The organism is Cupriavidus sp. UBA2010 (assembly GCF_002335265.1).
Lineage (GTDB): Bacteria > Pseudomonadota > Gammaproteobacteria > Burkholderiales > Burkholderiaceae > Cupriavidus > Cupriavidus metallidurans.
In genome coordinates this window covers 43756-158470 of record NZ_DDCI01000014.1, presented here as the reverse complement: position 1 = coordinate 158470, position 114715 = coordinate 43756, and the positions used below count along the sequence as shown (strand labels likewise).

Here is a 114715-nt window from a genome sequence, read left to right as displayed (position 1 = left end):
CAAGTCCAGCGGCGGACTTGGTCAGCCATAAATGGAGCGACGACGAATTGATTATCGTTGCATCGCCTCACGACAGGCTCGCTGTGACACAAACAGAATCCGGTCAACCGGTTTCCCGTGAGCAGCTTCAGGAGGCAAACTGGCTTTTTCGGGAAGAAGGGTCGGGGACTCGCGATGCGGTGATGAGTGCCTTGTTTTCTTACCTTGGGCCGCTCACTCCTCAGACCGTATTGGGAAGTTCCGAGGCGATCAAGTATGCGGTGGAGCTTGGCCTGGGCATCAGTTGTTTGTCGCGGATTCTGGTGCAGGGCATGTTGGACAAGGGGGCCATAATTGAATTGCGCACTGACTTTCCTCGGCTGATACGACCGCTATCCATCGTGTCGCATCCGGCGCGGCCGCCTTCGGTTGCCATGTCTGAGTTTCTGAATCTGTTTCGAACGGGATAGCGAAAATCAAGTAATCACAATTATCAAATCACATCCAGAAGGATGTGGGTGGGATTATTTTGTCATAAAAAAGATAAGAACTTTAATTGCTATATATAAGTTCCATATCTCGTTTCCGTTTTATTGAATTTGTAATTAGGATTAAAAAAATAAAGCAACGCACACGATAGTCGTCAAATCATGGCGACGCCACAAAGGAGACAACGATGAACTCACGAGACACAGGCAATGCCATTGGCAGTTGGCTAGCGGGAGGGCGGCGGTGGTTGCGTCGCATACGCCAGAATCCCATCGTTAAGGAGCTGTGCCAGGACGCGGATGCCCCGCGGTACAAGACATCGACTGCCGTGGCCATGTTTGCGTTTGCCATTGCGCCTTTGGCGATGGTGCCTGCTCACGCGGAGGAGTGGCCGAACAAGCCGATCCGACTCGTTGTTCCGTTTGCGTCGGGTGGAGCAACGGACCTTCTGGCTCGTGCAGTTGCTGTTGAGCTGGGCAAACAGTGGAAACAGACAGTTGTCGTGGATAACCGACCGGGCGCCGGCGGCGCGGTGGGGGCGGAAGCGGTTGCCAAATCTGCACCAGATGGCTACACGCTCTTGCTCGCGTCGGGAAGCATGTTCACGGTCAATCCGTTCATTTATCAGAAGCTCCCGTACTCAGCCGAGAGTTTCGAGATGATCAGCAAGATTGCCAGTGGGCCGATGGTGCTGACGGTGAACACCAAGGTACCGGTGAAAACGATGGCTGAGTTTATCAGCTACGCCAAGGCCCACCCTGGCAAGCTGACCTTCGCGTCGGCGGGTAATGGCAGCCAGGTGCACATTGCTAACGAGGCCTTTGCCGAGGCCGCAGGAATCGAAGTGGTGCACGTGCCGTACAAGGGCGAAGGTCCGGCGTACTCAGACCTCATGGCGGGAACGGTTGACATGACCGTGGGCAACATCAATGCCATCTCACCGCTGCTAAAGGGCAACCGTCTTCGCGCGCTGGCGGTGACTGGCAAGGAACGATCCCCATTGCTGCCCGACGTACCGACCACTGCTGAGGCGGGTCTGCCGGGATTTACGTTTTATGGATGGTTCGCACTGATGGCTCCGGCGGGTACGCCTAAGGAGCTCATCACGAGGATGTACGCCGATCTGGAGAAGGCCACCGCAGGGCCAAGTATGCAGCAGTATCTCTCTGCGCAAGGCATGACCAGGACACTGACGCCAAAGGGTCAGCTTCCCCAGGAAATCGCACAAGAATCGGGCCGGTGGAAGCAATTGGTCGCCAAGCGAAAGATCTCCGCCAACTAAACGAACCGACCCCTCATCCTCCGGCGCTTGACTGGAGGGCGCGGCTCACAAGCAGAATCGCACGATCACGTGGCAGTGTTCGGTACTGCCACAGTCCTGGCGAGGAGACAGTCGAATGAATAGGATTGTCGGAGGATGCATCAAGGCGCTTGGCATCTGTGCCGCCGTAATCGGAACCACGGTGGCCGGGGCCGCACCTGCGGCGGCACAAGCCTATCCCAGCCGCCCCGTCACAATCGTGGTGCCCTTTGCGGCCGGAGGCGACGCGGATCAGTCCGCGCGGAACCTCTCCGTTACCGCGTCAGCACTGCTGGGCCAGCCCGTAGTTGTCATGAATCGCCCTGGGGCCAATGGCGCGATCGGTTCGCAGATAGCTAAGGATGCGAGTCCGGATGGATATACGTTGCTGCTGGCTCGGGTCGGCTCTCAGGTTCTCCTGCCGGCTATCCAGGATTCCGGACTTGCTTACAAGTGGAATGACTTTACGTTCATTGGCCTGCTTGAGTTGAATCCGGTGGTATGTGTTGTGCACCCGGACTCCAAGTTCAAGACGCTTGCAGACTTGGCGGCGGAACTTCAGGCGCATCCTGGAAAGCTCAATTACAGCGCGTCGGGCCCCGCCACGGTACAGAACCTCGCTCCACAGTTGTTGCTGCAGAGTCTCAATCTGAAGCCAAACGGAGCGGTGAACGTGAACTATAAGGGTGGAAACGAAGCTGCACTGGCAGTCATCTCCAAAGAGGTGGACTTCAGTTGCAACAACCTAAGCTCCATGGCGGGCCTGGTCGCAGGTCGCAAACTGCGTGCTCTAGTCACGACGACTCCAGAGAGGCTGAAGCAGTTCCCAGACGTTCCCACAGCGAGGGAAGCAGGCTTTCCAAAGCTGGAAGCGGTGATCGGGTGGAGCGCGTTGTATGGGCCCGCCAAGATGCCGCCGGACATCGTCAAGAAGTGGGCTGGTGTCCTGAAATCGGCATCCACGGACACCCGATGGATCTCCGCGAATGCGACATACGGTGGCATTCCAAGAGTTCTGACACCAGAGGAGACGGCCAAGTACGTTTCCGAGAACTTCAGCGCGTATCAGTCGCTCGCGAAAAGCGCTGGGATCAAGATGCAATAGGCTTCGGAACGCATTCCAAAAACAAATCGGACAGCCATGGGGATGGAACACTACGCAGTGCTTGGGGCAACCGTTGCGGGAGCCTACACAGTATTTGGACTCACCGGTTTCGGCGCGGCGATGGTGGCCGTGCCGATTTTGGTGCAGTTCATTCCCTTGCAGTTCGTGGTTCCTATGCTTCTCCTACTCGATCTGGTGACGACATTGATGGTTGGAATGCGCAACTGGAGTTCAGTGTCACGGCCGGAACTGCTTCGCCTGATTCCCTTCATGACGGTGGGTGTAGTACTAGGTACGACGGTGCTCGCGAAGATCGAATCACGTTGGCTCCTGGTCGGCCTCGGTCTCTTTGTACTTGTGATGACGGGACGGGCCCTCCTGATGTCCTCGGCCCGAGCGGAAGAGGAGGTGGCAAGGGGGTGGTCCGTACCTGCCGGCGTAGTCGGGGGCGTATTCAGTGCGCTGTTTGGAACAGGAGGCCCCATCTACACGATGTATCTGTCCCGCCGGCTTCCGCAGATTGATGCATTTCGTTCCACAATCGCTGCCGTCATTCTCTTTAGTGCACTGGTACGCCTGGCAGCTTTTGCGAGCAGCGGGCTGCTGCATCAAGGAGACTTACTGCGCAGCGCCGCGTTCGCGATGCCGTTCAGCCTTGTCGGACTTGCAGTCGGATCGCGCTTGCGCAAAAGAATCTCTGCGGACAACGTGCGACGTGCCCTGTTGATATTTCTTTGCGCCAGTGGCGTTTCGGTGCTTTGTCGTGGCCTATCGATGCATTGAGATAAGAGCACATGATCAACCCCATAGAAGGGTTCGAGGCCGAATGCATGACAATTTCGACTATCAAGGTCCGGTTGCTGTTGCAGCGGATACGGAGCGCTATCTGGCCCACTGGAGCGCTGCAGTGCCGGGTAGTACTCGTTGTTCCGTTCGACCGCGCACCACGGAGGAGACCGTCAGAGGAATCGAGGGAAGATCATCCCCTTGCACCGATTGGTCCGGGGATTGCGCGTACTCGTGTCGCAGCGTAGCCACGGGCAGATACACGATCCGCCCAGACCAGGCAACGAGGCTGAAGACCAGCCCAAATGGAGCTGCTTTTTTGCGCGATCACGCTCCGTTATTGAGGGGTCCTGAGGGCCGATACAACCCGAACGCGTTTTAATGCCAGGCCCAAAAACTAACGCAAGGGGGTATTGGGTTTGAACCCCATCGGGGTGCCTGTAAGAATCAAGGACTTAGGGTGGCGAAGTGACAGGTTCTTGATGTGCGAATTCAGCCGCGCGATGGGCGATGACATTAAAGTCCGCACAAGCCAATGTTGTTCGCCCAAGTTCTCCTGCCGTACCTTGAGCGGAGAAACTCTTACCAACGGTGCCGCTGTCTCCGGTGCTAGCAAGTTGCTTGCACGGAGCGATTCGCATGGAGTTGGGTAAGACGCCAGGACAAATGCTGCGACGGCAATCGCGCTACGTCCAGCGGCGGTGATCACTCGCTTCCGAGACCACGCACGTGTCCCACGCTTGCAAGCGATAAGGCGGGATTTAGTGGCACGTGGCGACCGGAACCTCCTGGACGGCCCATTCGGCCCATTGCGGACTGACTCGATTCCACCGTAAGCACCTGGTTCGCGGAAGTCATTATTTGACTGGGTGTCAAAAAAATCCGTATCTTTAATTATGTTGGTGTCAATTGTTGCGGCGCCGTAGTGCATGCCCCCATGCCAGCCGCACAAGGACAGCACATCGCAGGCTGCTTCAGGCCGCGATCGAAGAGAAATTTACGGAGGAGTAATGAAACGAAGTCTGGCCATCGCCGGGACGCTGCTAGCGACCGGCGCGACCGCGCACGCTCAATCGTCTGTCACGCTGTACGGCGTGGCGGATGCGGGCATCGAATATCTGAATCACGTACCGAATGCCGCCAGGCAATCGTCCAGCCTCGTGCGCATGACGTCCGGCAACATTGCCGGTAGCCGTTGGGGTTTGCGTGGCGTGGAAGACCTGGGTGGTGGGCTGAAGGGCGTGTTCTTGCTCGAAGGCGGTATGGTGCTCGATACCGGCATGGCCGCACAAGGCGGGAGATTGTTTGGCCGCCGCGCCTATATTGGTCTGGACACACCATACGGGCAGATCACCATGGGGCGTCACCATAATCTGACGTTCGACCTGATCATCGGCTTCGATCCGATGTACTTTGCACCCAAGTATTCGTCGTACTCGCATGACACCTGGCTGGCAGGGCGTACCGACAATGCAGTGAAGTACACCGGCAAGTTTGGTGCGCTGACGGCCTCGGCGCTCTACAGCTTTGGCGTGGACTCGACGATCGCGAACGGCAGCGAAGTTCCGGGCAACAGCCGCGTCGGCAGGGAAATGAGCGCGGGCTTTTCCTATGGCATGGGCAAGTTCCGCGTTGCGGGTGTTTTCGACCAGCTCAATGGCACCTCCGCCGCGACCGCGGGGCGGACCGAGCGTCGCTACGTGGTTTCGGCAGCGGCCGACTTCGGCCCAGTATCGGCCTACTTCGGCTATCGGCGGCTGGTCAGCCAGATCCTGACATCAATGACCCGCACGGACCTGTTCTGGGCTGGTGGTACCTACAACTTCAAGCAGGCACTTGCGCTGACCGGCGCGGTGTACAAGACCAATGACCGCACCTCGGCGAAGGATCCGATGTCCTTGGTGATGTCTGCCGATTACCGGTTCTCGAAACGCACGGACGCCTATCTGACGGCCTCATACACCTTGAACAAGGGCGGCTCGGCGCTCGGTGCCAACGGGTACGACGGCTCCGTGATTGCCGGCGCCAATCAGTTCGGCGCCGTTGTTGGCCTGCGACACAACTTCTGATTGGTGTCGACCGGACGCGCCGGCTGGGTCGCGTCTTTCGGGTGTGCCGCCTTCGCGGCACACCTTTTCTTTCCGGCGCGGCGTAGTTCGCGGGGCCTCTGGAATTATTTGACAGCATATCAAATAAACACTAGATTATTGAGACGGTCGCATTTACGAAGGAGACAGCGTGAGCGAACAAGACAAGCCGCAAGTGACGGCAGGAATGCGAGGTGCCTCATGGGACGCCCGGCTGATGGACCGCCCCTATCAGATGGTGCCCTATGCATTGGGCACGGCCGATGGGCAGCGCACGCTCGGCTTTCTGTTCAGCCTCACTGGCAAGGAAAAGACGGTTGTATCCCTGATGCACCCGCGCGAAATGGCCATCACTCACTACCTGGTGCCGTTCGTGCTCGATGCCGGATGTGCTTGCTGGGTGCAGGGCCCGCGCTCGATCGGCAACGACCTGCGTCTGGAGCATGAGATCGCGCTGTTCGATGTCGCAGCCGGTATGACGCACCTGCGCGATCTTGGTTATGAAAAGATCGTGCTGCTTGGTAATTCGGGCGGCGCGGGCTTGTACACGTTCTACAACCAGCAGTCGCTGACGCCGCGTGAAATGCGTATTGCCCGCACGCCGGGTGGCCGCCCGACGAACCTGGGTGAACTGCATATGCCGGAAGTCGATGCGTTCATCCTTGTGTCGCCGCACCCGGGCCAGGGCAAGCTCCTGATGAGCGGCATTGACCCGTCGGTCACCGATGAAGACGATCCCATGCAGACGGACCCGACGCTCGATCCGTTCTCAAAGGCCAACGGGTTCGATGTGGAATCCGGCAAGGGCCGATACGCGCCCGACTTCATCGAACGATATCGCGCCGCACAGACCGAACGCGTCGCACGCATCGACGCACGCGCGAGGGCAATGCTGCGGGCCAAGCAGGAGGCCCGCAAGCAAGTGAAGTCCGGTGCCGGCACCGATGCTGACCGTCGGCTCGCAGCCCATGCCCCGATCTTCGAGGTCTGGCGTACCGACGCCGACCTGCGCTCATGGGACATCTCGCTGGACCCGTCCGATCGCAAGACCGGTTCTCTCTGGGGCAAGGATCCCTTTGTGTCCAACTGGGGAAGTGTGGGTTTTGGACGTGTTGTCACGCCGGAATCCTGGCTCTCTACCTGGTCGGGGCTGTCATCCAACGCGGCGCTGGACAAGACGATTGGCACGTTGCATCAGCCCACGCTGCTGCTCGAATACACCGGCGATCAATGCACGTTTCCGGCGGATATTCAGGCTATCTACGATCAGATCCCTGCGGCGCACAAGCAGCATATTCGTGTGCGCGGCAACCACCACGGCATGGCGTTGAGCCGCGAGGAGGAGCCCGGGCAGCGCATTGCCGGACGTCATATCGTCGAGTGGCTGCGGGAATCGATGGCCTGAGCGGCACCGCAGACGAACTATATAAATACAGAGGTAGACAACGATGCTGCAACCCACCCACGTACGCCCATCCGTGTTGCTCGATGGCGTGCGCTATCCCGATGAAGACCGCCTTCGCCGTTATGTCGGCGACGGTTACCTGACCGGCGAAACGCTGGTTGGCGCCTTCCGTCAATCGTTCCGCGATCACCATGATCGGCTGGCCCTGGTGGGGCCGGAGGGCGAGTTCACCTATCAGGAGTTGGACGAACGGACTGACCGACTCGGGGCGGCGCTGCTGGCCCTGGGCCTGCGGCCGCTCGACCGTGCGGTCTTTCAATGCGGCAACAGCAATGAGCTGCTGTTCGCATTTCTCGGATGCCTGAAGGCCGGCATCATCCCGCTGTGTTCGCTACAGGCATTCCGCAAGCTGGAAGTGGGTTACCTGGGCAACTTGTGCGAGGCACGCCTGCATTTCGTTCAGGGAGATGACCCCAAGTTCGACGACGTGGCGTTTGCCGAGGAGATGCAGGCGGAAGTACCAAGTTTCCAGTTCATCCTTCAGGCGCGCGGTGAGCGCCGCGGACGAGCCGTATTGCTGGCTGACTTGATCCGCGATATGCCGCTGGCGCGCGCCCAGGCGTTGTTGGCTGACGTCGACCACGAGCCGTTCCAGGCGGCGGTGTTCCAGTTGTCGGGTGGCACCACCGGTGTGCCGAAGATCATCCCGCGCTTTCAGAACGAGTATCTGTACAACATGCGCGCAGTGGCTGCATGCAACGGATATACGTCTGAAGACGTGCTGTTCTTCCCGACGCCGTACATGCATAACCTCAACATGGGCTGCTTCTTCGGTCCGTTTCTGTTGTGCGGCGCGAAGGTGACGGTGGCCCCGGATATCGGCGAGGAAACGCTGCAGTCCCTCGTTCGCAACTACGAACCGACCTGGTTCGGCGTTGCCGGGCCGATCCTGAATCGCATCGCGCCGGAACTGCTGCGTGGCACCGCGTCGGACAAGGCGCGACGCAACTTCATTGCCCCGAAGAACGCTGCCAACCTGACGCGCCTGACCGGATCGCCGACACATCACATCTTCGGCATGACAGAAGGCGTGATCATGTTCACGCGCCCGGAAGACCCTTCGGAGATTCGCGAGCAATCGATTGGTTATCCGGTATCTGATGCTGACGAAGTGCGGATCGTCCATCCCGGCACCGAAGACCCCGTGGCCGATGGCGAGGTTGGTGAAGCGTTGTTCCGGGGGCCGTACACCATCCGCGGCTATTACAAGTCCGAGAAAGAAGATGTCACGCGCTTTACCGCCGATGGCTTTTACCGCTCCGGCGACCTGATGTCTGCTCAGGTGGTTGACGGCAAGCGCTACTACTTCTTCCTCGGGCGGATCAAGGATGTCGTCGATCGCGGCGGTGAAAAGATCAATGCCGAAGAACTCGAGAACGTCATCAACCAGCACCCGTCGATCCTGGCGTCAGCGGTCGTTGGCATGCCAGACAAGGTCTACGGCGAGCGTGTCTGCGCCTTTGTGCTGCTCAAGCCGGCAGCGGCTTCGGGCCTGACACTGCCCGAGCTTGCCCAATACCTGCAGGAAGCCGGCCTCGCCAAGTTCAAGTGGCCTGAGCGGCTGGAAGTCATCCCGGAGTTTCCGCTGACGGCATCGGGCAAGCTCAGCAAGGTCCTGCTGCGTGACCGCATCGTCCAGATGCTGCGCGCCGAAGCGGAAAACGACACTGTTCACCACGCAAAGTGAAGAAGGAAGAGACATGAACCAATCCACGCAAGGCGCCCACGCCAACGTGCCCGTCGTTGCACTGCACGGCGTCCATCACACAGCGCGGCCCACCTGGAAACTTGCGGAAACGGTGCACTTCTACCGCGACCTGCTGGGCCTTCCGCTCGTGCATGCGATTTCGGCGAAAGGGTGGGGACCCGACAATCACGCGGACTTCCTGCATTTCTTCTTCGATAGCGGCAATGGCAGCACGATCGCCTTCTTCTACTACATCGGTACCGAGCGGCCCGACTGGCTGACCGTGCGCGAGCACTACCAGGACCGCGCCACGCACACCGCATGGCGAGTGCGCGACGAAGCCGAGTTGCTGCAGTGGCGCCAGCGCGTGGAGGCGGTGGGCATTCCCTTGCGCTACCAGATTCGCCACGAGGTCATCGAGTCGATCTATTTCAACGATCCGAACGGATACCCGATCGAGATCACCTGGCAGGTGCGCCCGTTCAGCGACGCCGACAAGCAGGATGCCGCGTTCACGATCGATTCCGCCATCGAACTCGAACGCGCGCGGGAGGAGGGCGCCGCCTTTGCATCGATCGAGCCGGTCTGGCAGCGCAAGGCGGAGCGTATCGAGCGCGCCGCGCCGAATGGCGAGAAGGCTTCGGTCTATGTACTCGATGTGCCCGAGTTTGCGCCGCTGATCGACGTGGCCCGTAAGACCGCTGGCTATCAGACCACGGCCATTGGCAATGGCTACGTGCGCATCGACGGCAATCCGGTACTGCAGTTCCGGCGCAAGGAGCTCGGCTTCAAGCCGGCGGTCTGGTACGGGGCGCTGACCGGCGGCCTGGCGGGCAGCATTCGCCAGTTCGACATGGATGCGCTCGTGGTGGCTCCGGGAGATGCGCAATGAAGGTGGCGATCATTGGTGGCGGACCGTCGGGGCTGTTCCTGTCGATCCTGCTCAAGGAGCGGATGGCGCAGGTCGACATCGACGTGTTCGAGCAGAACCCGGAGGATGCGACGTTTGGCTTCGGCGTTGTCCTGGCCGACACAGGCCTGTCGAATCTTCGGGCAGCTTCGCCGATCGTGGTGGACCGCCTGGCCAAGGCCATGCGGTTCAACGACCAGCATTCGATCGTTAGTCACGAGCATCCCATCGTCATGAAGAAGCCCGGTGCAGGTGGTGGTGCCATTCCCCGCATCAGTCTGCTGTCTGTACTGCAGCAGCGCGCAAAAGAGCTTGGCGTACGGGTGACGTACAACAAACGCATTGCCGATTTCGATGCACTCGATGCCGATCTCGTCGTCGGGGCGGATGGTATCGGCTCGCAATTGCGTACCGCCAATGAAGCGGCCTTTGGCACGACGCGCCGCACACTGACGAATCACTTCGCCTGGTTCGGCGTGGCAAAGCCCTTTGCGAGTCCGGCTCTGGTGTTTCGCAAGCACGAGGGTGGCTACTTTGTGGCCCACTATTACCCGTACTCCGATTCGATGAGCACATTCGTGGCCGAGTGCGACCACCAGACCTGGGTCGACTTCGGCATGGAAGAAATGAGTGCCGAAGCGCGGCAAGCGCTCTTCGAGAAAGTGTTTGCCCCGGAACTGGCTGGCCACGGATTGGTTTCGAACAATTCGATCTGGCGACAGTTCCCGGTGATCCTCAATGCCAACTGGCATGTCGGCAAGCAGGTCCTGATTGGCGATGCGCTGACCAGTGCGCATTTCTCGATCGGATCTGGCACCCGGATCGCGATGGAGGATGCCATGGCGTTGGCGGACGCCATCGTGGCGCACCCGGACGATGTCCCGGCCGCGCTGGAGCAGTACGAAGCCGTGCGCAAACCGGAAAAGGCCAAGCTGATCAGCGCTTCGGAGGCGTCGTATAACTGGTACGAGCGCATTCGGGAATGGATGGATCTTCCTACGCCGCACGAGTTCGTGTTTCGCTTTATGACGCGTACCGGCCGTATTGACGCGGAACGTCTGCGGGCTCAGTTTCCGGCGTTGATGGCCGAGTTGGCTGCCGGCGGAGTCGCGGCCGTGGCGGCAGAAGGGCAATCATGATGCGCGCCACGGAGTACGTGCTGAGCGAAAGCCCGTTCGTGGTGCGGCGTACCGTGCGTTGGGGCGACTGTGATCCGGCTGGTGTCGTCTATACCGGCCGCTTCACGGATTACCTGCTCGGCGCGGTTGGACTTTATACCGCGCACATGGCGGGCGGCGACGGCCGGCTGGGAGAGGTCCACGGCGTCGGTACCCCATGCAAGGCCATGCGTTTCGAATTCATCGGCACGCTTTGGCCGGATGACGTGATCGATATCACGTGCACGGTTGAAGCCATTCGGACCAGATCGTTCGATATCCGCTGCGTGGCCCGCCGACCCGACGGCGCCCCGGTCTTCGACGCCATGTTCTCGCCGATTTGCGTGCGGCTGGACCGGCGCGAAGGCACGCCGATTCCTGATTCGCTGCGCGCGGTGCTGAACCGCTTTCTGTCGCCAGCGCTCTGAACTGTTTCTGGAAACAACAATGTCGAAGTACCGAATCGGGCAAATCGTGCCCAGCTCCAACATCACGATGGAGCGCGAAGTCCCTGCCATCTTCAATGCCCGCATGCAGGTGCTCCCAGAGCAGTTCAGTTTCCACGCGAGCCGCGTGCGCATGCATCGCGTGGTGGCTGAGGAACTGGAGAGGATGAACCGGGACATGGGCCGCTGCGCGCTGGAACTGGCCGACGCCCGCGTGGATGTCATGAGCACGGCGTGCCTGGTGGCCACCATGTGCATGGGTAACGGTTATCACCGTCAGGTCATTGAGGAACTCGGTGCCGCCATCGGGGACGCGCCGTATCGCCCGCAGATCATGACATCGGCCGGCGCGCTGGTGGAGGAACTGAAGGACTTCGGCGCCCGGCGCATTTCATTGATGGCCCCGTACAGCGATGCCCTGACGAAAACCGTCGTCGAGTACATCGAGCAAGAAGGCATCGAAGTGAAGGATGTCATCAATTTCTCGATCCTCGACAACCTTGAGGTTGGAGAGCGGGATCCGCTACGACTGCTCGAAGACGTGAAACGGTTGGACACCAAGGGTGTGGACACCGTGGTCCTGTCCGCCTGCGTGCAGATGCCGTCGCTGGCGGCGCTCGAGCCCGCTCAGCAAGCGCTTGGCATTCCGGTGACGTCGACGGCAGCCTGTACCGTGAGGCAGATGCTGCGCAGGCTCGGCCTGGAAGCCACGGCGCCGGGCGCAGGCGCCTATCTGGGCAGCCAGACCGGACTGCGCTGAGCCCCTGCGCAAACCACAAGGCGGCCGCCCACGTAAGGCGCCGCCATGACCACGGAGACCGTGATATGCATGACGCCCCCCAAGTATTGCCCCGTGCTGCCGGCTGGATTTACGTTAGCGTGATCCTCGGTGCCGCCCTCGGGATGCTGGCTGGATACGCCCCTTTGTTCAATGCCACGGCTGGCGTCTTCGTCAGGCCGCTGGCCGCTGAGTTCGGCTGGGGACGCTCGCAGGCGTCCCTGTCGTATGCGGCGTCGATGTTCGGGCTGGCCGTTGTCAGCCCCATCGTTGGCGCCATGATGGACCGTTTCGGTGTTCGTCGGGTGATCGTGTGTTCGGCGATCGTCTTTGGCCTGGCCACTGCCGCGATGTCACTGCAAAACGGCAGCATGTTGATGTGGGTGGCGCTCTCGGTTGTTGTCGGCGTGTCCGGTGCGGCGACCTCGGTGCTGGGCTACCTTGCAGTGCTGCCCCAGTGGTTCGATCGTCGTCTGGGCCTCGCGCTGGGCATTGCGATGTGTGGCCTCGGGGCTGGCACCGTCATCCTGCCGATCACGGCGCAGTTTCTGGTCACGACATTCGGCTGGCGTATGGCCTATGTGGGTCTGGGTGTTGGCTCGGTCGCGCTTTCGTTGGTGGCCTGCGGGCTATTGCGGGAGCGGTTCTCCGGTAGTCGTGGGGTAAAGCATGTGCCGGAAGGTGTAGCGCTGGCTGTGGCGATGCGTAGCTACCGGCTTTGGGCGATCTGGCTGGTGTTCGTATTGAGTTCTGCGGCCACCTTGTCGCTGGGGCCGCATCTCCCATCGCTGTTCGCGGATCGCGGCTTCGATGCGGCCATGGCTGCGCGGAGCGCCTCGATGGTCGGCGTTGGGCTCCTCGTCGGGCGTCTGCTCACCGGGCTACTGATCGACAAAATCCATGCGCCACTGGTGGCAAGCGTCTTCTTCGTCGGGGGCGCGGTCGGGGTATTCCTGCTGCGCGGGACTCACGACTACGCCGCGTTGCTGGTGGCAACCACGCTCATCGGCCTGACTATTGGGGCGGAGGGCGACCTGATTTCCTATCTGGTCCGGTCATACTTCGGTCTGGCCTCGTTTGGCTCGCTGTTTGGCATTGCCTTCTCCGGCTACGGCTTGGGTGCAGTCATCGGTCCGATCGGGCTGGGCGCCTGGTTCGATCGGCATGGCAGCTACGATGTGCCGTTGCTGATCCTGCCCTGCATGCTGCTGGCTGCCGCCGCGCTGGTCCTGTCTCTCGGACGCTACAGAGCTGGCGCGAAAGGGCAGGACGTAACGGCGGTGGCGTCAGCCTAGGGGTACGCGGTGGATGGCATGCGGGGTGATCGGGGATAGAATTGGCATACCACCAATTTCTAGTCGGTCTGATCGTCCAACGCCCATGCCTGCCGCCCGTAAGTCGCCCGCTGCCAAGGTTGCCGCACAGCCCACGCCCAATCCGGTGCCGCGTCGACGCGGCCGACCACCGAAAACGGAGTCCCCGATCGGCGCCGAGCCCATGCTCAGCCGCACGACGATCCTGCAGCATGCGATCAAGCTGACGAAGACCTTGCCGCTGGACCAGATCTCGATGGTCCAGCTTGCCAAGGACTTTGGCGTGGCACCGGGGCTGATCCACTATTACCTTGGTGGCCGCGATCAACTGGTGTCAGGTGTACTGAACGATTACTATCGCCAGCGCACCCTGCGGATCCCGCCTTTGACGGGCGACTGGCGCGCGGACGTCGAGCGCATCGCGCGGCTCAGTTTCCAGGTGGCAGTGGAAAACCCCGGCGTCAGCAACTATGTGGCGTCGCATAACCGGTACCGTCTGTTCCAGGATGTGCAGCCGGGCGAAACCGACTATGGCCTGGAGTTCTTCAACCGGATGACATCGGCGATCATGCAGGGCGGTTTTTCCGCCGAGCAAGTCGCCTTGGGTTACCACTTGCTGGCGCAGTACCTCGTCGCGGCAAGCATGGCGGAAGCCTCGCGCCAACTGCCTGCCTATCACCAGGCATTTATTCAGAACAAGCTGGATTCGGTATCGGCCGAGCAGTATCCCGGTGCGCGCTTTGTCAGCCGATCGTTCTCGCAACTGTCCTCCGATACCGCCTTTGAAGAAGGACTTCGCATTACGCTCGACGGCATCGCTGCCTGGCAGCGCGAAGCAAAACCTGCGAAGAAAAGAAGCGCGCGTTCCGCGTAACCGGTAGGACGGGGGCCCCCACTTTCTCGATGCCACCTCGCTAGTGGTATCTACTTATTTGAGATGCAGTCAATAAAACTACAATCATTATTTGACGGTATATCAAATAAGTGCCGCGACGATGACGTCGCCGGTACGCCAGACGTGGAGACAACATGAAACGCCCCTTTCTCGCACTGACGTTGCTAGCCTTGGCCCTGCCGGCCGTTGCCAGCACGTATCCAGACAAGATGGTTCGGATTCTCGTGCCATCAATTGCGGGTAGCGCGCCGGATATCATCGCCCGGCAGGTTGCCGAACGCCTGACCAGCGCCTGGAAGCAGCAGGTGATTGTGGAGAACAAGCCCGGCGGTAACGGCATCGTCGCGATGAGCGCGCTCAAGCAGGCGCCGGCCGACGGGTACACGCTTGTGCTGTTTCACGCAGCGGCGGCTGTCACGACGCCCGTCATGTACAAGGAAGCGAAATTCGATATCCAGCGCGACACGGAAGTGGCTGCGACGCTGGCGTACACGCCGATGATGTTCGTGACCGGCCCCGCGACGCCCTACAAAATTCTTGGCGATGTCATCAAGGACGCCAGGGCACGTCCTGACGACGTCGTGATCGGAAGTCCGACCCGTGGCTCCGTTCCCCATCTCACGGCGGAGATGATGGGGCAGTTGCAAAAGGCAAAGTTCCGGCAGGTGAGTTTCAGCGGCACAACTCAAGCCATCCAGGCTGTGGTGAAGGGCGATATCCCGGTCTATGTCGATGGCATCGCGCCGCTCGTGCCCCTGGTGCGTGGCGGTCGCCTGAAGGCGCTTGCCGTGACTTCGGATGTGAACCTGCCCGGTCTGGAGGGCATTCCGCTGGCCAAGGACGTCGCGCCCGGTCTTGTCGCCAAGGGCTGGTTCACGATCTTCGCGCCCAAGGGGACGCCAGCGCCGGTGCTGGATCGCGTCAACGCTGCCGTCAACCAGTCGTTGACGCAGCAGCCGTTTGTCGATCGGCTCAAGGACCTGGGCACGTATCCAATGCCGATGTCGCGGCCGGAAGGCGCAAGGTTCATCGAGGCCGAGAAGCTCCGTTGGGAGAAGGTGATTTCGGACGCCGGCGTGAAGCCGGAATGATGCCGATCCAGTGCTGATCTTCCTTCGGAGAACATATGCGTGATCTTTTTTCCCGGGCAGGGACCGGCCCGGTCATCGGCTTCCGCCTGTTTTGTGCGGGAGCATGCGCGGCGCTCGCCGTCCTGGCTTCGACTTCCTATGCAGATTCGATCGGACAGCCGCACAGTACCTCGGCGGCGCAGTCCGGCGCCAGCCTCGTACTGCTGGGAACGGCCGGCGGCCGGACCTCCTGGCGAGGTTCGCAGTCTGCGGGAATCGCTTCCGCGGTAGTGGTCAATGGCCAGGTCTACCTTGTCGATTTCGGCGCGGGCTGGCTGCGACGCTACTTCCAGGCGGGCTTGGGCGCGCCGCCACCAGGACGCGGCCTCGAAACATTACGAGCGGCATTTATCACGCATTTGCACGCCGACCACATCGTGGACTATCCGTCGCTCGTCCTGTTTGGTGCGTCGGACGGCTTGGCCGAACGGCGTCAGAAACTCAAGGTGATCGGGCCCGGCTCACGCGGAAAACTCCCGCCCGCGAGCGGTGGCAACGACGGGGTGGCGGATGTCGTGGCACCCGAGCAGCCGATGCCTGGCACGGTTGCCATGACCGAGGCGCTGTACCGTGCGTTCGCCGCGGACATCAACGACAACATTCTGGATAGCCGCAAGCCGAATCCCCATAGCCGCGTCGATGTGATGGATATCACGCTGCCTGCAGGCCTTGACGTTGATCCTGATCGCGATCCCGCGCCGGCGATGGCTCCGTTCGAGATCTACCGTGACGAGAACGTCAGGGTGACGGCAATACTGGTGAACCATGCCCCCGTCTATCCGGCATTCGCATTTCGGTTCGACACCTCGACTGGGTCCGTTGTCTTCTCAGGCGATACCAGCCCTGACCCGAATCTGATTCGGTTGGCGCAAGGTGCCGATGTGCTGGTGCATGAGGTGATCGACACCGCCTGGGTGGATTCCCTGTACCCGAAGCCCCGGAGCGCGGCAGAGGAAGCCAAGGCGCACCATCTTGTTCATGCGCATACCGCCGCATCGGATGTCGGTGCCGTCGCCGAAGCGGCTCACGTCAAGACCCTCGTCCTGTCGCATCTGGCGCCCGCCGACAGCGATCCCCACCGATGGGCAGCAGCCAGCCAAGGCTTTTCGGGGAAGGTGATCGTTGGTCGCGATCTCCTGTGGATTCCTCTTGTGCCTGCTGCACCGGAATCGAAACTGCGCGCGGGTAGCACCCCCTAGCTTTCCAGATTTTTTCCTATGGCAACTGCGCGCCCTCGGCGTGCGGCCTGCGCTCGTCCCGACGGCGAGGCTGAAGATGCCTGCAAGCCAGATGTATCACGACAACAAAGGAGATAGTGGTGAAATTGAATCGTTTTGCAGCAGTTGCCCTGGCCGCGTGCTCGGGTTCCGCATTGGCCCAGTCGAGCGTTACGCTCTACGGGGTGGTCGACGCAAGCATCGAGTACGTGAACCACGTGGGCGCGGTGCCCACAGCGGCCAATGGCTTCAATCCAGGGCCGGGGCGTGACGTCGTTCGCATGAATTCGGGCGGCTTGTCCGGTTCCCGTTGGGGTATCCGCGGCGTTGAGGACCTCGGCGCAGGGACGCAAGCTGTATTTGTGCTCGAAAATGGATTCAGCGGTGACACCGGCACGATGCAGCAGTCTAGCCGACTGTTCGGTCGGCAGGCCTTTGTGGGGATAAAGAACGCGACCTATGGCCAGATCAGTCTGGGGCGCCAATACACCTCGTTGTTCGACAGCATCGTAAACTTTGTGCCGGCGTACTTTGCCACGCAGTACGAGCCGATCACGCTCTTTACCGGTGCGAACTTCCGTGAAGACAATACGATCAAGTACACCTTGAATGCGGGCCAGTTCACCGGCGTTGCGCATTATTCCTTTGGCACTGGTCTGGCTTTGCCGCAGACTGTGCAGACAGGCCTGGCGATCGGTGGCAATGGCGAAGTACCGGGTCAGGCGCGAAGAGACAGTGCTTATGGCGCGTCTCTGTCCTACGCTGGCGGTTCGCTGTGGGCGGCCATCGCGTACGACCAGTTCAATCCCACCATTGGCACGACAACCAGCGCGAGCAGTGGCAGTTTCAAGAAGGCGACGGCGGCGCTGAGCTACAGCCTGCCTTGGGGGCGCATCATGGGTGGCTATCGTTGGGGGCAAAACAAGACACCGGCGGGCGCGACAATCGGGCGAGATGACTTCTTCTGGGTTGGTGGCATATATCAGGTAGGGCCGGCGCTCAGTCTCACGCTCGAGTACGACTATGACAAGGTCCGGAATGTATTCGGTAACACGAGCGTCGCTAATCCCTGGCAGGTGAACCTGATTGCCGATTACAGCTTCTCGAAGCGAACGGATGTGTACCTGTCGGCCGCCTACGCAAAAAATGCAGGTTTGATGCTTGACTCTGCGCTGATTGCCTATGCGAATAGCCTCTCGCTCGGTAACAGCTATGTGCTTGGCAACGGCAACTCGTCGATGGTGGGTGTGTCGGTTGGCGTTCGTCACAAATTCTGACGCACCCGAACACATACCGTCCGATCCCGTGCTGCCGATTGTTGGCAGGCGCAATCGGACGGAAATGCAGCGGCATCCCAGCGTCGTCAGTCGGCCAGAGTGCTCGACGCTGCGTCCTTCCGACGGCCGCTGGATTGCGTATGGCTACACTGCTTCTCACTATTTGGCTGTTCGCGCTCGCGCTCCTCAGCTCTGGCTGTTGCCGGGGGCTGTCGGCCGTGCGGCATGTCTGGAGCATAGTCATCGACGTTCGAGATGAAGTGCTATGGTAAGGTCGCTACGATGAGTTCCTAGACTTCAACATGTGGTGCATGGGCGAGCACTTTTGTGCTGGTCGAAGAGAGTGAGGCAGTGTGAGTGATGCCAAACAGGACGCGCAGCGCGCGCTTCGGGCTGACAGAGTTTCAATCAGCAGGGCTTTGCGCCTGAGTGTGCCGCCAGAAGCCAGGCCGGCCCCGGTCAACATGAAGGACTGGATTCGGCAACGGAAAGAGCAATTGCAAGCTGCCCGTGCCGCAGCCAAGCAAAGGCGTGATCTGCTAAAAGCCGAAATCCTGTCGGCGGCGCAAGACGTTGCCCGAGAGGAACGTATTGCCGCACGGCAGGAGGCCGTGCGCCGGAAAGCGGAAGCCAGGACCGCACGAACCTACGCGCGGGAGGACGCACGCGCTATTGTCGAATTCGAGCGCGGCAAAAAAACCCGCCCGGAGTCAAAGCCAAAGACGCTTGCCCAGGAGAAGCACAAGCTGGTCTCTTACGCGGATCTGCTGCGAATGCGTGGGTGATTCCTGGACAACGACGTCGGTTTGGTGAGCGGGCAGGTTTTGGTGCCTAGTCGACACGAAAGCGTTCCAGGGACTCCCCAACATTGAAGGCTGCGTTGAAGCGATTCTGGCACTGGCCGGAGTCTGACGATGGAGTAGAGCTATTGAGCCGCCCAACTGGGCGGCTTTTTGTTCGCCGGCGCCGCATCAGGCGAGACAGGCAGGGGGTGATACACCCGGAACTTTCGGTACCAATATGATTGACATGGTACCGAAATGGGACTTACATTGCCTTCAGACCTAAAACAAGGCGATGGAGACAGAATGGCCCCCCAGGCATCCGCCCGATACGGCTGCGCCACGATTGCGCAGCTCTACACCTCTGCTTTTCGTGCTTGTCCCCAGGCCTTGGCGCTGGTCGAGGACGGTGTGACACTCACCTATGAAGCGTTGGCCCGGCGCTCGTACCGCATGGCCAGGTTGTTCCATGCACGCGGCCTTGAACGTCAGGATGTCGTGGCCTTTCTGGTGGGCAATCGAGTCGAGGCAGTCGTGGCGATCATCGCGGCGCAGCTTGCAGGACTCAAGGCGGTTTCATTGCATCCGATGGCGTCGGAGGAGGACCACGCCTTCGTGCTTGGCGACGCCGGTGTGAAAGCGCTGGTGGTCGACGATGCGCGTTTCGCGGCGCGCGCGCAGGTCCTGCAGGCGCGTGTTGCAAACGTGCTGATGATGCCGCTGGACGACGGCGTGCTCGGTGCTGGTCTCGCGAGTCAGGCGGCGGCCATGGACGACGCGGAGCTCGAACCGGGCGACGACGCCGCGGAGATCAGCAAGATCTCATACACCGGCGGTACCACGGGTCGCTCCAAGGGCATCCTCCATACGCACCGCACGGTGGTGACGATGCTGCAGGCCATGCTGGCGACGTATGAATGGCCGCAGCAGATCCGCTATCTGGTGACCACGCCGATTTCACATGCTTCGGGCAGCCTGATCCTGCCGACGCTTTTGCGCGGCGGTACCGTGTACCTGTGTGACAAGTTCACCCCGTCTGACTTTGTGACGCGGGTAGCAACGCATCGCATCAATCTGACCTTTCTGGTGCCAACGCAGATCTACGCCTTGCTGGATCACGCTGGCCTCGCGGAGGCGGACTTGTCCAGCCTGGAGCTGGTGCTGTATGGCGCCTCGCCGATTGCGCCGTCTCGCCTGCAGGAAGCACTGAACAGGATTGGCCCGGTATTCGGCCAGGTCTACGGTCAGGCCGAGGCGCCGATGACCATCAGCTATCTGTCCAAGCGCGACCATGACTTGTCTCGCTCGCACCTGCTGAGCTCATGCGGCAAGGTCATGGTCGGCAATCAGGTCAAGTTGTTAGACAGTGCGAGGCGAGAAGTGGCGGTCGGCGAAGTCGGCGAGTTGTGCGTGCGCGGTCCGCTGGTGATGGATGGTTATCTCAACCGGCCCGAAGAGAACGAGAAAGTATTCGCTGGCGACTGGCTGCATACCGGTGACATGGCGCGCCGCGATGCGGCGGGCTACCTCTACATCGTCGATCGTGCCAAGGACATGATCATCACCGGTGGGTTCAACGTTTATCCGAGCGAGGTTGAACATTGCCTGGCACAACACCCGGCCATCGCCATGTCCGCGGTGTTCGGTGTGCCCGACGAGAAGTGGGGCGAATCTGTCACGGCCATTGTGGTGCCGAAGCCAGGACAGGGACCAGATGCGGGCGAGCTTATCGAGTTCGTCAAGAGCAGGAAAGGCGTGGTCAATGCGCCCAAGACGGTGATCTTCGCGGAGCAGTTGCCGATGACGGCGCTTGGCAAGATCGACCGCAAGGCCATCCGCGGCAGCTACTGGAACGGCAAAGACCGACAAGTAGCCTGAAGTCGCAGCGGCACCGGCCATGAAGGTGTCCCGCAAAGCCATCCAAAAAAAGAGAAGGAGACAATCATGGGTTTGACCCGCAAACTGCTGGGCGCGTGCGCCCTGACGCTTGCCTTTGCCGGCACTACCGTGCACGCGCAGGACAGCTATCCCTCCAAGCCGATCCGCTTCATCGTGCCGTTCGCGCCCGGTGGCGTGACAGACCTGACCGCGCGTACTTTCGCCAAGTACATGGGGGATGCCCTCAAGCAGCCGCTCGTTACCGAGAACAAGGCAGGCGCTGGCGCTACCATCGGCGCCAACTTCGTTGCCCATGCCGCACCTGACGGCTACACGATGCTGCTGGGTACCAACGTCACCCATGCCATCAACCCGCGCCTGATCGCCGCCACGCCGTATGACCCGCTCAAGGATTTCCAGGCCGTTGCGATTTTTGGCCTGAATGGCAACGTGCTGCTAGTGAGCAATTCGTTCCCGGCGAAGACCTTCGCCGAGTTCCTGGCGTACGTGAAAGCGCGCCCTGGCCGCGTCAATTACGCTTCCGGCAGCGTCGGCAGTTCCGCGCATCTGGCGGCCGAATTGCTCAAGCAGGACGTGAAGGGCCTCGACTATACGCATGTGCCATATGGCGGTCCCTCCGAAGCCATGAGCGCGCTCATGGGTGGGCACGTCGATTTCCTGTTCGCCAACATTGGCGCAGCGGTTACTCAGATCCAGTCTGGCAAGGTAAGGGCGCTCGCCGTTACCACCGCCAAGCGCGCGCCTCAGCTTCCCGATGTGCCGACGGTGGCAGAGTCCGGCGTGCCTGCGTTTGAAGTCGTGGGCTGGATGGCGGCATTCGTACCAAAGGGCACGCCGGCGCCTACCATTGCGCGCCTGAACCAGGTCATCAATCAGGCGCAGAAGAACCCCGATCTGCGCAAGACCCTGGATGCCGCAGCGCTGATCCCCATTGTGGATAGCCCCGAACAGAGCAGCCGATTTGTGCAGGAGGAATACGAGAAATGGGGGCGCGTCATCCGAGCCGCCAACATACCGCCGCAGTAGGCGGCGAGCGTCGGCTCGGCGCCTTCCCTGCGTGGCGGGAACGGAGGTATCCGCTCAGCCGCGGGGTTGCTTTGCCCGTGGGGTGGGCGTTGACGGCCTGACCAAAAGGCCGTTCAGAATGAGTTCGTAGAATTCGCTGAAGGCATCGCCGATCTTCATGCCGGTCTGCTGCAGGAACTGCTGGTTGCGCAGACGGTGTGCCGCGCCCAGGATGGCTTCGGAAACCAGGCGCGGATTGTGCGGGGCCATCAGCCCCTGTCTCACACCTTCCTCGATCATGCTTTCCAGTCCGCGCACGCGCGCGAGCTGGTAGTCATCGAACACCTTGCGGCCGCTCTCGATGGCGTCCAGGTCGGTAAGGGCCGCCTTGCTCAGTCCCGTGGCATTCAGGGTGGCATGCATATAGGCCGAGATGGCCTGCGCTGCGTCGGGAGCGCGCCTGGCTGCCGCGTAGCCTTTTTCCAGATTGGCTTCCAGCACATTGCGGCAGACGTGAACGAACAGCTCTTCCTTGGTTGTCGCGATTTCGTACAAGCGCCGGCGCGAGCATCGCATGCGCTGAGCCATCTCTCCGATGGTCAGCGTCGAGACACCCGTGGTGATCAGCAGGTGCGTCAATTCCTCGAGGAAGGCTTCGTCGGTACGTCGTGTTGCCATGGGATGTGAGGCGTGCCGGGCGCAGAAGGCGAGCAGGGCGTGAGTCAGGAAGCCAGTATCTTAGTGGATTCCACGTGAAGGGCGGGAGGGTACGCCTGCGTGGGGCGGGCGCGCGACTCCGAGAGATCGCGATTCGCCGTGCCGAAGCAGGCTGACATGAGAAGGCACCTTGCAGGAGATGGCACCGCTCTCACTGCGCCGCCCGTCGTCCCCCCACAGCCTTGTCCATCACCTCGGCCTGCAACGCTTCACTTGGATTGGTGAACGTTTGCCGCCGCAGCGTTTCAAGCTGCTGTGCGCGGTCCTGTTCCGACAAACCGGCGAACGAGACGATCTGCGACCGCTGGGCTGCGTAATCGTCGTAGCGCTGCTGCCAGGCCTGCTCGGCCTGCGCCTGCTGCTGATAGCGTTGGGCGACCTCGGGACCGTATGCCTGAGCCAGGGACGCACCGATCTCCTGCGTGCTACGTCCTGCCGTCTGCATACTGGCGATCGTCTTGCTGATCGCCTGCGGCCTTGCTTCGGCTTCGCGAGCGGCACGTACAGACTCGGGCAGCGTGGCGTCCAGTGCGGACAGGCGGCGCTGTCGTTCGGCGTCGTCGAGGCCGGGCTCGGTGGCTATCTCCAGGCGCGCGAGCATGGCGTCGTCGTAGGCTTGCTCGTCGTCGAACCAGATGGCCACGACGTCTGGCAAGTGGCGCGCTCGCGCGGCATTGCGGTCGGCTATCAATGCGCGCAGGCGTTGCACCTGACTGGTGTCCGGCGCGCCAATCACACTGGTCATCGGTCCATCGGAGGCTTTGGGCTGAATCTCGGACAGGTATGCCCGGTAGCGTTGCCACAGTTGCCACGCCTGGTCCTCGGCCGGTTGCGGCACATGTTTGCGGATGTCGTCGCGCACCAACTGGTCCAATGCCACGGCGTCGCCGGCGTCATGGCTGGCGCTCAGGAAGAAGTCGAAGTAGGTGCGCAGCGCGCGCGTCAGGCGCAGATTGCCTTGCGCGTCGGCTTCCGGGCCCGGTGGAATATCGACGCCCGCCAACGACGGCATCTCGGTGATGTTTCGCGCGCGGATGCTGTCAGCGGGTGATGCCGATAGCTCCGGCCTTGCGTCCGTGCGGGACCGTGCCTGCAGTGGACCTTGCGTCGGTTCCGTGGGTGCCGTTGCCCAATAGACGGCGGCACCCACGAGCCCGGCTACTACCAGGACCAGGTTGACCCCTGGCCTTCGCTCAGAGCTGATCATTGCGCAAGCGGTTGGCGTGATTCAGGATTACCGTGCGTGGGTCGACGTCCTGATACATACCGAGCATCTGATTGATCTCGTCGAGATGGTTCCAGTAGTAGTCGGTGGAAAGCACGCGTCCCCACTTGGCGCTGCACACCGACACCATCCCGTCGTTGGGGCCGGCGCCCTTCATGCCCATGACACTGGCAGCGGCCGCCATGGCTGCCGTGGATGGGTCAAGCAGGTTCGAGCGCAGCAGGTTGATAGGGCCGCCCCGGCCGGTCCAGGAGTAAGCGGCCTGGGTGTAGGTGACGAGATTTCCGTTGGCATTGCGCCCCTGCCGTTGCTCGGCGACTGCTCCCGGGGTGTCGCAATCCGGGCCCAGCGCGGATTGCGAGCCAGGCGCCAGGGTGGCGTTGAGCCGCGCGTTCTGCTCGGCGGCGCCCTGGCTGGTCAGGATGCGCGCCGAGGCAATCGCGTCCTGGTTCAGCGCCTGTCCATTGAACATGCCGTTGAACCAGCCCAGAAGATTCGTTACGCCCTGAATCACGTTAACCAGCGCCGGCCCCGCAAGTGGAATGCTGCTGATGCCGTTGATGACGTCCAGCACGACGTCGGCGAGTTGGCTGCCGCGGTGCGGGCTACCGATAGTCGTCACCGATGCCACATCCTGCGGCGACATGGCAGCCAGCATCCGCGAGGTGGGCCCGCCCTGGCTGTGTCCGATCAGATTGACCTTGTCGGCGCCGGTCTCCAGCTTGACCGCGCGTACATAGGCCTGCAGCGCCAGCGCGCGTTCTTCATCGCTGTTGAATGACGGCACCGTGGACACGTAGACTGTGGCGCCATTGGCTCGCAGCACCTCAGGAATGCCGTACCAGTAGTCGATCACGCCGCCAATTTTTGCCGCGCCGGTCAGGCCATGCACCAGCACGATCGGATAGCGTGTCTTTGCATAGTCGCTGCTGGCCGTGGCGCTGGCTGGCCAGGCCATGGCGATGGCTGCGGCGATGGCCGCCGCAGTTCCCGCCGCAGTTCCCGCGATGGCGCTTGTGGACCTGCGTGTCCCTGCCTTCAGCGTGACGGTGTCCTGATGCGCGCAAGCCCGGCCGGGCCCACGACGATTGCCGTGTTCCATCTGGTCTCCTCGGTGGTGGAACCATTTGTTTGAAACAGTAAAGACACCTGACTTTGCGAGCACAATCAAAACCTTAGGTGGTTTCCTCCAAACACTCGCGCATGTCGGGGTTATCCCTTGGAAGGGCTCCGCACTATCGGTAGCGGCCACGGGCGCCGGCCCGCTATCGCATCCTCAAAGCCCACCTTCAACAAATGCAAATTGCCGGCCCAGCGGGTCTGCCGCAAAGTCTCCCCCAACTCACCGCACGACAAATTCGCGATAAAGCCGGTGAGCAATGGAAGTCCTGATGCAGAAAACAGGTGGAGACAATGCTACGAATTTTTCTTGCCGCGGTAATGCTTGTGCTTGCGAACGGCTCGGCACTTGCCGATGCCTACCCATCCCGTCCCGTCAGATTGCTGGTTGGGTATGCGCCGGGTGGGCCGGTCGATACTGCCGCGCGCATCTACGCGGACTACCTCGGGCGTGTGCTCAAGCAGCCGGTAATCGTCGATAACCGAGCAGGTGCCAGCGGCGCCATCGCGGCTGGCATGACGGTCAGCGCCAAGCCTGACGGCTACACGCTCTATTTCGTGGCCAGCCCCACGATGACAATGACGCCGCTGATCCAGAAGTCCGTCAGCTTCAAGCCGGCACAGGATTTCAGCTATGTCGGCCTGATCACCGACTACACCAACGTGCTGCTGATCAACAAGGATTTCCCGGCCAAGAACGTGGACGAGCTGGTCACGTACGCACGCAAGCATCCCGGCGAAGTGAGCTTTGGTTCGGCGGGCGTGGGTGCGTCGAACCATCTGTCGGCGGAACTGCTTGCGCAGATGACAGGAGTGAAGATGCTGCACGTGCCATACAAGGGCAATGCGCCGGCTATGGCCGACGTCATCAGCGGCAAGGTGACCTTCATGTTCGATATCACCGGGACGGCCATCGGCCATATCCGGGGCGGCAAGGTACGTGCGCTGGCCGTGACGTCGAAAACGCGCAACCCCGCGCTGCCCAATGTGCCGACACTGGTCGAATCCGGCCTCAAGCAGTACGACCTGACGGGCTGGTACGCGCTGGTTGGTCCCCCGGGACTGCCTGCCGATGTGACGGATCGGCTCGTGAAAGCGCAGCAGACCGTGGGGCAGGATGCGGCCTACCGGGAGCGGATGGTCGACGGTGGCTATGACCTGAACGTGTCCGGCCCGGCCGCGCTGCAAGGGCGTATCAAGAAGGAACTCGCGCTCTGGGGCAACGTGGTCAAGACGGCGAATATCGAGGTCGAGTAAAAGGTATAAGCGAGGCATAAGCGAGGCAAAAGCGGTCGAAGAATGGAGGTCGGGCAAGCCGGATCACCCGGCGGTTTCGCGCGGGCGAAGTACTGCTTTTCGAACGGCGAATTGCGCTGGCACCTTGCTGACCCTAGACTTCGACGTGTGACCCGACCGCGCCCTGATCGGGCCCGGTCGGGCCGTGTTCCACTCTCCATGAGGATTTGAGCCAGATGCCGCAGGAGCGACCGATCGCGCATCGGATCAGCGATATCCCCCGCCATTGGGCGACCCGTACCCCGCACAATGTGGCGGTGCGCGAGGGCGACCGTGTCGTCACCTATGCGCAACTCTGGGAAGGCGTCGAACTGGCCCAGCGTTATCTCGAAGCGCAGGGTGTCAGCACCGGCGATCGTGTGCTGATCGTCGCGGAGAACAGCCTGGCCATGATCACGCTGATCTTCGCCTTGTCGGAGCTTGGTGCGTGGCCGGTTGTGACGAATGCCAGGCTGACTGCGCGTGAGATCGAGGAGATCCGCGCGCATTGCACGCCGCGGTTGATGCTATTCACGCATGCCGCATCCCCCGATGCATTGCGGCATGGCTTGCGCTATCGCGCCCGCGAAATCTCGCCACCGGGCCTAGGTCCGCTGATGGCTGCCGACGTGGATGCCGGCAGCGAGCGCGAGCCTGCCGAACTGGCGCGCGACGTGGCCGCGCTGATCTACACGTCAGGCACTACAGGCCAACCCAAGGGCGTGATGGTCACGCATCGCGGATTGCTGCACTACGCCCGCGTGACGGCGGAGATCCGCCGGATGGGGCCGGAAGACTGCGCGTTCGCGATCATGCCGATGTCGCACATCTTCGGGCTGGCGACGTTGCTGCTCGCCACGTTCCAGGCCGGTGGCAGCCTGTATCTGGTTGCACGCTTCAACGTGGCCGATACCTGCGCGGCGCTGCAACGCGACGATATCTCGATCCTGCAGGGTGTGCCGGCGATGTTCAGTCGCATCCTGGCTTACCTGGGCAAGACCGGCGTCACCACGCTGCATCCGAAGCGTTTGCGTTATCTCTATACCGGCGGTGGCCCGCTCGATCTCGCGCTCAAGCGCAACGTCGAGGCGATGTTCGGTCAGCCGCTGCATCACGGTTATGGCATGACCGAGTACGCAGGCTCGCTGTTCATCACGCGCACGGACCGGCCCCGCAGCGACAGCTCTGCCGGGGAGATCGTGGAAGGCGCGGAGTTGCGCGTGGTGGGGCCGGGTGGCGAACCAGTGCCCGAGGGCAGCCCCGGAGAGTTGTGGGTGAGAGGCCCCGGTGTCATGCGTGGCTACTATCGCGCACCCGAACAGACTGCGGAAGCATTGCGCCCCGATGGCTGGCTCAATACGGGCGACATCGGACGCATCGATCAGGATGGTGCGTTGTTCATCGTGGGCAGAACGCGTGATCTGATCATCCGTTCGGGCTTCAGCGTTTATCCGATCGAAGTGGAGTCGGTCATCAACTCGCATCCGTCGGTCCGCTTGTCTGCCGTGGTCGGCAATCCGGCGGAAGACGGCGACGAGGAGATCATCGCGTTCGTCGAGATTCGCGAAGGCGAAACGTTCGACGAAAGGGATCTTCACGCCTACCTTGCCGAAAGGCTCTCGCCGTACAAGCGCCCGGCGCGTATCGTGCGCGTGTCGGCGGTGCCGACGACGGCCAGCGGCAAGCTGCACAAGCACCGGCTGCGGGGAATGATTGCGGAACTGGTCTAGCCGGGGTCTAGCCGGGGTCTAGCCGGGGTCTAGCCGCGGTATGAGCGGCTCGGGGCGTCGGCAATCGTCAGACCGGGTTGCCGATGCCGTCCTCGACCAGCAGTTCCACCAGCTTGCGCGCGAACACGGGTAGCGCGTCCAGGTCCGCCACGCAGATCTGCAACTTGCGCTCGGCCCACTCATCCTCGATCGGTACGATCTTCAGCGCCATGGTCTGGGCAAGCCGGCGCGCGGTGCTCTCCGGCAGCACGCCGATCCCCACGTTTGCCTCGATCATGCGCGCGGCGGTCTCGAAGTTGCTGACCTGGATGCGCCAGCGCAGGTTGCGCTGCAGGTCCGATGCGGCACGCTTCAGGAAGTTGTGGATGGCGCTTTCTTCGGGCAGGCCGATGAAATCCTGATCGAGCGTTTCGACGAAGCGCACCCGCTTCTTCTGGGCAAACGGATGGCTGAGTGCCGTCGCCAGCACGAGCCTGTCGAGCCGATAGGGCATCACTTCCAGGCCTTCCATGTTGACGCCGCTGGCGGCGATGCCGATATCGACCATGCCTTCCTGCACGGCCCTGACGATATCCGGACTGAGGCGCTCCCGGATGTCGACCGTCACGTCGGGGTGATTGACGAGGTACGTACGCAGCACACCGGGCAGGAACTCGCTCATCGCGGTGGTGTTGGCGAACACGCGTACATGCCCCTTGATACCGGACGAATACTCCTGCAGGTCACCGCTCAACTGCTCGATCTGGCGCAGCACGCGCCGGGCGTGCGCAAGCAGCGTCGCGCCCGCTGGCGTTACCTTGACGCCGAGGCTGCTGCGGCTCAGCAGTTTGACGCCAACCTGTTCTTCCAGGTTCTTGATGCGTGTGCTCGCAGCCGGCAGGGATAGGTGGCAACGTTCTGCACCGCGGGTCAGGCTGCTGGCCTCAGCGATATGCGTGAAGAGATTCAGATCGACCAGGTCGAAGCGCATGACGTTGTCTCCAGAATAGTCAGCGATTATCCCCCCAACGGGCCCATTCGATCTATTCGCGCAACTACGGGGGGACTTCCGCGCAGGCGAACGCAGGATTCAACACATGCAAATGGCGGGATGGCCAAGGATCGGCCAAGCTGACCGTGGTAGACGAAAAATGGAGACAGGCATGACAGAAGAAGACGGCTTGCTGATGGAAATCTCGGATGGCGTGGCAACGCTGACGCTCAACCGTCCGAAGCAGAAGAACGCCCTGAACGGTTCCATGCGCGACGGGCTATGCGACGCAGTACAGCGGATTCGCGCCGACCGCTCGGTGCGCGCCGTAGTGTTGCGCGGCGCCGGCGAGGACTTCTGCTCCGGTGGCGACATCCGCGCGATGAACGTGACGGAGGCGGATGCGGGCCGCGCGCGCATGGACGACATGCATGGCTGGATCGCCATGCTGGTGGATCTGGATCGTCCCGTGGTTGCGGCTGTCGATGGGGTGGCCTATGGGGCCGGCTTCAGCATTGCGCTGCTTGCCGATTTCATTGTGGCGTCGCCGCGCGCGCGCTTCTGCATGCCGTTCATGAAAGTTGGCCTGGTGCCCGATTGCGGCGCGCTATACACGCTGCCGCGAGTGGTAGGCATGGCGAAAGCGCGGGAACTGGTGTTCAGCGCGCGCGAAATCGGCGCGGAGGAAGCGCGCCAGATGGGCGCCGTGTTCGAGATCGTGCCGCAGGACAAGCTCCATGCCCGCGCCGACGAACTGGCTCGCGGCCTGGCCGGCGCTTCGCCGGCTGCATTCGCCATGGCCAAACGCGCGTTGAACCAGTCGCTCGGCAGCGACGTGCGTGCCATGCTGGAAATGGAGTCGCTGGGGCAGGGCATCGCCTTCACCACCAGCTACCACCGCGAAGCTGTGCGCCGCTTCAAGGAGAAGGAGCCGCCGCTGTTCCGCTGGCCTGCGGCGCCTCGGGACTGATCTCGGGACTGATGGCTGCCGGGGGCATCGCCCCCGGTCTCACGTCACCCTCAGGGTCATCCGTCACCCAGCCGTCACCCGGCCGTAATACCGGCTGTCTGGATGACCTTCTTCCATTTCTCGATTTCGCTGTGCAGTCGCTGGCGCATCTGTTCCTGCGTGCCCGGATCGGCATCCGCGCCGGCTTGCACCATGCGCTGGCGCACCGCCGGGTCGTTCATGGCGACGTTGAAATCGGCGTTGAGCTTGTTGAGGATTGGCTGCGGCGTGTGGGCCGGCGCGAACAGCGCGGCCCATGAGTAGGCCTCGTAGCCGGGCAGGCCCGATTCCGCAACGGTCGGCACGTCGGGCAGGATGGCCGAGCGCTGGCGGCTGGCCACGCCGAGCACCTTGATGCGGCCCGTCTTGATGTGCGGCAGGGCAGTCGGGGCGTCGCTGAACATTACCTGCACCTGTCCGCCGAGCAGGTCGCTCATGGCTGGGGCACTGCCCTTGTAGGGGATGTGCTGCAGCTTTGTGCCGGCTTCCATGTTGAACAGTTCGCCTGCCAGATGGGTACCGCCGCCATTGCCGGAAGAGCCGAACGCCAGCGGCTTGTCGCTCTTCTTTGCGTACGCGATGAATTCCTTGATGTTGTTGGCGGGCACGGACGGATGCACCACCACAAAGATCGGATACATCGTCGCGAAGCTGACCGGCGCGAAATCCTTCTCGATGTCATAGGGCAGCTTGCCCATCAGCGACGGATTGACCGAGTGATGGATGGCGCCCACGAACAGGCTGTAGCCGTCGGCAGGTTCCTTCGCCGCGACGGTCGCCCCGATCACGCCACCCGCGCCGGGACGGTTGTCGATGACGACCGGGACCTTCCACATCTCGCCGAGCTTCTGGCCGAAGATGCGCGCCGTGGTGTCCACCGGACCGCCAGGCGGAAATGGCACGATCATTCGCACGGGCTTGGACGGCCAGGTATCGGCCGCGAGCGCGGAAAGCGGATGCGCGACGGCGCCGAGCAGGCCGGCGGCCAGAAGCCGCCTGCGCATGGCGAAGGAACGGGGGGCTTGCATGGGGAGTCTCCTATGACAGCAGTGATGCGGCCTGTTCCTGCAGCTCGCGCTTGAGGATCTTGCCGTTGTTATTCGTTGGCAGCTCTGGCAGCGCCACGATGCGCGCGGGGCGCTTGTACGGGGCCAGACGTTCACGCAGGTGGTTCTGCAGCGCGGCAACGTCGAGCGTGGCGCCGGGGCGCAGTTCCACGAAGGCGATGATCTCCTCGTTGCCATCGCTTTCGCGGCAGCCGACCACCGCCGAGCGCTGGATGCTGGGGTGCGTGTTGAGCGCGGTCTCCACCTCAGCCGGATAGACGTTGAAGCCGGAGCGGATGATCATTTCCTTCAGGCGGCCCACCACGAACAGCGCGCCGTCCGCGTGCATTTCGCCAAGGTCGCCGCTCGCGTACCAGCCGCCTTCGCGCATGGCTTTCGCGGTGGCATCCGGATCGCGGAAATAGCCGGGCATCAGGCCTCGGCCGCGCAGCCACAGCTCGCCGCGTTCACCCAGGGGTAACGGTGTGCCGGTGACGTGGTCGGTGACCTGCACTTCGGCCTCGGCCACCGCATAACCCGCGCTGGTATCGGCACGCCGGTCGCCAAGCCGCGTCACGTGCACCGAGCCTGCGTACTCGGACAGCCCGTAGCCGTGGTGCAGCGTCAGGCCAAACGTGGCTTCCACACGCTGCTTGAGAGACAGATCCAGCGGACCGGCACCGGTGTAGAGGTAGCGCAGCGCGGGCGCCGAGGGTGTCGTGATGCCCTCATGTTGCAGATGCGCCAGCAGACGCGAATACAGCGTCGGCGGCCCCTGCAATTGCGACACGCCGCAGTGCGCCAGCGCATCCAGCAGGTCGGCTGGATCGAACTGCGGGCGCATGACCAGTTGCGCGCCAGCCAGCAGCGAACTGAGCAGGACGGTGCCGAGTCCGAAAATGTGGGTCATCGGCACAAACGCATAGCTGCGGTCCACCGGGCTCAGCGCGCGGGCCTCGCAAGTCACGCGGGCAAAGTGAATCAGGGCATCGTGCGTGAGCATCACGCCCTTGGGCTCGCCGGTGGTGCCGGAGGTAAAGATCAGCGCGGCCACCTGGTCCTGCAGCGGCTGTCCTTCCGGCATGGCGTCGGCGCGGACGTGGCTGTGCTCCATGCCGTTCAGCGCGGAAGGCACGGCGTCGAACCGGCGTGCATGGGTGGATGCGGCACGTGACGCCGCCGCGGTGAAGTAGATCACCCGGGCATCTGCCTTGGCGGCGAAAGCGTCGATTTCGGCCGGCGCCATCCGCGCGTTGACGCCGCAGGACCACGCCCCCACACGGCTGCAGGCGAGGATCAGCGCGGCGTGTTCGGGGCAGTTTTCCGCCACGACCAGGACGCGGTCACCCGGCAGGACGCCGAGCGCCAGCAATTCCGCTTCGGCCGCGGTGGTCAGCGCGCCCAGATCGGCGAAGGTCAGGCTGCGGCCGTCCGGCAGATGGATGAACGGTTGATCGGGCGACTCGGTCAGCCAGCGGTCTAGCAAGTGATGAATCCGGGTGGTCACGGGAATTGCCGTCCTTTGTGTTGCGGGGGAAAAGTCCGGCCAGCATCGCCGCAAAGCCTGGCCGGCGCCATTCGTAAATGGCAAGGGGCGGCTTCGAGGCGCTGAAACGGTCGGCTGTGTGCATTTCGCGTTGTCAAAGGCAGGATTCGGCAAACTTGAACCAGCCCGGCCCGGCCACCCATAGAATCTGTTCATTAGACCGGAGACAGATTCATGGACCTGCGTTTCACCAAGGAAGAAGAAGCCTTCCGAGAGGAAGTCCGCGCCTTTGTCCAGGCCAACTTGCCGACCGATATTCGCGACAAGGTACTGGGCCACAGGCGTGTGGAAAAGGACGACTACGTGCGGTGGCACCGCATCCTTCATGCGCATGGTTGGGGCGCCCCCACCTGGCCGAAGGAATGGGGCGGCACGGGCTGGAACGCGCTGCAGCGCCTGATTTTCGAGATCGAGACGCTGCGGGCTGGCGCCCCGCGCATGTTGCCGTTCGGTCTCACGATGATTGGCCCGGTGCTGATGAAGTACGCCAGCGCCGCGCACAAGGAGCGCTTCCTGCCACGCATCCCGACCGTGGAAGAGTTCTGGTGTCAGGGTTATTCCGAACCCGGTTCCGGTTCGGATCTCGCCTCGCTCCGGACCAGCGCCGTGCGCCGTGGCGACAAGTACATCGTCAATGGCCAGAAGACCTGGACGACGATGGCGCATTTCGCCGACTGGATCTTCTGCCTGGTGCGTACCGACCCGGAAGCCAAGGCCCAGGAAGGCATCTCGATGCTGCTGATCGACATGAAATCGCCCGGTGTGACCGTGCGACCGATCAAGACGCTCGACGGCGGCCACGACGTGAACGAGACCTGGTTCGAGGAGGTCGAGGTACCGGTCGAGAACCTGCTCGGCGAGGAGAACAAGGGCTGGACCTACGCCAAGTACCTGCTTGGCCACGAGCGTACCGGCATCGCCGGCATCGGGCACTGCTACCGCGAACTGCGCCTGCTCCGGAAGTACGCCACCGAGACCACCGATGGCCGTGGTGGCCGCCTGATCGACGACGTGCGTATGCGCGACAAGATCGCCCGTCTCGAGATGGATCTGATGGCGCTGGAAATGCTGCTGTTGCGCGTGGCCACGCAGGCCGCGGGCACCCCCGGCCCGGAAGCGTCGATCGTCAAGATCCGTGGCTCGGAGCTGCAGCAGGACATCGCCATGCTCCAGATGGAAGTGGCGGGCCCGAACGGCTGGCCTTACTCGACGGACTGGATGGAGCTGGGCGCGCCTCAGCCCGTTAGTGGCGCGGAATGGGCGGCACCGGCTGCCTCGACCTACTACGACATGCGCAAGACCACGATCTACGGTGGCTCGACCGAGGTTCAGAAGAACATCATCTCCAAGATGATCATCGGTTTCTAGGCGAAAGGACGACAAGCATGGATTTCACGTATAGCGAAGAACAGCGGATGCTCGCCGACAGCCTGCGCCGCTTTGTCGAATCCGAGTACACCTTCGAGAAGCGCCGCCGCAACGCGCGCGAACACGGCAGTTTCGACCGGGACATCTGGTCGTCGCTGGCGGAAATGGGCGTGCTCGGGCTGGCCGTGCCGGCTGACCACGGTGGCTTTGGCCACGGCCCGGCCAGCCAGGTTGTCGTGCAGCGTGAACTGGGCCGCGCGCTCGTGCAGGAGCCTGTGATCCCGAGCGGTGTCATCGCCACGGCGATCCTCGCGCATCACGCGCCTGTTGCCCTGCAGGCCGAGTGGCTGCCCGCCATCGCGAGTGGCGACAAGATCTTCACGCTGGCCTATCTGGAGCCGGACTCGCGTTATCGCCCAGAAGTTGCCAGGACGACGGCCCGCAAGGCCGGTGCCGACGGCTATGTGCTCAATGGCCGGAAGTCAGTGGTCTGGCATGGCGCGGTGGCTGATACGTACATTGTTTCGGCGATGCTCGACGGCGCGCTGGCGCTGTTCCTGGTGAGCCGCGACGCGACGGGGCTGACGGTAACCGGTTATCCGACCATGGACCGACTGTCGGGCGCGGACCTGCAACTCGCCGACGTGCCCGCCACGCTGGTCACGACGAACGGTCTCGAGGCCCTGGAGCTTGGACTCGATCACGGCGTTGCCGCGCAATGCGCGGCGGCGGCCGGCGCTATCGAACGCCTGATCGAGATCACCGCCGAGTACCTTGGCACCCGCAAGCAGTTCGGCAAGCCGCTGGCATCTTTCCAGGCCCTTCAGCACCGCGTGGCCGACATGCTGCTGCAGAAGGAACTGGCGCTGTCGATGGCCTACGTGGCCGCGCAGGGCCTCGATGCCACCGATGCGGCCGAGCGCCGCCGCAAGGTGTCCGCCGCGAAGGTCGTCACGGCAAAGGCCGCGCGCTTCGCCGGCCAGCAGGCGGTGCAGTTGCACGGCGGCATGGGTATGACCGATGAACTGGAGGTTGGCGACTATTTCAAGGCGCTGACCATGGTAGACGTCCTGCTGGGCGATACCGACCTCCACCTGGAACGCTACGGCGAAGCCATGGCGGCCTGACAAGACCCGATAACGGATGACTGTTCATGACCATCAATAGCAAGGCATATATCGTCGGGGCGTACGAGCACCCGACCCGCAAGGCACCGGACAAGACCGTTGCCCAGCTTCACGCGGAAAGCGCCAAGGGCGCGCTCGAGGATGCGGGCCTGTCACTGGCCGACGTCGACGGCTACTTCTGCGCCGGTGACGCCCCGGGCCTCGGTATGGTGAACATGGTCGACTATCTCGGCCTGAACGTGCGCCATGTGGATTCGACCGAAATGGGCGGGTCCTCCTACATCGCTCACGTCTCGCACGCCGCGCAGGCCATCGCCGCCGGCAAGTGCAACGTAGCGCTGATCACGCTGGCCGGCCGTCCGCGTTCGGAAGGTTCGAGCGGCACGCAGGCACGCAACTGGGGCGCGAACCTGCCGGACCAGCCGTTCGAGGCACCGTTCAACCCGGTGACGGTCAACCTGTACGCGATGGTCGCCCAGCGGCACATGTACGAATTCGGCACCACGCCCGAGCAGCTCGCGTGGGTCAAGGTGGCCGCGTCGCATCACGCCCAGTACAACCCGAACGCCATGTTGCGCGAAGTTGTCACCGTCGAGGACGTGGTGAACTCCCCGATGATCTCGGACCCGCTGCACCGGCTGGACTGCTGCGTGGTGTCCGATGGTGGCGGCGCCCTCATCGTGGCCCGCCCGGAAATCGCGGCCAAGCTCAATCGCCCGAAGATCAAGATCCTGGGCGCTGGCGAGCACGTGAAGGGTTTGCTGGGCGGCCAGGTGGACCTGTCGTGGTCCGCCGCGCGTTTCTCCGGCGCTGCAGCCTTCGAGGAAGCCCGCGTCACCCCGGCAGACATCAAGTACGCGTCGATCTACGACAGCTTCACGATCACCGTGCTGATGCAGCTGGAAGACCTGGGCTTCTGCAAGAAGGGCGAAGGCGGCAAGTTCGTGATGGACGGCAACCTGATCTCCGGCGTGGGCAAGCTGCCGTTCAATACCGATGGCGGCGGTCTGTGCAACAACCACCCGGCCAACCGTGGTGGCATCACCAAGGTGATCGAAGCCGTGCGCCAGTTGCGCGGCGAGGCCCACCCGGCGGTGCAGGTGAAGAACTGCGACCTGGCGCTGGCCCAGGGTACCGGCGGCTACATGGGCTCACGCCATGGTTCCGCCACGCTGATCCTCGAACGCGAATAACAGGGATGCCACAGATGACGACTCCTTACGTCCCCACTCCGTACAAGGCTCCCGACGAGCAGCCTGACAACACCGCCTTCTGGCAGGCCGCCCGCGAGGGGCGACTGCTGGTGCGCCAATGCAAGTCCTGCGGCAAGCCGCACTGGTATCCGCGCACGCTGTGCCCGTTCTGCATGGGGGACACCGAGTGGAAGACCGCCAGCGGGCAGGGCGAGATCTACTCGTTCAGCATCACGCGTCGCGCCGGCCCCAATCCGTTCTGCATCGCCTATGTGAAGCTTGATGACGGCGTGACGATGATGACGAATATCGTCGACACCGATCTCGATACCGTACACATCGGCCAGCGCGTGAAGGTGCGGTTCGCCGAGACCGACGGCGGCGCGCCGGTCCCTGTCTTCGCACCGGTCTGAACCAGAGGGAAGGATGCCGATCAGCTACCAGCACCTGCGGAACCGGACGTTCGCGCCGGTCCGTCAGCACTACACCACGCGCGACACCATGCTGTACGCGCTGAGCCTGGGCCTGGGCAATGATCCGATGAATGCATCGGCATTGCCTTTTGTCTACGAAGGCGCTGCCGGCGGGCTGCGCGCGCTGCCGTCGCAAGCGGTGGTGCTGGGCTATCCCGGCTTCTGGGCACGCGAGCCAGATACCGGTATCGACTGGGTCAAGCTGCTGCACGGCGAACAGCGGCTGCGGCTGCACCGTCCGTTGCCCGCAGAGGCAGAGGTCGTCGGTCATAACCGCATCACGCACCTGACCGACAAGGGCGCCGGCAAGGGAGCCATCATGGTGACCGAGCGGAAGCTGGAAACCGCACAGGGTGAACTGCTGGCGACCGTCCAGCAGGTGTCGTTCCTGCGTGGCGATGGCGGCTACAGTCAGGCGGAAGGCGGGCAACCGAGCGATGATCCACTGCCCGCGCTGCGGCCGACACCTGAAGACAGGGCGCCTGACTTTGTCGATACGCAGCCGACGCGTCCTGAAGCGGCGCTGTTGTATCGCCTGATGGGCGATTTCAATCCGCTGCACGCGGACCCTGCCGTGGCGGCGGCAGCGGGATTCGAGCGGCCGATCCTGCATGGCCTGGCCAGTTACGGCCTTGTTGCGCATGCGCTGCTGCGGCAATGCGCGGGTCATGACCCGGCACGGCTGCGCGCGTTCGATATCCGCTTCGCATCACCGGTGTTTCCGGGCGAAACGCTCGTCACCGAGATCTGGCGCGATCCCGCTCAGCCAAATCAGTTCCAGTTGCGCGCCAAGGTGCTGGAGCGCGACAAGGTCGTGCTCAGCCATGGCTGGGCGGAGATCGCCTGAATACCCAACGAATTACCATGACGACACCCTCCGATTCGACCACCGGCCTGCCGCTGCCGTCCCGGCAGACCGGCGCCCTGAGCCATATCCGCGTGCTGGATCTATCGCGTGTGCTGGCTGGGCCGTGGTGCACGCAGAACCTCGCCGACATGGGCGCGGACGTGATCAAGGTCGAGAAGCCCGGCGCGGGTGATGACACCCGGCACTGGGGGCCTCCGTATCTGCAAGACGAAGATGGGCCCACGAGCCAGGCGAGCTACTTTGCCGCGTGCAATCGCAACAAGCGCTCGGTGACGATCGACATCGCCAAGCCGGAAGGGCAGAAGCTGATCCGTGAGCTGGCGATGCAGAGCGACGTGGTCATCGAGAACTACAAGACCGGTGGCCTCAAACGCTACGGGCTCGACTATGACTCGCTCAGCGCGCTGAATCCGCGCCTGATCTACTGCTCGGTCACGGGCTTCGGTCAGACCGGCCCCTACGCGGCACGTCCCGGCTATGACCTGCTGATCCAGGCCATGAGCGGCCTGATGAGCATCACTGGCCAGGCCGACGGAGAGCCCGGCGCGGGCCCGGTGCGCGTGGGCGTCGCCGTGATCGACGTGTTCACGGGCATGTACGCCACCACGGCCATTCTTGGCGCGCTGGAGGCACGGCACTTCACCGGCCGAGGCCAGCATATCGATGTCGCGCTGCTCGACGTTGCCATGGCGGTCCTGGCGAATCAGGGCGCGGGATACCTGAACGCGGGTGTCGTGCCGACCCGCCAGGGGAACACGCACCCGAGCGTCGTGCCGTATCAGGATTTCCCGACACAGGACGGCGACATGCTGCTTGCCATCGGCAACGACGGCCAGTTCGTGCGTTTTTGCGAAGCCGCCGATGTCGACTGGGCGCGCGATGAGCGGTTCGCCACCAACAGCGCCCGGGTCACGCATCGCCGGACGCTGATTCCGATGATGAGCGAGGTCACGCGGACCCGGCCGACCAGCGAATGGATTCGTCTGCTGGAGGCTGCGTCAGTGCCTTGCGGTCCGATCAACGATATCGCCCAGGCATTTGCCGACGAGCATGTCCAGCATCGCGGGCTGCGCGTCGAGCAGGAGCGCTACGGGGAGGCAGGATGTCCCCCGTCGGATAGCGTGAACCGGATCTGCAGCACGGCCAGCCCGCTGAGGCTGTCGGAGACGCCCACGACGGTGCGTTACGCGCCACCGGGGCTCGGCCAGCATACGGACGAGGTGCTGCGCGACAATCTCAAGCTTGGTTCCGACGAAGTCGCGAACTTGCGCGCCAAGGGTATTCTGTAAAACAAGCCTTAAAAAAAGACCGACAGTGCAAGGCACTGCCGGTCTTTTTTTGTGTGTGGTGCTAGATCGCCCCTTGCTGGCGTAGCGCTTCCAGTTGCGCCTCGGTGTATCCAAGCTTGCCCAGAATGGCGGCAGTGTGTTCTCCGAGATCCGGCACATCACCCATGCGCGCTGGCGCGTTTGCCAGCGTGGCGGGCGGCAACAGGGCCTGGATCGATCCGGCGGGCGTCGCAACCTCACGCCAGCGTTGGCGCGCTGCCAGTTGCGGATGGTTCCAGACGTCGTGCATGTCGTTCAGCGGTGCGTTCGCAATGCCGCCCTGATCGAGACGTTCGATCAGTTCGTCGCGCGTCATCCGGTTCAGGTGCTTGCCGATTTCCACGTCCAGCGCCTCGCGATGATTCACGCGTTCCAGGTTCGTCGTGAAGCGTGGGTCGTTCGCCAGGGCCGCATCGTCCAGAACGTTCAGACAGAAGCGCTGCCACTCCCGATCGTTCTGCAGTCCAAAGATCACGCTGCCGCCGTCGCCGGTGCGATAGTGGCCGTACGGCGCGATCGAGGGATGTGCCAGGCCATGCCGGGCGGGCGGTGTGCCGCCATAGTGCGCGAAGTTCAGCGGATACGACATCCACTCGCCGAGCGCTTCCAGCATGGTGACTTCCACGCGCTCGCCCACGCCGGTGCGGGCACGCAGCAGCAGCGCCGAGAGGATGCCCGAGTAGGCGTACATGCCGGCCGCGATGTCGGCGATCGAGATCCCGGCGCGCGACGGCGCGTCCTCACCGCCGGTGACCGATATCAGGCCAGCCGCCGCCTGGATCAGCAGGTCGTAGGCCTTCTTGTCGCGATAGGGGCCGTGGTCGCCATAGCCCGATATGTCGCACACGATCAGCTTTGGAAAGCGGGTGTGCAGCGCGTCGAAGCCTAGTCCGAGCCGATCGGCGGCGCCGGGCGCGAGGTTCTGGATCAACACGTCAGCCTCGCCAAGCAATTGCTGAAGGATGTCTGCCGCGTCGGGATGCTTCAGATCGAGCGACAGGCTTTCCTTGCCCCGGTTGGCCCAAACGAAGAACGACGACATGCCGTGCACGGTCTTATCGTAGCCGCGCGCGAAATCACCGACACCAGGGCGTTCGATCTTGATGACGCGCGCGCCGAGATCGGCAAGCTGACGGCTGGCGAACGGGGCGGCGACGGCATGTTCCAGCGCGACGACGGTGACGCCTTCCAGGGGAAGAACTGCAGGGGGCACGGCGGGCTCCATTAGGCGTGGGATGGCCGAGTATGGAGTGACGTGTGTGACGAAGCCAGTCGATATTTCCTTACACGGCTTCCAACTCATCTAACGCAGGGTGGTGGCAGGGCGGCGGCAGGGAGTGACTCGCCGGATTCCGTCAGAAAGCGAATGAACGCACGCGCGTAGTCCGGCAAGCTCTGAAGGCTGCGCGCGACCACGCGCTGCTCGCGCATGGCCCAGGGTTCGTCCAGCACCACGCCCTCGACGAGCCCTTGCGCGATGGCCGGCTCCGCCACGGAACGCGGTACCAGTGCGATGCCGGCGCCCTCCTGCACGCAGCGGATCACGGCCGGAAAATTCGGCGCATGGACGCGCACATGCGGGACGATGCCGGCGCGCGTTGCCATATCCTGCAGATAGAGGAAATTGCTGCTCTTGCTGCCGATCGATACGAGTTCGTGGCGCAACGCCTGGACCAGCGAGACGCTATCGCGCATGCCCAGCGGATGACGTGGCGGCACCACGAACAGCAGTTCATCGGCGCCATAGAGGATGGAGTCGAGGCCATGCAGGTCGATGGCGCCCGCCACCAGCCCGATATCGGCGCGTTGCTCCAGCACCGCGCGAACGCTGTCCGCGCTCAGGTGTTCCTCGAGGTCGACATTGACATTGGGATAGGCCGCCAGAAAGCGGCTGAGGGCCACGGGCAGGTTGCACATCGTGCTGCTGTTCGCGTGAACGCGAATGTGGCCTTCGATGCCATCGGTGTGGCGCCGCATGCCGATCTGCAACTGCTCCACATTGTCCAGAATCGTCCTGGCGTGCTGCAGCATGGTCTCGCCGGCCGCCGTCAGGACCATGCCTTTCTGCGTGCGATTGAACAGCGGCACGCCGACGGTCTGCTCCAGATTCTTCAGCCGATAGCTGGCGGAGGGCGCGGTCAGATGCATGTCGGAAGCACCCATCGTCAGGCTTCCCGCCTCGGCAATGGCCACGAAGACCCGAAGGTCGGTCAACTCAAATCGCAAGGTTGTCTCCTGTTGCCACGGCGCCGATCGGTGCCGTGGGGCCAGGGGCGCTTCAGGCATCGCGGTTCGAATTCTTCTAAGGGGGCTCAGTACTTTTCGACTGGCCCGAGCCGCGTTGTCGATTCTATAGTGATCGCTCGCGCCATGGCATGGCGACATTGCAACGACGTTACCGGTCACCACAGAACCGGACGGAGACAACCTCATGATTCCATCGCTTTACCGGCTTGGCGCAGCGCTGATCTGCGCCGGGGCGCTCCTGGCCACCGCAACGCCGGCAGCGGCTGACGCTGGCTATCCCGCGAAGCCAATCCGCCTGGTGGTGCCCTACGCGGCGGGTGGCCCCACCGATACGTTCGCGCGGGCGCTGGCAGCGGGCTGGAGCCGGCAATTGAAAGCCCAGATCGTGATCGAGAACCGGACCGGTGCGGGCACGCTGGTCGGTACCGAGTACGTGTCGAAGGCGACCCCGGATGGTTATACGCTGCTGCTGACCACGGTGGCGCACGCGGTCAATCCCAGCATCCATGACGCACTGCCGTATCGCACTATCGAGGACTTCGCCCCGGTGGGGCTGGCCGCGCGCGCGCCACTGGTGCTGGTGGTCAACAAGAAGCTGCCGGTGGGGAACCTGAAGGAGTTCATCGCTTATCTGAAGGCGCATCCTGGCCAGGTCAACTACAGCTCTGCCGGGGTGGGCAGCGCGCCGCATCTCGGCGCGGAACTGCTCAACTACATGAGCGACACCAAGACCGTTCACGTGCCGTATCGCGGTAGCGCGCCGGCCATGGCCGACCTGATAGGCGGCCACGTGGCCTTCATGTTCGATAGCGCGCCGACCGGACTGGCGCAGGTCCGGGCCGGTACCGTGAAGCTGCTCGCCACCACCATGGCTGCCCGCTTGCCGCAGACGCCCGACGTGCCCGCGGTGGCTGAAGTTGTGCCCGGATACGAGGCCTATACATGGAATGCCGTGTTTGCGCCGGCCAACACGCCGCCGGAGGTTATCCGCAAGCTGACGGACACGTTGGGCGCAACGCTCAAGGAGCCCGCGCTGCAGGCCAAGGCCGTCGATCTCGGGCTGCAGCTGGAAACGAATCCAACACCGCAGGCGCTCGCGCAGTTCGTGCGCGCGGAGATCGCCAAGTGGAAGCCCGTGGCAGTCGCCGCCAACATGAAGGCCGACTGACGTCGCGCCGCAGGAAAAGGAAGACCGAACGATGATCAGACACGAACTCTGCGCCCAGCGCTATTTCGAGGATTTCGAAGTCGGGGAGCGGATGAACCTGCCCTCCCGGACCATGACCGATGCGCTGTTCGCCGCGTTTCAGCTGGCCAGTGGCGACAACCATCCGGTGCACTATGACGTGGAGTACTGCCGCGCGCATGGCATGCCCCATATGCTGGCGCATGGCTTCCAGGTGCTGATCCAGACCGCAGCGGGCGCCGGGTTGTTTCCGCATATGGTCGAGGAATCGCTGAAGGGGTTTATCGAGCAGAGCAGCCGCTTTCTGGCGCCGGTCTATGTCGGGGACACGCTGTATTGCAGCCTGACGGTCAGCGAGCTGATTCCGGGCCGCACCACCGGCGTGCTGGTGATGCAATCCGAGATCCGTAACCAGAACGACGTGCGCGTCATGGAAGGCACGCAGAAGTACCTGTTGCGCAAGCGGGTGCCGGATGCGCGCTAGCACCCGATCCACCCGATTCATTCGGCCCATCGCCCTGCTCGCGCTCGCCTTGTGCGCGAGCGCCGTGTCGGCGGAAGACAAGTTCCCGTCTGGCCCGGTCACGCTGATCGTCCCTTATGCGCCGGGTGGCACGACGGACGTCGTCGCGCGTCAGTACGCCGTGGCGTTGCAGACGGCGTTAGGGCAATCGGTGGTAGTGGAGAATCGGCCCGGCGTGTCGGGAACGCTGGGCGCCCAGGCATTGCTGCGGGCAAAGCCCGATGGATACACGCTGGCCATGATTCCGGCCACGGTATTCCGTCAGCCGTTTATCCAGAAGACGGCTTACGATCCGGCGAGCGACTTCACATACCTCGCACGGATTTCGGGCTACACGTTCGGCATCGTGGTGCGTGCGGACTCGCCATGGCAATCCTGGGGTGATTTCCTGAAGTCGGCGCGTGCGGAGCCCGGCAAGTATTCATATGGCTCGCCGGGGCAGTTCAGTACGCCGCATGTCACGATGCTCGAGATCGGCGCGAAGACGGGCATCTCGCTGAATGCGATTCCGTACAAGAGCGATGCCGAGTGCATACCCGCGCTGCTTGGCGGTCACGTGTCGATGTGCGCGGCGGGCAGTTCTGCCGGGACGCTGGTCGACAGCGGCAAGCTGAGATGGCTGAACCTCTGGACCGAGCGTCGTTCCACGCGCTGGCCCGATGTGCCAACGCTGCGCGAACTCGGGCTGGATATCGTATCGGCATCCCCCTACGGCATTGCGGGGCCGAAGGGCATGAAGGAGCCGGTTGTGCGGATACTGGAAGACGCGCTGCACAAGGCGGCGGTCGATCCGGTTCACCTCGCGGCGCTGAAGCGGCAGGACCAGGCGCTCATGTACATGGATGGCGCCGCCTACAAGCGTTTCGTGGCGGAGCAGATCTCGGTTGAGCGGGCGATGGTCCAGCGTCTGGGACTGAAGGCGGACTAGCCCCCGGCGGCGTTCAGCTGTCCTGCTGCGCGGGCTTGAACGCCTCGCCTACGACACGGGCGTTGTCGAGGTACAGATCCCAGCCACCGGCCCAGTAGCTGCCCCACCACGACGACTTGTCCTGGTTGCTGGAAGGGGTCTTGTTGAAGGCTGCGCCGTAGGGCAGAAAGACGGTTTCGACTTGCGTGGACATGGTCTGGGCGCCAGATGGCGTGGTCAGGTTGGTCGGTCCCTTGGTTATCCTTGGTGGATTCCCTGATAGGGTTTTCCCGAAGTGTAGCAAGACCACTACTATTCGCGCCATGGGACCGATGGGCATACCGCCCATCAAGGCCGCATGATGAGACGCTTAGGGCATATTGAGGGCTGGCTGCCGCCAGCCCTAGCCCTGGCATTTCATCCCGGCGCCTTATCCCCAGTGCCGCACACGGCCGGTATCGACGTGCACGAAATCCTCTTGCTGGTAGAACCCGACGCCGCCAATCTTCAGCGAGGTGGCCGCATCGCGCAGATCAGCCAGCGCTACGCCGGGCAGCCGGATATCGATAGCCATGCCGTCCATATGCAGGCTGTGCTTGGCCACGCCGCCGCCCCGCGTGTTGCGCAGACGGGTGTTGGTGGCCGGGCTGCGATAGCCGGAAATGACCTGGAACGGGGTGTCTGTCTCAAGCTCCCGTCGCAACGAGAAAAGCAGGCCGAAAAGCTGGGGGTCGATTGTGCCGACCGAACCCGAATAGTGATCCCGCAGGAAGCGGTTCAGAGCCAGCTGTGCCTGTGGCAGCACTTCGCTACCCATCGCATACACCAGCGAGATGTTCTCGCCCGTGTGCGTGTGATGGAACGATAGCGAGCGGGCATTCGGCGGGTTGCCGGGGCCGCTGTCAGGTGTGTTCTCAGGTGTGTTGTCCGGCGTATTGGCCCGTGCCACGCCGGTCGAAAGTGCTGCAATGCCGGTGCCGAGGATCAGGCCGCTGGCGCGGTGCAGAAAGCGGCGGCGCGGGGGAGTCTTCGATTGCGTCATGGTGTGGTCTGCGCGAGCTTGCCGGCGCGTGCGGTGGCCGGCGGGTTGCGCTGCCGCAGCGCCTGCTCCAGCAGCTTGTCCTGTCCGTAGATATCAGGCAGAAAATATACACGTCCATCGGCTCTGGCAATGGCGGTGCCGTACGCCAATACAACAGGCAAAGGTTGCTTCAACGCAATTGTGTTGGATTTCCCCTTGCTCATCGCCTGCCGGATGCGCTCCTCGGTCCACTCGGGCATGTCTTGCAGCACGAACTGCGCCAACTGCACCGGCTCCTCGACGCGGATGCAGCCGTGGCTGAAATCGCGGCGGCCGCGCTGGAACAATTGCGGGGTCGGCGTGTGGTGCAAATAGATGTTCTGATTGTTCGGGAACACGAACTTGATGTCCCCCAGCGCGTTCAGCGGGCCGGGCCGTTGCCGGATGCGCATCTGGCCGTTCAGCACCGCATCGAGATTGGCCGACGACAGCGTGGTAATCGCCTGGCCACCCGAGACGAACTCGAAGCCCTGTCGCGTGAAATACCCGGGGTCGCGCCGCGATTTCGGCACCACCTCGCTGCGCGCGATGGATGGCGGTACGTTCCAGTACGGGCTGAACTCGATATAGCGCATGTCCTCGCGGAACATCGGCGTGCGGGTGTTGAGCGCCTTGCCGACGATGACCTTCATCTCCAGCTTGATGTCCAGCTTTCCGTCGACGTAGTCGTAGGCGCGCAGCATGAACTCGGGAATGTTGACGACGATGACGCGGGGGCCTGCCGTCAACGGTGTCCAGCGCAGGCGTTCCATCGTCAGCGCGATCTGCTTCACGCGTTCGGACGGTGTTGTGTTGAGTTGCGCCAGCGTGCCTTGTCCGATGACGCCGTCGGCATCTAGACCATGCCGCTTCTGGAATGACTCGACCGCGGTTACCAGCGCGCCTTCGTACTTTTTCGGAACCGGCGTGCCTTGGGGCAGATCGCCCAATGCCTCCAGACGCTGCGCCATTTGCGCCAGGCCGTCATAGGGCTGCCCGATGGTCAGCTTGTTGCCCGGCGGCGTCGGCAGCGGGGTGTTCCAGAGCGGCTGGGCGGCCAGGGCCCGATAGCGGCTCAGCGCGTCGCGCAACGTCGGATACAGCGGGAACGATGGCGCCGCCTCGTGAATCGCCGCGGGCAGCCGGTTCGCGGCGACGGCGGCGTGCAGATAGCTGTCGGGGTCGAACGGTGTTTCGTCCGCTACCGAGAAGTTCACGTGAATCTGGCGCGGGTCGATACGCCCCTTGTGCAGGTCCGACAGGTACTGGCGCATCGCCACGGTTAGCGCGTTGTCCAGCCGATCCAACGATTCCGGCGCCAGGGCCGTGCCGGAATCGGCCTGCGCGATGGCCCGCTTGAAGCCATCCGCGTCGTAATCCCGGGGTTCCAGCCCATCCGCGCCCGCATCCGCCAGCGCGGCCACGGCCTGTTGCGCGGCTTGCGTCGGGCGCCCGTTGGCAAACCACAGTGGCTGCGCCCAGGCGGACGTCGCGGCGCCGATGAACCAGGCGCATAGCGCGGCTCGCATCCATGTCCGTTTCCGGCGTGGGTGGGGGGTCGAGGGACGGGTCGAGATAACTGCGGTGGCGGTCATCGGCATTCCGGAAGTTTGAGAGAGAGGCTCACGATGGCATCGTATCCGAAGACGAAGGTCGGCTCGCGGGCGCGCTTGATCTGGCGCGATCTAGCGCAATCTATTCGGCCTGCCTGATGTTCAGCCGGGCTCGAAGCGGTGCATCCGGTAAGCCAGCGGCGCTTGAATCGACAGGTAACCATGCACCGCATTGCCCACCGCGCGTCGAAGCGCCACGGCATCGACGGGTCGCGTCGCGGTCATCAAGGTTTGCGATACCAGACTGTACGTCATCGCGTGAACGGCAAAGGCAGTGGCGCCTAGCGGCGCATCGGCGGGCCAATCCGGTCCGTCGGACAGCGTTTCCATCCAGAGCTGCACGAACTCCGCGTACATGTTCCGGAACGCCTCGATGCCGGACACCTTGCGCTCGACCACAAACAGCGCCGCCCAGTGTTCGGGTTCGGCCAGCGGCGCGGCCGACTGGGCGTCGATCAGGGCATCCACACGTGCGGGCAGGGGCTCGGTGCGGTGGGCGTCGATGCTGGCGCGCATCGTGGCCGCGATTGCCTTGACGCGCAGATGGATGCAGACCGCCGCCAGCGCGTCCTTGCAGGAAAAATACTCGTAGAAGCTGCCAATGCCGACCCCGGCTAATCCGATCACCTGACGGATGGAGATGCGGTCATAAGGCTTTTCGGCCAGAAGCTGGAAGAACGCGTCGCGGATGGCGTCGGCCGTGGCGCGGGCCCGCGATTGCGCTGGCTTGCGGCGCCGGGCGCCGGACGGGTTCGGTGGATTGGGGGTGGTGGGAGCTTTGGGGCGCGCTGCTTTCATGTCTGAGAAACCCGAACACCTTGCGATGGACGGATTCTTATACTGGTTGTCGACAAGACCGGCTTGACTGACGAGCCGGCGCAACGGAGACATGCCCATGGAATGGAGCACGCACGAGGTCACCAACGTGGTGACGGAACTGCAGGATTATAACGTCTACACCACCGATCTTCCCTTGCAGGAGGCGGTGCGCCGCGCGGGGGCGGGTGCCCACGAAACCGAGCTATCCGCCTACGGCGCGCGGCTTGGCAGCGCCGAGACGATCCGCATGGCCGAGGAGGCCAACCACTTCAAGCCCGAGCTGCACACGTTCGATCGCCAGGGCCGCCGTATCGACCGCGTGGAGTTTCACCCGAGCTGGCACGGCATCATGCGCATGGCGCGCGAGCAGAACCTGGTGGCACAGCCGTTCGCCGATCCACGTCCCGGCGCATGGGCTGCCTATGCGGCCGGATTCTCGATGCACGGGCAGATCGAGGCGGGCTCGCAGTGCCCGAACTCGATGACTTTCGCGTGCATCCCGGTATTGCAGCGCGAACCCGAACTGTTCGCGGCGCTCGCGCCGAAGCTCTATTCGCGCACGTACGATGCGCGGGATATCCCGCTGGAACAGAAGGACTCGATCCTGGTCGGCATGGGCATGACGGAGAAGCAAGGTGGCTCCGACGTGCGGGCCAACACCACGCGCGCTGAACCGCTGCGTGGCGAGGGGCGCGGCGGCGAGTACCTGATCACCGGCCACAAGTGGTTCTTCTCGGCGCCGATGTGCGACGCGCACCTCGTGGTGGCCCGCACGGAAAGCGGCCCGGCCTGCTTCTACGTGCCGCGCTACCGGCCCGATGGCACCAAGAACGCGGTGCAGATTCAGCGGCTGAAGGACAAGGTGGGCAATCGTTCCAACTCCAGCAGCGAGGTGGAATTCCGTGGTGCCTGGGGGCGCATGATCGGCGAGGAAGGCCGTGGTATTCCCACCATCATCGAAATGGCCACTTTCACGCGCCTGAACTGCGTGATGGGCAGCACCGGCCTGATTCGCCAGTGCCTGGTCCAGGCGTTGCACCATACCCGCCACCGTAGCGCGTTCGGCAAGACGCTGATCGATCAGCCGCTGATGCGCAACGTGCTGGCCGACATGGCGCTCGAATCCGAAGCCGCCACGCTGATGATGATGCGGCTGACCGAGGCCTTCGCGCTGGCCGATGAAGATCCGCTGCAGCGTGCCTACAAGCGCATCGTCACGCCGGCGGCCAAGTTCTGGCTGGCCAAGCGCAGCGTGGAACTGTCTGGCGAGGCCATGGAGGTCTTTGGCGGCAACGGCTATATGGATGAAGGCCCGATGGGCCGCCTGTATCGCGAAACACCAGTGATTTCGATCTGGGAAGGATCGGGCAATGTGATGGCGCTGGACATGATCCGTGCCATCAGCCGGGAGCCGCAGGCCATGCAGGCGTTGCTGGAAGACCTGGCGCCGTTCTGCCGTCAGGACGCGCGTCTGAGCGATGCGGCCACGGCGCTGGTCGCGGGGCTGCGGACCCAGGGCGAGGCGACGGAATGGCTTGCGCGCCGCCATGCGCAGCTTCTGGTGCTGCTGGTGCAGGCCCGCCTGCTCGGCGAACATGCGCCGGCGGCGGTGGCCGATGCGTTTATCGCCAGCCGGTTCGACGCGCAATGGGGCCGCGTGTTCGGCATGCTGCCGGACGGCGTGGCGCACGCCGCGATCCTGGGTCGCGCCTGGACGCAGTAAGGCGCCGCAAGGCCAGCACAAGGCCGGCCAACAAGAGAACATACAAAAGAGAACGTGGAGACGCCCCAATGAACATCGTTGCCTTGCTGGATAGCAACGTACGCAAGTATCCGGACAAGCCGTTCCTGCGGTATGCCGGACAGTCGATCACCTATGCGGAATTCGATGCGTTGTCGCGCGGCGCCGCCATCGTGCTTGCCGACCACGGCGTTGGCGTGGGTGACCGCGTGGCCGTGCTGTGCTTCAACACGCCGGGTATGGTGGCGGCGATGTTCGGTGCGTGGCGGCTCGGCGCGGTGGCGGTGCCGGTCAACCACAAGCTGCAGACGGCGGAGGTCGACTACATCCTCGAACATGCGGGCGTGAAGGTGTGTGTGTTCGACGGCAGCCTGGCTTCCGTGGTCTCTCGCCTGCAGACGCCAGTGAAGCTGTTGGCCACCAACACCGATGCGGCCGGGTTCGATTCGTTCGACGCGCAATTGCCGGCGGCCGCCACCTACGATGCGCCGCCGCCGCCGGCCGACGACGCCATCGCCCAGATTCTCTACACGTCCGGCACCACGGGCCGGCCCAAGGGCTGCGTGCTGACCCATCGGGCCGTGTGCATGGCAGGGATGACCGCCGCGCTGGCGTTGTCGATGCAGCGCGACGAGCGCACGTTGATGGCGATGCCGCTGTGGCACTCGTCGCCGCTCAACAACTGGATGCTCGGCACGCTGTACGTCGGCGGCACCGTTATCTTGCTGCGCGAGTACCACCCGCTGCATTTCCTGCAGACGGCGCAGGACGAGCGCGCCACGCTGTACTTCGGCGCGCCAGTGTCATACCTGCTGCCGCTGCAGATGAAGATCGACGTTACCGCGTTCGATCTGGGGTCGGTCCGCGCATGGATCTATGGCGGCGGCCCGATCGGCGCGGACACCGCCCGCCAGCTTGCGCAGCTATATCGCAGCGATCGCTTCTATCAGGTATTTGGCATGACCGAGACCGGGCCGTCCGGCACCGTGCTGTACCCGGAGGAACAGGTTGCCAAGGCGGGCTCGATTGGCCGCGTGGCCACGCCGGGTCTGGACATGCGCGTGGTGCGCACGGACGGTGCCGATGCTGGCCCCGGCGAGATTGGCGAAATCTGGATCAAGGCCGACTCCAATATGCTGGGCTACCTCGATAACGAAGCGGCCACACGTGAAGTCATGCGCGATGGTTGGTATCGCAGCGGAGATCTGGCCCGGCTGGACGCCGACGGCTTCCTGTTCGTGGTGGATCGCACCAAGGACATGATCATTACCGGTGGCGAGAACGTCTACTCGAAGGAAGTCGAGGACGTACTGGGGGCGCACCCCGACGTTCAGGACGTTGCCGTGATCGGCCGGCCACACGACCAGTGGGGCGAGACCGTGGTGGCGGTGCTGGTGCCCAGGCCCGGCACGCAGCCGGACCCGGAGGACATCAAGGCCTTCGCCGCCGAGCGGCTGGCGCGCTACAAGGTGCCGCGCGAGTTCCTGATTCGCGACACGCTGCCACGTACCCCCACGGGCAAGCTGATGAAGCACGTGCTGCGCGCGGACTTCACGTAGCGACTCCGGCCGACGGTTGTGCGCCGGACGATGCTTCCGGCCCGCAATCCGCGCCATCCGTATGCCCGGACTAAGCTGTAGGGATGACTGGCACGGTTCGGGCATGCGGGAGGCGCGATGGCAACGCGGAACGGTTTTATCGGCGCAGTCGGCAACACGCCGTTGATCAGGCTCGGCAAGCTCAGCGCGGAAACGGGCTGCGAGATCCTCGGCAAGGCCGAGTTCCTGAACCCGGGTGGCTCGGTCAAGGACCGCGCCGCCCTGTACATCATTGCCGACGCCGAGCGGCGCGGTACGCTGAAGTCCGGCGGCACCGTGGTCGAAGGCACAGCCGGCAACACCGGCATCGGCCTGGCGCATATCTGTGCCGCGCGTGGTTATCGCTGCGTGATCGTGATTCCGGAGACCCAGTCGAAAGAGAAGATGGACCTGCTGCGCGTGCTCGGCGCCGAAGTACGCACCGTGCCGGCTGTGCCCTACGCCGACCCCAACAACTATCAGAAGGTGGCAGGGCGCCTGGCGCAGGAACTCGACAATGCGATCTGGGCGAACCAGTTCGACAACACGGTCAACCGGCAGGCCCACTACGAGACCACGGGGCCGGAGATCTGGCGGGATACCGACGGCAAGGTCGATGCTTTCGTCTGCGCCACCGGCACAGGCGGGACGCTTGCGGGCGTTGCCCGCTTTCTCAAGGCGCAGAACCCGGCGGTGCGAACGGTGCTGGCCGATCCACACGGCAGTGGTCTGTACAGCTTCGTGAAGACCGGGCAGATCCGGGCCGAAGGCAATTCGATCACCGAGGGGATCGGGTCGAGCCGCATCACGGCGAATCTCGCGGACACACCAATCGACGATGCGGTGCGCATCGATGACCAGCGTTGCGTGACGATGGTCTATCGCCTGCTGCGCGAGGAAGGGCTGTACGTGGGCGGGTCGACGGGCATCAATGTGGCGGCCGCGGTGCAGATTGCGCAGGATCTGGGGCCGGGTCACACCATCGTGACGCTACTGTGCGATCGTGGCAGCTTGTATTCGGCACGGTTGTTCAACGCCGAATGGCTGGCGCAGAAGGGGCTGGTGGCGGGTTAGCCGCGCTTGGTGGTGCCGTGCTGGTGCCGTGCTGGTGCCTTGGCGCTGTAATCGACATTTCGCGTCGCCGTGAAACATCCAGTGAGATGCCGAACCATACTGGGTGGCATCTACAAGATGCGAGCAGGCCATGCCCCCCAACGCTTCCCTTGCCCCCGCCGATCCAATTGCAGCCGTCACGCACGCCGATCCTTATCCTTACTATCGTGACCTCGCGAGCACTCGCCCCTTCCACTTCGATCCCGCACTGAAGCTGTGGGTCGCCGCCAGTGCGGCGGCTGTCGCGGAAGTGCTGGACCATGCCGATGGTCGCGTGCGGCCAGTCGCGCAGCCCGTTCCGCCGTCGCTCGCCGGATCTGCCGCAGGTGACCTGTTCGGACGGCTGATCCGTATGAACGACGGCGTGCCCCATGCCCCGTTGAAGGCAATCGTGGCGCGGCAGATGGCGGCGCTGGATCTGTCCGATGTACGCGGTCGCGCCCGCGCGCTGGCAGCGGCATTGCCCCGCGTGGACCACGACGACGCGCACGAAGCCAATCGCTGGATGTTCACGCTACCGGTGCTTGCCATTGCCGATCTGCTGGGCCTTCCACTCGAGCGCGATGCGGACGGTCACGTCTCGACGCGGGTGGCCGGTTTCGTTGCCACGTTTGCCACGGCCATGTCGCCGCTGGCATCCGCTGCGGATGTTGAGGCTGGCGTTGCTGCCGCGCAATGGCTGACGCGCCTGGCGCAAACCGCCGGCGATCGCGCTACGGCAGGCAGCGGCTTGCTGGTCGCGCTGGCGCAGGCAGGGGGTGACAGCAAGTTGGATCCGGCCACGCTGACGGCAAACGCGATCGGCCTGATGATCCAGTCGTGCGAAGCGACGGCCGGGCTGATCGGCAACACGCTCGTTTATCTCGGCAGATCTGGCTGGCAAGGGGCCGATATCGCAGCGAGCGTAGATCGGGTGGCAAGGATCGATCCACCCGTGCAGAACACGCGCCGTTTCATGGCAGCGGATGCGATGTTGTGCGGTCAGCAGGTCAAGGCGGGCGATGCGGTGCTGGTGTTGCTAGCCGCCGCGGCGCATGATCCTTCCGCCCCCGTGGACGATCGCGCGTGGACCTTTGGCGCGGGCCGGCACGGTTGCCCAGGCGATGCGCTGGCTCGCGTGCTGGCCACGTGCACGATCGAGGCGCTGCTCGCGCGCGACGTGCACCCGGACCGGCTTGCTGCCAGCGTGCGCTATCGGCCATCCGTCAACGCGCGCATTCCCAGCTTTTCATCCAACAACTAAATGGAGCCCCCAACCATGATCGCCATCATCTTTGAAGTCGAGCCCGCGCCAGGGCGTCAGGACGCCTACCTCGAGATTGCCGCGCACCTGAAATCGACGCTGGAAACCATTGATGGATTCATCTCGGTGGAGCGGTTCCAGAGCCTGACCACGCCGGGCAAGCTGCTCTCGCTGTCGTTCTTCCGGGACGAGGCGGCCGTGATCGCCTGGCGCAACACGCTCGACCACCGCAAGGCGCAGGCGGCCGGGCGCGGTGGCGTGTTTGCCAACTATCGGCTGCGCGTGGCGCAGGTGATACGCGATTACGGCATGAATGAACGCGACGAAGCGCCGGCCGACAGCCGCGCGGTGCACGACGCGGCGCAACCCTGATCCCCGGAGCCAATGCGAATGACGTCGTTCGATATCGGGCAGGAGATTGCATTCATCGGCCTGACATTTCTGTTGGCCGGCTTCGTGAAGGGGGTGGTCGGGCTGGGCCTGCCGACAGTGGCGGTGGGCCTGCTGGGGCTGGTCATGCCGCCTGCCCAGGCCGCCGCGCTACTGGTGGCGCCTTCGATGGTGACCAATGTGGTCCAGCTATTCAGCGGCCCGCGTTTTGGCACGTTACTGCAGCGGCTCTGGCCGATGCTCGTGGCGATCTGCGCGGGCACGTGGATCTGCGCGGCGCTGGTGCCGGCCCGGGTTCTCGGACATGCCACCAACGCATTGGGCGTGGCGCTGGTGCTCTACGCGATCGTCGGGCTGGCCGCCGTGAGGCTGCACGTTCCGCCACGCGCGGAAGGCTGGCTGGCGCCACTGGTCGGGTTGGTGACTGGTGCCATCACGGCGGTGACGGGTGTATTCGTGATTCCGGCCGTGCCTTACCTGCAGGGGCTTGGGCTGGACAAGGAAAGCATGGTCCAGGCGCTGGGGCTGTCGTTCACCGTGTCTACCATTGCGCTGGCGGTCAGCCTGGCGCTGGACGGCGCGCTGCTGCACACGCCGGTTCTGGGGGCCTCGGCGCTGGCGCTGGTTCCCGCGCTCGGGGGCATGTTCTTCGGGCAGTGGCTGCGCCACCGGATCAGCGCGGAGCGCTTCCGCCGCCTGTTCTTCTGTGGTCTGTTGTTGCTTGGCGTCGATCTGGCGCTACGCGGAGCATTCTGACCCCATCCGCCGAGGATTCCTGACATATTCGCCTGCCATACTGGCTCCCAGATCGCGGCGCTAGCATGGCCTTGCCGCACCGGACACGAAAGGGCGATGCGGTATGAAGCGGCGCACGGGCGGTACCAGGCTGTTGGCAACGCTGGGCAGGCAGGCGGCGCAGAGCGCGCGCCGGCTGCAGCGCACCGTGGCGCAGACAGTGACAAATCCGATGTTGCGCGTGGCCAGGCAGCAGGGCCAGGCGGTCGGCAAGGCCATGGGGCGTGCCGTTGGCAAGGCCGCGCGTCAGGCCTTCACAGGGGTTGTGACTCCAGCCCCATCCCCGGTCAGCAAGGGCGGCGGTATCTGGGAGGAAGGGCTGTGGGGCTTCAGCCTCGGTATCGGCAGCATGGCGCAGCGCCGCTATCGCGTGTTCGTGCCGCCCGGTGTCAGCGCGGCGCGGCCAGCGCCGCTGCTGGTGTTGCTGCACGGCTGCGGCCAGGATGCCGCCAGCTTTGCGGCCTGCGCCCGCGTGGCCACCGTGGCGCGCGACGCCCGCTGGGTGGTGCTGATGCCGGAGCAATCGCTGCAAGGCAACGCCCAGCGCTGCTGGAACTGGTTCCGGCCCGCTGAGCGCGGCGCATCGGAGGCGGCGCTGTTGATGTCGATGGTCGATCATGCGTGCCGGCGCTACGCGGTTCTGGCCGACCGGGTTTGCGCGTTCGGTTTGTCTGCTGGCGGCGCCATGGCGATGATGCTGGGTCTGCGCTATCCCGATCGTTTTGCCGCCGTGGGATCGCATTCCGGCGCCGCGCCGTTCAGTGCCAGCAACGCGTCGCAGGCGTCACGCGCGATGCGTGGGGAGCGGGCGCCTGACATTGACGCGGCGCGGTTGCTGCTGGCTGGACGTCGGCCTCCGCCGCTGCTGCTGATGCATGGCGACGAGGATGCGGTGGTGTCCTACGACAACGCCACGGCAACGGCTGCCATGTGGCTCGACCTCGTGCCACATGGCGTGCATGCACCTGCCCCGTTGCCGCCAAAGCGCGTGCGCCGCGGCACGCGCAGGGAGATGGACGTGCTCGACTGGCAGAGCGGGGCACGCCCGTACCTGCGGCTCGTGAAGGTGGAGGGTTTGCGTCACGCCTGGAGCGGCGGCGCGCCGGGGCAGGCGTTCGCCGACCCCACCGGCCCCGATGCACTCAAGATCGCGCTACGGTTCTTCTCGGTGAACGGCCGTCACGATTGAGTGTGGGTAGCGCGCGGATCGAGCGCAGATAGAGCGCAGATAGAGCGTGGGCAGGGCTTGGCCCGTGGATGATGGCGCGATCAGGCCGCGCCAACGGGTTCGAACACGACGTCGCTGGTCGGACACGCCACGCAGGGCAGGATGTAGCCATCCTCCTTTTCGTCGCGGCTCAGGCCTGGCCATTCCACGCGGTAACGCACGCTGCCCGCGTGGAGTTTGCTGATGCAGGCGCGGCAGGTGCCATTGCGGCACGAACTGGGCAGCGACACGCCATCGAGCAGCGCCGCCTCAAGCAGACTCAACGAAGCCGGCGCGGCAAACCGTGTATTTGCGGGCAGGACGCACGCCGTGTATTCGGTGTCGTCGAAGGTGTTCCCGTCGCCAGTCATGCCTGCTCTTCGGTATCCGGGAATCGGGCTCGGCCGTGCGTGGCGTCGCGCAGCGTGGCAATCGCGCCATCGCGCAGCGTGGCGGGCAGGCGGATCAGCAGCGTCGCCAACGCGTCATATCGGGTGTCGACCAGCGTGCAGCCTTCGGCGGCTGACAGCTCCAGCCAGCGTCGCACGCGCGATTCGTCGGCATAGTCGATCTCGATGGCAAACGTGGTGTACGCAATGCGTTCGATACGCTCGGCGTCCTTGAGCGCGCTGGCGATGGCGTCGGTATAGGCCCGCACGAGGCCGCCCGCGCCCAGCTTGACGCCGCCGTAGTACCGCACCACGGCCGCCAGCACGCCGTCGAGGTCGTGATGGCGAAGAACTTCGAGGATCGGCCTGCCTGCCGTGCCAGAAGGCTCGCCATCGTCTGACATGCCCGACTGTCCGCCCGCCAGCAGCGCCCAGCACACATGGGTGGCGGTGGGATGCTGCGCCCGCAGATCCTGAATCACGGCCATCGCCGCGTCACGATCGGCCACCGGCACGGCCAGCGCGATAAAGCGGCTCTTGCGGATCTCGATGTCGGCGTGAACTGGAGCGGCAAGCGTGTAGGTAGGCAAGACGGGGAAATGCAGTGGTCGCTGGGCAGGATGGCGAGTGTAGCGCAGGCCGACGGTTGGCTACGGAAACCAGGCCGCATGACAGCTCGCTGACCGTCAAAAAACTGTCATGCTGGGTGCTTATCATCCGCCACGGGGCGTTCCGTCCACATTGCCCCGGTGCCCGATTCGCATAACTATCCACCCATATAAAACCATCATGTCCGACCAACCCCTCGTTGCCCGTCGCCGTGCCCTGAAAATCCTTGGTGGAGCCCCGATGCTCCCGATCGGCGCGGCCGCCGCGAGTCTTGCGGGTGGGATGACCGCGATGGAGGCCGCGTTCGCCGCCGCGCCCCGGCGCAAGGCTGGCGCGGCATTTACGTCGGCAACGTTCACGGGCATGGCCGCGCCGTCGCTCGACAATCCGGCTGCGATGGCCACGACGACGGTTGGCTCGTCGATCAAGGTGTCTTACAGCGACGACAGCGCGCAGGAATATGCGCTGGCATACCAGCCCTTCTTTGTCACCGGCGACATGCTGCCCGATGGCAAGGGCGGCAAGGTGCTGGCAGGCGGCTACTACGACATCCATAACCGCCCGATCATGGATACCTCGGTGCCCGGCAAGACGCGTCAGTTCTTCTCGGACTGCCCGGACGGCAGCTCGCTGCTGACCGTGCGCGGCGCGCGCGTGCATGGCGTGAAGGGCAATACGGTGTTCGCCGTGGTGCAGTTCGAATACACCACGCGCGACCAGGCCAACGGTGACATGTACGGCATGCTGCCGTCGCCGATCGCCGTCATCACGCTCGACCAGGACCCGAAGACCGGCAAGCTCACTCCGGTGCGCTATCACAACGTGGATACTTCGGCGGTGAACGGCCTGTGGATCACCTGCGGCGCGAGCCTGTCACCGTGGAACACGCACCTGTCGAGCGAGGAGTACGAGCCGGATGCGGTCAAGGCCGCCACCGACAAGCGCCTGCGTGGCTTCAGCCAGAACCTGTATGGCGACGCAGACCGCGCCAATCCCTATCACTACGGCCATCTGCCCGAAGTCACCGTGCACGCCGACGGCACGGGTTCGATCCGCAAGCATTACTGCCTGGGCCGCATCTCGCACGAACTCGTGCAGGTGATGCCGGACGAACGCACCGTACTGATGGGCGATGATGCCACCAACGGCGGCCTGTTCATGTTTATCGCCGATCGTCCGCGCGATCTGTCGTCGGGCAAGCTCTATGTGGCCAAGTGGCACCAGACTTCCGGCACGGGGCCGGGCGCGGCCACGCTGTCGTGGATCGCGCTGGGCAGCGCGACGAGCGACGAGATCCGCAAGCTGGTGGATAGTGGCATCAAGGTCCCCGACATCATGGACGTCAAGGCCAAGGACCCGGCAGATAGCGCTTACACGCGCATCCTGATCGATGGCAAGCCGAACTGGGTAAAGGTGGCACCGGGCCAGGAAAAGGCGGCGGCGTTCCTGGAGACCCATCGTTACGCGGCGCTCGTGGGTGGCAGCCTGGGCTTCACCAAGATGGAAGGCACGACGGTCAATATCGCGGACCGCAAGGCGTACTCGGCGATCTCGCGTATCGAATCGAGCATGTTGGCCGGCAACGCGGCGAACGCGGGCGATATCCGCGTGGAAGGTCCCTACTCCGGCGCCGTGTACGAACTGAACCTGAGTGGCGCCCAGACCGACCATGCTGGCGCGCGCATCGACAGCGAATGGGTGCCGGTCGACATGGCGCCGGTGCCGGCACTGGTATCCGAAGACCTCGGCGGCGGACCCAAGAAGGCGCAGGATGCGCTTGGCAACTTCGCCAACCCCGACAAGGTGGCCACGCCGGACAACCTCAAGTTCTCGGAGTCGCTGCGCACGCTGTTCGTCGGCGAGGACAGCAACACGCACGTCAACAACTTCCTGTGGGCGTACAACGTCGACACGAAGCAGTTGTCGCGCGTGCTGTCGTGCCCGGCCGGCGCGGAATCGACCGGACTGCACGCGGTGGACGAGATCAATGGCTGGACGTACATCATGAGCAACTTCCAGCATCCTGGCGACTGGGAAGCAGGCCTGCACGACAAGGTCAAGGCACAGCTCGACCCGCTGGTCCGCGCCAACTACAAGGACCGGTTTGGCGCGGCGGTGGGCTACCTGACGGCGACGCCGGCAGCGATCCGCCTCGGCAAGCGGGCCTGACGCCGCGTTCCGCCCGGTCCTGCTAACCTGTGGGCTGCGCGCCTGGCATCCGACCGGGTGGCAGCCCCACGAGAAACCCCATGACCGCTGATCCGACCGCGCGCCGCATGGCGCCCGCCACCGACCGCAACCGCGAGCCGATCCTGGCCGTGCTGCGCAACGTACTGCCGCGATCGGGCACGGTACTGGAAATCGCCAGCGGCACCGGGCAGCACGCCGTGCATTTTGCGGCGGCGCTTCCGGGTTTGACGTGGCAGCCGAGCGATCTGGATGTGACGCACCGCGAGTCCATTGCGGCCTGGACCGAACATACGCAGGTCCAGAACGTTCTCCCACCCCTTGCCATCGACGTTCGCCAGGAACCGTGGGGCATCGATGCCGTGGACGCCATCGTCTGCATCAACATGATCCACATCGCGCCGTGGGCGGCGGCCGAGGCGCTGTTCGAGGGCGCGGGCAGGCGATTGGCGCCGGGCGGCGTGTTGTACCTCTATGGCCCCTACCGCCGCGAAGGCGCGCATACGGCGCCAAGCAACGAGGCGTTCGACCGCCAGTTGCACTCGGCCGATCCAGACTGGGGCGTGCGCGACATGGAAGCCGTGATCGCACTCGGCACGACGCACGGCCTGAGGTGCGATGCCCCGATTCAGATGCCGGCCAACAACTTCAGCCTGGTGTTTCGCAGGCAGGCGTGAGCGGCGGCTGGCGCACTGCCCCGCGCGGCCCGGTAGGGCTGCTAAACTTCGCCGCGAAACACTGTCTATCTGCATTCAACGTGAATCTGTCCAACCTGGAACGCCAGCTTTCCTTCCTCCGGGAAATCGACCTGTTGAAGAGCGTCGTCCGGATGACGCCGCTTATCAATCAGTCACGCCGGGAGAACAGCGCGGAACATTCGTGGCACCTGGCCATGTATGCCCTCGTCCTGTCGGAACATGCGGCGGCACCTGTCGACGCCCTGCGCGTGGTGAAGATGCTGCTCATCCACGACATCGTGGAAATCGACGCAGGCGACGTGCCGTTTCACGACCCGGCGGCGAGAGCCGGTCAGGCTGCGCTGGAGGAACAGGCGGCAGAACGGATCTTCTCGCTGCTGCCGGCCGCGCAGGCAGCGGAGTTCCGGAGCCTGTGGTCCGAGTTCGAAGCGGGGGAGAGCGACGACGCACGGTTCGCGAAATCGCTGGACCGTCTGCAGCCGTTACTCCACAACGCAGCGACCGGGGGCGGTAGCTGGGTGGAGTGCGACGTCACCGAAGAACAGGCCATGGCACGCTACGGCCCGCCGATCGAGCGCGGCTCGCCAGTGCTTTGGGAAGAAGCGGCCAGGCTTGTGCGCGAGCATTTTCAGAAGCCTCGGGAAGGGTGACGTGGGTGGGGTGTAAACCGCGGGCGCCGGGTGTGCATACGCAGGGTGAGGGGCGGTAGCCACACAATGCTGTGAATCCGTGTCGGATTGCGCTTTCGCCGTTGCAGTGATTGAGCCGTGTCGGGCCATTGCATAAGCTGTCCTCGTCACGTCACTGCACCCGAGGTTCAGCATGTATCTCGATCTCATGGCAGGCTTGCAGCCGCTGCCAAAAGCCAATACGCACAGCAGGCTGCGCCAAGGTGGCCGCCCCGGCCAACTGCCATTTTCGGACTCCCCGTGTGCCGTGCTCGGGTCCAGCCGGCTGCCGATTGGCCATCTGACGGTCGCGGAGGTTTCGGCGCAAGGACTCGTGAACCTGACGCCTTTCGAGTTGCATCGCGCCATCGAGGCGGGCCACTTCTACGCCGAGGGCTACGATCCCGCCGGAATGCCCACAATACTTCCGGCCTGGCAGTTCGTGCCGCCTGCGCTGGCCCTGATCACGCCGATCATCATGGCGCTCCGCAACGAGCCGTCAGGTGAAGATCCCTTTTTCTGGATGATCGCCTACGAAGAGTTGAATGATCTCACTCCGGCTGAAGTGCTATGCGGAAGGCTGCTTTGTACCCGAGGGTCGGTGTCAATCGGGCAGATGCATCATTTGCAGCGGCCCGATGCCGAACGTCAGACGGCGGTCATGGCGGCACTGGAGCTGCTCCCGTCCCGGTTGTTGCGAGCCGGCCCGTGAGGTGCGATCTGGAGTTGTCCTTGGGCGCCACCGTTATGCCGGCAGACGTCGCGGCACAGATGCCGCCGCGTGGATTGGTCACGGATGTGATGGCCTCGAGCGTTTGCACGCTGAACCGTGGGACGTTGCTGACCAGAGCCGCCTGGAACGCGGCGACGGCGCTGCCCGATTTCGCGACGCGTACCCACCGATGGGGGCCGCCGGCCAGTTGCAGGCAGGCGGCAGGCCGCTTTCCTTTCCATTGGCTGTATGTCGCGGAAGATGCCTACACCGCGATATGGGAGGGCCGGTTTTGCGAGAAGGTCGAGAGATTTCCGGGCGCCTTCAGACTCAACGAGGCTGCCAGTGACGGCCTCCTGGTCACCATGCGGCTGAAGTCGGATCTGAATTTCCTCGAGATTGGCGGGACGACAGCCGTCAGACTCGGAATCTATGATCGGTTGTCAGACCCAGACTATCAATGGTGCAGGCATTTCGGTCTGGAGATGCACCCTGTGCTCGAAGCGCTTTTCAATCGGACAGGTGCGATTGGCATTCGCTATCCATCAAGGCGCCTTCGCAACCATGCCGCACTCGCGGTTCATTCCCGCCATCTTGGCAGGTGGAGAGAATCGGTAACGATCGATACGGCACGTTTCGGGGACTTGCCCACATACGGTGAGCTTCTCGACGATCCGTGTCGACTGCCTGAGGCGCTATCAAAATGAAGCGAAGCGGTGCTGGCTAGACGCGCGGCCACAGACAGTACAAGTAGTACGGCGAGGCCGCGCAACGACGCCAGATTCATTTTGATAGCGCCTCTACAGCGCGCGAGGCTGCGCCGGTGCGACTCACCCTCGCACCAGCATCACCACCGCCGTTGCGATCAAGCACAGCGCGAACGCCGCGCGCAGTTTGCGTTCCGGCATACGGTGGGCAAGGGCCACGCCCCATGAGATCGTCAGCATGCCGCCCAGCGAGAGCGGGATGCCGCTGTACCAGTCGACGTGGCCGGCGTTGGCATAGGTGAACAGCGCGACAACCGCGCCGGGGGTGACCAGTGCCAGAGCCAGGCCCTGTGCGGCGGCCTGGCGCATCCCGAACAGCCCCACAAGCGCGGGGGCGGCTACCACGCCACCGCCGACGCTGAAGAATCCGGAGAACGCGCCGCCGACCACGCCCACGGCGGGAATCCACGAGGGAGACAGGCGTGCCTGCGGTTGTGTGGTGGCGCGGCCCGGCAGGAGTCGCCACAGGAAGTACAGTGCCAGGCCGATCATGAAAATGGCGAAGATGCGCCGTAGCAGTGCCGGGTCGATCGACGTGGCGAACTTTGCGGAAGCGTAGGTGGCAAGCACCGCAGACAAGCCAAGCACGATGGCTGTCTTCAGCTCGATATCGGCGCGCTTGCGGTATTGCCAGAATCCGATCAGTACGTTCGGCGCGATCATCACCAGCGAGGTGCCCTGTGCGAGCTGCTGGTCCATGCCATAGAGCAGGCCGAGGGCCGGGATGGCGATCAGGCCGCCGCCGATGCCAAACAGGCCGCCCACGCCGCCGAGGAGTCCCCCGAGTCCAAAGATGAGCAGGGCGGACAGCAGCGAGTGGTCGGGCATGGTGAATCGGGGGCGGGGTTACGAGAAGCGGCCTTCAGAAAAGGCAAGTCCGCGATCATACGCGGACATGGGTATTACATGGCTGTGGTGCGTCGGGCGGATCGGGTGGAAGACCGGCACCCGCAGGTGCCGACTCCTGACCGACGCGGTCAGTCGACCTGCGCGCCAGACTGCTTGACGATCTTCGCCCATTTGTCGATATCGCCGCGCAGCATGGTGGAGAACTGTTGCGGCGTGCCCGTCAGCACTTCGGCGCCCTGGGCAGCAAGCTTGTCGCGGAGCGTCTTGTCGGCCAGCGCGGTCTGCATCGTGGCGGCAAGCTTCTGCGTGACATCCTTCGGCGTGCCGCGCACTGCGAACAGGCCGACCCAGAGGTCGCCGCTATAGCCGGGCACGGTCTCGCTGATGGCGGGGATGTCCGGGGCAAACGGCGAGCGCTTGGCCGAGCTCACGCCCAGGGCGCGGACCTTGCCGGCCTTGATATGCGCCAGCACGGAGGGCAGGCTGGCAAAGGCCATCGGCACCTGGTTGCCGAGCACGTCATTGAGCGCCGGGGCGACGCCCTTGTACGGCACGTGCTCGAGCTTGATGGCCGCCATGCTGTTCAGCATCTCACCCAGCAGATGGTTCAGCGTGCCGTTGCCGGCGGAGGCAAAGCGGTAGTAGTCGGGCTTGGCCTTGGCCATCGCGATCAGTTCCGACATCGACTTGGCCGGGAAGGCGGGGTTGACCACCAGCACGTTCGGTACGGTAGCTACCGGGGCGATCGGCTCGAAGTCCTTGATCGGGTCGAACGGAATCGAGCGGTAGAGCGACGGGTTGATGGCCTGCGTGCTGCTGATGGTCATCAGCAGCGTGTAGCCATCCGGCGCGGAGCGGGCCGCCGTCTGGGTGCCAATGTTGCCGCCAGCGCCCGGGCGGTTTTCCACTACTACCTGCTGGCCAAGGCGTTGCGACAGGTCGGCCGCCACCAGTCGGGCGACGATGTCGTTGGTGCCGCCCGGCGCCTGCGGCACGATCATCTGGATCGGCTTGGACGGATAGGTGTCGGCTTGGGCGTGGCCGACAACGGACAGGGCCATGGCGATACCGGCGATGGCGCGGATTGTACGAAGCATGATGTCTCCTCGGTGGCTTCTGGCGGGCCCATGCACTTGGAGGCCCGCTAATGTGGCGCCCACTCTAGCGGAGCCATCCGCCAAGGAGAAATTCAATCGGTGACTATGGGCATAAGGTTTTCTTATCGGACCGGGCGCGGCGGGCCGGCCATCCACCCATCCACCCATACGCCGACACCAGGAGTCGCCGCTCCCATCAACCCGCTGGCGCCAGCGACCCGCCCAGGGCAATCCGTTCTCCGACTATCTCCCGCAACACATCGGCCACCGCCTCGGCCGCATTCGAGCGCGGCAGCGCGCGCGGCCAGCACAGGGACAGCGTGCGTCGGAGTTCCGGAACGATCAGCCGCCGAGGCACGGCCGCATCGCCATCGCCAAGCGACGACGCTGGCAGTATCGTGCAGGCCAATCCTTCCCGGGCGGACGCCAGCAGGAAAGGCAGGGAATCGAGATCGGCCACCACATTCAGGTTTATGCCGGCTTTGGCAAACGTGCGCTCGACCACCTCGCGCAACCCCTGCGAGCCGCTTGGCAGCACCAGCGGGATACCGTCGAGCGCCTTGAGCGGGACCGTATCCGCCGTGGCGCCGCCCCGTTTGCCCGGGCGCGGCGCGGTCACGGGTGGCGTGCCGATCAGGTAGAGCGGTTCGCTGGCCAGCGGCTCCGGCTCCACCGCGCGCGATGGCGTGTCGCGAAACAGGATGGCGAAGTCGAGCCGGTTCTGGTTCAGCAGCTCGGAGATATATCCGCTCATGCTTTCAAAGAGTTGCAGCCGGACCTGCGGGTAGCGCTGGCGCACGGTGCGTATCAGCGCCATGCCGAAGGCCGCTGCAGCCGTGGTGGGCAGGCCGATGGCCACGGTGCCCGAGACCTCGGCGCCGGCCACGCGCACGTCGGCGCCCGCGATTTCCACCTGTCGCAGGATATTGCGCATGTGACGGTAAAGCGTTTTTCCGGCTTCGGTGGGCCGCACGCCTTTCGCGCTGCGGTGCACCAATGGCACGCCGAATTCGTCTTCCAGCGTGGCAAGCTGCTGCGACAGCGCGGGCTGCGCCACGCAGACGACCTCGGCGGCGCGGGTCAGGCTGCCTTGGTCGACGATGGCCACAAAATAGCGCATGGCACGGATGTCCATGGGTTCTCCAGAGGGTGCATGGGGGACGCACCGGGGGTGCAGGCTATTGATTCTACTTATGGAGCCTTCTGCAATCCCTATTTCACAGGTCGGAGGCAGGCGGGTAGATTGGCGGCATTGCGCTACCTACCCAAGACACCGTCATGTCCCGACCCCTTGAAGGCATCACCGTCGTTTCGCTCGAGCAGGCCATCGCCGCGCCGTTCTGCACCCGTCAATTGGCCGATCTCGGCGCGCGCGTCATCAAGATCGAGCGGCCTGGCCCGGGCGATTTCGCGCGTGCCTATGACGGCCGCGTGCGCGGGCTGTCGTCCCACTTCGTCTGGACCAACCGTTCGAAGGAAAGCCTGACGCTCGACGTCAAGGCACCTGCCGCCGCCCCGGTGCTGGAGGCCCTGCTGGCCAAGACCGATGTGCTGATCCAGAACCTGGCGCCGGGCGCGTCGACCCGCCTCGGGCTGGACTACGAGACGCTGTCGAAGCGCTTTCCACGCCTGATCGTCTGCGATATCTCCGGCTACGGCGGCGATGGTCCCTATCGCGACAAGAAAGCCTATGACCTGTTGGTGCAGAGCGAATCGGGCTTCGTGTCGGTCACTGGCACGCCGGAAGAGGGCGTGAAGGCCGGCGCCTCGGTGGCGGACATCGCCGCCGGCATGTACGCATACAGCAACGTGCTGGCCGCGCTGATCGAGCGGGGCCAGACCGGCCGCGGCAAGCATATCGACGTGTCGATGCTCGAATCGATGGTCGAGTGGATGAATTTCCCGATGTACTACGCGTTCGATGGCGCCGAACCGCCGCCGCGCGCCGGGGCGTCGCACGCCACGATCTACCCGTACGGACCGTTCCCGACCGGCGACGGCAAGACCGTGATGCTTGGTTTGCAGAACGAACGCGAATGGGCCGTGTTCTGCAAGGTGGTGCTCCAGGAGCCGGATCTGGCCACCCACGCGGCGTTTGCCACCAACAGCCTGCGCAGCGCCAACCGCGCGCAACTGCGTGCCCGCATCGTCGAGGCGTTCGGGCGGCTGACCGCCGCGCAGGTGGTGGAGCGGCTGGAGGAAGCAAAGATCGCCAACGCCAATGTCAACACGATGGCCGACGTCTGGGCGCACCCGCAGCTGGCGGCCCGCAAGCGCTGGCGCACCGTCGATACCCCGGCAGGGCAGATTCCGGCCCTGCTGCCGCCCGGCATGACCGACGCGCGCATGGACCCGGTTCCGGCGGTAGGTGAGCATACGGACGCGATCCTTGCCGAGACCGGCTGCACCGCCGAACAGATCGCCCGGCTTCATGCCGACGGCGTGGTCTGACGGAGGCGGGCGATGACAAGCACCCGAGTGCCGCGCAGTTATCTGTTCGTTCCGGCATCGCGTCCGGAGCGCATTGGCAAGGCCATCGCGGCTGGCGCCGACGCCGTGATCGTCGATCTCGAGGACGCAGTGGCGCCCGATGCCAAGGCGGCGGCGCGGGCCGGCCTGGCCGAGCCCTGGCGCGACTTGCAGGCCCAGGCGGATGCCGCTGGCGTAGCATTGCTGCTCCGCATCAATGGTGCCGACACCTCGTACTTTGCCGAAGACGTGGGCTTCTGCCGCGCATGCGGCGTTCGCGAGATCGTGCTGCCCAAGGCCGACAAGGCGGCGCTGGCCGCGCTGCGTGCCGATCTGCCCGAGACGCCGTGCTGCGCCTTGCTGGAGAGCGCGGCCGGGTTTGCCGATCTGGCCCATGTGGCGCGCGCGCCAGGCGTATCGCGACTGCTGTTCGGCAGCATCGACCTGATGTTCGATCTCGATGTGGGTGACGACGACGCGCCGCTCCACCATTTCCGTAGCGAACTGGTCATGCATTCCCGGGCGGCCGGACTGCCGGCGCCGGTCGACGGTGTCTGCACGGCCATCGGCGATGCCGACGCGCTGGCCGCCGATACCGCGCGGGCACGGCGTTTCGGGTTTGGGGCCAAACTGCTGATTCATCCGAATCAGGTGGGGGGTGTCCATGCCGCCCTGGCGCCATCGGCCGAAGAACTGGCCTGGGCGCGTCGTGTGGTCGAGCAGGCGGCCGCCGCGCAGGGCGCTGCGATCGCCGTCGACGGGAAGATGGTCGATCGTCCAGTGCTCGAACGCGCACAGCGTATCGTCGCGGCGGGTGGCGTCTGACGACGCTTTCGGCCCCCCCCGAATTGGCGCCGATGGGGTGTCAATGGAGCGCCAATGCGTGTTTTCCCTGAGCGTGGGATTGCTGCAAAACCCGCCGGTTTGCCATCGGTGTGAAAGGTATTTGTAATGATGTTCAGGCTGAATAGGCGCGCGAGATCATGCACGCTATGCGGGAGAACACGAAGATGAATGTCCTGGGCCTAAGACAATAAAGCTGTCTTCCCGGTGCACCGTTTGGCGGACATGATCGTTAATTAACTTCCGATCACGTCGAAACGAGCCAGACTGACCGTGCATTCTTCTGTTTCCCGAGTCGCCGTGGCGACGTTGCTGGCCATGGCCTCCGTGGGCTCCATTGCCGCCTCGGCCGGGCAAGCCGCCAGCGGACCCATGCCTCCAGATGGCCCCTGCACGCCGCCGCCGGCAAAGGCCGCGCTGACCCTGGCGCAGGCACGTCTTGACGCGCTGCGCTGCAACCGCGACATCATCTCGGCCCGTCGTGGCGAGGAAGCCAGCCAGGCCGACATCCAGATTGCTTCCCAACGCCCGAACCCGGTCCTGAGCTTGGGCGTGGCCAATATCAACCCGAATCTTGGTGTAGGTGCCGGCAACTGGCGCAGCAAGACCGTGGACTCGACGGTGCGCGTCGACCAGGTGATCGAGACCGCCAACAAGGGCAACCTGCGTACCGACGCGGCCCGCAAGGCCAGCGCCGCCGCCGGCGAGCAGACGCAGGCGGTGGTGGCCCAGCAGGTCAGTGCCGTGGAACAGTCGTGGTACGACGCGGTAGCCAGCCAGAGCCGGGTAGAGGTGCTGACCGAAACCGTCGGTCTCTATGGCAAGACTCAACAAGCGAACGAGGCACGGCTCAAGGCTGGTGACGTGGCACGCGCCGATGTGACCAAGCTCCAGCTCGAAACGCTGCGGGCCCAGAGTGACCTTCGCGCCGCCCAGTCGGACTATGCCACCAGCAAAGCAGCACTGGCCGCCACAATCGGTCTTCCGGGCACGCTGTTGGACAACCGGCTCGTGCCGGACTGGCCTGCGCTCGATGCCCCGGTGCCGCCAGTCGATCCTGAGGTGCTGCAGCGCCGCCCGGATGTGACGGCCGCCGAAGCCCGGCTGGCCGCCGCCGCCTCGGCGCGTGACCTGGCGCGTGCCGGCCGCGTGCCCGACGTGACCGTCGGCGCCCAGTACGAGCACTATCCGGTTTCCGAGGCCAATACCACCGGCAGCGGCAACAGCTACGGCGTGTTCATTTCGATTCCGCTGTTCGTGCGCCACAGCTTCGGCGGTGAAGCGCGCCGCGCCGAGGTGGACTACTACGCCGCGCTCGACGACCGCAACCGTATCTTGCTGGCCGCGCAGAACGACATCGAACGGCTGCGCAGCCAGCTCGAGTCGGCGCGCGCGTCGCTGCAGCAGATGCAGACCGCCGTGCTGCCGGCGGCGGAGAACGTCGCGCAGAGTGCCGAGTTCGCCTATACGAAGGGTGCCACCGGCGTGCTCGACCTGCTCGACGCGCGCCGCGCGCTGCGTCAGACGCGTCTGGACGCTGTTGACGTGCAGGGCAGCTTCGCCAAGGCCATGGCCGCGTACCGCGCCGCCCTGCAGGCCACCACTTCCGATATCAACAAGCTTCCCCAGGTTCGAACCGATGCATCGCATCCCTGATATGCCGCTCATCTCCCGCGATTCCCGCTTCACCCGTGCCGGCGCCGCGCGTCTGGCGGCTGTGCTGTCACTGTGCGTGCTTACGCTGGGCGCCTGCGGCAAGAAGGAAGCGCCCGAGAACGATGACGAGCCGAAGGTGGCTGGTCAGGTCATCGAGTATCCGGCGAACGTCAAGTCGCTGCCCGGCGTCGTCGGCCAGCCGGTCAAGAGCGGCGGCGATCGCATGCTGAGCATGCCCGGCCGCCTGGTCTGGAACGAAGACAAGACGGTGCGCGTGGCTTCGCCATTCGCTGGCCGTGTGATGGAGATCCTGGTGCAGCCCGGCGTCACCGTGAAGGCTGGCCAGCCGCTGGCGATGCTGACGTCGCCCGATTTTGGCTCGGCCCAGGCCGATGCCCGCAAGGCGTCCGCGGATAGCGCCGTGGCGTCGAAGGCGCTGGCGCGCCAGCGCGAGTTGTATGAGGCCGGCATCATCGCCCAGAAGGATCTGGAGCAGGCGCAGGCGGACAACGCCCGCGCCGCGGCTGACCAGCAGCGCACGCAGGCAGCGCTGCGCATGTACGGCGCTTCCGGCAATGACGGCGTGAACCAGCGTTTCGCGCTGCGCAGCCCGATCGACGGCCTGGTGGTCGAGCGCAATATCAATCCGGGGATGGAACTGCGTCCCGACCAGCCGCCCACCGCGCCGCTGTACCTGATTACCGATCCCACCACGCTGTGGGCGCAGCTTGATGCCGCCGAGGCGGACCTTGGCCACTTCAGGCCCGGCGTGACCGTGCAGCTTGCCAGCGCCGCCTACCCCGGCGAGACGTTCACGGGCACTGTGGTCAAGATCGCGGATTACGTTGATCCGTCGTCGCGCAGCGTCAAGGTGCGTCTGTCCGTGCCGAACGCCGACCGCCGCTTGAAGGCCGAGATGTTCGTTACAGCGAAGATGCAGGCCGCGTCGTTCCAGGGGATCTCGGTGCCGTCGAAGGCCGTGTTCCTGGCCGATAACAAGAACTATGTGTTCGTGCGCACCACGCCCAACAGGTTCGAGCGCCGCGAGGTCAAGCTCGGCGTGACGATTCCGGGCACGACCGAGGTGGTGGAAGGCCTGAAAGAGGGCGACGTGGTGATCACCGACGGCAATCTCTATCTGCAGGACATCCTGCGCGATGCCACCGCGGTGAACGCCGCGCGTGCGGCTGCCAAGCATTAAGGACGGCAGCCACATGATTTCACGTATCGTCAATTTCGCGCTGCACCAGAAGCTGTTTGTCTGGCTTGGCCTGATCATCTTCGTCGCGGGCGGCCTGGCCGCCTTCAAGAACCTGCCGATCGAAGCGTTCCCAGACGTCTCGGACATCCAGGTCAACGTGATCACGCTGTACCCGGGCCGGGCCGCCGAGGAAGTGGAGCGCCAGGTCACGATTCCGATCGAAACCGCGCTGGCGGGTACGCCGAATTCGGTGCGCGTGTTCTCGCATACGCAGTTCGGCCTGTCGTTCATGATGGTGACCTTCAATGACAAGGCCACCGACATCGTCGCGCGCCAGCAGATCATCGAACGGCTGCGCAGCGTTGACCTGCCCGACGGCGTGCAGCCGGAACTGGCGCCGTTGTCCACTGCCATCGGTGAGATCTATCGCTTCCGCCTGAGCGGCAAGGGCTACACGCCGCAGGAACTGCGCACGCTGCAGGACTGGGTCGTGGAGAAGAATCTGCGTCAGGTGCCGGGCGTGGCCGACGTGGTCACGATCGGCGGCTCGATCAAGCAGTACGAGGTGAACCCGAATCTGGGCCGCATGCGCGACAGCAAGATCTCGCTGTCGCAACTGTTCACGGCGCTTCAGCGCGGCAACTCGAACGCCGGCGGCGGCTCGGTGGCGCATGGACGCCAGCAGTACCTGCTGCGTTCGCTGGGCAGCTTCCGTAGCTCGGCCGACATCGCCAACGTGGTGGTGGCCGAGAACAACGGCACGCCGATCCTGGTCAAGGACATTGCCGAGGTCAAGATCGGCGCCGCGCCGCCGCAGGGCCTGATGGGTCAGGACGACGAGGACGACATCGTCTCGGGCATCGTGGTGATGCGCAAGGGCGAGAACCCGTCGATAGTGCTCGAGGCGCTGAAGAAGAAGATCGAACTGCTCGACGACCAGATTCTGCCAAAGGGCGTGAAGCTGGTGCCGTACTACGACCGCTCGACGTTGATCGACAAGACGCTGCACACGGTGTTCGGCAACCTGGTGGAGGGCGCGCTGCTGGTGATGGCCGTGCTGTACCTGTTCCTGGCCAACGTGCGCGCGGCGGCGATCGTGGCGCTGGTGATCCCGCTGGCGCTGCTGTCGACGTTCATCGGCCTGACCTGGGTGGGTATTCCGGCCAACCTGCTGTCGCTGGGGGCGATGGACTTCGGCATCATCGTCGACGGCGCGGTGATCGTCGTCGAGAACATCTTCAAGCGGCTGGGCGAACTCAAGGAACAGCAGATCAAGGACAACAAGGCGCGGATGCACGCGATCCTTCAGGCCACGACAGAGGTGGGGCGTCCGACCGTGTTCTCGATGATCATCATCATCGCCGCGCACATCCCGATCTTCACGCTGCAGCGTCACGAAGGAAAGATCTTCGCGCCGATGGCGTACACGGTGACGGGCGCGCTGGTCGGCTCGCTGATCGTCTCGCTGACCGTGGTGCCGCTGCTGTGCCACCTGCTGCTCAAGAAGAACATCGCGCACGAGGACAATTTCGTGGTGCGCCAGTGCAAGCGCCTCTATGAGCCGATGCTGGCGTGGGCGCTCGAGAACAAGAAGAAGGTCGTGGCCATCGCCGTGGGCCTGCTGGTGGCCACCGTCGGCGTGGGCAAGTTCCTGGGCAGCGAATTCCTGCCCGAACTCGACGAAGGCTCGATGTGGGTCAGCTTCGACTTGCCGGCCTCGGTGTCGCTGGACGAGGCACGCGATCAGGCGCGTCTGCTGCGCAACGTGATTCGCACCACGCCCGAGGTCAACACGACGATCTCCAAGGTGGGCCGTCCCGACGACGGTACCGATCCGAAGTTGATCAACACCGTGGAAATCCTGGTCGACCTGAAGAGCGACAAGGCATGGCGCGCTGGCTTCGACAAGCGCAAGATCATCGAGGAAATCAACCGCAACCTGCGCAAGATGCCGGGCATCGAGCCTAACTTCTCGCAGCCGGTGCGCGACAACATCCTGGAGAGCATCTCGCAGATCAAGGGCCAGATCGTGATCAAGGTGCAGAGCGACAGCCTCGAGCACAACAAGAAGGTGGCGGATCAGATCCTGGCCAACGTGCAGTCGGTACGCGGCGTGATGCGCGCGTTTATCGACCGTGACGGCGAACTGCCGCAGTACGTGCTTGATTTTGATCGCGCCCAGGCTGCCCGCTACGGCATCAACGTGGCTGACGTGCAGGACCTGATGGAAAGCGCGCTCGGCGGCAAGGCCGCAACGGAGCTGTGGGAAGGCGAGAAGCACTTCAGCGTGGTGGTACGCCTGAAGCCGGGCGAGCGCGAACTTCCGAACCTGCCGAACATCTTCATGCAGACCGCCGATGGCGCGCAGGTGCCGCTGTCGCAGCTGGTGACGTTCCGGGCCGCTTCGGGCGCGATGAACATCAGCCGCGAGAACGGCCAGCGCACCACGTCGATCGGTATCTTCATCCACGACCGCGACATGGGTAGCGTGGTGAAGGACATGCAGGATCTGGTGAAGAAGAACGTCAATGCCGAGGACGTCAAGATCAGTTGGTCGGGCGAGTTCGAGAACCAGGAACGCGCGATGGCGCGCCTGTCGATCGTGGTGCCGCTGTCGGTGCTGCTGATCTTCCTGCTGCTGTTCAACGCGTTCCAGTCGTTCAAGAGCGCGGCGCTGATCATCTCGAACATTCCGTTCGCGCTGATCGGTGGCGTGTTTGCGCTGTTCCTGACCGGCATTCCGCTGTCGGTCTCGGCGGCAATTGGCTTCATCGCGCTGTTCGGGCAGGCCGTGCTGAACGGCGTGGTGATGGTGACCTACTTCAACCAGTTGCGCGACGAAGGCATGCCAGTACGCCAGGCCGTGCTGACCGGCTCGATGGATCGTCTGCGCACCGTGTTGATGACCGCGATGCTGGCCATGCTGGGCTTGTTCCCGATGGCGATCTCGCGCGCCATCGGCTCGGAAACGCAGCGGCCGCTGGCGATCGTGATCATCGGTGGCCTGATTACGGCCACGCTGCTGACGCTGATCGTGCTGCCCACGCTCTACGAATGGATGGTTGGCCGCTCATGGCCGGACGAGCCGGACACGAGCGGCAGGGATGACGGCCGGTTGCCTGAGCATGTAGCAAGTTGACAGTCGGGACGTAGAAAAAACCGGGGCTCTGGCCCCGGTTTTTTTATGAGCCATAGCTTGACTCGGTGGAAGGACGATTTGGCTTCCCGCCTGTCGATAGCAACGAGGAAATCGTTCAGTAAAACGATATGATTCCTCACTCAGCCGAGTTGGCTGGCAAGCGCCTGTTCGGTATGTTCTGGAGCGAAAGCACAGCATGAAAGAGGAGACAAAACCCATGGAGTTGATCCTTGAACGGCTTTCGGCGTCCGTTGCCACGGCCGAGAGTCTGGAGCAACTCACGAGACCGCTGCTGGAGATGCTGGAACTGATCACCGGCCTTGAGTCCCTGTACCTGACGTCGATCGATGAAGAGGCGGGTTTGCAGTCCGTCGATTTTGTCAGGAACGCGGGCGAACTCGTGATCCCCGAGGGGCTGTCCGTGCCATGGTCCGACACCCTCTGCAAGCGTTGCCTGGAAGAGGGTCGCCGCTACACATCGAACGCGAGCGAGATCTGGGGGGATTCACAGGCCGCGAGGGCGCTTGGCATCGAGACATACGCCAGTGCCCCCATTCGCGCGAGCGATGGGGAGATCATTGGTACGTTGTGCGGGGCGAGCAAGCGCAGCCAACCGCTGGGGCCGCAGGCGTTCAGCGCCTTGAACATTTTCTCGAAGCTGATCGGACACCATATCGAGCGAGAACGATTGCTCGAGGAGCTAAGGCGGTCGAACGAGTACCTCGCGAACTTCGCATTGACCGACGCCCTGACGGGCCTGCCCAACAGACGGGCGCTCCACGGCGAGCTTGGCAGACTGCTGGCGCGCGCAACCAGGGACGAATCCCACGTCATCGTCGGCATCATCGATCTGGATGACTTCAAACGCATCAACGACGCATACGGACATGTGGTCGGAGATCAGTTCCTGAGCGAATGTTCAAAGCGCCTTTCCGGCATTGTGCGAGACACCGACATGCTGGCCCGCGTGGGTGGCGACGAATTTGCGCTGGTGGCACCCGCTCCGGCGTCTGCAACGCAGGCGCATAGCCTGGCCGACCAATTGCAGAAGCGTGCGTTGGCGGCGACTCGCGGTGTCTACACGCTGGCCGGCGTCACCATTGACTACGCTGGCGTGAGCGCCGGTGTCGTGGCCGTCAGGCCCGTCCCCGTCGAACAGGCGCTGGAACTGGCGGACGCCGCCATGTACCGGGAGAAGCGGCAGCGCAAGCAATCCAGCCCAAACGGTGGGCGACCGCTTCATCGCTGACCGGCGCTGACACGCGTCCGGCCCGATTCTCCGGGCGCAACGCCCGGAGCAACCAATAAGCAGACAGCAACGGGCTGCCAGCCAGTTTGGAACCCCGCGCGCGCGTCGTCGGCGCAAGCTTCGTGCCGTTGGCATGTAGTTGCGCCCCACGACATCGCCGCGTGTATGGAGCGATGAAGCACGCTGCGCCTGCCAGCGAACCTGCTCCCCCTCTGACGTTGAGGAGGGGCAAAGGCTCTTCCATTCCAATTCACTAGAGAAGACCGTTCCAGGAGATATCCATGAGCTCTCGGCATCGTTCCGGGCTGTTTGCGCACGCCTATTTGGGCGCCACTTCATTCCTCACGTCGTTCACCATCTGCGTGGCGGCTGTCAGTCTCGCCGGTTGCGGTGGCGATGGCAGTTCCAGTGCCACCACCAGCACGTCCTCGGGGTCCACCTCGACGAGCACCGGCTCCACCACCACGGCCACCACGCTGCAGGTTGTCGCGCCGGTCATCGACTGCTCGCAACTGGCCTCGGTCGACATCACGGACATCGGCGGTGCCGGCAGCAAGATCGCGTCGGCGACGATCACCACCACCACCATCAACGGTGCCAACGTGCAGCTCTGCACGGTGAAGGGAACGCTGGCGCCGTCGAACACTTTCGCAGTGGCGCTTCCGGTCAGTACCTGGACGCAACGGTTCGCCGAACTCGGATGCGGCGGCTTGTGCGGCAACGTGAGCGATCCGACCAAGCAAAGCTCGTTCAGCTTCAGCTACAACTGCCCGCTGGTGCAGCAGGGCGGGTTCGTCACGGCAGCGACCGATATGGGACATACCGGTTCGGATGCGACGTGGTCATCGGATACGCAGAAGCAGGCTGACTTTGCCTATCGCGGCCAGCACATCACGACGCTCGCGGCGAAGAAGCTGATCAAGTCCTACTATGGGCAGGCGCAGAAGTACTCGTACTTCGTGGGCTGCTCGGATGGCGGACGCGAAGCGCTGATGGCCGCGCAGCGCTATCCCAACGACTACAACGGGATCGTCGCTGGCGCCCCGGCAGCCCATTTCCAGACGCAGAACTCGCTGTATCACGGCTGGAGTGTGGTGTCGAACAGCACGACCGGCGATAACACCGGCAACGTCGTGCTGTATGCGGACAAGGCAAAGGTACTGCACAAGGCCGTGGTCGCGGCCTGTGGTGGAACCAGCGGCGCGCCGGACGGCCTGCTCGCAGATCCGCGTACGTGCAACTTCAATCCGGTTTCGATCCAGTGCGCCGCTGGCGCGACGGACACCAGCAATTGCCTGACGGCGGCCGAAGTCACCACGGCAAGCCGGATCTACAGCGGCCCGACGGACACTACCACCGGCAAGCGGATGCTCGCGGGCTCGCCGCAATTCGGGTCCGAGGCAAACTGGATCGGCGTGGAGGTGCCGAATTCGAACTCGACCGATGCGCCGGCGCCGGTAACCAGCCTGTTCAGCAACATGATCGTGACGGGTGCCTACAACCTGATCTTCACGGGCTCGCCGACCATGCCGAACATCAATACGTTCGGTTATCACGATGGCAACTTCTATACCGACTACCTGGCCGCCAATCATCCACTCAACGATGCCACCAATCCTGACCTGTCGGCCTTCCAGAAGGCGGGCGGCAAGCTGATCCTGTGGCATGGCTGGGCGGACCAGCATATCTCGCCGCTGTTCACGATCGCTTACTACGAAGCCATGCAGAACACGATGGGTACGTCGGCCGTGGATGCATTCGCGCGGCTGTACCTGGTGCCTGGCGTGGGCCATTGCGGCGGTGGGGAGGGCAATCCGAACATCGACCTGGTATCGCGGATCACGGCCTGGGTGGAGCAGGGCACGGGGCCCAGCAGCGTCATGACGTACCAGACCGACACGTCCAGCAATGTCACGGCGTCGCGCCCGGTCTATCCGTATCCGGCGGTGGCCATGTACAAGGGTTCCGGTGACTGGCATGACGGCGCGAACTACGTCAGCGGCGGTCCGCTGTACAACGTCGCGACGGCGGCATGGGCGGGGTCGAGCTTCTATACGCCTTACACCGCGAAGGTTCAGGGGGTGGCGGCGCCTTGAGCGTGTGGCGGGCGCCGGACCTATTTGGGGCCGGCGCCCTCGATGATCGCGTTCCGGGCCGCCAGCACGCTCTGCAGCCTGGCTTCGACGGTCCCATCCCCCTCCAGATACAGTACCGGACAACGCAGATTCTGCAGCCACTGCCGATGCTTTTCGAGGCTACGGCCTTCGGCGGTGCCTGCATCGTATTGGGCGGCCCACTCGAGAAAATCCGGATCGGCCTTGCCGAAGCGGCGCTCTTCGCGCAGCTTGAGCCGCGCCAGGCGGATCGGCGTCGGTACGTACAGAAAGACCACCAGGTCGAAGGCGTGTTCCAGCGCTTCCCCCCACGCCATCACCGCCCCCGCCACGACGGTTTCGGGGCGCGCGCGCAGATCCTTCAGCAGCCGGGCACAACGTTCCTCGGGCTCGAATTTCACCTGATACGGCGGGTTGGTGGGGCGCCAGAAGTAGTCATCCGTTTCGAGGGCGTGCGTCTGGGTCGCTTCGGCGATGGCGTTGGCCAGGGTCGACGTGCCGGAGCCTGCTGCGCCGGTAATCAGGATCTTCATGCCGGTCGTATTGTGGGGGAGGGGAAGGTGGGCGTTCGATTGTAGCAAGGCGCACTTTTCGGCCTCGCTCGCAAATATTTTTCGCGTCGATGTCACAAGCAGGGGGGCTCGTTCGTCATGTCATCGTCAACCACGCAAGGAGATGAAGCCATGACTGCAAGACTCGACCCGTTCGCCGCCGCTCCCGTCCAGATGAAGTCCTGGATGGGCACATCCATTGCCATAGCCGGGAGCCTTGAGCCGAGCCTGGTGTCGCTGGTTGAAGTCCGCGCGTCGCAGATCAACGGATGCGCAAACTGCATTAACATGCACACGACCCAGGCACGCGAACGCGGGGAGACGGAACAGCGCCTCTATCTGCTGTCCGCCTGGCGAGAGGCGCCTTGCTACACCGATCGCGAGCGCGCGGCATTGGGCTGGACCGAAGCCATGACCCGGTTGTCCGAAGGGCACGCGCTCGACCGTGTCAGCGCGACGCTCAAGGAACACTTTACCGAGGAGGAGCAGGTGAAGCTTACGCTCATGATCAACGTGATCAACGGCTGGAACCGGCTCGCGGTCGGATTTGGCCTCTGGGTCGATCCGGCGGCTGCCAAGGCCGTGGCCAAGGCAGCCGCGTGATGGTGGCGGACGCCGGCTTATCGGAAGCCGCGGCGAGCTTCGAGCCGCTGCGGCCCAAGCTGATCCGCGTCGCGTACCGGATGCTCGGTTCGGTCGCGGATGCGGAGGACGTGGTGCAGGAAGCGTTCATCCGCTGGATGAACGCCGAGCGCGCCGAGGTGCGCGTGCCCGAGGCGTTCCTGCGGCGCATGGTGATGCGGATGTGCCTCGATGAGCTGAAGTCGGCGCGTCACCGGCGCGAAACCTACATCGGTCCATGGCTGCCCGACCCGGTCGTCGAGGAAGAGGAGCAGGACGACGTCACGCTGCCGCTGATGCTGGCGCTCGAACGCCTGTCGCCTCTCGAGCGCGCGGCGTTCCTGTTGCACGACGTGTTTGGCCTCGCGTTCGATGAAGTGGCCGCGACGATCCAGCGCGAGCCGGCCGCGTGCCGGCAGCTCGCGGCGCGGGCGCGGGCCAATGTGAGGGAATCCCGTCCGCGTTTTCAGGTCGAGAAGGAGCGGGGCCTGGCACTCGCAAGGGCATTCTTCGACGCCTCACGCAGCGGAGACATGGGTACGCTCAGCACGATGCTGGCGGCCGATGTGAGCCTGCATGCGGACGGTGGCGGCCAGCGCCCCGCGATTGGCCATCCGGTTTTCGGCTTCGACGAGGTGATGCGTGTGCATGAACAACTGTCGAAATACTTCCTGAAGAATGGCTCGACCTTTATCCGCGCGGCTTTCATCAACGGGTTACCGGGCATCGTCACGCGCGAGTCCGACGGCGAACTGCAGACGACGGCGCTAGAGATCGAGGACGGCAAGATCGCGGCGATCTATGTGGTGCGCAATCCGGACAAGCTGCGGCATCTGCACTAGCAGCCCGAGCCGTCAACGCATGACGATCAAGCCCTGGCGCTGAACACGTGCGCCTGAATCTTTCCGCTGACCGGACCGGGACCGAACTCCCTCGTCAACGCCTCTGCGCAGGCGAGCGTGGCATTCACCAGCGCATCGGGTCCGAATGCCTCCAGTTCGCCGCGTAGCGGCGTTCCCTGGCAGAAGGCGATGGCAGGCGTGTTGGCGTCCACGGCACGGCTTTCGGCGGCGACGGTCGCGCATGTGGAGGCTTCGGAAAAGCCGCCGAGTCTCAGATCGGCCGCCACGACCGCCGGGTCGTGATAACCATGAGGCGTGCGCGCGAGAAACACAGGCGGCTTGTCCGGAAATATGCCGGTCAGCGTTTGCGTTACCGTATGCGCGAACGCGTTTTCCTCGATGCGATCCCACACGTTGAAGAGCAGCACGCCCCCGGGTTTCAGCACACGGCGCGCTTCGGCGAAAGCCTTGTGCTTCTCGGGAAAGAACATCGCCCCGAACTGGCAGATCACCAGATCGAAACTTGCGTCGGGGAAGGGTAGCTGCATGGCGTCGGCCTGCTGCCACGTCAACGGCCGCGAGGTGCCGATGGCGGCGGCGCGATCCAGCATCGGTCGGTTGAGGTCGGTGGCCACGATCGACGTGCCGTCGGGCAGGGCACTTGCCAGCCGCCGTGTCAGCGCGCCAGTTCCCGCAGCAACTTCGAGCACGTGTGTCGGCGCAAGTGCAGCAGCACGCGCGGCGAGGTCCGCCGCGTATGGTTCGAAGATCAACGGGACCATCAGCGTGTCGTACAACTCCGGAACGGAGCCTGCGAAGACGGTGTCTGTTCCGTGCGATGTCATGGCTCGCCTCTTGTCCCTGCCCCCGGTGTCGAGTGCCGGGGTGTCGATCCAGCTTGCTAAAGCTAGCTAAGCGGGGGCGCGTAGCGCCAGGTTCAACTGGTCCACCGTTTCCGCCCAGTCTGCATCTTCGGCGATCTCGTCGCGCAGCAGCGATGCCTGGGCGGGAGTCCAGAATGCAGCGTCCCAAAGTTCGACGTTCTGCGGAAGCGGCGAATGCTTCGCAATGAATGCGCGGATATCGCTCTCGTCCGATGGCAATCCGAGCTGCGCGAAGAGGTCGGAGAACTGGTGAAACGGGGCATCCATGGGGAATCTCCGGTTGATCAGTTGGATCTGGGCAAGGCACTCCCTACAAGATAGCAGCCAAAGCAGCGAACTGGCTGACTTCTCCTTTCGTGCGCGGTGGTGTCATCAATACCTGCGTCGGTCCTCATACTGTGAGACATTGTCGTTTCCCGAGAACGGCACCGGGCTTGTGGACGCCGGTGCCTGACGTGTCAGGAGGTACGAGATGTCCAGCAAGAACACGATCTGTCTGTGGTACGACGGCGATGCGCTTGACGCCGCGACTTTCTATGCCAAGACCTTCCCCGACAGCGCCGTCGGCGCCGTATTCCGCGCACCTGGCGACTATCCCGATGGCAAGCAGGGCGATGTCCTGACGGTGGAGTTCACCGTGGCGGGCATTCCCTGTGTCGGTCTCAATGGCGGCCCGCATTTCAAGCACAGCGAGGCGTTCTCGTTTCAGATCGCCACTGACGATCAGGCTGAGACCGACCGGCTGTGGAACGCAATCGTCAGCAACGGTGGCCAGGAAAGCGCGTGTGGCTGGTGCAAGGACCGGTGGGGATTGTGCTGGCAGATCACGCCGCGCGCGCTCCTGGCTGCAATCACGGACCCCGATCGTGCGGCGGCCAAACGGGCGTTCGATGCCATGATGACCATGGGCAAGATCGATATCGCCGCGATCGAGGCGGCACGGGCGGGCCGAAGCTAATTCCGGAGCTAGTGCCGGAGCGAAGCTCAATCCCCGGTCAGATCGCGCAGTGCCGATTCGGCGGCAGGAAAGCGAAACGCGAAGCCCTCCCGTAGCAGCCGTGCCGGGATCACCCGCTGACCTGCAAGTAGCAATTCACTCATCTCGCCCGCTGCCCACCGAAGTGGCGCCGCGGGCAGATGGAACCACACGGGCCGGCGAAGCACCTTGCCGACAGTACGAGCGAACGCTGCTTGCGTCAGGCAGCCCGGCGCGGTCGCGTTGTAGACGCCGCTCATGCCCGGGTCCGACAACGCCCGCGCGAGGATACGCAGCAGATCCTCGCGATGAATCCAGCTCATCACCTGGCTGCCGTCTCCCAGTCGCCCGCCCATGCCGAAGTAGTGCGGCAGCATCATCGATGGGAGGGCGCCGCCGGGGCCGAAGACCACGCCGAGCCGCAGCACGACCATGCGGAGGCCGTAGTCGCGCACCGGCTCGGCGGATTCTTCCCATCTCCGACATAGCTCGGACATAAAGCCACCCCCGGGCGCGCTGTGCTCGTCCAGCAGTTGATCGGCATCGCGTGCGCCGTAGAAGCCGATAGCGGATGCCTGGATCCAGATGGCAGGTTTGTGCGTGGCATGACTAGCCCAGCGCGCGAGCGCTTGCGTGACACCGACGCGGCTGGCCAGCAACTGCGCACGCCGCCGCGGGCTCCAGCGCGGCCCCAGTACTGGGGCGCCGGCCAGATTGATTACCGCGTCGAACCGTTCCTGTGCGTGCAATTGATCGAGGGACGTCACGCTGCGGGCGCGGCCAGCGAACTGATATGCAGCGCGCAGCGGGTCGCGTGCCAGCAGCGTGACGGTATGGCCGGCATCGAGCAGTTGGGTCACGAGCGCCTCACCGATGAATCCGGTGCCGCCCGTCACCAGAATGCTCAGGTGTGATTGTCCGGCGAAGGGATTGATGGACTCGCCGCGACGACTCATGCGTCTCGCGGCGAGTCCATCGCGAATGCCAGACACTGTCACCCCTGCGGCGGCGAGACTCAACAGCCAGCCGCGCCAGCCGAAGTTTGTGATTGCCAGTCCCGTGGGTGCCTGGAACCACTCGACAAGCTGAATCGCGTACAAGCCAAACAGCGCGCCGCCATTGATGGCCAGCAGCGTGTGAAGCACGCGCTCGGTGGCCGGGAGCTTGCGGCTTCGATCCTCCACGACGAAATCCCAGAGCGTCAGCCATATTTCCACCACCACGAGGCCGGCGATGGCGAATGTCCAGATGCCAAAGAACTTGAGATTAGCCATCGACGCAAACAGCACGCCGTACAGCACGGCGCGGATGGCGTGGATGGACAGCTCTCGCCGCGCGCGGGGGCTGTGTGGCAGGCCTTGTGTCAGCTCGTGGTGGTAGAGCGTGTCGAAGGCGCCCATCAGCGCCTGCACGATCAGGAGATTGATGGCCCAGTCCAGGGCCGGCAAGGTGGTGTTCATGCTGCGTCCTTTCGCCACAAATAGAGTAATGGTGGAAGCATCGAGAGCAGTGCCACCGCGTCGACCACCACATGCGGCCATACGTGCGCTTGCAGCGAGATCAACAAGTCTTGCGGCGCCCAGACCAGCAGGCCGACCAGCAACCACCCCCATGCCATCCGGTGTCGCGTTCGGTTGCCCAGATGCACCAGCGCCAGCATCCATATCGCCGAGCATTGCAGGGTGGCGCCAAACAGCGCGATCCACCAGACCTGCTGCGCTCTGGCCTGCGCGGGCGCCGCGCCCGACCAGAACGATTGCTCGACGATGCGGTGGTACGTATCAAAGAGCGTTGCGTCTGCCGCCCACGGCATGGCGGCGCCGACAAGCAGATGCGCGATGGCAGCGGCATACATCCAGCGAACCGCCAATTGGCGGGAATCTTGCCGAGCGGGACGGTCCTCAGTCGCATCGGTTGATCCCTTGCCGCTGAGGAACGGATTGCCGGTGCCACAGGCATCGCCGTCACAGGCCGTTGCGGTGCCGTAGCCCAGCCAGCGTGAAAGCGTGTAGCGATTGCCTGCAAAGGCGCGGTACAGGCTCGCCAGTACACGACGCAGCCCAGGTACCCGCAACGGCAACACCAGCCAGCCATGCCCCGCCAGCGTGTAGGCCGCGATCATGCAGTCGATGCCGACGAGCAGGCGGCCATCGGGCGTGCGGCCATGCAGCTCGCGGTTCAGTGCGGCGAGATCCACGTTCAGCGGCGAGCAATCGAAACCCTCTTGCGCGATATCGACGAAAGCCAGCCGGTGTTGTGTGTCCCATTCGCTCAGGCGCCGCATCTCGGCGGTGCAGAACGGGCATTTTCCATCGAAGTAAAGAACCAGCGCGTTCATCTGGTCGCCCTCCATTTGTCGTTCAACGCATCCGCGCATATCAACCGCTCACATTGGCTTGAACACCATCAGCGCGAACACGGCGACCATCGCGGCGAATGCCGGATAGCCGAGGTATTCCCAGCGGCGCGCATCGCGCCAATAGGACGTCGGCAGCGGCGTGCCACGTTCGTGCGCGGCCGTTGCCGTCCGGGACATGCGGATCTGGTACCACACCACCGGAAGCCAGCAGGCGCCCGCGAACAGATAGAGCGCGGCGGATGCCACGATCCATAGCGCGTTCAGCGGATATCCGGCCAGATGAAGCATGTAGGCACCGGACAAAGGCTGGACGATGACCGCAGGCGTGGTGAACCACCAGTCCGCCCTCACCACGAGACGCGAGACTACGGCGATGGCTTCGGTCGAGCCTGAGCGGTTGGCGAAGAACAGGTAGAAGGCCGTCCCGAAACCGGTGCCGACCAGCACGACGGACGAGATGATGTGAATCACCTTGATGGCGAGGTATTCCATGATTCCTGCTCCGCGTAGAGGATGAAGAGAATGGCGAGAATCGACAGGTTCTTGAGCACCGGCCCGAACGGATGCCAGAGAAACTCCGGCAACGCGACGGCGATGATCAGCGAGTAGCCGGCTACAAGCGCAGCCTGAAGCGCCCATAGCCGGCGTGACGGATAGCGCAGGCATCCGACGGCCATCGCCGCATCTACGAAGACCGCGGCGTATAGCGTCACGATGGCGGGCGTGCCATGCAATCCGACTGCGCCGAGCAGTGCCAGGCTGTCGGCAAGCGGGTAGGCGAACAGCGTGACCAGTGCCGTGGCCAGCCAGACAAGGGCCATCACGATCCGCAGCATCGGCATACGCCATGCGCCAACGGCGCGATGGCGCAGGAATTCGGCTTCACCGGGTGCGATGAAAGTGCCAATGGCGCGTGGCCGATGCCCGAGCAGGCGCGTCAGCGGCGCGGCATCGCCATGACACCCGCGCCGGAGCATTCGCCACGTGTCGGGGGTCAGCTTCGATCCCGGCACGCAACGCGCCACATACGCGGCCATCGTCATGCACGGAGCGGGAATGGTCGCCCACATCGGCGCTGGCAGCTGCATTCGCTGGCGATAGGTGTCCAGCATCGCCCGATACGACATGCGGCTTGCGCCGACGACCTCAATGCACTGGCCCGGGGGAATCGCCGGTGCGATGACAGTGACGACGGTCTCCACGAGATCGTCGATATGAACCGGTTGAAACCTGGCCTCGCCAAGTTCTGGCACCGGTATCACCGGAAGACTCGCCAGGGTACGAAACATCGCGGCGGAGTCGCCGTCCTGGGCATACACGAGCGATGGATGGAGGACCTGCCACTGCACGGGCAAAGCACGCAGCACGTCGTCTGCCGCGCGCTTGCTGCGAAAGTAGGGCGTGTCGCCGCGATCCGCGCCAAGCGCCGAGATCTGGATGACGCGGCCCACTCCGGCCTTCGCGCAGGCGCGGAACAAGGCTGCCGGCGCCAGGTGATGGACGGCGTCGAAGCGATTCGTGCCGGTTTCGACGATGATGCCGACGGCATTGATGACGACGTGCATGCCTTGCACGCGCGGAAGCCATTGCTCGATGGTGGTATCGGTCCCGAAATCCATGGCGACGTCACGGGCCGATGTCGGCCTGCGCAGACCGCGAATCACCTCATGCCCTTGCGCTTCCAGGCGCTTGCACAGCACAGCGCCAATCAGGCCCGATGCGCCGCACACCAGGACCCTGAGCCGCCTGTGATCCGCCATCCCTGCCGCTTCCTTCTCTTCGCTGTTCATACAGTTATTTCAGTAAAGACAGAAATAATCGGGTAAAAAAGAAACGGGTCGATGCCCGTTTCCCGTGGGAGCCTTAGCTACGTTTGCGTACCGCGTTGCTGATTTTCGCCGTCAAGCCCAGTGTCTTCATCAGCGTCTCCGGTTTCAGCCGCAGCATTTCATCGGCCAGCGTGCTCATGGTTTCGATGAACTTCAGGGTTTCCTCGATACGTTCGCGCGTTCCAGCGTCTTCTTCGCCGATTGCCGGGTTGTCGAGGCATTCCCGCAGCGCAACGGCCGTCGGATCGATCTCACGCTGCCGGCGGCCGGCCACGATGAGCTTGAACAGCTCCCAGATGTCGGTCGACGTCTCGAAGAAGTCGCGGCGCTCGCCCTTGATATGCACCACCTTGACGAGGTGCCAGGACTGCAGCTCCTTGAGGCTGTTGCTCACGTTGGAGCGGGCCACGCCCAGCGTATCCGTGATTTCCTCGGCGTCCATGGGGCGTGCGGCCAGATAGAGCAGGGCATGAACCTGCGCCACGGTGCGATTGACACCCCAGCGCGAGCCCATTTCCCCCCAGTGCAGCACGAAGCGTTCGGCGATCGGTTTCAGTTCCATGCGTTGCATTCTATTCGTTCAGTTATTTCTGTCAAGAGAGAAATAACGAGGGTGAGGCGGGAAGGTGCCCAGGGATGTTCCGGGCGGGAGGGCATAACGATATTGGCTTTCGTTCGTTCCTTCCTCCGGCACGCATCCCTATGCTGTCACGCCAAGGTATCCACCCACCGGGCTGGCGCGAGGCGCCGGAATGCCCGTCAGCAGACCGCTACCATGACCACTCCCGAGGCACCCCGCCAACTCCACCTGAATCTCAACGCGCTGCACGCCGGCTTTGTGCCGTCCGCGTGGCGCCTGCCGGAAAGCGATCCGCGCGCATTCGTCGATGTCCAGCACTACATCCGTCTTGCCCAGGTGGCCGAGGCCGGCAAGTTCGATGCGATCTTTCTGGCCGATAACGCGTCGATCGCAGACCAGATCAACTTTCGCCCAATCACCGCGCTGGAGCCGACCGTGCTGCTGGCCTGCGTTGCGGCGGCCACCACGCATATCGGGCTGGTGGCGACCGCATCCACGAGCTACAACGAGCCGTACAACATCGCCCGCCGCTTTGCCACGCTCGACCATGTCAGCGGTGGGCGCGCGGGCTGGAACGTGGTGACCACGGCCGATGCAGGTTCCGCACGCAACTTTGGTCGCGCCGCGCCGCCGGATCATGCGCAGCGCTATGGTCGCGCCGACGAGTTCACGAACGTCGTCAAGGCGCTCTGGGATAGCTGGGAGGACGACGCTTTCGTCGGCGACCGGGCGACGGGGCGCTTCGTCGATACCGACAAGCTGCAGCCCATTGCCCACCACGGCCAGTACTTCAACGTCCATGGGCCGCTGAACCTGCCCCGCACGCCGCAAGGGTATCCGGTGCTGTTCCAGGCTGGCGGATCGTCGGACGGACGCGAACTGGCCGCGCGCCATGCCGAGGCGGTGTTCTCCGCCTCGCAGTCGTTCGAGGAATCGCTGGCCTACCGTCGAGACATCAATCAGCGTGCCGAGGCACTGGGGCGCGGGCCCGGCGCGGTCAAGATCCTGCCGGGGCTGACCACGATCATCGGCGCTACCGAGGACCAGGCACGTCGCCGGCGCGATGATCTGATCGACCTGATCCCGTGGGACTACAGCCTGAACCGGCTGGCGGGCACGCTTGGCATTGCTGTGGATCGTCTATCGCTCGATGCGCCATTGCCGAACGATCTGCAATTGCCTGCAAACGGCAATCACACCTTCTTCCGTGCCACCCTCGCGCTGGCCCAGCGCGAGGGTTTGACCGTGCGTGCGCTGATACGCGAGCTGGCGGGTGGTGGTGGTCACCGCGTCATCGTCGGCACGCCGGAGCAGATCGCCGACGATATCGAGCACTGGTTCCGTCATGGGGCCGCCGACGGGTTCAATCTGATGCCCGACGTGCTGCCCGGTGGCGTCGAGGATTTCGTCGATGGTGTGGTGCCGATTCTTCAACGGCGCAGGCTGTTCCGCACGGAATACACGGGACGCACCCTGCGAGACCACATGGGGCTGGCACGACCCGCCGGCCGCACGCGCGAGCAGGCCGCGGCATAGCGGCGTAGCGGCACGGCCCACGGTACATCGTCGCCGTACTTTGCATTTGCTACCTCGTATTCCTTCTTGGACCCGAGGCAGCGGCCTTCATAGACTGGTGCTTCCCAATACTTCCGCACCTTGCTCCATGAAACGACGCCCCGCACTTGCTTCCCTGGCAGCCCTGGCCATCGCGCTGTCCGCATTTTCCATCGGCACCGTCCACGCCCAGACGACGGGCAAGCCCCTCAAGGTGGGCGTGCGCGGCGGGGTCGATGAAGAGATCTGGGAGGTTGTCACGCGCGAGGCCGCGAAGAACGGCCTGAAGGTGGAGCCCGTGATCATCACGGGCACCGCCAGCCCGAACGAGGCGCTGAACAATGGTGACCTCGATGCCAACTCGTTCCAGCACATTCCCTTCCTGCGAGACCAGATCCGCCAGCGCGGCTACAAGATCGTCAACGTCGGCACCACGCTGATCTCGCCGATCGCCTTCTACTCGCGCAAGGTCAAGTCGCTGGAAGCGCTGCCGAACGGCGCGCGCATCGGCATTCCGAACGACCCGAGCAACCAGACCCGCGCGCTGGTCATCCTGCGCGATCACGGTCTCATCAAGCTCAAGGACGGTTTCGATCCGTCCACGGGCACGGCATCGCTGGCGGACATCACGGCCAACCCGCGCAAGCTCGATCTCGTTGAAAGCGCCTCGGTGGTACTGCCGCGCGCGCTGCCTGATCTCGATGCCGCAGCCATCATCAATACGTTCGCGTACCAGGCCGGGCTGATTTCCTCGCGCGACGGCATTGCCGTCGAAAAGCGGGAGAACAATCCCTACGTCAATGTGATCGCGGTGCGCGAGAAGGACAGGAACGCGCCGTGGGTCGCAACGCTCGTGAAGTCATATCAATCCGAGGCCGTGCGCAAGTTCATCCTGACCAAGTATCAGGGATCGATCATCCCGGCATTCTGACGAGGGAGACTGGCAATGCACACCGTATCCCAGTTGCACGCGCGCGACGCCCATATCGTGTTCGAGCAGGTTGGCAAGACCTATCCCGGCGCGGCGACGCCGGCGCTGGCCGACGTGTCATTCTCGATCGGGCGTGGCGAGCGCTTTGGCATCATCGGGCGCAGCGGCGCGGGCAAGTCGACGCTGCTGCGCACGATAAACATGCTCGAGCGCCCTGACGAGGGACATGTGCGCGTCGACGGCGTCGATATCGGCAGGCTAGACGAGAATGGACTGGTCGCGTTACGTCGGCGCATCGGCATGATCTTCCAGCATTTCAATCTGATGTCGGCCAAGACCGTCTTCGAGAATGTCGCATTGCCGCTGCGTGTAGCGGGGGTGGGGCGAGCGGAGACAGCGTCGCGCGTCAACGAGCTGCTGGCGCTGGTAGGGCTGGCGGAGAAGGCGAATGCCTACCCGGCGATGCTCTCCGGTGGACAGAAGCAACGCGTTGGCATCGCCCGCGCGCTCGTGCACCGACCGGAAATCCTGCTGTGCGACGAGGCCACGTCGGCGCTGGACCCCGAAACCACGGAACAGATCCTGGCGCTGCTGCGCGACATCAACCGGCAATTCGCGCTGACCATTGTGCTGATCACGCACGATATGGCGGTGATCGACGAAGCGTGCGATCGCGTGCTGGTACTCGATCACGGCCATGTGATGGAGCATGGCCCGGTCTGGCGTGTCTTCAGCGAACCGAAGGCCGACGCCACCATCGCGCTGCTGCGTCCGCTGCGCAAACGCCTGCAAGCGCAGGCTCATTCTCCGGAGATTGTCGATCGTGTTGCCAATGGCTGAGAAGTACATGAAGGCGCTGGGCGAGACCCTGATCATGACGACCAGCGCGTGCGCGGTGGTGTTCGTCACCGGCCTCGCGCTGGCGCTCGTTCTGACGGTCACCGCGCCTGCAGGCCTGGCGCCACGACCACGCGTGCATCGCACGCTGTCCGTGCTGGTGAACATGTTCCGGTCCGTGCCGTTCATCATCCTGCTGGTGGCGATGCTTCCGGTCACGCGGATGATCGTCGGTACCACGATGGGCATCTGGGCCGCCGTGGTGCCATTGAGCGCCCACTTGATTCCGTTTTTCGCCCGCGTTTCACAGGTGGCGCTCAACGAGACCGATTCCGGGCTGGTCGAGGCCGCGCGGGCCATGGGGTGCCGCCGCTGGCATATTGTGCGCCACGTGCTGCTGCCCGAGGCGCTACCTGCATTGATCGGCGGTGCCACCGTGACCGTGATCGCGATGATCGGCGCATCCGCGATGGCGGGCGCGGTCGGTGCGGGCGGGCTGGGCGACCTTGCCATCCGCTATGGCTATGAACGGTATGAAACAGCGGTGATGTTCAACGTGATCGTGATCCTGGTGGCGCTGGTCACGCTGGTGCAGTTCAGCGGAGAGCGGCTGGCCCGTCAGTTCGACCATCGCAGATAGCAGGCAACGTGAAGTCCCCACGTGAAAACGTGGGGACTTCCATTCGCGATCGGAAAAGATCAGAACAGGCCGGTCGTGGGCGGCGGCTCATCCTTGAGCAGCCAGGCGCCTACTGCCGCTGCCTTCCATTGGCGGGGATTGTGATTCGCCACGGTCCTGGCGTTGCGCCAGTGACGGTCCAGGTTGTACTGGCGGTCGCACGAGGAAGCACCGCCAACATCAAGGGCCAGCTCCGAAGCCTTGAGTGCGGCTGCAACCGTGAAGTACTGCGCCTGGGCAACGTCGATCGATGCCTGCGTCAGTGATGCGTTGCTCAGGTTGTCGGCCCAGGCAGCGTCGATGGTATCGGCGGCACGTAGCGTCGCGGCTTCGGCGGCAAAGACCTCGGCAGAGATCTGGCCAATGGTCTCCTGCACGTAGGGATCGTCCACCGAGCGCTCTGCCGAACTGTGCTTGATCGGGCGGGCCTTGTTGCGCGCGAACCAGACCGCATCGTTGAGCGCGTTGCGTGCGATGCCCGCCTCGGTGGCGGCAAGGAATAGCTGGAATACCGGCGAAACCGGGTTGCGGCGATCACGCGGCAGGAAGCTGCCGCGCACCTCGTCCGCCTCCACACGCATGTTCGTGAAGCGCGTGGTACCGCTGGCCGTCAGCCGCTGACCGATCGTATCGAAGTCGTCCACCAGTTCCATGCCCGCACGCTCGCGCGGCACGGTGAAGTGCGTTTCCTTGCCGGCTTCGTCCAGCGCGATCGAGCTGACCCAGTCCGCATAGAGCCCACCGGTGCTGTAGTACTTGGTGCCATTGACGAGGTAGTGGTCGCCATGGCGCACGATGGTGGCCTGGATGGCGCCCTGCTTGCCGCCGCGCTCCACGCCGCCGTTGCCGAAGATATGCCCGGCCAGCAGACGGCCGAACCAGCGTTTGCGATCGGCTTCGTTGTCGTGCGCGGCCAGCAGACCCTCCACCAGGCCAAAGTTGGGACGCAGCGCCTGTGCGAGATTGGAGTCCACGGTCGCGAGTTCCATCACGAAGCGGATGGCATCGCGCAACGTACCGCCCGGCCCGCCGTAGACCTTGGGAATGCGGAACGTGAGCAGGCCGGCGTCGGCGACCTCTCGTGCGAAAGCGTGGGGCAGTTCGCGCCGGAGCTCGCGGATAGCCGCGCCTTCGGCAATCCGGGGCAGTAGCGCTTGCGCGCGCTGACGCAGGATGGCGACATCCGTGGCCGGCGGTAGTGCATTGCCGGGCGGCGTGGGATGCGGGTGGTTGGATCCTGTCGCATCTGCAGGTGCGACGATTTGAAGTGCAGCTTCTGTAGTCACGGTACGGGCTTCTGCGCCAATCGGCGAGGGTTGCTCTGGGCCGTTCAGAGTAACCAATCCCGCCCGCGTCACTAAGCGCGAATTCCGCATGTCGACGCTACCCGTCCGTATGAGACGCGTAGCGACTGGACTCAGGCGGGTTGCTGCTCCGCCACTGTTTGCACGATCGACGTAGCCAACGCTTCTATGCCCAGCGCGGAGAGGCTGTCCGCGTGCACCACGCGCCGCGCCTCCCACTTGTGGAAATGCTTGCGTTGCGAGCGCGCGTAGGAGGGGTCGTAGTGCTCGGTCGCGAGTTCGCCGAACAGCTGGCGCAGGTTTCCTGTGGTCGCCATCTCCTGCCACGCGGCGATGATGGTCTTGCCGTGCAGTTCCTTCAGCCGCCCAAGCTGCTCGGCAAGCCAGGCGGGCCGATCGCCAAGATATGCATAGTCATGCAGCAGGAACGCGAGTCGCGTTTCTGGCGATGCGTCGATCTCCACACAGGCGCTGTCGCGCATGTGGGCAACCAGCGGCACCGGCAGATTGAGCTTGCCAATGCGCGCGCCTTCACCTTCCACATAAAGCGGCCGGGCCAGATCGACGCGCTCGATCACATCCGCCAGCGCGGTCTCGAACGCGGTCTGCGAAGGCTGGGCGACATCGGGCAATGCGCCGAGCAGCGATCCCTTGTGCCGGGCCAGCCCTTCGAGATCGAGCACCTGTTCGCCTTGCGCAGCCAGCGCATGAAGCACGCGTGTCTTGCCGCTGCCCGTGGCGCCGCAGATCACGACTAGCGGCAGGCGCGCGGCCTGCGAGTCGAGCACGTCGATGACGTGGCGGCGCCAGGCCTTGTAGCCGCCGGCAAGCTGTTGGGCATCCCAGCCCACCATGCGCATCCACGTCGTCATCGAGCCGCTGCGCAGCCCGCCGCGCCAGCAATACACCAGCGGCCGCCAGCCAGACGGACGATCGGCGAACTGCTCGCGCAAATGGCGGGCGAGGTTGGCTGCCACCATGGCACCGCCGACACGCCGTGCCTCGAATGCGCCGACCTGCTTGTACAGCGTGCCGACGATGCGGCGCTCCTCGTTATCGAGAACCGGGCAGTTGATGGCGCCGGGAATATGGTCGATCTCGAACTCCGCCGGTGAGCGGGCGTCGATGATCGTGTCGAACGCGTGGCGGTCCTCGACTCTTACGACTGGTTTCATGGGGTGACCGTCAGCCCGGGTTCACCGGTTTCCATGCGGCCCACCACGGTGGCTTCCGCGAAGCCCTGCTCGCGGAAGACGGCCAGTACCTTGTCCACGGCGTCTGGCGCGCAACTGATCAGCAGGCCGCCACTGGTCTGAGGGTCGGTGACCAGCGGTTGGGCAAGCTCGGGCAGGCCAGCGGCAAGTTCGACTTCGCTGCCATAGCCTTCCCAGTTGCGGCGCGATGCACCGGTGATAAAGCCCTGTTCCGCCAGTGACATCACATTCGGCAGCAAGGGAATGCGAGGCCATTCCAGCACAGCGCGCAAGCCGGCGCCGCGCGCAAGCTCCAGCGTATGGCCCGCGATGCCGAAGCCGGTGACATCGGTGATCGCATGGACATCGTCGAGTTCGGCCAGGGCGATGCCGGGCGTATTCAACTTTGTGGTGGTGTCGATCAGCCGCGCGTATCCGGCATCATCGAGCTTTTCCTTCTTCAGCGCGGCGGACATCACGCCTACGCCGAGCGGCTTGCCGAGCACCAGCACGTCACCGGCGCGTGCGTCGCGGTTGCGTCGGATCTTCTTCGGATGCGCCAGCCCCATCACCACCAGGCCATAGATGGGTTCGACCGAGTCGATCGTATGGCCACCGGCAATGGGGATGCCCGCCGCCTGGCAAACGCTCTGACCGCCCTCCATCACCCGGCCGATCACTTCGAGCGGCAACTGGTTGACCGGCATCGCGACCAGTGCGAGCGCCATGATCGGACGCCCGCCCATCGCATAGATGTCGCTGATGGCGTTGGTGGCGGCAATGCGGCCGAAGTCGAACGGATCGTCGACGATCGGCATGAAGAAATCGGTGGTGGCGATCAGCGCCTGCGTTTCGTTGAGCTGATAGACCGCGGCATCGTCGGACGTTTCGATCCCGACCAGCAGTTCCTTGGGGACCGGCAACGCGGCGCTGGAGCGCAGGATCTGGGACAGGACGCCGGGCGCGATCTTGCAGCCGCAACCGCCCCCGTGGGAAAAACTGGTGAGACGCAGCGGAGGCGTGGCCTCCACTTGGGGGGGGGTGGTGTTCATAGGGAGTGGCGTGGGCCCAGGCGGATCGGAGATAGGCCGTACTTTACAGTACGAGTCCGGCCCGCCTGGCGTCGCGCGATGACTGCCCAATGACTGCCTAGTGAATGCCTATTTCTTGCGCTTCTCCGCCAGGCGCGTGTTGATCCGTTGCGTCAGCCGCTCGATATCGGCATTCAATGCGTCGCCACGCGCGGCATCGGCGGGGACGTGTCTGTTGGCGCTGGCGTCCCAGACGGAATCCATGCGCAGGTACTCGTGCATGGCATCCGCCAGCAGGGTCATGTCCTGCAGCAAGGGCGCGCGCGAATCGCCGGGCGGCAGCGTGACGCGCACCAGACCAGACAGCGCCTGCTCGAAGGCGGGCGCGTGGAGGGTTCGCGTACGCGCGTCGACCTCGCGCTCGGGCATTTTGCCGGCCTTCATGGCCTCGATATCGGCTTGCGTCGCCCGAAGCGCGGTCATGAAGCGATCGGCGGCCACTTCGAACTGGCGGGAACCGGCCAACTGGGCTCGCAGGGTCAGCGGTGCAGGCGGCGCGAACGCGGCCACACCGACCACGGCGACGATGGCCGTCACGGTGGCCATCAACGTGCCACGCCGCAGTTTCTTGCGGTAAGTCTCCGGCGACAGCCGGACGGGCAGGCACAACGCCAGCAGCGCGCCGCCGATCAAGCCACCCACATGCGCGGCGTTATCCACACGCGTCGACAGGAAGCCCTGTGCGAGCGAGTAGCCGATCATGATCACGGCATCGCTGACGAGTTGCTTGTGAATGCTCTGCGGCAGTTCGCGGCGATGCAGCAGTGCCGCGACAAGCAGCGCGCCGCCGATGCCGAACACCGCTCCCGAGGCGCCGACGGACACCGAGGCCTGCGCCGCGAAATAGAGGCTCAATGCGCTGCCGAGCAGGCCGGCGCCAACGTAGATCAGCAGGAAGCTGCGCGTGCCAAAGAATCGCTCTACGTGCTTGCCGAGCAGGTAGAGCACCACCATATTGGCGGCCAGATGCTTGAGACTGCCGTGAAGGAAGGTGGCCGTCAGCAGCCGCCACCACTGACCGTCCTGCGTCAGCGCGCCAAGGTTGCCGCCCCAGTCAATGAGCATCTTTGGCGCGGCGCCATCTAGCGCGGCGCCGCGCGAAAGCATGATGAGCCAGACGAGCACGTTCACCGCGATCACGCTGTACAGGCCCCAGGTGCGGGGCAGCGCCTGCATTTGCGCCACGAAGGCCCGCTCGGCAACAACGTCGGCGGACGGCGCGATGCCGGCCACGCGCATGTGGTGCGCCACCAGTGCCTGAACGAGTTGCTGATCCGGCTTGCGCAGCATGGCCAGTCGCACCTGATAGGCGCGACGCGCTTTCCGGCGGCCGCCGGGCTTCGTTTCGACCGATTCGATGACAAGGGTCTCGCCCGCGCCCCGCACGTCGCGTATTGCCGCACCCGCGATGTCTCGCCAGCGCAGATGGCGGCGTTTGCGCGGGAATGCCGTGGAACCGATGCCGCTGGCATCGATGGTCAGCAATGGTTTGCCGAGCGGCGCGTGGCGTCCCCATCCCCATTCAAAGAGGATCAGGATGCCTAGCAGCACCATGCTCATCAGAACGGAGCCGGCGTTTCCGCGCATGATGACCAGCATCAGCGCAGCCAGGCCCCCAAAGATGGCCCACAAAACCAGGCGCATGAACAGCGCCGCGCCAAACTGGCGCACATAGAAGGCGCCTATCGGGCGGGCAGGGGTGGCCCTTCGCCGCCAGCGTTGCGATTGCTCCATCGTTCTTCCCGAAACGGATTCAAGTTTCGCGTCATCTCGAGTGGCATTCCCGGTGACGGAGCCACGGCGCGCGTGACGCGACGATAGAGGCACTGCCTGTGCGGCGCAAGCTCCCCCGTTGGCGGGGTTGTGTTGTGTGGAGTAGCCCCTGTTGGACAGCCAGCCTTACATTGACTTCAAAGTCAGAAACTGCCAACCACCCGCCACACCAGCATCAACGACAACGCCAGCATCGTTACTCCAACCAGGGCATCCAGCGCCTGCCAGGCTTTGGGGCGGGCGAACCACGGCGCCAGCCAGCGGGCGCCGAATCCCAGCAGTCCGAACCAGACCACGCTGGCGGAGCTTGCGCCTGCCACGAACCAGCCGCGTAGTGCCGCCGGTTGCTGGGCGCCGATGCTGCCGACCAGCAGCACCGTATCCAGATAGACGTGCGGGTTGAGCAGCGTGAAGGCTGCCGCCTGAGCCAGCGCGGCGCTTCGGCCGAGGCCCTGGCCGCTGGTGCGGGCGCTTAGCTGGTGCGATTCCCGGGCGCGCCGCAGGGCCCGCCACCCATATATCGCCAGGAAGATGGCGCCGGCTGCCGCCAACGCGCGGGCAAGGCCGGGGCTTTCGCCAAGGGCCTGGGCCATGCCCATGACGCCTGCCGTGATCAACAAGGCGTCCGCCACTGCGCAGAACAGCACCACGCTGCCCACGTGTTCGCGTCGCAACCCTTGGCGCAGGACGAAGGCATTCTGCGCGCCGATGGCGACGATCAGTCCGAAGCTCAAGGCCATGCCTTGCAGCGAAACGGAAAAAGCGGGAGATGGGGCGGGGAGGGCGGTGATCATCCGAGGGAGCTTGCCTGTCTTTCTGGATGAAGACAAACTATCTTTCCTTCATCTAATTAAGTTGAGCTAAATTGATGCTGGACTACGCCGCGCTTTCCGCATTGGCTGTTGTGATTCGCGAGGGCAGCTTCGAGCGTGCGGCTCGCGCGCTCAACGTGACGCCATCGGCGATTTCGCAGCGCATCCGCTTGCTGGAAGAGCGCGTGGGCTGCGCGCTGGTGGTGCGTGACCAGCCTTGCCGGGCGACCGAGACCGGACGGCGGTTGTGCCAGCACGTGGACCGGGTGCGTTTGCTTGAGCAGGAGCTTCAGGGGGCGCTGCCGGCGCTGGCGCCCGAGGGTGTGACACGGGTGGCGTTGCCCGTGGCGGTGAATGCCGATAGCCTGGCCACCTGGGCCGCGCCCGCCATCGCCACGTTCGCGGCGGCGCATCCCGTATTGATGGAAGTGGCCGTGGACGATCAGGACCACACCACCGAGTGGCTACGCAGCGGCGCGGTCCTGGCCGCCGTGACGGGTACCGGCCGGCCCGCGGCAGGCTGCAACAGCCGCCCGCTCGGCGCCATGCGCTATCTGGCGGCGGCCAGTCCGGCGTTCATGCAGCGCTACTTTGCCGATGGCGTTGGCGCAGGCACCCTGGCCGAGGCGCCCAGCCTCGTGTTCAACACCAAGGACGAGCTGCAGGTGCGGTGGGCGCGCCGCTTGTGCCATCGGCATGTGGAGCTGCCCCGGCATACCCTGCCGTCGTCGCAGGCGTTCGTGACGGCGGCCTTGGCCGGCATGGGCTGGGGCCTGCATCCACAGGCGCTCGTCGCGCCGTATCTGGCGAATGGCACGCTGGTCGAACTGGTGCCAGGGGCGCCGCTCGATGTCCCCCTTCACTGGCAATACGCACGCGCGGCGTCTGGCTTGCTCGACGGATTGAGCCGGGAGGTGCTGGCTGCCGCGCGGGCTGCGCTACTGCTGCCCTGATGTTGGCTGGTGTTGGTTGGTATTGGCTGGCAGAGGCGGGTTCCCGCATGGCCTGCGGCAGCCGGGCTCGAGCGGCGCTCTACGCATACTTTCCATCCAAGGTCCGTTCAGACCCACAACCGGTACAGCCAGAACGATTCATCCTCGACGAAGCGCTGCGCGAACTCGGTCGGAGAAAAGCCGGTAATGCGTTTCGTCGTGCGGACCAGATGGGCCTGGTCCGCGAAGCCTTCCTCTAGCGCCAGCCCGGGCCAGTCGAATGGCTGGCCGGCCTCGTAACGATCGCGGGCCGTGAAGAATGCGCCCTCGGTTCGGACGATCGCTTGCCACTCTCGCAAGGACCGGCCGCTATAGGCCTTGATGCGACGTTCCACCTGACGCGGGCTGCTTGTCCGCTGCCATTCGCGGGCCTGCAAGGCCAGGCGTTCCACCCAGCGCCGGCCCGTCTGGCGCAGAGACGCGAGCGTGGACGACCGATGCTGAAGCGCGAGCCATCGCGGAGCGAGATGTTGCTCGAGCGCCGCCAGTGTTTCCGCGTCGCTCTCGGCATCGCTCAGGGACTCGATGAGTGGCCGCCAGCCATCGCCAAGCACTTCGCGCGCGCATCGAAAGCGATCGTGAATTGCCGTCAGATCCAGATCGAACAATGCCTTGGCCGCATCTGCGGTAAAGCACACCATGCCACCGCGTCCGGTGGTCGGCACCCAGCTCGTGAGTGGTGACGATTGGCTACCGGAAACGGCAACCGTGGCCCCGATGGGGCGCCACAGGGGACCGTTCGATGACCGTTCCACCAGGCCGGTGCCCGGATCGGGAAACCAGGACAGGCAAACGAGCGGCGATGCGGGAACGTGGGTCAGGCGCTGCGCGTCGGTCAGCGGAAAGCCGCGCGTGTCCCGGCACACGATTGCCGCAATGGCGCCATGCAGCGATGGCGGGGCCGGATAGAGCCGCGCATGAGGGGTCTGCCCGCCGTGCGATGCAAGTGGTGCACGCGCGGCCGGGTCTGGGCATTGGATCGGCGTCGAAAGGGGCCCGGAGGACATGAGCGGCGAGTATAGGCAGGTGCGGCGTGACTGTCGATGTCGTTTCGATTCAAGACAGTCCGCGTGGGAGCGTGTGGAATCTGCACATGACCACCGAATCCCAAGCCCAATGCCCCTTCCAGACGGCCAAGTCACCGACGCCGCCTGGCTCGCCACTGCTGCATCCATACGGCGCCTGGCCGCCTGGTCCGGCAGCCGGCCTGACTGGCTGGCACCTGCTGCGGAGAATGTCGCGCGATCTGCTCGGCACGCTCGGCGAATGGCAGCGGACTTACGGCGACGTCGTGCATTTGCGGATGTGGCCGAAACATGCGGTCGTCGTCACCGACCCGCAGCTCGTCCGCGAACTTCTGGTGACCCATCACGACTCGCTGGTCCGCTGGGAACGTGGCACGCGCGTGTTCGCCCGCGTGCATGGGCATAGCGTGCTGACCGCAGAGGGTGACGCATGGTCGCGCAAGCGGCAGGCGTTGCAGCCGGGCTTCATGCCGAAGGCCGTGCATGGTTTCGTTCCGGGCATCGTGGAGATCGTCGACAAGGGGCTCGCCACATGGCCCACGCGAGTGGCGGACTGGCCGGTGGAAAGCGCGCTGACGTCGCTGACCATGGACGTGATCGTCCGGATGATGTTTTCGGATGAGATCGGTGAGGACGCGCGCGTGGCGGAGTACGCCGTGCGCGCGATCAGCGAGGCGGCCAACGCCGATTTTTACTGGCCGGCGAGCCTGCCCGACTGGGTGCCGTGGAAGCGCGCGAGACGGCGGGCACTTCACACGTTGAGGAGCCTGATCGAGCGACATCTGCAGGCGCGTCTGCGGATGCGCACGGATACCTGGCCGGACGACCTGCTTTCGCGCCTGCTGTGCCTGCATCGGGATGACGCGGCGGCGTGGCCGCTGCAGGCGGTGCGCGACGAATGCATGACGACGTTCCTGGCCGGACACGAGACCACCGCGGCGACGCTGACGTGGTGGGCCTGGTGCATGGCATCGAACCCGTCCGCGCAGGACGCCGCACGCGCCGAGGTCACGCATGTCCTGCGCGGCCAGGCGCCAACAGCGGAGAGCCGTCAGGCGCTGCGCCAGGTGGTGCAGACGATCACGGAGTCGATGCGTCTCTACCCGGTGGCTCCGGTGCTCATTAGCCGTCGCGCGACCCGCCCCATCACCCTGGGCCCGTGGCGGCTACCGGCGCGCACGCTGTTCATGCTGCCCTTGCAGTTGATGCACCACGATCCGCGCTTGTTCCCGGAGCCGGAGCGCTTTCAGCCCGATCGTTTCTCGACAGGTTCGCCCCAGGCCCCGCGCGGCGCCTACATGCCATTTGGCACCGGCCCGCGGGTTTGCCTGGGGCAGCACCTGGCAACGGCCGAGATGACGGTCATCGCCGCGATGCTGCTGCAGCGGTACAAGCTGTCGGTGCCCGAAGGCGCGGCACCTCCGCGGCCGCTGTTGAACGTGACGTTACGGCCGGATCAGCCGCTTTGGCTTGCCGTGACGCCGATTTGACCGGGATTGCCGCCTCGCCGGTCTCAGCGACGGCGAGGTGGCACGTGCCAGTGCCTCAGGACGTCACGGTATCGGTCAGGGCCAGGGCCGGGTAGTCGATATACCCATGCCCGTCGCCACCAAAGAACGCATTGGGAATGGCATCGTTCATCGGCGCGCCGAGCTTCAGGCGGGTGACGAAGTCCGGGTTGGCCAGCACCATCTGTCCATAAGCTTCCAGATCGGCAAGCCCGGATGCCATGTCGGCACCCACAGCTTCACGGGTGCGGCCCGGCCGGTTCAGGATCAGCGTGCCGCGCCAGCGTTCGCGGATGTCGGCCAACTGTGGCTCGTTGCCCTGGAGGGTGACGTGCAGGTACGCCAGGCCGAGCTTGTCCAGTTCCGTTACCAGGTGGCGGTAGAGCGCCGGACCTTCGGCGCCTTCGTCGATGCCCCACAGCGGCGTGCCGGGCGATAGTCGGATGGCCGTCCGGTCCGCGCCGATTTCCCCGGCGATTGCGGTGGCCACCTCAATGGCGAAGCGGGCGCGGTTGTCGATCGAGTCGCCGTATTTGTCGGTGCGGGTATTGGCATTGGGCGCGAAGAACTGCTGGACCAGGTAACCATTGGCCCCGTGAATCTCGACACCGTCCGCGCCCGCGGCGATCGCTTGCCGGGCGGCGAAGCGGAAGTCGTCCACGGTCTGGCGCACCTCATCAGTGGTCAGCGCGCGCGGTGCCGGAATGTCCTGCATACCCTTCAGCGTAAACATCGGCACACCGGGGGCAATGGCGGATGGCGCCACACCTTGCCGGTGATGCGGCGTGTTGTCCGGGTGGGACATGCGTCCCGCGTGCATGAGCTGGATGAAGATCCGACCGCCACGCTTGTGCACGGCGGCGGTGACGTTTTTCCATCCATCGACATGGGCTTCGGTGTAGATGCCGGGCGTGGCGAGGTACCCCTGCCCGTCGTCCGAAGGCTGGGTCCCTTCGGTCACGATCAGACCGACACTCGCGCGCTGCGCGTAGTACTCGGCCGCCAGTTCGCCCGGCGTGCCATCAAGGCTGGCGCGGCTACGGGTCATCGGCGCCATGACCAGGCGATTCTTCAGGGTGTATCGGCCGACGCGGACCGGGGTGAACAGTGCGCTCATGTGCATGACCTCTTTTGACAGTGCAGGTTGCCGGCATCGGTTTGCGATGCCGGTCAGGCGCTGCCGCGCGCCATCGCGCGGATCAGCGCTTCCATGGCGCCATCATCGGTTGCTTCCTGATCGAGATAAATCTGCTAATTTGCAATGCATTGATCCACTGATGGAGCAATCGGCGTGGAACTATTGAACGACATGGCCTTATTCGTGGAGGTCGTCAAGGCGAAGGGGTTTCGCAGCGCCGCGGACGTTCTGGATATGCCGAGTTCGACGCTGTCCCGGCGAATCAGCGCCCTGGAAAAGGCGATCGGGTTGCGCCTGCTGCACCGTACGACGCGCAAGATCGAGTTGACGGAGGCCGGCCGGATCTACTTCGAGCGATGCAAGCGCATCGTGGGCGATGCCAGACTGGCACATGAACAGCTCGGGACCATGCTGGCGGAGCCTGTGGGCGTGCTCCGGGCGTCATTTCCAGTTGATTTCGCGGTGACCTATCTGGCGCCGCTGATTGCAGAGTTTGCTGGCCGCTACCCCGGACTGAGCTTCGACTTCGATCTCACGCCCCGGCGAGTGGATCTGGTGAGCGAGCCGTTCGATGTCGCCATCCGCGCGGGCGAGCCCGAAGTCTCGCAACTGATCGCGCGTCAGCTGGCGTCGTTCGGGACCTATCTCTATGCCTCGCCCGGATATATCGAACGCGCGGGAGAGCCGCGCGTCCCCGCCGATCTGAATCATCACGAATGTCTGGGCATACAGCGGGGAGGTGCGTGGACACTGCATCGCGGCGAAGTCACCACCACGATCCCGGTGAGCAGCCGCTTTACGTTGAACAGCGTCGGGATGGCGCGTCGTCTGGCCGCGCTCGACATGGGCATCGTGCTGATGGCCGAAGCGATCGTGGCAGATGACCTCGCCACGGGACAGCTACGCCGGCTGATGCCCGAATGGCAGGGAACGCCGGTACCGGTCTACGCCATGACCGAGACGCGCCTGCTCCCGGCCAAGACGCAGCGATTCATTGAGTTCCTGCGTGAACGGTTCGAATAACAGGCGGGTAGCCGCGCGCTCAACGCTGTGAAAAAACAGTGATTGAGAAGGCTTCCAGTGCCACGTCTTATCCCAGTGCCAACGAAGGCGCGCCTGACGCGAGTCAGTTCACCCCGTGGCGTTCCGAGGAGCGAGACTGCTACTGAGCCGACGGCCCGCTGGACAAACCGGTCGACTCGGAGGGCGCCGTGCCACCACCCGGCGTACCCGCCGTGCCTGGCGTGTTTCCATTCCCCGAGTCGGGTTTGTCCTGCTGCTGCGCCTGCCGTCCATGCCGGCCGCCACCGCGCTGACCTAAGCCGCCACCGCCGCCGCCATGGGATTTTGTCGCGGTCTGCTTCAATTCCTGATTGATGGTGTCGATCGTGCGTGGCGCCGGCGTCATGCGCGCGAAGTTACTCTGGATATTGCGCATGGCCGCGTCGTTATCGCCTCCATCCGGGGGCGAGGCCGCTTGCTGGCTGAAGGCGACGCCTGGCAGGGCCAGCACGGCGGCAGCCGCCAGCCAGGCGGCAATACGTGGCTGGCGACGGAAGGTGTGGCGCGGTTTGTTGGGGGCGGGATGATTCATGTTGCGTGTCTCGGCTCCGGTTGATGATTGTGGGGAGCATTTCCCCACAAGAGCACGCAATCTGTTAGTTCTTTCCCGTTTCAGCGTATTGCGGTTGTATCGGCGGATTACAACGACGCTGGCCGCTGTGGCCTTGGACTCACAGCATCCCGGTGATGTGCTGCATGACCAGGCTGCTCAGCGCCACGCTGACCCACACGATCAGGCCCAGCAGCAGCGGGCGGGCGCCGGCGCGCTTCAGGCGTTCGAAGTCGGTGCTCAGGCCAACGCCGGTCAGCGCGCCGATGACGAGGAACGGGGCCAGTTGCTGGATGACGTGCGTCACGCCTGCCGGGAGGAATTCGTTGATTGCCGACGCCAGCACGAAGAGCACGATGAACCAGGGGATCACGCGACGCATCGAGCCGCCAGGCTGGCTGCGCTGGAAGAGCATGGCGATGACCAGCGTGACGGGCACGATCATCATCGCGCGTGTCAGCTTGACGATCGTCGCGTACTCGCCGGCGGCTGAACTCCAGGCATAGCCGGCTGCCACCACCGACGAGGTGTCGTTGATCGCCGTGCCGGCCCACAGGCCGAAGCCGGCATCGGACATGCCGAGCATCTTGCCCAGGATCGGGAAGATCACCACGGCCACGACGTTGAACATGAAGATCGTGGACAACGCATACGTCATGTCGTGATCGTCCGGCTGCAGCACGGGCGTGATCGCGGCGATTGCCGAGCCGCCGCAAATGGCCGTACCGGCACCGATCAGGACCTTGAGCTTCTCCGGGATGCGCAGCAGGTGCCCGGCCACGAGGGCCACGGTGAAGGCAACCGCCAGTGTGACGAGCGAGATAGGCAAGGACGTCAATCCGGTATGGACGACCTCATGCAGTGGCAGGCTGAACCCCAGGCCGACGATCGAATACTGCAGAAGCTGCTTGGAAGCGAACTGGATGCCGGGCTTGCACGACTCGGATGGCTTGAGGAAGGCTCGGCAGAGCAGGCCAAGCAACATGCCGAATACGGCACCTCCCAGCAGTGGCACAGCCTTGCCAAGCAGCGTGGCGGGCACGGTCAGGGCGAGAACGAGGAGTAGCCCGGGGAGTGTGGATCTTGCGGAGAGGAGTCGGGACGCCATGCTGCAAACACCTTCTTAGATGAATTTTGCATAACGATATTTCCTCAGTGCATATGGGCGCCAACGGTATTTTCGGGTTGTATCTATCGAAAATGTCGATAAGGACGGCTGTCGGGCCTGCCACGGCAACCGACGATCCCCCACAAAAGCAAACCGCCGCGACGAGGTGCTCGTGGCGGCGGTTTGCTTTTATCGGTTCGTTCTATCGGCTCGGGCCCGTCTGGCGTGGCCCCAGTCTTCCTACTGCTTGTTCGGGGTGGTGCAGAGCCCGTGCAGCTTGCGCAACCCTGAGTAAAGTCCGCGCCTCTCCTCTGGCGTCAGCATCCGGATGACCGATGCCTGCCCGCGACGCGCCAGCGGGATGACCTGCGCATGGAGGGCGGCCCCCTCTGGCGAAATCCGGCATGTCAGGCGCCGGCGCGTTCCGCCTTCCGACTCGAGCGTCACCAGCCCGCGATCCTCCAGCAGCCGCAGCGTCCGGCTGACCAGCGCCTTGTCAGAGGTGGACTGCCTGACCAGTTCCGCGAATGACATCGTCTCGCCGTGCGCCAGCAGCGCCAGGATGCGCCACTCCGGCACGGTCAGCTCGAAGCGGGACGCGTACGGCTCGGTCACGTTGCTGCGCAGCGCCGTGACAAGCTGGCTCAGCATCGTCGTCAGGAAGTCGTTGACGTTGAGATCGGTGCCGGCTTCGTCGAGGTTCGACCACGGGTCGGTGGTCCCGGTGTCGACGGAGGCGGAACGGGTTGTGCTGGACATGAAGGGGGAGCCGTGGAGACGTGCTGGAAAATCGCCGCAAAGCGCGGCTGGAAGCCGATCGCGATTGTCTCACATGCAGGGTTGCCGGCCATTTCGCGGGTTTGCGCGTCGGCCGCCCACCTCATAAGCGTTGCGCGCGCCGGTGACGCGCCCGACATCGGGGCGCGTCACCGGCGCGCGCAAGCAGTGTCATCCGGCCGCCGCGCATCAAGACGCGGCGTTTCCGTGCGGCATCAAGCCGCGAAACCGCCATCCACGTTGAGGCTGGCACCCGTCACGAATCCAGCCTCAGGGCCGGCCAGATACGCCACCATGCTGGCGATCTCGTCAGGGTGGGCATGACGTTGCAGCGCCATCAGGCCGTGCAGCGATGCGGCGAATTCGCTGTCCTCGGGGTTCATATCGGTGTTGACCGGGCCAGGCTGCACGTTATTGACCGTGATGCCCTTCGGTCCCAGGTCGCGTGCCATGCCTTGCACCAGCCCCTTCAGGGCGGACTTGCTCATCGCGTAGGCGGCGCCGCCCGGGAACGGCATCCGGTCCGCATTGGTGCTGCCGATGTTGATGATGCGGCCGCCCTGGCCCATGTGCGCCAGCGCTGCCTTCGCGGCGACAAACACCGCGCGTACATTCACGGCCAGCGTCTTGTCGAAGTCTTCCAGCGGGAACGTATCGACCGGACCGAGGAACAGCACGCCGGCGTTGTTCACGAGGATGTCGATCCTGCCGAAGTCAGCGGCGGCCGCGTCGATCGCACGCGTGACGGCCGCGGCATCGGCCGCGTCGGCGTGATAGGCACGGGCACGGCCGCCTGCGGCCTGGATCGATTCGGCCAACGCTTGCGCCACCGCGCCGGAGCTCTGGTAGGTGAAGGCCACGGCGGCGCCTTCGCGTGCCAGGCGGCGCACTACCGCGGCGCCGATGCCGCGCGATCCGCCGGTGACGAAAGCCACCTTGTTCGAGAGGGCGGCGGAGGCAGGGGTGGGGGTGGGGTTCATGATTGTGTTCCTGTGTGGTTGGGACGGTGATGGCAGTATGGTTTTCGCGATCTACAACCGGTAGTCATGATTCCGTATCAACTTTTTCAACCATTGGTATAAGCTTCGGCGCATGGAAGCGCTGAACCTGCTCGAGTCATTTATCCAGAGTGCCGAAACCGGCAGCTTTTCGGCTGCCGCGCGTCGCCTCGGACTGACGCCGGCCGCAATCAGCAAGAATGTGGCGCGGCTGGAGAACCATCTCGGGCTTCGGCTGTTTCAGCGCAGCACGCGCCGGCTGACGCTGACGATGGGCGGCGAGCAGTTCCTGCAGCAGGTATCGGATCCGTTCTCGACGTTGCGCGACGCGTTTGCCAGCGCCGCGCAGGAGGACGGCAAGCCCGCCGGGGTGCTGCGCGTAAGCATGGGCGTGGCGTTCGGCCGCGAGTACCTGGTGCCGTTACTTGGCGAATTCCTGGCGCGTTATCCGGGCATCGTGCCGGACTGGCATTTCGAGAACCGCACCGTCGATTTGATCGCCGGTGGTTTCGATGCGGCCATCGGCGGCGGTATCGAACTGACCGAAGGGGTGGTGGCGCGGGAACTGGCGCGGACCTACGTGGTGGTGGCAGCGTCGCCGACGTACATGAAAGACCGGGTGATGCCCCGCCACCCGTCGGACCTGGCGGGCTTCGACGGCATCGTGCGCCGGTCGGCCTCGACCGGACGTCTGCGGCATTGGAATCTGCGTAATCAGATAGGCGAGCAGGCGCTGGCGGAGATGCGCACGCGCGTGATTCTCGACGATCCCGAGGCAATGGCCCATGCCGCCATGAGCGGCCTCGGCATTGCGCTGCTGCCGATGCCACATGCAGCGCCCTGGCTCGAGAGCGGTGCGCTGGTGCGTCTCCTGCCAGGGTGGTATGCCGACAATGGGCCGATCGTGCTCTACTATCCGAACCGCAAGCTACTGCCGCCGAAAACGCGGGTATTCATCGACTTCATTGCGGAATCGTTCCAGAAGAAAGCGCTCGCGCACCGATTCGACGGGCGCTGAGCGAAACCCCGTGTAGCACCTCACCCTCGGAGGGCTGTATGCCACCGGCAACACGAAGAGGTTTTCCGCTCCACGCTTACATCTGGGCGCCGTTCGCCGTTCTGGTGCTGCTGGTTGGCGCGGTGGCTTGCGGCGTCAACTACCTGATGACGAAGTCGGCGCTGGAACATGCGATGGCCGATGCCAACGAGCGCATCAGTCGCGAGATGCTGGAGAAAGTCGAGGACATGGTGCTGCCGACCCAGGCCGCGGTCACCCTCGTCAGCCACAGCTCACTGGGCGAGGCCACCACGCTCGCGCAGCGCATGGCACGTGTTGCGCTGGTCCGCGATGCGCTTGGCACATCGCCGGTTCTGCAGTCCCTGTTCCTGGGCTATGCCGATGGCAGTTTCTTCTACGTACGCCGCGTGCGCGATGACGCCGAGCGCGGGCCATACCAGGCGCCCGCACGCTCGGCCTACGTGATCCAGAGCATCGACCATGACGCAGGGGCGGCATTTGGCCAACTGATTTTCCTCGACACGGACCTGAACGAGCTTGCCAGGCGTCCAACGCCAGATTTCGTGAAGCGATACGACCCAAGGAAACGCCCCTGGTATATGGAGGCCATCGCGGCGGGCAAGCTGGTTCGGACCGAACCGTACATGTTTTTTTCCGACTACCAGGCCGGGGAGACGATTGCCGTGCCAACGCGCGCCGGGAGTGCCGTTGCCGGTGGCGACTTCCGGCTCGACACGCTGGGGCAGGCGCTCGCGCGTGACAGAACCACACCCGGATCGGTACTTGCCGTCGTCAATGCGCAGGGGCAACTGGTCGCCATCGACCGGAGTCCCCCGGAATGGATGTCGGCGCCAGACGCCATGCGCACGGGCCTGCTGGGCAAGCCGGAAGATTACGGGCTGCCGGTGCTGTCCAGCCTTGCGGCAAAGGTGGTGAGTGGCAGCGAGGCAGCCGTCCGCAACGAACTGACGACGCTGGGCGGCAAGGGCTGGTACACCAGTATCGGCCGTATGAGCGGCGGCGTCGGCACGCTTTACCTGGTGATGGCCACGCCGCAGGATGAACTGCTGAGGGACGCGACCCGGCAGGCGAGCGTCGGGATATTTGCCACCGCACTGGTCGTCCTGCTGTCCTTGCCGCTGATGTGGCTGGTCGCGCGCGCGGTGGCCCGCCCGCTGTGTCAGTTGACCGATGAGGCCGAGGCCATCCGCCGCTTCGATTTCGACCAGCCGTTCCGTTTCTGGTCGCCGGTGCGCGAGGTCCATCGGCTGGGCGAAACGATGGACAAGATGCGCAACACCATCCAGCAGTTGCTTATCATCATGCGGTCCGTCACCGCGGAATCACAACTCGAGAAGTTGCTGCCCCTGCTGTTGCACAAGATGCAGAACGCCGCGGCGGGGCAGGCGGGCGTGCTGTACCTGCTCGATGGCGACACTGTCCGTCCCGCCGCCGCGCTTGATGCGCAGGGGCGTGACATCGTTCAGGAGATCGGGTCCACGCCATTGCCGGAGGCGCTGTCGTTGATCGTGGCGGCGGTGCGTGATGGTGTGTCTCGCACGGGCTACGTGACGGCTGCCGAGGCGGCTCAGGCAAAGCTTGGCCCGCTGGCATCGGTCATGCCTTGTTTCGTGGCCGCGATTCCGCTGATCAATCATCGACACGAATGCCCGGGCGTCGTGCTGGTGATGCGCGACACCCCGCTTCAGACGGCGCAACTTGCCTTCGTCGATACGATCGCCGGCCTGTCCGCTGGCGCGCTGGAAGTCCGCGAACTGAGTGCTGCCCAGCGCGACCTGTTCGATGCATTCATCCGGCTGCTGGCGGATGCGATCGACGCCAAGAGCCCGCATACGGGGGGTCACTGCGCGCGCGTGCCGGAACTGACCAAGATGCTGGCCCGGGCGGCGTGCGAGGTCACCCAGGGCCCCTACCAGTCCTTCCAGCTCAGCGAGCAGCAGTGGGAGGAACTGCACGTGGCTGCGTGGCTGCACGACTGCGGCAAGGTGACGACGCCCGAGTTCGTGATCGACAAGGCGACCAAGCTGGAAACGCTGTATGACCGGATTCACGAAGTGCGCATGCGCTTCGAGGTACTCAAACGCGATGCCGAGATTCAGTGCCTGCAATCCATTGCCGCGGGCGAGCCGTTGCCGATCGCGCAGGCGCGGCGCGATGCGGAGATCGCGCGGCTCGACGACGACTTTGCTTTCGTCGCCGCATGCAATCGGGGCGGCGAGTCCATGTCGCAGGAAGACAAGGACCGACTGCGGCAGATCGCCGCCCGCACCTGGACGCGGACGCTGGACGATCGGCTCGGCGTCTCGCACGAGGAGTTCGCGCGCAAGTCCCGTTCGCCCGCCCGCGCATTGCCAACGCAGGAGCGACTGCTGGCCGATCGCGACGATCATCGCATCGAGCGCGGGGCGCGCGATGTCATGCCGCCGGACAATCCGTGGGGCTTCAAGCGCAAGGTGCCACGCTATCTCTATGACCACGGCGAATTGCACAATCTGACGATCGGGCGCGGCACGCTGAGCGAGGAAGAACGCTACAAGGTGGAAGACCACATCGTGCAGACGCAGATCATGCTGTCACGCCTGCCGTTCCCGAAGCATCTACGCAATGTGCCGGAGATCGCTGGCGGACATCACGAAAAGATGGACGGCACCGGCTACCCACGCGGGCTGACGCGCAACCAGATGAGCCCGCTGGCCAGGATGATGGCGATTGCCGACATCTTCGAGGCGCTGACCGCCGCGGATCGGCCCTACAAGAAGGCCAAGACGCTCTCGGAGTCGATCGGCATCATGGCCCGGCTCAAAGCGCAGCAGCACATCGACGGCGAACTGTTCGACCTGTTCCTGACATCCGGCGTCTATCGCGAATACGCGCAGCGCTATCTGGACCCCGCGCAGATCGACGAGGTGGATACGGAAGACTACGTCGATGCCGCCTGAATGGGGCATTGCCGGCCCATGGCGTTACCTGCCCCGCGCGCCCCAGCGTCGCGCGCGGCGCGCGGAATCGGCGCGGTGGACGCGCAGCAGCAATCGTGTCAGCAGATCGTCGGCAACCGGGATGATGGCTCACGATGAGCAGCAGCGCGGCCAGCGGTAGCGTGGCGGCGTAGCCGAGCGTGCTGAACGCCTGCGCGCCGACGATGCCACCCACCAGGAACATGCCGACCAGCACCGTGAGCAGACGCAGCTTGTGGCGATCGGCCATGACCGGCCGGCTGTTGGGGCGTACCGCAGCATTCCAGTAGAACAGCTTGCCCAGCTCGATGCCGATGTCGGTCACCATGCCGGTCACGTGCGTGGTACGGATCTCGGCGTTGGAGAGTTTGGTGATCAGGGCGTTCTGCAGGCCCATCATGAAGCAGAGCAGCATCACGGTCGCCGGCACGAACAGCCAGTCCATGTCATTGAGATGGCTGCCCAGGAGCCCGAAGCAGAGCAGCAGGGTGGCTTCGACCAGTAACGGAATCGCGTATTCGCTGCGCAGGCGGGTTCTTCTCGCCCAGTTGACCAGGATCGCCGTGGTGCCCGCCCCGGCGAGGAACGACGCCAGTGCGCCGATGCCGTGCACCACCAGCCCGTATCGCTGCAGCACCAGGTCGTCCGCGATGGCGGAGACGATGCCGGACATGTGGGATGTGTATTGCTGCACCGCAAGAAAACCGCCCGCGTTGGCCGCGCCGGCCACGAAACACAATACGCGCGCCAGGCGGCGATTGGAGACCGGGTTACGGTGACGGGCGGTCAGACTGCGCAGGAACCCGATCGGCATGGTCGTAAGGGCAGGGTATGGCGAAGGCATTCATCATACGACCACTGCTCACCGGGCCGCGAGCCCTCCGAGGGATTCGGCGCTCTGGCCCGGCGTTTTCAGCACCTAGGCAACGCCCGGCCGCTGCCATCCGGCCTGCCGCAGTTCCTCTTGCTGGCGACGCAGGATCTCGGTGGTAGTGCCCTTGCCATCGGGCGCCCAACCCGGCGGCATGATCAGGTACGCGGCAGCGTGCCAGAGCTTCGAGGCGGAGGCCATGTCCCGGCCCAGGCTGACCCAGTGCTCGAACTGGTTGACGATCGGGTTGTGCGTGGTGGACGGATGGACCAGTCCATAGCGGCACGGTTCGTCGGCGCGCTCTTCCACATAGGTGCCGAACATACGGTCGAAAATGATCAGCACGCCACCGAAGTTGGCATCGAGGTAGTCGATGTTCGACGCGTGATGGACGCGGTGGGCCGACGGCGTGTTGAACACGTATTCGAGCCAGCCGAGCTTGGGCATCCAGTCGTTATGCAGCCAGAACTGGTAGAGCAGGTTGAGCGAAAGCGTGGCCAGCACCACTTCGGGACGCACGCCGAGCAGGACCAGCGGCGCGAAGAACACGGCGCTGCCGGTGAGCTTGCCGGTCCAGCCCAGCCGGTATGCGGACGTCAGCGTGAGCTGGTTGGGGGAGTGATGCACGGCGTGCGTGGCCCAGAAGAAGCGGATGCGGTGCGCGGCACGGTGGTACCAGTAGTAGCAGAACTCCTGGCCGACGAAGAGCAGGAAGACAGCCAGCGCGCTGTTCAGCGTGACTGTGAACAGGCGGTGATCCCAGGCAAACGAGAAAATCGGCGCGGCCAGCGAGAGCGGCAGCAGCACCGACAGCTTGCGTCCGGCCAGGTCGGCCAACGACAGCCAGACCTCGTTCCAGGAGAACGGTTTGACGCCGTCGCGACGCTTGCGCCACAGGACGAATGCCTCGATCAGCGAGACGGTGACGACGAACGCGGTGACGTACATCGCAAACTTGCCAGTGATGACCATGGTGAACCTCGGTGAAATCTGTGAACTCGGTGGATTCAGTGCGGGGCGCGGTTGTGCCGCGTCGGTGAGGCAACTCTAGCGGCGGGCGATCCGGGAATCCATTAGGGAATTATTTCGCCCAATGTCACGCGGCTGGCCTTGACATTTCCCGACATGATTTCCGGGGCGACGCCCGTGGATCGTCGTCCTATAGTTCGGCCCGTCGACACGCCAGGTCGTGTTGCAGCGCACCGAATCGAAAGGACTTCAAGATGATTTCACGCACCCGGATCGCCGCCACCGGCGTACTGCTCCTGCTGGCCAGCACGTCCGCATCCGCCTGGACTGGCCACGGCACGGCCTATACGCCACGCGGCACCTACAACGGCGCCCACTTCGGATCGTGTGGCGGTGGAAGCTGCTCGCACGCCGGTGGCGTGGTTGGCCCCTACGGTGGCCTGGCCACCAACACCGGCACGGTTACCCGCACCGCGCCCGGCCAGTTCTCGAACGCCGGCACGGCGGTGGGACCGAACGGCCGTTCGGTACAGCACGATGGCAGCACCAGTTGCGCGAGCGGTACCTGCTCGCACAGCGGCGACATGACTGGCGCCAATGGCCGTAGCGCCACCACCAGCGGCAGCGTTACTCGCGAGGCGCCGGGCCAATACACCTCGTCCGGCACCGTGACGGCCGGCAACGGCAACACCTACAACCACGCGGCATCGACGGCCTGCGCAGGCGGCACCTGCGATCGCTCCGGAACGGTAAGTGGCAGCTATGGCGGCACCGTCACCCACGCCGGCAGCGCTACGCGCGTGTCGTCCGGCGTGGTGACCACCGGCGGTGGCGCGACGGTCGTGCATGGCAGCGCGGTGTCGACCGGGGGCACGGTCGTGGTCGGCGCCGCGCCAGTGGCGTATGTGCCGCCGCCTCCGGTGGCAGTTGTGGCGACGGTGCCGGTGGCGCCGCCTCCCCCGCCGCCCGCCGGGCCCGTTTATGTCGTGCCGCCGCCTCCGGCCGTCGTGGTCACGGCCAAGGCACCGCTGCCGGTCTATGTGGCGCCGCCGCGTGTGGCTGTCTGGGTACCGGCCCATTGGGTCGGCCGCGTCTACGTGCCCGCGCACTGGGCCTGACGCATACCGGTGCGCACCGGTCCAGATTGATTTCCCAACTTTTGCATCCACGGAGTAGATCGTGAAGAAGATGATGGCAGTACTTATCTTGTGTATTGTTTCGGCAGGCGCGCATGCGCAGAGCCGGCTGATGGCGATGGGCGCGATGGGGGCGACGGGCGGCGAGCGTATCGAGCATGCCGAAGCGGCGGCGCAGCAATTGCAGGCCCGCTTCGCGAACGCGAACACCACCCATGACGGCAAGCTGACCCGCGCGCAGGCGGCTGCTGGTATGCCGATGGTGGCGAAGCATTTCGACGAGATCGACAAGCAGCGCGCCGGCTATGTGACGCTGCGGCAGATCGAGACTTTCATGGCCCAACGGATGTCGGCTCGCTGAACACATGGGAGACGCGGCATGGAGCAGGTGAACCGGATAATCGTGCTCGATGACGAGGCGGAGTTGCGCAATATGCTGCAGCGCTTCCTGACCGGGCATGGCTTTCACGTGCGCGCGGTGGCGGACGGCAAGCAGCTCAATCGTTACCTGCAGCGCGAGCCGTACGACCTGCTCGTGCTCGACCTGATGATGGAGCCCGAGGATGGCCTCTCCGTCTGCCGCAGGCTCCGCGCCGAAGGCCAGACGATGCCCATCCTGATGCTGACCGCCAAGGGCGATCCAGCCGATCGCGTGATCGGGCTCGATACCGGCGCGGACGACTATCTGGCCAAGCCGTTCCTGCCCGACGAACTGGTGGCCCGCATCCGTGCGTTGCTGCGCCGCCAGAAGATCGCCGCCGGCGATCCCACCGTGGCTGCCCAGACGCTGAGTTTTGGCGAGTTCCGCTTCGATGTCGGCAAGCAGACGCTGAGCCGCGCGGGCGTGCCGGTGGAAGTGCACTCTGCCCAGATGCTGCTGCTCCAGGCGCTGGGCGCGTCGCCAAACCGGCCGGTCAGCCGCGAGAACCTGCTGGCCCGCGCGCGCGGCCGCGATCATGACGCGCTCGATCGCAGCATCGACGTGCAGATTCTGAGGCTGCGCCAGATCGTCGAGGAAGATCCGTCCAAACCGCGCTTCATCAAGACGGTTTGGGGCGTGGGATACATGCTGGTAGCCGGCGTGGAGGCGTGATGCGGATCGGACTGCCGCGCTCGCTGCTGGCTCGCAACATCGCGCTGCTGGTGGCGCTGGTGGCGTTCACGCAGGTGTGTTCGCTGGCGGTGCTGCTGCACTTCGCGCAGCGCCCGCGCGTGGAGCGCGCCGCGACGATGTTCGCGCACTATGTGTCGATGCTCGATGGCGTGATGGCGGCCATGCCGGCCGAAGAAGCCAGAGTGGCCGTGGCGCGCCTGGGTGGTCAGACGGACGCGCCGGCAGTGGACGATGTGATGGAAGCGCGGGCGCTGCATCCATTCCGCACCTGGCAGCGCGACGTGTTCATGGACGAGCTGCACAAGGCCCTGCCACCCGATATGCCGGTGCAATGGCAGGATGCGGGCGACAACGAGCGACTCTGGATCCGCATTCGCGCAGCCGGGGTGCCAACGTGGGTGGCCTTGCCGATGACCGCCGATGCGCAGGCCAGCGGCATCACGGCCGCCATTGCGCTTTCCGCGGCGCTCGGGTTGCTGGCGGCGCTGACCGGATACCTGATCCAGCGCCATATCAACCGGCCATTGCAGAACCTGGCGCGCGCGGCGTTGCACGTCAGCGCCGGAGAGACGCCCGCGCCGCTGCCCACCGATGGGCCGACCGAAATATCGCAGGTCAGCAGTGCGTTCAATCGCATGACCGAAGCCCTGCAGCAGACCGAGAAGACGCGCGCGCTGATGCTGGCCGGCATTTCGCACGACATCCGCACGCCGCTGACCAAGTTGCGCCTGGCGATGGCGATGGCGTTGCCGCGCGGGACGGACGATGCATTCGTGGGGTCGGTGGAAGGCTACCTCGATCGCATCGACACGATCCTCCAGCAGTTCATGGACTATGCGGGCAGTGGCGAACGCGAGGCGCCGCAGCCGGGTGACCTCAATGCGCTGGTGCGCCAGCTTGCGTCCGACTTCGCCGGGCTCGGCCATGAATTCGAACTCGATCTCGGCGATCTGCCGCTGGTGTCATATCGCCCGACGAGCATGTTGCGCCTGTTGATGAACCTGATGCAGAACGCCATCAATTATGGCCGTACGGGACTGATGGTGCGCACGTGGAAGGAAGGCGGCGCCGCACATGTTGCCGTTTGCGATCGTGGCATCGGTATCAGCGTGGCCGAGATCGAACAACTGCGCGCGCCGTTCAGCCGCGGCGACAATGCGCGCGGGCACTCGGGCGGCACGGGGCTCGGGCTGGCCATCGTCGAGCGGATCGCGCGACTGCACGGCGGATCACTCGCGTTCCGTCCGCGCGATGGCGGCGGACTGGAAGTGGTGGTGTCGCTGCCCGCATGACATTGAATGAAATAGTTCTTGCCTGGCCTGTTGCATGGCCGCATCCGATACTGGGTCTGCCGGCGCCGAAACCACGCCGCCCCCAGTTAGACCCATTAGCAGACCCACTAGCAGGACTTCGACATGCAGACCGTATTTCAATCCATCCAGCGTAACGCCAGCCGCCTGACCCTCACCGCTTTCGCGGCTACCTCGATGCTGATGGCCGGTTGCGCTTCCGCGACCACGATGATCTCCGACGCATCCGTGCCGGCCACGCTGGCCCACGCGTCGGCCGATGTGATCTACGTGCGCGGCTTCGACGTGAACGCGAACCAGGTACGTGTCGATGACAACGTGATGCACCGTGTCAAGGCCATGGCGACTGGCAATGCCGGCGCGCTCTCGCAGGACCAGACCGCGCTCGATGCACGCAATGCGGTAGCCGACGAAATCGTGAGCGATCTGCGGGCCAAGGGCTTGCATGCCGAGCGTATCGACGGCCCGGTGCCGACGGATGCCAACGCGCTGATCGTCGAGGGCCGCTTTGACAAGATCGACGAAGGCAAGTCGCGTCGCCGGATGCTGATTGGCCTTGGCGCGGGCAAGAGCGATGTGTCGGCGTCGGTGCAGGTGTTCTATCAACCCGCGCACGGCACGCCGGTGCCGGTCGAGTTGTTCCAGACCAGCGCCAACAGTGGCCATATGCCCGGAATTGCGGAGACCGCAGGGATCGGAGCCGCCGCTGGCGCGCTGACGACCGCCGCCGCGGCTGGTGCGGGCGTGCATGGGGCGACGGAGATGAAGCGCGACAGCATCTCGGCGGAGTCCAGGCGCGTGGGCGACGCTGTCGCGAAGCAGGTGGCTGGCGTGGTGGAGAAGCTGTCGAAGACCGTTTGAGCGTCGGTGGGCCTGCCGGGCGCAGGTTCGCCGGATAGTGCGGTGACTCTTGAGAGACAGGGGAAGACAGGGCTGCCAGGGCAATCCCGCCAGCTCTGCCCGATCTCCACTTTCACGCAATGGATGAGGCCGGTACCCGCCAAAGGGCTTTTCTCGACCTGGCGCATCAGATACATTGGCGTTTCACGAACGGGTCAAGGTGCCGCGAAGCCGTGAAACACTACTCCTCCGAAAACTTCCACCTCACGCAAAGCATCGGATTCCATCTCAACCGGGCACGCAACATCCTGTTGATGGAGATGGATGCCGCACTGCGGCCACTCGACATCACGGGCCAGCAGATGGGTATCCTGCTGTCGCTGACGCGCGGCGTGGCCACCACGCCGTTCGAGATCAGCAAGGTGCTTGGGATCGATACTGGCCTGATGACGCGGATGCTCGACAAGCTCGAGAGCCGGGGACTGCTACAGCGCCAGCGCAGCATCGAGGACCGGCGGGTGATTCATCTGCTCCTGACAGACAAGGGCAGGGAAGTGGCGGCCCGCATTCCCGAGATCGCGCCCGAAGTGCTCAACCATCGGCTGCGCGATTTCTCCACGGAGGAGTTCGGCGAGTTCCTGCGGCTGCTGCGCAAGTTCACCGATTCCGACTAGCCCGGACCCGCGAATCGCTGGGGTGAGCGGCGGGTGCCGCTTCCCCCTTCCCCCTTCCCCCT

The 114715-nt window shown here is 64.3% G+C and carries 104 protein-coding genes and 2 pseudogenes (1 of these 106 cut by a window edge); 68 read left to right on the top strand and 38 right to left on the bottom strand.

The genetic code is table 11. The features are described 5' to 3' along the window. The 19 genes from B2246_RS10770 to B2246_RS10680 all read left to right on the top strand — a co-directional run. A protein-coding gene (locus tag B2246_RS10770; RefSeq protein WP_286880403.1) for a LysR family transcriptional regulator crosses the window boundary here: on the top strand, nt 1–449 show its 3' end. It extends 454 nt beyond the left edge of the window; only the last 449 of its 903 coding nucleotides appear in the window; its start codon lies off the left edge, out of view; the stop codon is at nt 447–449. 206 nt (nt 450–655) lie between these two features. After that, entirely contained in the window at nt 656–1750 is a 1095-nt protein-coding gene (locus B2246_RS10765) for a Bug family tripartite tricarboxylate transporter substrate binding protein (protein ID WP_008651419.1), read from the top strand. 115 nt (nt 1751–1865) lie between these two features. Continuing rightward, entirely contained in the window at nt 1866–2873 is a 1008-nt protein-coding gene (locus B2246_RS10760) for a Bug family tripartite tricarboxylate transporter substrate binding protein (RefSeq protein ID WP_008651420.1), read from the top strand. 42 nt (nt 2874–2915) lie between these two features. After that, nucleotides 2916–3656 carry a sulfite exporter TauE/SafE family protein gene (locus B2246_RS10755; RefSeq protein WP_008651421.1) on the top strand — a complete coding sequence of 247 codons (741 nt, stop codon included), beginning with the start codon at nt 2916–2918 and terminating at the stop codon, nt 3654–3656. A gap of 1013 nt (nt 3657–4669) precedes the next feature. Beyond that, nucleotides 4670–5728 (top strand): porin, encoded by a 1059-nt coding sequence (locus B2246_RS10750; protein ID WP_008651422.1) that lies wholly within the window; start codon nt 4670–4672, stop codon nt 5726–5728. Nucleotides 5729–5963: 235 nt separating this feature from the next. Continuing rightward, complete coding sequence (locus B2246_RS10745) at nt 5964–7151, top strand: alpha/beta hydrolase (RefSeq protein ID WP_411860106.1); 1188 nt, start codon at nt 5964–5966, stop codon at nt 7149–7151. A 43-nt stretch (nt 7152–7194) separates the two neighbouring features. Beyond that, entirely contained in the window at nt 7195–8898 is a 1704-nt protein-coding gene (locus tag B2246_RS10740; protein ID WP_286880395.1) for an AMP-binding protein, read from the top strand. 13 nt (nt 8899–8911) lie between these two features. Continuing rightward, on the top strand, nt 8912–9790 hold the full coding sequence (locus B2246_RS10735) for a VOC family protein (protein ID WP_035884456.1): 879 nt from the start codon (nt 8912–8914) through the stop codon (nt 9788–9790). After that, nucleotides 9787–10947 (top strand): FAD-dependent monooxygenase, encoded by a 1161-nt coding sequence (locus B2246_RS10730; protein ID WP_286880392.1) that lies wholly within the window; start codon nt 9787–9789, stop codon nt 10945–10947. The genes B2246_RS10735 and B2246_RS10730 overlap by 4 nt, the downstream gene beginning before the upstream one ends. Beyond that, nucleotides 10944–11393 (top strand): acyl-CoA thioesterase, encoded by a 450-nt coding sequence (locus tag B2246_RS10725; protein WP_008651429.1) that lies wholly within the window; start codon nt 10944–10946, stop codon nt 11391–11393. The genes B2246_RS10730 and B2246_RS10725 overlap by 4 nt, the downstream gene beginning before the upstream one ends. Nucleotides 11394–11412: 19 nt before the next feature. Beyond that, nucleotides 11413–12171 (top strand): maleate cis-trans isomerase family protein, encoded by a 759-nt coding sequence (locus B2246_RS10720; RefSeq protein WP_008651431.1) that lies wholly within the window; start codon nt 11413–11415, stop codon nt 12169–12171. A 65-nt stretch (nt 12172–12236) separates the two neighbouring features. Next, complete coding sequence (locus B2246_RS10715; RefSeq protein ID WP_008651433.1) at nt 12237–13484, top strand: MFS transporter; 1248 nt, start codon at nt 12237–12239, stop codon at nt 13482–13484. Nucleotides 13485–13686: 202 nt separating this feature from the next. Then, nucleotides 13687–14376, top strand: a complete 690-nt coding sequence (locus B2246_RS10710; protein WP_008651435.1) for a TetR/AcrR family transcriptional regulator — start codon at nt 13687–13689, stop codon at nt 14374–14376. A gap of 155 nt (nt 14377–14531) precedes the next feature. Next, nucleotides 14532–15488, top strand: a complete 957-nt coding sequence (locus B2246_RS10705; protein ID WP_008651437.1) for a Bug family tripartite tricarboxylate transporter substrate binding protein — start codon at nt 14532–14534, stop codon at nt 15486–15488. Nucleotides 15489–15523: 35 nt separating this feature from the next. After that, on the top strand, nt 15524–16726 hold the full coding sequence (locus tag B2246_RS10700; RefSeq protein ID WP_008651439.1) for an MBL fold metallo-hydrolase: 1203 nt from the start codon (nt 15524–15526) through the stop codon (nt 16724–16726). Nucleotides 16727–16845: 119 nt separating this feature from the next. Continuing rightward, entirely contained in the window at nt 16846–18021 is a 1176-nt protein-coding gene (locus B2246_RS10695) for a porin (RefSeq protein ID WP_286880386.1), read from the top strand. A gap of 353 nt (nt 18022–18374) precedes the next feature. Further along, entirely contained in the window at nt 18375–18806 is a 432-nt protein-coding gene (locus B2246_RS10690) for a hypothetical protein (protein ID WP_008651442.1), read from the top strand. 303 nt (nt 18807–19109) lie between these two features. Continuing rightward, entirely contained in the window at nt 19110–20681 is a 1572-nt protein-coding gene (locus B2246_RS10685; RefSeq protein WP_186426080.1) for an AMP-binding protein, read from the top strand. 66 nt (nt 20682–20747) lie between these two features. Then, complete coding sequence (locus tag B2246_RS10680) at nt 20748–21728, top strand: Bug family tripartite tricarboxylate transporter substrate binding protein (RefSeq protein ID WP_286880383.1); 981 nt, start codon at nt 20748–20750, stop codon at nt 21726–21728. A gap of 54 nt (nt 21729–21782) precedes the next feature. On the opposite strand, the gene B2246_RS10675 is transcribed toward B2246_RS10680, so the two are convergent. From B2246_RS10675 to B2246_RS10665, 3 genes are all read right to left on the bottom strand, one after another. Next, a complete protein-coding gene (locus tag B2246_RS10675; protein ID WP_286880381.1) occupies nt 21783–22385 on the bottom strand; it encodes a TetR/AcrR family transcriptional regulator in 603 nt (200 codons plus the stop codon). A gap of 190 nt (nt 22386–22575) precedes the next feature. After that, the gene (locus tag B2246_RS10670) at nt 22576–23631 is read right to left on the bottom strand and encodes a lipase secretion chaperone (protein WP_286880379.1); all 1056 of its coding nucleotides are present in this window, start codon (nt 23629–23631) and stop codon (nt 22576–22578) included. Beyond that, nucleotides 23618–24751 (bottom strand): esterase/lipase family protein, encoded by a 1134-nt coding sequence (locus B2246_RS10665; RefSeq protein WP_186426077.1) that lies wholly within the window; start codon nt 24749–24751, stop codon nt 23618–23620. Before B2246_RS10665 ends, B2246_RS10670 begins: the two co-directional genes overlap by 14 nt. A gap of 311 nt (nt 24752–25062) precedes the next feature. Here B2246_RS10665 and B2246_RS10660 point away from each other — a divergent pair, with 311 nt between their 5' ends. After that, nucleotides 25063–26025, top strand: coding sequence for a Bug family tripartite tricarboxylate transporter substrate binding protein (locus B2246_RS10660; protein ID WP_286880376.1), 963 nt, complete (start codon nt 25063–25065; stop codon nt 26023–26025). 215 nt (nt 26026–26240) lie between these two features. After that, nucleotides 26241–27773: a class I adenylate-forming enzyme family protein gene (locus B2246_RS10655; protein WP_286880374.1), complete on the top strand. Its 1533-nt coding sequence runs from the start codon at nt 26241–26243 to the stop codon at nt 27771–27773. A 67-nt stretch (nt 27774–27840) separates the two neighbouring features. Here the strand turns inward: B2246_RS10655 and B2246_RS10650 are convergent, their stop codons facing one another. Next, nucleotides 27841–28743: a LysR substrate-binding domain-containing protein gene (locus tag B2246_RS10650; RefSeq protein ID WP_008651464.1), complete on the bottom strand. Its 903-nt coding sequence runs from the start codon at nt 28741–28743 to the stop codon at nt 27841–27843. Between the two features lie 172 nt (nt 28744–28915). Here B2246_RS10650 and B2246_RS10645 point away from each other — a divergent pair, with 172 nt between their 5' ends. Next, a complete protein-coding gene (locus tag B2246_RS10645; protein WP_286880371.1) occupies nt 28916–29713 on the top strand; it encodes an enoyl-CoA hydratase/isomerase family protein in 798 nt (265 codons plus the stop codon). A 74-nt stretch (nt 29714–29787) separates the two neighbouring features. Here B2246_RS10645 and B2246_RS10640 read toward each other — a convergent pair whose 3' ends face one another. Both B2246_RS10640 and B2246_RS10635 read right to left on the bottom strand, forming a co-directional pair. Next, nucleotides 29788–30780, bottom strand: a complete 993-nt coding sequence (locus B2246_RS10640) for a tripartite tricarboxylate transporter substrate binding protein (protein ID WP_008651466.1) — start codon at nt 30778–30780, stop codon at nt 29788–29790. A gap of 10 nt (nt 30781–30790) precedes the next feature. After that, a complete protein-coding gene (locus B2246_RS10635; protein WP_286880368.1) occupies nt 30791–32305 on the bottom strand; it encodes a class I adenylate-forming enzyme family protein in 1515 nt (504 codons plus the stop codon). Between the two features lie 213 nt (nt 32306–32518). Here B2246_RS10635 and B2246_RS10630 point away from each other — a divergent pair, with 213 nt between their 5' ends. From B2246_RS10630 to B2246_RS10605, 6 genes are read left to right on the top strand one after another with little or no spacing between them, the layout of a single operon-like run. After that, nucleotides 32519–33712, top strand: coding sequence for an acyl-CoA dehydrogenase family protein (locus B2246_RS10630; RefSeq protein ID WP_008651469.1), 1194 nt, complete (start codon nt 32519–32521; stop codon nt 33710–33712). A 17-nt stretch (nt 33713–33729) separates the two neighbouring features. Further along, on the top strand, nt 33730–34839 hold the full coding sequence (locus B2246_RS10625; RefSeq protein WP_286880364.1) for an acyl-CoA dehydrogenase family protein: 1110 nt from the start codon (nt 33730–33732) through the stop codon (nt 34837–34839). A 26-nt stretch (nt 34840–34865) separates the two neighbouring features. Beyond that, the gene (locus B2246_RS10620) at nt 34866–36032 is read left to right on the top strand and encodes a thiolase domain-containing protein (protein WP_008651473.1); all 1167 of its coding nucleotides are present in this window, start codon (nt 34866–34868) and stop codon (nt 36030–36032) included. 14 nt (nt 36033–36046) lie between these two features. After that, nucleotides 36047–36445: a Zn-ribbon domain-containing OB-fold protein gene (locus B2246_RS10615; RefSeq protein WP_008651474.1), complete on the top strand. Its 399-nt coding sequence runs from the start codon at nt 36047–36049 to the stop codon at nt 36443–36445. A 13-nt stretch (nt 36446–36458) separates the two neighbouring features. Next, nucleotides 36459–37352, top strand: coding sequence for a MaoC family dehydratase (locus B2246_RS10610; protein WP_035884467.1), 894 nt, complete (start codon nt 36459–36461; stop codon nt 37350–37352). A 17-nt stretch (nt 37353–37369) separates the two neighbouring features. Beyond that, nucleotides 37370–38662: a CaiB/BaiF CoA transferase family protein gene (locus tag B2246_RS10605; protein WP_035884468.1), complete on the top strand. Its 1293-nt coding sequence runs from the start codon at nt 37370–37372 to the stop codon at nt 38660–38662. A gap of 61 nt (nt 38663–38723) precedes the next feature. Here B2246_RS10605 and B2246_RS10600 read toward each other — a convergent pair whose 3' ends face one another. Continuing rightward, entirely contained in the window at nt 38724–39926 is a 1203-nt protein-coding gene (locus tag B2246_RS10600) for a CaiB/BaiF CoA transferase family protein (RefSeq protein ID WP_008651483.1), read from the bottom strand. A 74-nt stretch (nt 39927–40000) separates the two neighbouring features. Next, nucleotides 40001–40927, bottom strand: coding sequence for a LysR family transcriptional regulator (locus B2246_RS10595; RefSeq protein ID WP_286880356.1), 927 nt, complete (start codon nt 40925–40927; stop codon nt 40001–40003). A gap of 205 nt (nt 40928–41132) precedes the next feature. On the opposite strand from B2246_RS10595, the gene B2246_RS10590 reads away from it, so the two are divergent. From B2246_RS10590 to B2246_RS10580, 3 genes are read left to right on the top strand one after another with little or no spacing between them, the layout of a single operon-like run. Continuing rightward, the gene (locus B2246_RS10590) at nt 41133–42116 is read left to right on the top strand and encodes a tripartite tricarboxylate transporter substrate binding protein (RefSeq protein ID WP_186426074.1); all 984 of its coding nucleotides are present in this window, start codon (nt 41133–41135) and stop codon (nt 42114–42116) included. A 31-nt stretch (nt 42117–42147) separates the two neighbouring features. Further along, complete coding sequence (locus tag B2246_RS10585; protein WP_008651486.1) at nt 42148–42618, top strand: MaoC family dehydratase; 471 nt, start codon at nt 42148–42150, stop codon at nt 42616–42618. After that, a complete protein-coding gene (locus tag B2246_RS10580; protein ID WP_286880350.1) occupies nt 42608–43585 on the top strand; it encodes a tripartite tricarboxylate transporter substrate binding protein in 978 nt (325 codons plus the stop codon). The genes B2246_RS10585 and B2246_RS10580 overlap by 11 nt, the downstream gene beginning before the upstream one ends. 13 nt (nt 43586–43598) lie before the next feature. On the opposite strand, the gene B2246_RS10575 is transcribed toward B2246_RS10580, so the two are convergent. The 4 genes from B2246_RS10575 to B2246_RS10560 form a co-directional block, all read right to left on the bottom strand. Next, nucleotides 43599–43778, bottom strand: coding sequence for a hypothetical protein (locus B2246_RS10575; protein WP_035884470.1), 180 nt, complete (start codon nt 43776–43778; stop codon nt 43599–43601). A 216-nt stretch (nt 43779–43994) separates the two neighbouring features. Continuing rightward, nucleotides 43995–44606, bottom strand: a complete 612-nt coding sequence (locus B2246_RS10570; protein ID WP_035884471.1) for a YcbK family protein — start codon at nt 44604–44606, stop codon at nt 43995–43997. Further along, a complete protein-coding gene (locus B2246_RS10565; RefSeq protein WP_008651490.1) occupies nt 44603–46153 on the bottom strand; it encodes a L,D-transpeptidase family protein in 1551 nt (516 codons plus the stop codon). The genes B2246_RS10570 and B2246_RS10565 overlap by 4 nt, the downstream gene beginning before the upstream one ends. A gap of 186 nt (nt 46154–46339) precedes the next feature. Next, nucleotides 46340–47035 (bottom strand): TetR/AcrR family transcriptional regulator, encoded by a 696-nt coding sequence (locus tag B2246_RS10560; protein ID WP_035884472.1) that lies wholly within the window; start codon nt 47033–47035, stop codon nt 46340–46342. 97 nt (nt 47036–47132) lie between these two features. On the opposite strand from B2246_RS10560, the gene B2246_RS10555 reads away from it, so the two are divergent. The 7 genes from B2246_RS10555 to B2246_RS10525 all read left to right on the top strand — a co-directional run bounded on the left by B2246_RS10555 (nt 47133) and on the right by B2246_RS10525 (nt 55104). Beyond that, the gene (locus B2246_RS10555; RefSeq protein ID WP_035884473.1) at nt 47133–48779 is read left to right on the top strand and encodes an acyl-CoA dehydrogenase family protein; all 1647 of its coding nucleotides are present in this window, start codon (nt 47133–47135) and stop codon (nt 48777–48779) included. 68 nt (nt 48780–48847) lie between these two features. Continuing rightward, the gene (locus tag B2246_RS10550; protein WP_286880346.1) at nt 48848–50356 is read left to right on the top strand and encodes a class I adenylate-forming enzyme family protein; all 1509 of its coding nucleotides are present in this window, start codon (nt 48848–48850) and stop codon (nt 50354–50356) included. A 117-nt stretch (nt 50357–50473) separates the two neighbouring features. After that, on the top strand, nt 50474–51448 hold the full coding sequence (locus B2246_RS10545; protein WP_008651497.1) for a cysteine synthase A: 975 nt from the start codon (nt 50474–50476) through the stop codon (nt 51446–51448). A gap of 130 nt (nt 51449–51578) precedes the next feature. Further along, nucleotides 51579–52730 carry a cytochrome P450 gene (locus B2246_RS10540; RefSeq protein ID WP_286880344.1) on the top strand — a complete coding sequence of 384 codons (1152 nt, stop codon included), beginning with the start codon at nt 51579–51581 and terminating at the stop codon, nt 52728–52730. Nucleotides 52731–52745: 15 nt separating this feature from the next. Beyond that, complete coding sequence (locus B2246_RS10535) at nt 52746–53102, top strand: antibiotic biosynthesis monooxygenase family protein (protein ID WP_008651500.1); 357 nt, start codon at nt 52746–52748, stop codon at nt 53100–53102. 18 nt (nt 53103–53120) lie between these two features. Beyond that, nucleotides 53121–53876 carry a sulfite exporter TauE/SafE family protein gene (locus B2246_RS10530; RefSeq protein ID WP_008651501.1) on the top strand — a complete coding sequence of 252 codons (756 nt, stop codon included), beginning with the start codon at nt 53121–53123 and terminating at the stop codon, nt 53874–53876. Between the two features lie 103 nt (nt 53877–53979). Next, nucleotides 53980–55104 carry an alpha/beta hydrolase family esterase gene (locus B2246_RS10525; RefSeq protein WP_286880341.1) on the top strand — a complete coding sequence of 375 codons (1125 nt, stop codon included), beginning with the start codon at nt 53980–53982 and terminating at the stop codon, nt 55102–55104. Between the two features lie 80 nt (nt 55105–55184). Here B2246_RS10525 and B2246_RS10520 read toward each other — a convergent pair whose 3' ends face one another. Together B2246_RS10520 and B2246_RS10515 are read right to left on the bottom strand one after the other, a co-directional pair. Beyond that, on the bottom strand, nt 55185–55493 hold the full coding sequence (locus B2246_RS10520) for a 2Fe-2S iron-sulfur cluster-binding protein (RefSeq protein WP_008651504.1): 309 nt from the start codon (nt 55491–55493) through the stop codon (nt 55185–55187). Continuing rightward, a complete protein-coding gene (locus B2246_RS10515; RefSeq protein ID WP_008651505.1) occupies nt 55490–56101 on the bottom strand; it encodes an IMPACT family protein in 612 nt (203 codons plus the stop codon). The genes B2246_RS10520 and B2246_RS10515 overlap by 4 nt, the downstream gene beginning before the upstream one ends. 199 nt (nt 56102–56300) lie before the next feature. On the opposite strand from B2246_RS10515, the gene B2246_RS10510 reads away from it, so the two are divergent. The 5 genes from B2246_RS10510 (at nt 56301) to B2246_RS10490 (ending at nt 61092) form a co-directional block, all read left to right on the top strand. Next, nucleotides 56301–58289 carry a PhoX family protein gene (locus tag B2246_RS10510; RefSeq protein ID WP_286880337.1) on the top strand — a complete coding sequence of 663 codons (1989 nt, stop codon included), beginning with the start codon at nt 56301–56303 and terminating at the stop codon, nt 58287–58289. An 80-nt stretch (nt 58290–58369) separates the two neighbouring features. Beyond that, nucleotides 58370–58984, top strand: coding sequence for a DUF938 domain-containing protein (locus B2246_RS10505; protein WP_186426068.1), 615 nt, complete (start codon nt 58370–58372; stop codon nt 58982–58984). An 80-nt stretch (nt 58985–59064) separates the two neighbouring features. Next, on the top strand, nt 59065–59655 hold the full coding sequence (locus B2246_RS10500; RefSeq protein WP_008651508.1) for an HD domain-containing protein: 591 nt from the start codon (nt 59065–59067) through the stop codon (nt 59653–59655). 172 nt (nt 59656–59827) lie between these two features. Then, entirely contained in the window at nt 59828–60385 is a 558-nt protein-coding gene (locus B2246_RS10495; protein ID WP_286880335.1) for a hypothetical protein, read from the top strand. A 20-nt stretch (nt 60386–60405) separates the two neighbouring features. Continuing rightward, complete coding sequence (locus B2246_RS10490; protein WP_286880334.1) at nt 60406–61092, top strand: RES domain-containing protein; 687 nt, start codon at nt 60406–60408, stop codon at nt 61090–61092. A 123-nt stretch (nt 61093–61215) separates the two neighbouring features. Here B2246_RS10490 and B2246_RS10485 read toward each other — a convergent pair whose 3' ends face one another. The 3 genes from B2246_RS10485 to B2246_RS10475 all read right to left on the bottom strand — a co-directional run bounded on the left by B2246_RS10485 (nt 61216) and on the right by B2246_RS10475 (nt 64233). Then, entirely contained in the window at nt 61216–61980 is a 765-nt protein-coding gene (locus B2246_RS10485; protein WP_035884480.1) for a sulfite exporter TauE/SafE family protein, read from the bottom strand. A gap of 149 nt (nt 61981–62129) precedes the next feature. Next, a complete protein-coding gene (locus B2246_RS10480; RefSeq protein ID WP_017511503.1) occupies nt 62130–63098 on the bottom strand; it encodes a Bug family tripartite tricarboxylate transporter substrate binding protein in 969 nt (322 codons plus the stop codon). A gap of 196 nt (nt 63099–63294) precedes the next feature. Next, on the bottom strand, nt 63295–64233 hold the full coding sequence (locus B2246_RS10475) for a LysR substrate-binding domain-containing protein (protein ID WP_286880331.1): 939 nt from the start codon (nt 64231–64233) through the stop codon (nt 63295–63297). 143 nt (nt 64234–64376) lie between these two features. Between B2246_RS10475 and B2246_RS10470 the strand changes: the two genes are divergently transcribed. From B2246_RS10470 to B2246_RS10440, 7 genes are all read left to right on the top strand, one after another. Continuing rightward, nucleotides 64377–65549, top strand: coding sequence for a CaiB/BaiF CoA transferase family protein (locus tag B2246_RS10470; protein WP_008651514.1), 1173 nt, complete (start codon nt 64377–64379; stop codon nt 65547–65549). Nucleotides 65550–65561: 12 nt separating this feature from the next. After that, nucleotides 65562–66392 carry an HpcH/HpaI aldolase/citrate lyase family protein gene (locus B2246_RS10465; RefSeq protein ID WP_008651515.1) on the top strand — a complete coding sequence of 277 codons (831 nt, stop codon included), beginning with the start codon at nt 65562–65564 and terminating at the stop codon, nt 66390–66392. A 336-nt stretch (nt 66393–66728) separates the two neighbouring features. After that, the gene (locus tag B2246_RS10460; protein ID WP_051705536.1) at nt 66729–68066 is read left to right on the top strand and encodes a TolC family protein; all 1338 of its coding nucleotides are present in this window, start codon (nt 66729–66731) and stop codon (nt 68064–68066) included. 1 nt (nt 68067) lies between these two features. Then, complete coding sequence (locus B2246_RS10455) at nt 68068–69267, top strand: efflux RND transporter periplasmic adaptor subunit (protein ID WP_052018045.1); 1200 nt, start codon at nt 68068–68070, stop codon at nt 69265–69267. A gap of 13 nt (nt 69268–69280) precedes the next feature. Continuing rightward, nucleotides 69281–72406, top strand: coding sequence for an efflux RND transporter permease subunit (locus B2246_RS10450; RefSeq protein ID WP_008642362.1), 3126 nt, complete (start codon nt 69281–69283; stop codon nt 72404–72406). A gap of 217 nt (nt 72407–72623) precedes the next feature. Continuing rightward, entirely contained in the window at nt 72624–73655 is a 1032-nt protein-coding gene (locus B2246_RS10445) for a GGDEF domain-containing protein (protein WP_286880325.1), read from the top strand. 281 nt (nt 73656–73936) lie between these two features. Further along, on the top strand, nt 73937–75751 hold the full coding sequence (locus tag B2246_RS10440; protein WP_035884485.1) for a tannase/feruloyl esterase family alpha/beta hydrolase: 1815 nt from the start codon (nt 73937–73939) through the stop codon (nt 75749–75751). 20 nt (nt 75752–75771) lie between these two features. Here the strand turns inward: B2246_RS10440 and B2246_RS10435 are convergent, their stop codons facing one another. Beyond that, nucleotides 75772–76302, bottom strand: a complete 531-nt coding sequence (locus B2246_RS10435; RefSeq protein ID WP_035884486.1) for an AAA family ATPase — start codon at nt 76300–76302, stop codon at nt 75772–75774. 150 nt (nt 76303–76452) lie between these two features. Between B2246_RS10435 and B2246_RS10430 the strand changes: the two genes are divergently transcribed. Both B2246_RS10430 and B2246_RS10425 read left to right on the top strand, forming a co-directional pair. Further along, nucleotides 76453–76923: a carboxymuconolactone decarboxylase family protein gene (locus tag B2246_RS10430; RefSeq protein WP_286880321.1), complete on the top strand. Its 471-nt coding sequence runs from the start codon at nt 76453–76455 to the stop codon at nt 76921–76923. Beyond that, nucleotides 76923–77783, top strand: a complete 861-nt coding sequence (locus B2246_RS10425) for a sigma-70 family RNA polymerase sigma factor (RefSeq protein WP_035884488.1) — start codon at nt 76923–76925, stop codon at nt 77781–77783. The genes B2246_RS10430 and B2246_RS10425 overlap by 1 nt, the downstream gene beginning before the upstream one ends. 26 nt (nt 77784–77809) lie before the next feature. On the opposite strand, the gene B2246_RS10420 is transcribed toward B2246_RS10425, so the two are convergent. After that, complete coding sequence (locus B2246_RS10420) at nt 77810–78628, bottom strand: class I SAM-dependent methyltransferase (RefSeq protein ID WP_008642356.1); 819 nt, start codon at nt 78626–78628, stop codon at nt 77810–77812. Between the two features lie 66 nt (nt 78629–78694). Next, nucleotides 78695–78934 carry a DUF2789 domain-containing protein gene (locus tag B2246_RS10415; RefSeq protein WP_035884489.1) on the bottom strand — a complete coding sequence of 80 codons (240 nt, stop codon included), beginning with the start codon at nt 78932–78934 and terminating at the stop codon, nt 78695–78697. Between the two features lie 205 nt (nt 78935–79139). Between B2246_RS10415 and B2246_RS10410 the strand changes: the two genes are divergently transcribed. Then, complete coding sequence (locus B2246_RS10410; RefSeq protein ID WP_035884490.1) at nt 79140–79625, top strand: VOC family protein; 486 nt, start codon at nt 79140–79142, stop codon at nt 79623–79625. Nucleotides 79626–79651: 26 nt separating this feature from the next. On the opposite strand, the gene B2246_RS10405 is transcribed toward B2246_RS10410, so the two are convergent. The 5 genes from B2246_RS10405 to B2246_RS10385 all read right to left on the bottom strand — a co-directional run bounded on the left by B2246_RS10405 (nt 79652) and on the right by B2246_RS10385 (nt 84393). Next, a complete protein-coding gene (locus tag B2246_RS10405) occupies nt 79652–81103 on the bottom strand; it encodes a TIGR01777 family oxidoreductase (RefSeq protein WP_286880317.1) in 1452 nt (483 codons plus the stop codon). Continuing rightward, complete coding sequence (locus B2246_RS10400; RefSeq protein ID WP_286962415.1) at nt 81100–81981, bottom strand: thiol-disulfide oxidoreductase DCC family protein; 882 nt, start codon at nt 81979–81981, stop codon at nt 81100–81102. Before B2246_RS10400 ends, B2246_RS10405 begins: the two co-directional genes overlap by 4 nt. 48 nt (nt 81982–82029) lie before the next feature. Then, nucleotides 82030–82497, bottom strand: a complete 468-nt coding sequence (locus B2246_RS10395) for a DUF2269 family protein (protein ID WP_152564938.1) — start codon at nt 82495–82497, stop codon at nt 82030–82032. Further along, nucleotides 82470–83792, bottom strand: a complete 1323-nt coding sequence (locus B2246_RS10390) for an SDR family oxidoreductase (RefSeq protein WP_286880312.1) — start codon at nt 83790–83792, stop codon at nt 82470–82472. Before B2246_RS10390 ends, B2246_RS10395 begins: the two co-directional genes overlap by 28 nt. Before the next feature lie 73 nt (nt 83793–83865). Further along, a complete protein-coding gene (locus tag B2246_RS10385; protein ID WP_186426063.1) occupies nt 83866–84393 on the bottom strand; it encodes a GbsR/MarR family transcriptional regulator in 528 nt (175 codons plus the stop codon). Nucleotides 84394–84606: 213 nt separating this feature from the next. Here B2246_RS10385 and B2246_RS10380 point away from each other — a divergent pair, with 213 nt between their 5' ends. The 4 genes and pseudogenes from B2246_RS10380 (at nt 84607) to B2246_RS10365 (ending at nt 88373) form a co-directional block, all read left to right on the top strand. Further along, nucleotides 84607–85947: an LLM class flavin-dependent oxidoreductase gene (locus B2246_RS10380; protein WP_286880309.1), complete on the top strand. Its 1341-nt coding sequence runs from the start codon at nt 84607–84609 to the stop codon at nt 85945–85947. Between the two features lie 127 nt (nt 85948–86074). Continuing rightward, entirely contained in the window at nt 86075–86896 is an 822-nt protein-coding gene (locus B2246_RS10375) for a MetQ/NlpA family ABC transporter substrate-binding protein (RefSeq protein WP_286880306.1), read from the top strand. A gap of 15 nt (nt 86897–86911) precedes the next feature. Further along, nucleotides 86912–87691, top strand: a pseudogene (locus B2246_RS10370) (methionine ABC transporter ATP-binding protein); the annotation flags it as partial. Nucleotides 87692–87716: 25 nt separating this feature from the next. Beyond that, complete coding sequence (locus tag B2246_RS10365) at nt 87717–88373, top strand: methionine ABC transporter permease (protein WP_411860107.1); 657 nt, start codon at nt 87717–87719, stop codon at nt 88371–88373. A gap of 59 nt (nt 88374–88432) precedes the next feature. Here B2246_RS10365 and B2246_RS10360 read toward each other — a convergent pair whose 3' ends face one another. The 5 genes from B2246_RS10360 to B2246_RS10340 all read right to left on the bottom strand — a co-directional run bounded on the left by B2246_RS10360 (nt 88433) and on the right by B2246_RS10340 (nt 94567). Continuing rightward, entirely contained in the window at nt 88433–89698 is a 1266-nt protein-coding gene (locus tag B2246_RS10360; RefSeq protein WP_286880302.1) for an acyl-CoA dehydrogenase family protein, read from the bottom strand. A gap of 131 nt (nt 89699–89829) precedes the next feature. Next, nucleotides 89830–90891 (bottom strand): tRNA 2-selenouridine(34) synthase MnmH, encoded by a 1062-nt coding sequence (mnmH, locus tag B2246_RS10355; protein ID WP_186426060.1) that lies wholly within the window; start codon nt 90889–90891, stop codon nt 89830–89832. Next, entirely contained in the window at nt 90888–91961 is a 1074-nt protein-coding gene (selD, locus tag B2246_RS10350; protein ID WP_286880299.1) for a selenide, water dikinase SelD, read from the bottom strand. The genes mnmH and selD overlap by 4 nt, the downstream gene beginning before the upstream one ends. A gap of 108 nt (nt 91962–92069) precedes the next feature. After that, complete coding sequence (locus tag B2246_RS10345) at nt 92070–93734, bottom strand: rhomboid family intramembrane serine protease (RefSeq protein ID WP_286880297.1); 1665 nt, start codon at nt 93732–93734, stop codon at nt 92070–92072. A gap of 182 nt (nt 93735–93916) precedes the next feature. After that, the gene (locus tag B2246_RS10340; RefSeq protein WP_008642328.1) at nt 93917–94567 is read right to left on the bottom strand and encodes a LysE/ArgO family amino acid transporter; all 651 of its coding nucleotides are present in this window, start codon (nt 94565–94567) and stop codon (nt 93917–93919) included. A gap of 74 nt (nt 94568–94641) precedes the next feature. Between B2246_RS10340 and B2246_RS10335 the strand changes: the two genes are divergently transcribed. Beyond that, on the top strand, nt 94642–95538 hold the full coding sequence (locus B2246_RS10335) for a LysR family transcriptional regulator ArgP (protein ID WP_286880294.1): 897 nt from the start codon (nt 94642–94644) through the stop codon (nt 95536–95538). Nucleotides 95539–95645: 107 nt separating this feature from the next. On the opposite strand, the gene B2246_RS10330 is transcribed toward B2246_RS10335, so the two are convergent. Then, a complete protein-coding gene (locus tag B2246_RS10330) occupies nt 95646–96584 on the bottom strand; it encodes a helix-turn-helix domain-containing protein (protein WP_286880292.1) in 939 nt (312 codons plus the stop codon). Between the two features lie 86 nt (nt 96585–96670). Here B2246_RS10330 and B2246_RS10325 point away from each other — a divergent pair, with 86 nt between their 5' ends. Then, complete coding sequence (locus tag B2246_RS10325) at nt 96671–98092, top strand: cytochrome P450 (protein WP_286880290.1); 1422 nt, start codon at nt 96671–96673, stop codon at nt 98090–98092. Between the two features lie 55 nt (nt 98093–98147). Here B2246_RS10325 and B2246_RS10320 read toward each other — a convergent pair whose 3' ends face one another. Next, complete coding sequence (locus tag B2246_RS10320) at nt 98148–99227, bottom strand: alkene reductase (RefSeq protein ID WP_286880288.1); 1080 nt, start codon at nt 99225–99227, stop codon at nt 98148–98150. Between the two features lie 174 nt (nt 99228–99401). On the opposite strand from B2246_RS10320, the gene B2246_RS10315 reads away from it, so the two are divergent. Beyond that, nucleotides 99402–100271, top strand: a complete 870-nt coding sequence (locus tag B2246_RS10315; RefSeq protein ID WP_008650971.1) for a LysR family transcriptional regulator — start codon at nt 99402–99404, stop codon at nt 100269–100271. A gap of 139 nt (nt 100272–100410) precedes the next feature. On the opposite strand, the gene B2246_RS10310 is transcribed toward B2246_RS10315, so the two are convergent. From B2246_RS10310 to B2246_RS10295, 4 genes are all read right to left on the bottom strand, one after another. Further along, entirely contained in the window at nt 100411–100842 is a 432-nt protein-coding gene (locus B2246_RS10310) for a hypothetical protein (RefSeq protein WP_008650970.1), read from the bottom strand. Nucleotides 100843–100981: 139 nt separating this feature from the next. Further along, nucleotides 100982–101968 carry a YeiH family protein gene (locus tag B2246_RS10305; RefSeq protein ID WP_040011258.1) on the bottom strand — a complete coding sequence of 329 codons (987 nt, stop codon included), beginning with the start codon at nt 101966–101968 and terminating at the stop codon, nt 100982–100984. 240 nt (nt 101969–102208) lie between these two features. Continuing rightward, nucleotides 102209–102727: a MarR family winged helix-turn-helix transcriptional regulator gene (locus tag B2246_RS10300; protein WP_286880282.1), complete on the bottom strand. Its 519-nt coding sequence runs from the start codon at nt 102725–102727 to the stop codon at nt 102209–102211. Between the two features lie 233 nt (nt 102728–102960). Beyond that, a complete protein-coding gene (locus B2246_RS10295) occupies nt 102961–103725 on the bottom strand; it encodes an SDR family oxidoreductase (RefSeq protein WP_035884505.1) in 765 nt (254 codons plus the stop codon). Between the two features lie 112 nt (nt 103726–103837). On the opposite strand from B2246_RS10295, the gene B2246_RS10290 reads away from it, so the two are divergent. Together B2246_RS10290 and B2246_RS10285 are read left to right on the top strand one after the other, a co-directional pair. Then, complete coding sequence (locus tag B2246_RS10290) at nt 103838–104761, top strand: LysR family transcriptional regulator (protein WP_008646963.1); 924 nt, start codon at nt 103838–103840, stop codon at nt 104759–104761. Between the two features lie 38 nt (nt 104762–104799). Further along, nucleotides 104800–107721 carry an HD domain-containing phosphohydrolase gene (locus B2246_RS10285; RefSeq protein WP_286880277.1) on the top strand — a complete coding sequence of 974 codons (2922 nt, stop codon included), beginning with the start codon at nt 104800–104802 and terminating at the stop codon, nt 107719–107721. Nucleotides 107722–107763: 42 nt separating this feature from the next. On the opposite strand, the pseudogene B2246_RS10280 reads toward B2246_RS10285, so the two are convergent. After that, a pseudogene (locus B2246_RS10280) lies at nt 107764–108553 on the bottom strand (YoaK family protein); the annotation flags it as partial. Between the two features lie 105 nt (nt 108554–108658). Then, nucleotides 108659–109582: a sterol desaturase family protein gene (locus B2246_RS10275; protein ID WP_017512595.1), complete on the bottom strand. Its 924-nt coding sequence runs from the start codon at nt 109580–109582 to the stop codon at nt 108659–108661. Nucleotides 109583–109833: 251 nt separating this feature from the next. On the opposite strand from B2246_RS10275, the gene B2246_RS10270 reads away from it, so the two are divergent. The 6 genes from B2246_RS10270 to B2246_RS10245 all read left to right on the top strand — a co-directional run bounded on the left by B2246_RS10270 (nt 109834) and on the right by B2246_RS10245 (nt 114653). Then, on the top strand, nt 109834–110697 hold the full coding sequence (locus B2246_RS10270; RefSeq protein WP_035884507.1) for a hypothetical protein: 864 nt from the start codon (nt 109834–109836) through the stop codon (nt 110695–110697). Between the two features lie 61 nt (nt 110698–110758). Next, the gene (locus B2246_RS10265; protein ID WP_286880272.1) at nt 110759–111076 is read left to right on the top strand and encodes a hypothetical protein; all 318 of its coding nucleotides are present in this window, start codon (nt 110759–110761) and stop codon (nt 111074–111076) included. 18 nt (nt 111077–111094) lie between these two features. Beyond that, nucleotides 111095–111808, top strand: coding sequence for a response regulator (locus B2246_RS10260; protein WP_286880270.1), 714 nt, complete (start codon nt 111095–111097; stop codon nt 111806–111808). After that, on the top strand, nt 111808–113121 hold the full coding sequence (locus B2246_RS10255) for an ATP-binding protein (RefSeq protein WP_286880268.1): 1314 nt from the start codon (nt 111808–111810) through the stop codon (nt 113119–113121). The genes B2246_RS10260 and B2246_RS10255 overlap by 1 nt, the downstream gene beginning before the upstream one ends. A gap of 123 nt (nt 113122–113244) precedes the next feature. Then, nucleotides 113245–114000, top strand: coding sequence for a DUF4410 domain-containing protein (locus B2246_RS10250; RefSeq protein ID WP_286880267.1), 756 nt, complete (start codon nt 113245–113247; stop codon nt 113998–114000). Nucleotides 114001–114212: 212 nt separating this feature from the next. Beyond that, nucleotides 114213–114653 (top strand): MarR family winged helix-turn-helix transcriptional regulator, encoded by a 441-nt coding sequence (locus B2246_RS10245; protein WP_008646978.1) that lies wholly within the window; start codon nt 114213–114215, stop codon nt 114651–114653. Nucleotides 114654–114715 lie beyond the last annotated feature (62 nt).

Bases quoted from the DNA above. Each gene is read 5' to 3' on its own strand.
- B2246_RS10765 (WP_008651419.1), top strand. From the start codon at position 656: ATGAACTCACGAGACACAGGCAATGCCATTGGCAGTTGGCTAGCGGGA.
- B2246_RS10760 (WP_008651420.1), top strand. From the start codon at position 1,866: ATGAATAGGATTGTCGGAGGATGCATCAAGGCGCTTGGCATCTGTGCC.
- B2246_RS10755 (WP_008651421.1), top strand. From the start codon at position 2,916: ATGGAACACTACGCAGTGCTTGGGGCAACCGTTGCGGGAGCCTACACA.
- B2246_RS10750 (WP_008651422.1), top strand. From the start codon at position 4,670: ATGAAACGAAGTCTGGCCATCGCCGGGACGCTGCTAGCGACCGGCGCG.
- B2246_RS10745 (WP_411860106.1), top strand. From the start codon at position 5,964: ATGGACCGCCCCTATCAGATGGTGCCCTATGCATTGGGCACGGCCGAT.
- B2246_RS10740 (WP_286880395.1), top strand. From the start codon at position 7,195: ATGCTGCAACCCACCCACGTACGCCCATCCGTGTTGCTCGATGGCGTG.
- B2246_RS10735 (WP_035884456.1), top strand. From the start codon at position 8,912: ATGAACCAATCCACGCAAGGCGCCCACGCCAACGTGCCCGTCGTTGCA.
- B2246_RS10730 (WP_286880392.1), top strand. From the start codon at position 9,787: ATGAAGGTGGCGATCATTGGTGGCGGACCGTCGGGGCTGTTCCTGTCG.
- B2246_RS10725 (WP_008651429.1), top strand. From the start codon at position 10,944: ATGATGCGCGCCACGGAGTACGTGCTGAGCGAAAGCCCGTTCGTGGTG.
- B2246_RS10720 (WP_008651431.1), top strand. From the start codon at position 11,413: ATGTCGAAGTACCGAATCGGGCAAATCGTGCCCAGCTCCAACATCACG.
- B2246_RS10715 (WP_008651433.1), top strand. From the start codon at position 12,237: ATGCATGACGCCCCCCAAGTATTGCCCCGTGCTGCCGGCTGGATTTAC.
- B2246_RS10710 (WP_008651435.1), top strand. From the start codon at position 13,687: ATGCTCAGCCGCACGACGATCCTGCAGCATGCGATCAAGCTGACGAAG.
- B2246_RS10705 (WP_008651437.1), top strand. From the start codon at position 14,532: ATGAAACGCCCCTTTCTCGCACTGACGTTGCTAGCCTTGGCCCTGCCG.
- B2246_RS10700 (WP_008651439.1), top strand. From the start codon at position 15,524: ATGCGTGATCTTTTTTCCCGGGCAGGGACCGGCCCGGTCATCGGCTTC.
- B2246_RS10685 (WP_186426080.1), top strand. From the start codon at position 19,110: ATGGCCCCCCAGGCATCCGCCCGATACGGCTGCGCCACGATTGCGCAG.
- B2246_RS10680 (WP_286880383.1), top strand. From the start codon at position 20,748: ATGGGTTTGACCCGCAAACTGCTGGGCGCGTGCGCCCTGACGCTTGCC.
- B2246_RS10675 (WP_286880381.1), bottom strand. From the start codon at position 22,385: ATGGCAACACGACGTACCGACGAAGCCTTCCTCGAGGAATTGACGCAC.
- B2246_RS10670 (WP_286880379.1), bottom strand. From the start codon at position 23,631: ATGATCAGCTCTGAGCGAAGGCCAGGGGTCAACCTGGTCCTGGTAGTA.
- B2246_RS10665 (WP_186426077.1), bottom strand. From the start codon at position 24,751: ATGGAACACGGCAATCGTCGTGGGCCCGGCCGGGCTTGCGCGCATCAG.
- B2246_RS10660 (WP_286880376.1), top strand. From the start codon at position 25,063: ATGCTACGAATTTTTCTTGCCGCGGTAATGCTTGTGCTTGCGAACGGC.
- B2246_RS10655 (WP_286880374.1), top strand. From the start codon at position 26,241: ATGCCGCAGGAGCGACCGATCGCGCATCGGATCAGCGATATCCCCCGC.
- B2246_RS10650 (WP_008651464.1), bottom strand. From the start codon at position 28,743: ATGCGCTTCGACCTGGTCGATCTGAATCTCTTCACGCATATCGCTGAG.
- B2246_RS10645 (WP_286880371.1), top strand. From the start codon at position 28,916: ATGACAGAAGAAGACGGCTTGCTGATGGAAATCTCGGATGGCGTGGCA.
- B2246_RS10640 (WP_008651466.1), bottom strand. From the start codon at position 30,780: ATGCAAGCCCCCCGTTCCTTCGCCATGCGCAGGCGGCTTCTGGCCGCC.
- B2246_RS10630 (WP_008651469.1), top strand. From the start codon at position 32,519: ATGGACCTGCGTTTCACCAAGGAAGAAGAAGCCTTCCGAGAGGAAGTC.
- B2246_RS10625 (WP_286880364.1), top strand. From the start codon at position 33,730: ATGGATTTCACGTATAGCGAAGAACAGCGGATGCTCGCCGACAGCCTG.
- B2246_RS10620 (WP_008651473.1), top strand. From the start codon at position 34,866: ATGACCATCAATAGCAAGGCATATATCGTCGGGGCGTACGAGCACCCG.
- B2246_RS10615 (WP_008651474.1), top strand. From the start codon at position 36,047: ATGACGACTCCTTACGTCCCCACTCCGTACAAGGCTCCCGACGAGCAG.
- B2246_RS10610 (WP_035884467.1), top strand. From the start codon at position 36,459: ATGCCGATCAGCTACCAGCACCTGCGGAACCGGACGTTCGCGCCGGTC.
- B2246_RS10605 (WP_035884468.1), top strand. From the start codon at position 37,370: ATGACGACACCCTCCGATTCGACCACCGGCCTGCCGCTGCCGTCCCGG.
- B2246_RS10600 (WP_008651483.1), bottom strand. From the start codon at position 39,926: ATGGAGCCCGCCGTGCCCCCTGCAGTTCTTCCCCTGGAAGGCGTCACC.
- B2246_RS10590 (WP_186426074.1), top strand. From the start codon at position 41,133: ATGATTCCATCGCTTTACCGGCTTGGCGCAGCGCTGATCTGCGCCGGG.
- B2246_RS10585 (WP_008651486.1), top strand. From the start codon at position 42,148: ATGATCAGACACGAACTCTGCGCCCAGCGCTATTTCGAGGATTTCGAA.
- B2246_RS10580 (WP_286880350.1), top strand. From the start codon at position 42,608: ATGCGCGCTAGCACCCGATCCACCCGATTCATTCGGCCCATCGCCCTG.
- B2246_RS10575 (WP_035884470.1), bottom strand. From the start codon at position 43,778: ATGTCCACGCAAGTCGAAACCGTCTTTCTGCCCTACGGCGCAGCCTTC.
- B2246_RS10570 (WP_035884471.1), bottom strand. From the start codon at position 44,606: ATGACGCAATCGAAGACTCCCCCGCGCCGCCGCTTTCTGCACCGCGCC.
- B2246_RS10565 (WP_008651490.1), bottom strand. From the start codon at position 46,153: ATGCGAGCCGCGCTATGCGCCTGGTTCATCGGCGCCGCGACGTCCGCC.
- B2246_RS10560 (WP_035884472.1), bottom strand. From the start codon at position 47,035: ATGAAAGCAGCGCGCCCCAAAGCTCCCACCACCCCCAATCCACCGAAC.
- B2246_RS10555 (WP_035884473.1), top strand. From the start codon at position 47,133: ATGGAATGGAGCACGCACGAGGTCACCAACGTGGTGACGGAACTGCAG.
- B2246_RS10550 (WP_286880346.1), top strand. From the start codon at position 48,848: ATGAACATCGTTGCCTTGCTGGATAGCAACGTACGCAAGTATCCGGAC.
- B2246_RS10545 (WP_008651497.1), top strand. From the start codon at position 50,474: ATGGCAACGCGGAACGGTTTTATCGGCGCAGTCGGCAACACGCCGTTG.
- B2246_RS10540 (WP_286880344.1), top strand. From the start codon at position 51,579: ATGCCCCCCAACGCTTCCCTTGCCCCCGCCGATCCAATTGCAGCCGTC.
- B2246_RS10535 (WP_008651500.1), top strand. From the start codon at position 52,746: ATGATCGCCATCATCTTTGAAGTCGAGCCCGCGCCAGGGCGTCAGGAC.
- B2246_RS10530 (WP_008651501.1), top strand. From the start codon at position 53,121: ATGACGTCGTTCGATATCGGGCAGGAGATTGCATTCATCGGCCTGACA.
- B2246_RS10525 (WP_286880341.1), top strand. From the start codon at position 53,980: ATGAAGCGGCGCACGGGCGGTACCAGGCTGTTGGCAACGCTGGGCAGG.
- B2246_RS10520 (WP_008651504.1), bottom strand. From the start codon at position 55,493: ATGACTGGCGACGGGAACACCTTCGACGACACCGAATACACGGCGTGC.
- B2246_RS10510 (WP_286880337.1), top strand. From the start codon at position 56,301: ATGTCCGACCAACCCCTCGTTGCCCGTCGCCGTGCCCTGAAAATCCTT.
- B2246_RS10505 (WP_186426068.1), top strand. From the start codon at position 58,370: ATGACCGCTGATCCGACCGCGCGCCGCATGGCGCCCGCCACCGACCGC.
- B2246_RS10495 (WP_286880335.1), top strand. From the start codon at position 59,828: ATGTATCTCGATCTCATGGCAGGCTTGCAGCCGCTGCCAAAAGCCAAT.
- B2246_RS10485 (WP_035884480.1), bottom strand. From the start codon at position 61,980: ATGCCCGACCACTCGCTGCTGTCCGCCCTGCTCATCTTTGGACTCGGG.
- B2246_RS10480 (WP_017511503.1), bottom strand. From the start codon at position 63,098: ATGCTTCGTACAATCCGCGCCATCGCCGGTATCGCCATGGCCCTGTCC.
- B2246_RS10475 (WP_286880331.1), bottom strand. From the start codon at position 64,233: ATGGACATCCGTGCCATGCGCTATTTTGTGGCCATCGTCGACCAAGGC.
- B2246_RS10470 (WP_008651514.1), top strand. From the start codon at position 64,377: ATGTCCCGACCCCTTGAAGGCATCACCGTCGTTTCGCTCGAGCAGGCC.
- B2246_RS10465 (WP_008651515.1), top strand. From the start codon at position 65,562: ATGACAAGCACCCGAGTGCCGCGCAGTTATCTGTTCGTTCCGGCATCG.
- B2246_RS10460 (WP_051705536.1), top strand. From the start codon at position 66,729: ATGGCCTCCGTGGGCTCCATTGCCGCCTCGGCCGGGCAAGCCGCCAGC.
- B2246_RS10455 (WP_052018045.1), top strand. From the start codon at position 68,068: ATGCCGCTCATCTCCCGCGATTCCCGCTTCACCCGTGCCGGCGCCGCG.
- B2246_RS10450 (WP_008642362.1), top strand. From the start codon at position 69,281: ATGATTTCACGTATCGTCAATTTCGCGCTGCACCAGAAGCTGTTTGTC.
- B2246_RS10445 (WP_286880325.1), top strand. From the start codon at position 72,624: ATGGAGTTGATCCTTGAACGGCTTTCGGCGTCCGTTGCCACGGCCGAG.
- B2246_RS10440 (WP_035884485.1), top strand. From the start codon at position 73,937: ATGAGCTCTCGGCATCGTTCCGGGCTGTTTGCGCACGCCTATTTGGGC.
- B2246_RS10435 (WP_035884486.1), bottom strand. From the start codon at position 76,302: ATGAAGATCCTGATTACCGGCGCAGCAGGCTCCGGCACGTCGACCCTG.
- B2246_RS10430 (WP_286880321.1), top strand. From the start codon at position 76,453: ATGACTGCAAGACTCGACCCGTTCGCCGCCGCTCCCGTCCAGATGAAG.
- B2246_RS10425 (WP_035884488.1), top strand. From the start codon at position 76,923: ATGGTGGCGGACGCCGGCTTATCGGAAGCCGCGGCGAGCTTCGAGCCG.
- B2246_RS10420 (WP_008642356.1), bottom strand. From the start codon at position 78,628: ATGACATCGCACGGAACAGACACCGTCTTCGCAGGCTCCGTTCCGGAG.
- B2246_RS10415 (WP_035884489.1), bottom strand. From the start codon at position 78,934: ATGGATGCCCCGTTTCACCAGTTCTCCGACCTCTTCGCGCAGCTCGGA.
- B2246_RS10410 (WP_035884490.1), top strand. From the start codon at position 79,140: ATGTCCAGCAAGAACACGATCTGTCTGTGGTACGACGGCGATGCGCTT.
- B2246_RS10405 (WP_286880317.1), bottom strand. From the start codon at position 81,103: ATGAACACCACCTTGCCGGCCCTGGACTGGGCCATCAATCTCCTGATC.
- B2246_RS10400 (WP_286962415.1), bottom strand. From the start codon at position 81,981: ATGAACGCGCTGGTTCTTTACTTCGATGGAAAATGCCCGTTCTGCACC.
- B2246_RS10390 (WP_286880312.1), bottom strand. From the start codon at position 83,792: ATGAACAGCGAAGAGAAGGAAGCGGCAGGGATGGCGGATCACAGGCGG.
- B2246_RS10385 (WP_186426063.1), bottom strand. From the start codon at position 84,393: ATGGAACTGAAACCGATCGCCGAACGCTTCGTGCTGCACTGGGGGGAA.
- B2246_RS10380 (WP_286880309.1), top strand. From the start codon at position 84,607: ATGACCACTCCCGAGGCACCCCGCCAACTCCACCTGAATCTCAACGCG.
- B2246_RS10375 (WP_286880306.1), top strand. From the start codon at position 86,075: ATGAAACGACGCCCCGCACTTGCTTCCCTGGCAGCCCTGGCCATCGCG.
- mnmH (WP_186426060.1), bottom strand. From the start codon at position 90,891: ATGAAACCAGTCGTAAGAGTCGAGGACCGCCACGCGTTCGACACGATC.
- selD (WP_286880299.1), bottom strand. From the start codon at position 91,961: ATGAACACCACCCCCCCCCAAGTGGAGGCCACGCCTCCGCTGCGTCTC.
- B2246_RS10345 (WP_286880297.1), bottom strand. From the start codon at position 93,734: ATGGAGCAATCGCAACGCTGGCGGCGAAGGGCCACCCCTGCCCGCCCG.
- B2246_RS10340 (WP_008642328.1), bottom strand. From the start codon at position 94,567: ATGATCACCGCCCTCCCCGCCCCATCTCCCGCTTTTTCCGTTTCGCTG.
- B2246_RS10335 (WP_286880294.1), top strand. From the start codon at position 94,642: ATGCTGGACTACGCCGCGCTTTCCGCATTGGCTGTTGTGATTCGCGAG.
- B2246_RS10330 (WP_286880292.1), bottom strand. From the start codon at position 96,584: ATGTCCTCCGGGCCCCTTTCGACGCCGATCCAATGCCCAGACCCGGCC.
- B2246_RS10325 (WP_286880290.1), top strand. From the start codon at position 96,671: ATGACCACCGAATCCCAAGCCCAATGCCCCTTCCAGACGGCCAAGTCA.
- B2246_RS10320 (WP_286880288.1), bottom strand. From the start codon at position 99,227: ATGAGCGCACTGTTCACCCCGGTCCGCGTCGGCCGATACACCCTGAAG.
- B2246_RS10310 (WP_008650970.1), bottom strand. From the start codon at position 100,842: ATGAATCATCCCGCCCCCAACAAACCGCGCCACACCTTCCGTCGCCAG.
- B2246_RS10305 (WP_040011258.1), bottom strand. From the start codon at position 101,968: ATGGCGTCCCGACTCCTCTCCGCAAGATCCACACTCCCCGGGCTACTC.
- B2246_RS10300 (WP_286880282.1), bottom strand. From the start codon at position 102,727: ATGTCCAGCACAACCCGTTCCGCCTCCGTCGACACCGGGACCACCGAC.
- B2246_RS10295 (WP_035884505.1), bottom strand. From the start codon at position 103,725: ATGAACCCCACCCCCACCCCTGCCTCCGCCGCCCTCTCGAACAAGGTG.
- B2246_RS10290 (WP_008646963.1), top strand. From the start codon at position 103,838: ATGGAAGCGCTGAACCTGCTCGAGTCATTTATCCAGAGTGCCGAAACC.
- B2246_RS10285 (WP_286880277.1), top strand. From the start codon at position 104,800: ATGCCACCGGCAACACGAAGAGGTTTTCCGCTCCACGCTTACATCTGG.
- B2246_RS10275 (WP_017512595.1), bottom strand. From the start codon at position 109,582: ATGGTCATCACTGGCAAGTTTGCGATGTACGTCACCGCGTTCGTCGTC.
- B2246_RS10270 (WP_035884507.1), top strand. From the start codon at position 109,834: ATGATTTCACGCACCCGGATCGCCGCCACCGGCGTACTGCTCCTGCTG.
- B2246_RS10260 (WP_286880270.1), top strand. From the start codon at position 111,095: ATGGAGCAGGTGAACCGGATAATCGTGCTCGATGACGAGGCGGAGTTG.
- B2246_RS10255 (WP_286880268.1), top strand. From the start codon at position 111,808: ATGCGGATCGGACTGCCGCGCTCGCTGCTGGCTCGCAACATCGCGCTG.
- B2246_RS10250 (WP_286880267.1), top strand. From the start codon at position 113,245: ATGCAGACCGTATTTCAATCCATCCAGCGTAACGCCAGCCGCCTGACC.